Source organism: Collinsella aerofaciens, assembly GCF_039062315.1.
GTDB lineage: Bacteria > Actinomycetota > Coriobacteriia > Coriobacteriales > Coriobacteriaceae > Collinsella > Collinsella aerofaciens_BG.
Map to the genome: position 1 here is coordinate 1 of NZ_JBCJBG010000002.1, position 115,343 is coordinate 115,343.

The 115,343-nt window shown below is 58.6% G+C and carries 95 protein-coding genes and 4 tRNA genes; 63 read left to right on the top strand and 36 right to left on the bottom strand.

What is annotated here, in order from left to right; all coding sequences use genetic code 11:
* Positions 1-414: 414 nt before the first annotated feature.
* Positions 415-1,536, bottom strand: coding sequence for an IS110 family RNA-guided transposase (locus ABCP74_RS01165; protein WP_343001677.1), 1,122 nt, complete (start codon positions 1,534-1,536; stop codon positions 415-417).
* 435 nt (positions 1,537-1,971) lie between these two features.
* Here ABCP74_RS01165 and tgt point away from each other — a divergent pair, with 435 nt between their 5' ends.
* Together tgt and ABCP74_RS01175 are read left to right on the top strand one after the other, a co-directional pair.
* Positions 1,972-3,111: a tRNA guanosine(34) transglycosylase Tgt gene (gene tgt, locus ABCP74_RS01170; protein WP_055285790.1), complete on the top strand. Its 1,140-nt coding sequence runs from the start codon at positions 1,972-1,974 to the stop codon at positions 3,109-3,111.
* A 233-nt stretch (positions 3,112-3,344) separates the two neighbouring features.
* Positions 3,345-4,103, top strand: a complete 759-nt coding sequence (locus ABCP74_RS01175) for an LOG family protein (RefSeq protein WP_117848647.1) — start codon at positions 3,345-3,347, stop codon at positions 4,101-4,103.
* Between the two features lie 168 nt (positions 4,104-4,271).
* Here the strand turns inward: ABCP74_RS01175 and ABCP74_RS01180 are convergent, their stop codons facing one another.
* Complete coding sequence (locus tag ABCP74_RS01180; RefSeq protein WP_148332823.1) at positions 4,272-5,132, bottom strand: DegV family protein; 861 nt, start codon at positions 5,130-5,132, stop codon at positions 4,272-4,274.
* A gap of 156 nt (positions 5,133-5,288) precedes the next feature.
* Between ABCP74_RS01180 and ABCP74_RS01185 the strand changes: the two genes are divergently transcribed.
* The 9 genes from ABCP74_RS01185 to ABCP74_RS01225 all read left to right on the top strand — a co-directional run bounded on the left by ABCP74_RS01185 (position 5,289) and on the right by ABCP74_RS01225 (position 14,832).
* Positions 5,289-5,951 (top strand): HAD hydrolase-like protein, encoded by a 663-nt coding sequence (locus ABCP74_RS01185; protein ID WP_343000613.1) that lies wholly within the window; start codon positions 5,289-5,291, stop codon positions 5,949-5,951.
* A gap of 54 nt (positions 5,952-6,005) precedes the next feature.
* Positions 6,006-7,442, top strand: coding sequence for a M20 family metallopeptidase (locus tag ABCP74_RS01190; protein WP_343000612.1), 1,437 nt, complete (start codon positions 6,006-6,008; stop codon positions 7,440-7,442).
* A 275-nt stretch (positions 7,443-7,717) separates the two neighbouring features.
* Complete coding sequence (locus ABCP74_RS01195; RefSeq protein ID WP_343000611.1) at positions 7,718-8,671, top strand: phosphate ABC transporter substrate-binding protein; 954 nt, start codon at positions 7,718-7,720, stop codon at positions 8,669-8,671.
* Positions 8,672-8,696: 25 nt separating this feature from the next.
* A complete protein-coding gene (pstC, locus tag ABCP74_RS01200; RefSeq protein WP_343000610.1) occupies positions 8,697-9,605 on the top strand; it encodes a phosphate ABC transporter permease subunit PstC in 909 nt (302 codons plus the stop codon).
* Positions 9,598-10,524 carry a phosphate ABC transporter permease PstA gene (pstA, locus tag ABCP74_RS01205; protein WP_138341542.1) on the top strand — a complete coding sequence of 309 codons (927 nt, stop codon included), beginning with the start codon at positions 9,598-9,600 and terminating at the stop codon, positions 10,522-10,524. Before pstC ends, pstA begins: the two co-directional genes overlap by 8 nt.
* A complete protein-coding gene (pstB, locus tag ABCP74_RS01210; RefSeq protein WP_343000609.1) occupies positions 10,521-11,393 on the top strand; it encodes a phosphate ABC transporter ATP-binding protein PstB in 873 nt (290 codons plus the stop codon). Before pstA ends, pstB begins: the two co-directional genes overlap by 4 nt.
* A 205-nt stretch (positions 11,394-11,598) precedes the next feature.
* A complete protein-coding gene (locus ABCP74_RS01215; RefSeq protein ID WP_148332818.1) occupies positions 11,599-13,458 on the top strand; it encodes an ATP-binding cassette domain-containing protein in 1,860 nt (619 codons plus the stop codon).
* Between the two features lie 6 nt (positions 13,459-13,464).
* Positions 13,465-14,235 (top strand): Cof-type HAD-IIB family hydrolase, encoded by a 771-nt coding sequence (locus tag ABCP74_RS01220; protein ID WP_148332817.1) that lies wholly within the window; start codon positions 13,465-13,467, stop codon positions 14,233-14,235.
* A 207-nt stretch (positions 14,236-14,442) separates the two neighbouring features.
* Positions 14,443-14,832, top strand: a complete 390-nt coding sequence (locus tag ABCP74_RS01225; protein ID WP_343000608.1) for a metal-dependent transcriptional regulator — start codon at positions 14,443-14,445, stop codon at positions 14,830-14,832.
* 282 nt (positions 14,833-15,114) lie between these two features.
* Here ABCP74_RS01225 and ABCP74_RS01230 read toward each other — a convergent pair whose 3' ends face one another.
* The 5 genes from ABCP74_RS01230 to ABCP74_RS01250 form a co-directional block, all read right to left on the bottom strand.
* Positions 15,115-17,067, bottom strand: coding sequence for a heavy metal translocating P-type ATPase (locus ABCP74_RS01230; protein ID WP_343000607.1), 1,953 nt, complete (start codon positions 17,065-17,067; stop codon positions 15,115-15,117).
* Positions 17,068-17,167: 100 nt separating this feature from the next.
* Positions 17,168-17,386 carry a cation transporter gene (locus tag ABCP74_RS01235; RefSeq protein ID WP_035137286.1) on the bottom strand — a complete coding sequence of 73 codons (219 nt, stop codon included), beginning with the start codon at positions 17,384-17,386 and terminating at the stop codon, positions 17,168-17,170.
* Positions 17,387-17,449: 63 nt separating this feature from the next.
* Complete coding sequence (locus ABCP74_RS01240; RefSeq protein ID WP_050766151.1) at positions 17,450-17,794, bottom strand: ArsR/SmtB family transcription factor; 345 nt, start codon at positions 17,792-17,794, stop codon at positions 17,450-17,452.
* A gap of 440 nt (positions 17,795-18,234) precedes the next feature.
* The gene (locus tag ABCP74_RS01245; RefSeq protein ID WP_343000606.1) at positions 18,235-19,425 is read right to left on the bottom strand and encodes a hypothetical protein; all 1,191 of its coding nucleotides are present in this window, start codon (positions 19,423-19,425) and stop codon (positions 18,235-18,237) included.
* Between the two features lie 355 nt (positions 19,426-19,780).
* The gene (locus ABCP74_RS01250; protein ID WP_118935060.1) at positions 19,781-20,749 is read right to left on the bottom strand and encodes a 3'-5' exonuclease; all 969 of its coding nucleotides are present in this window, start codon (positions 20,747-20,749) and stop codon (positions 19,781-19,783) included.
* A 171-nt stretch (positions 20,750-20,920) separates the two neighbouring features.
* Between ABCP74_RS01250 and ABCP74_RS01255 the strand changes: the two genes are divergently transcribed.
* On the top strand, positions 20,921-22,015 hold the full coding sequence (locus ABCP74_RS01255) for a putative manganese transporter (protein ID WP_343000605.1): 1,095 nt from the start codon (positions 20,921-20,923) through the stop codon (positions 22,013-22,015).
* Between the two features lie 167 nt (positions 22,016-22,182).
* On the opposite strand, the gene ABCP74_RS01260 is transcribed toward ABCP74_RS01255, so the two are convergent.
* Positions 22,183-22,665 (bottom strand): YaiI/YqxD family protein, encoded by a 483-nt coding sequence (locus ABCP74_RS01260; RefSeq protein WP_006235439.1) that lies wholly within the window; start codon positions 22,663-22,665, stop codon positions 22,183-22,185.
* Entirely contained in the window at positions 22,666-23,268 is a 603-nt protein-coding gene (locus ABCP74_RS01265; protein WP_117797862.1) for an HdeD family acid-resistance protein, read from the bottom strand.
* Positions 23,269-23,503: 235 nt separating this feature from the next.
* Here ABCP74_RS01265 and ABCP74_RS01270 point away from each other — a divergent pair, with 235 nt between their 5' ends.
* From ABCP74_RS01270 to ABCP74_RS01280, 3 genes are all read left to right on the top strand, one after another.
* The gene (locus ABCP74_RS01270) at positions 23,504-24,175 is read left to right on the top strand and encodes a nitroreductase family protein (RefSeq protein ID WP_343000604.1); all 672 of its coding nucleotides are present in this window, start codon (positions 23,504-23,506) and stop codon (positions 24,173-24,175) included.
* An 83-nt stretch (positions 24,176-24,258) separates the two neighbouring features.
* Positions 24,259-24,801, top strand: a complete 543-nt coding sequence (locus ABCP74_RS01275; protein WP_117770195.1) for a histidine phosphatase family protein — start codon at positions 24,259-24,261, stop codon at positions 24,799-24,801.
* Between the two features lie 17 nt (positions 24,802-24,818).
* Entirely contained in the window at positions 24,819-25,454 is a 636-nt protein-coding gene (locus ABCP74_RS01280; protein ID WP_117770196.1) for a histidine phosphatase family protein, read from the top strand.
* A gap of 129 nt (positions 25,455-25,583) precedes the next feature.
* Here the strand turns inward: ABCP74_RS01280 and ABCP74_RS01285 are convergent, their stop codons facing one another.
* From ABCP74_RS01285 to ABCP74_RS01305, 5 genes are all read right to left on the bottom strand, one after another.
* On the bottom strand, positions 25,584-26,267 hold the full coding sequence (locus ABCP74_RS01285) for a DUF1015 family protein (RefSeq protein ID WP_343000603.1): 684 nt from the start codon (positions 26,265-26,267) through the stop codon (positions 25,584-25,586).
* 39 nt (positions 26,268-26,306) lie between these two features.
* Positions 26,307-27,527: a M20 family metallopeptidase gene (locus ABCP74_RS01290; RefSeq protein WP_117770198.1), complete on the bottom strand. Its 1,221-nt coding sequence runs from the start codon at positions 27,525-27,527 to the stop codon at positions 26,307-26,309.
* A gap of 177 nt (positions 27,528-27,704) precedes the next feature.
* Entirely contained in the window at positions 27,705-28,868 is a 1,164-nt protein-coding gene (locus ABCP74_RS01295; protein ID WP_006235446.1) for a phosphoglycerate dehydrogenase, read from the bottom strand.
* 71 nt (positions 28,869-28,939) lie between these two features.
* Positions 28,940-30,064 (bottom strand): 3-phosphoserine/phosphohydroxythreonine transaminase, encoded by a 1,125-nt coding sequence (gene serC / locus ABCP74_RS01300; protein ID WP_117770199.1) that lies wholly within the window; start codon positions 30,062-30,064, stop codon positions 28,940-28,942.
* Positions 30,065-30,290: 226 nt separating this feature from the next.
* The gene (locus ABCP74_RS01305; protein WP_117770200.1) at positions 30,291-31,892 is read right to left on the bottom strand and encodes a potassium/proton antiporter; all 1,602 of its coding nucleotides are present in this window, start codon (positions 31,890-31,892) and stop codon (positions 30,291-30,293) included.
* 253 nt (positions 31,893-32,145) lie between these two features.
* On the opposite strand from ABCP74_RS01305, the gene ABCP74_RS01310 reads away from it, so the two are divergent.
* Positions 32,146-32,985, top strand: coding sequence for a metallophosphoesterase family protein (locus tag ABCP74_RS01310; protein WP_343000602.1), 840 nt, complete (start codon positions 32,146-32,148; stop codon positions 32,983-32,985).
* 316 nt (positions 32,986-33,301) lie between these two features.
* On the opposite strand, the gene ABCP74_RS01315 is transcribed toward ABCP74_RS01310, so the two are convergent.
* A complete protein-coding gene (locus ABCP74_RS01315) occupies positions 33,302-34,882 on the bottom strand; it encodes a lipopolysaccharide biosynthesis protein (RefSeq protein ID WP_334199549.1) in 1,581 nt (526 codons plus the stop codon).
* A 379-nt stretch (positions 34,883-35,261) separates the two neighbouring features.
* Here ABCP74_RS01315 and pckA point away from each other — a divergent pair, with 379 nt between their 5' ends.
* The 5 genes from pckA (at position 35,262) to ABCP74_RS01340 (ending at position 39,875) form a co-directional block, all read left to right on the top strand.
* On the top strand, positions 35,262-36,932 hold the full coding sequence (gene pckA / locus ABCP74_RS01320) for a phosphoenolpyruvate carboxykinase (ATP) (RefSeq protein ID WP_343000601.1): 1,671 nt from the start codon (positions 35,262-35,264) through the stop codon (positions 36,930-36,932).
* A 227-nt stretch (positions 36,933-37,159) separates the two neighbouring features.
* On the top strand, positions 37,160-37,879 hold the full coding sequence (locus ABCP74_RS01325) for a B3/B4 domain-containing protein (RefSeq protein WP_343000600.1): 720 nt from the start codon (positions 37,160-37,162) through the stop codon (positions 37,877-37,879).
* Positions 37,880-38,049: 170 nt separating this feature from the next.
* Entirely contained in the window at positions 38,050-38,499 is a 450-nt protein-coding gene (locus tag ABCP74_RS01330; RefSeq protein WP_117820503.1) for a MarR family winged helix-turn-helix transcriptional regulator, read from the top strand.
* 120 nt (positions 38,500-38,619) lie between these two features.
* Positions 38,620-39,474 carry a DegV family protein gene (locus ABCP74_RS01335; protein WP_343000599.1) on the top strand — a complete coding sequence of 285 codons (855 nt, stop codon included), beginning with the start codon at positions 38,620-38,622 and terminating at the stop codon, positions 39,472-39,474.
* An 80-nt stretch (positions 39,475-39,554) separates the two neighbouring features.
* Positions 39,555-39,875 (top strand): MGMT family protein, encoded by a 321-nt coding sequence (locus tag ABCP74_RS01340; RefSeq protein ID WP_118065061.1) that lies wholly within the window; start codon positions 39,555-39,557, stop codon positions 39,873-39,875.
* A 393-nt stretch (positions 39,876-40,268) separates the two neighbouring features.
* Here ABCP74_RS01340 and trpS read toward each other — a convergent pair whose 3' ends face one another.
* Together trpS and ABCP74_RS01350 are read right to left on the bottom strand one after the other, a co-directional pair.
* Entirely contained in the window at positions 40,269-41,318 is a 1,050-nt protein-coding gene (gene trpS / locus ABCP74_RS01345) for a tryptophan--tRNA ligase (RefSeq protein ID WP_343000598.1), read from the bottom strand.
* Positions 41,319-41,477: 159 nt separating this feature from the next.
* Entirely contained in the window at positions 41,478-42,677 is a 1,200-nt protein-coding gene (locus tag ABCP74_RS01350) for an MraY family glycosyltransferase (protein WP_022094798.1), read from the bottom strand.
* Between the two features lie 525 nt (positions 42,678-43,202).
* Between ABCP74_RS01350 and ABCP74_RS01355 the strand changes: the two genes are divergently transcribed.
* The 5 genes from ABCP74_RS01355 (at position 43,203) to proB (ending at position 47,709) form a co-directional block, all read left to right on the top strand.
* Positions 43,203-44,141: a radical SAM protein gene (locus ABCP74_RS01355; RefSeq protein WP_343000597.1), complete on the top strand. Its 939-nt coding sequence runs from the start codon at positions 43,203-43,205 to the stop codon at positions 44,139-44,141.
* 151 nt (positions 44,142-44,292) lie between these two features.
* Positions 44,293-44,365 (top strand) — tRNA-Ala (locus tag ABCP74_RS01360).
* Between the two features lie 64 nt (positions 44,366-44,429).
* Positions 44,430-44,888, top strand: a complete 459-nt coding sequence (locus ABCP74_RS01365) for a hypothetical protein (RefSeq protein ID WP_006235473.1) — start codon at positions 44,430-44,432, stop codon at positions 44,886-44,888.
* Between the two features lie 84 nt (positions 44,889-44,972).
* Positions 44,973-46,478 carry a nicotinate phosphoribosyltransferase gene (locus ABCP74_RS01370; protein ID WP_226790524.1) on the top strand — a complete coding sequence of 502 codons (1,506 nt, stop codon included), beginning with the start codon at positions 44,973-44,975 and terminating at the stop codon, positions 46,476-46,478.
* 103 nt (positions 46,479-46,581) lie between these two features.
* On the top strand, positions 46,582-47,709 hold the full coding sequence (proB, locus tag ABCP74_RS01375) for a glutamate 5-kinase (protein ID WP_343000596.1): 1,128 nt from the start codon (positions 46,582-46,584) through the stop codon (positions 47,707-47,709).
* Positions 47,710-47,907: 198 nt separating this feature from the next.
* Here proB and ABCP74_RS01380 read toward each other — a convergent pair whose 3' ends face one another.
* Positions 47,908-49,326: an alpha/beta fold hydrolase gene (locus ABCP74_RS01380; RefSeq protein ID WP_343000595.1), complete on the bottom strand. Its 1,419-nt coding sequence runs from the start codon at positions 49,324-49,326 to the stop codon at positions 47,908-47,910.
* A 112-nt stretch (positions 49,327-49,438) separates the two neighbouring features.
* On the opposite strand from ABCP74_RS01380, the gene ABCP74_RS01385 reads away from it, so the two are divergent.
* Positions 49,439-50,725, top strand: a complete 1,287-nt coding sequence (locus tag ABCP74_RS01385) for a glutamate-5-semialdehyde dehydrogenase (RefSeq protein WP_196032708.1) — start codon at positions 49,439-49,441, stop codon at positions 50,723-50,725.
* Positions 50,726-50,796: 71 nt separating this feature from the next.
* Here the strand turns inward: ABCP74_RS01385 and ABCP74_RS01390 are convergent, their stop codons facing one another.
* Both ABCP74_RS01390 and ABCP74_RS01395 read right to left on the bottom strand, forming a co-directional pair.
* On the bottom strand, positions 50,797-51,396 hold the full coding sequence (locus ABCP74_RS01390) for an HD domain-containing protein (protein ID WP_138375338.1): 600 nt from the start codon (positions 51,394-51,396) through the stop codon (positions 50,797-50,799).
* Positions 51,397-51,504: 108 nt separating this feature from the next.
* A complete protein-coding gene (locus tag ABCP74_RS01395) occupies positions 51,505-51,990 on the bottom strand; it encodes a CarD family transcriptional regulator (RefSeq protein ID WP_022094807.1) in 486 nt (161 codons plus the stop codon).
* 342 nt (positions 51,991-52,332) lie between these two features.
* On the opposite strand from ABCP74_RS01395, the gene argS reads away from it, so the two are divergent.
* The 4 genes from argS to ABCP74_RS01415 all read left to right on the top strand — a co-directional run bounded on the left by argS (position 52,333) and on the right by ABCP74_RS01415 (position 59,460).
* A complete protein-coding gene (gene argS / locus ABCP74_RS01400; protein WP_138375340.1) occupies positions 52,333-54,186 on the top strand; it encodes an arginine--tRNA ligase in 1,854 nt (617 codons plus the stop codon).
* Positions 54,187-54,715: 529 nt separating this feature from the next.
* Positions 54,716-57,289 carry a transcription termination factor Rho gene (gene rho / locus ABCP74_RS01405; protein WP_371732503.1) on the top strand — a complete coding sequence of 858 codons (2,574 nt, stop codon included), beginning with the start codon at positions 54,716-54,718 and terminating at the stop codon, positions 57,287-57,289.
* A gap of 313 nt (positions 57,290-57,602) precedes the next feature.
* Complete coding sequence (locus ABCP74_RS01410) at positions 57,603-59,003, top strand: hypothetical protein (protein ID WP_343000594.1); 1,401 nt, start codon at positions 57,603-57,605, stop codon at positions 59,001-59,003.
* A 7-nt stretch (positions 59,004-59,010) separates the two neighbouring features.
* Entirely contained in the window at positions 59,011-59,460 is a 450-nt protein-coding gene (locus ABCP74_RS01415; RefSeq protein WP_343000593.1) for a VanZ family protein, read from the top strand.
* A 113-nt stretch (positions 59,461-59,573) separates the two neighbouring features.
* Here the strand turns inward: ABCP74_RS01415 and ABCP74_RS01420 are convergent, their stop codons facing one another.
* Together ABCP74_RS01420 and ABCP74_RS01425 are read right to left on the bottom strand one after the other, a co-directional pair.
* Positions 59,574-60,464 (bottom strand): ROK family protein, encoded by an 891-nt coding sequence (locus tag ABCP74_RS01420; RefSeq protein WP_250787583.1) that lies wholly within the window; start codon positions 60,462-60,464, stop codon positions 59,574-59,576.
* 141 nt (positions 60,465-60,605) lie between these two features.
* Positions 60,606-61,787 (bottom strand): pyridoxal phosphate-dependent aminotransferase, encoded by a 1,182-nt coding sequence (locus ABCP74_RS01425; protein WP_343000592.1) that lies wholly within the window; start codon positions 61,785-61,787, stop codon positions 60,606-60,608.
* Positions 61,788-61,953: 166 nt separating this feature from the next.
* On the opposite strand from ABCP74_RS01425, the gene ABCP74_RS01430 reads away from it, so the two are divergent.
* The 3 genes from ABCP74_RS01430 (at position 61,954) to ABCP74_RS01440 (ending at position 62,247) form a co-directional block, all read left to right on the top strand.
* Positions 61,954-62,030 (top strand) — tRNA-His (locus ABCP74_RS01430).
* 22 nt (positions 62,031-62,052) lie between these two features.
* A tRNA-Lys gene (locus tag ABCP74_RS01435) sits at positions 62,053-62,128 on the top strand.
* Between the two features lie 43 nt (positions 62,129-62,171).
* Positions 62,172-62,247: transfer RNA gene (locus ABCP74_RS01440), tRNA-Lys, on the top strand.
* 195 nt (positions 62,248-62,442) lie between these two features.
* Here the strand turns inward: ABCP74_RS01440 and dinD are convergent.
* The 4 genes from dinD to ABCP74_RS01460 all read right to left on the bottom strand — a co-directional run bounded on the left by dinD (position 62,443) and on the right by ABCP74_RS01460 (position 67,005).
* Positions 62,443-63,303, bottom strand: coding sequence for a DNA damage-inducible protein D (gene dinD / locus ABCP74_RS01445; RefSeq protein ID WP_343000591.1), 861 nt, complete (start codon positions 63,301-63,303; stop codon positions 62,443-62,445).
* Positions 63,304-63,464: 161 nt separating this feature from the next.
* On the bottom strand, positions 63,465-64,991 hold the full coding sequence (locus ABCP74_RS01450) for an FAD-dependent oxidoreductase (protein ID WP_343000590.1): 1,527 nt from the start codon (positions 64,989-64,991) through the stop codon (positions 63,465-63,467).
* 256 nt (positions 64,992-65,247) lie between these two features.
* Entirely contained in the window at positions 65,248-66,252 is a 1,005-nt protein-coding gene (locus ABCP74_RS01455) for a GGGtGRT protein (protein WP_006235553.1), read from the bottom strand.
* Between the two features lie 18 nt (positions 66,253-66,270).
* Positions 66,271-67,005: an iron-sulfur cluster assembly scaffold protein gene (locus tag ABCP74_RS01460; protein ID WP_117816822.1), complete on the bottom strand. Its 735-nt coding sequence runs from the start codon at positions 67,003-67,005 to the stop codon at positions 66,271-66,273.
* Between the two features lie 403 nt (positions 67,006-67,408).
* Here ABCP74_RS01460 and ABCP74_RS01465 point away from each other — a divergent pair, with 403 nt between their 5' ends.
* On the top strand, positions 67,409-68,221 hold the full coding sequence (locus ABCP74_RS01465; protein WP_343000589.1) for a transposase: 813 nt from the start codon (positions 67,409-67,411) through the stop codon (positions 68,219-68,221).
* Between the two features lie 656 nt (positions 68,222-68,877).
* Here the strand turns inward: ABCP74_RS01465 and sufU are convergent.
* From sufU to sufC, 5 genes are read right to left on the bottom strand one after another with little or no spacing between them, the layout of a single operon-like run.
* The gene (gene sufU, locus ABCP74_RS01470) at positions 68,878-69,312 is read right to left on the bottom strand and encodes a Fe-S cluster assembly sulfur transfer protein SufU (RefSeq protein ID WP_343000588.1); all 435 of its coding nucleotides are present in this window, start codon (positions 69,310-69,312) and stop codon (positions 68,878-68,880) included.
* Positions 69,305-70,630, bottom strand: coding sequence for an aminotransferase class V-fold PLP-dependent enzyme (locus ABCP74_RS01475; RefSeq protein ID WP_230318691.1), 1,326 nt, complete (start codon positions 70,628-70,630; stop codon positions 69,305-69,307). Before ABCP74_RS01475 ends, sufU begins: the two co-directional genes overlap by 8 nt.
* Positions 70,627-71,898: a SufB/SufD family protein gene (locus tag ABCP74_RS01480; RefSeq protein ID WP_343000587.1), complete on the bottom strand. Its 1,272-nt coding sequence runs from the start codon at positions 71,896-71,898 to the stop codon at positions 70,627-70,629. The genes ABCP74_RS01475 and ABCP74_RS01480 overlap by 4 nt, the downstream gene beginning before the upstream one ends.
* Positions 71,898-73,310, bottom strand: a complete 1,413-nt coding sequence (sufB, locus tag ABCP74_RS01485; RefSeq protein ID WP_343000586.1) for a Fe-S cluster assembly protein SufB — start codon at positions 73,308-73,310, stop codon at positions 71,898-71,900. The genes ABCP74_RS01480 and sufB overlap by 1 nt, the downstream gene beginning before the upstream one ends.
* Before the next feature lie 12 nt (positions 73,311-73,322).
* Complete coding sequence (gene sufC, locus ABCP74_RS01490; protein ID WP_343000585.1) at positions 73,323-74,123, bottom strand: Fe-S cluster assembly ATPase SufC; 801 nt, start codon at positions 74,121-74,123, stop codon at positions 73,323-73,325.
* Between the two features lie 222 nt (positions 74,124-74,345).
* Here sufC and ABCP74_RS01495 point away from each other — a divergent pair, with 222 nt between their 5' ends.
* The 5 genes from ABCP74_RS01495 (at position 74,346) to ABCP74_RS01515 (ending at position 79,450) form a co-directional block, all read left to right on the top strand.
* The gene (locus ABCP74_RS01495) at positions 74,346-74,777 is read left to right on the top strand and encodes an RrF2 family transcriptional regulator (protein WP_022094822.1); all 432 of its coding nucleotides are present in this window, start codon (positions 74,346-74,348) and stop codon (positions 74,775-74,777) included.
* Between the two features lie 8 nt (positions 74,778-74,785).
* Positions 74,786-75,073 (top strand): nucleotidyltransferase family protein, encoded by a 288-nt coding sequence (locus tag ABCP74_RS01500; protein ID WP_022094823.1) that lies wholly within the window; start codon positions 74,786-74,788, stop codon positions 75,071-75,073.
* Positions 75,060-75,479, top strand: coding sequence for an HI0074 family nucleotidyltransferase substrate-binding subunit (locus ABCP74_RS01505; RefSeq protein WP_022094824.1), 420 nt, complete (start codon positions 75,060-75,062; stop codon positions 75,477-75,479). Before ABCP74_RS01500 ends, ABCP74_RS01505 begins: the two co-directional genes overlap by 14 nt.
* A 145-nt stretch (positions 75,480-75,624) precedes the next feature.
* A complete protein-coding gene (locus ABCP74_RS01510) occupies positions 75,625-77,451 on the top strand; it encodes a VgrG-related protein (RefSeq protein WP_343000584.1) in 1,827 nt (608 codons plus the stop codon).
* 202 nt (positions 77,452-77,653) lie between these two features.
* Positions 77,654-79,450 (top strand): AAA family ATPase, encoded by a 1,797-nt coding sequence (locus tag ABCP74_RS01515; RefSeq protein WP_343000583.1) that lies wholly within the window; start codon positions 77,654-77,656, stop codon positions 79,448-79,450.
* Positions 79,451-79,474: 24 nt separating this feature from the next.
* Here ABCP74_RS01515 and ABCP74_RS01520 read toward each other — a convergent pair whose 3' ends face one another.
* Positions 79,475-80,494, bottom strand: a complete 1,020-nt coding sequence (locus ABCP74_RS01520; protein WP_343000582.1) for a glycosyltransferase — start codon at positions 80,492-80,494, stop codon at positions 79,475-79,477.
* A gap of 170 nt (positions 80,495-80,664) precedes the next feature.
* Positions 80,665-81,795, bottom strand: a complete 1,131-nt coding sequence (locus ABCP74_RS01525; RefSeq protein WP_343000581.1) for an acyltransferase family protein — start codon at positions 81,793-81,795, stop codon at positions 80,665-80,667.
* A 112-nt stretch (positions 81,796-81,907) separates the two neighbouring features.
* Between ABCP74_RS01525 and ABCP74_RS01530 the strand changes: the two genes are divergently transcribed.
* From ABCP74_RS01530 to ABCP74_RS01610, 18 genes are all read left to right on the top strand, one after another.
* Positions 81,908-83,011: a glycosyltransferase gene (locus ABCP74_RS01530; RefSeq protein WP_343000580.1), complete on the top strand. Its 1,104-nt coding sequence runs from the start codon at positions 81,908-81,910 to the stop codon at positions 83,009-83,011.
* Between the two features lie 6 nt (positions 83,012-83,017).
* Positions 83,018-84,058 (top strand): glycosyltransferase family 2 protein, encoded by a 1,041-nt coding sequence (locus ABCP74_RS01535; RefSeq protein ID WP_343000579.1) that lies wholly within the window; start codon positions 83,018-83,020, stop codon positions 84,056-84,058.
* 74 nt (positions 84,059-84,132) lie between these two features.
* Positions 84,133-85,251 carry a glycosyltransferase family 2 protein gene (locus ABCP74_RS01540; protein WP_343000578.1) on the top strand — a complete coding sequence of 373 codons (1,119 nt, stop codon included), beginning with the start codon at positions 84,133-84,135 and terminating at the stop codon, positions 85,249-85,251.
* 12 nt (positions 85,252-85,263) lie between these two features.
* The gene (locus tag ABCP74_RS01545; RefSeq protein WP_271738048.1) at positions 85,264-86,331 is read left to right on the top strand and encodes a glycosyltransferase family 2 protein; all 1,068 of its coding nucleotides are present in this window, start codon (positions 85,264-85,266) and stop codon (positions 86,329-86,331) included.
* A complete protein-coding gene (locus tag ABCP74_RS01550) occupies positions 86,332-88,818 on the top strand; it encodes a glycosyltransferase family 2 protein (protein ID WP_343000577.1) in 2,487 nt (828 codons plus the stop codon).
* Positions 88,819-89,035: 217 nt separating this feature from the next.
* On the top strand, positions 89,036-90,118 hold the full coding sequence (locus ABCP74_RS01555; RefSeq protein ID WP_271738046.1) for an acyltransferase family protein: 1,083 nt from the start codon (positions 89,036-89,038) through the stop codon (positions 90,116-90,118).
* Between the two features lie 165 nt (positions 90,119-90,283).
* Complete coding sequence (locus ABCP74_RS01560; protein WP_343000576.1) at positions 90,284-90,475, top strand: hypothetical protein; 192 nt, start codon at positions 90,284-90,286, stop codon at positions 90,473-90,475.
* A 183-nt stretch (positions 90,476-90,658) separates the two neighbouring features.
* The gene (locus ABCP74_RS01565) at positions 90,659-90,904 is read left to right on the top strand and encodes a glycosyltransferase family 2 protein (RefSeq protein WP_271738045.1); all 246 of its coding nucleotides are present in this window, start codon (positions 90,659-90,661) and stop codon (positions 90,902-90,904) included.
* 562 nt (positions 90,905-91,466) lie between these two features.
* Entirely contained in the window at positions 91,467-94,577 is a 3,111-nt protein-coding gene (locus tag ABCP74_RS01570; RefSeq protein WP_343102188.1) for an N-acetylmuramoyl-L-alanine amidase family protein, read from the top strand.
* Positions 94,578-94,612: 35 nt separating this feature from the next.
* Positions 94,613-95,815, top strand: coding sequence for a lipopolysaccharide biosynthesis protein (locus ABCP74_RS01575; RefSeq protein ID WP_343000574.1), 1,203 nt, complete (start codon positions 94,613-94,615; stop codon positions 95,813-95,815).
* Positions 95,816-96,066: 251 nt separating this feature from the next.
* Positions 96,067-97,122: a polysaccharide biosynthesis protein gene (locus ABCP74_RS01580; protein ID WP_343000573.1), complete on the top strand. Its 1,056-nt coding sequence runs from the start codon at positions 96,067-96,069 to the stop codon at positions 97,120-97,122.
* Between the two features lies 1 nt (position 97,123).
* The gene (locus ABCP74_RS01585; RefSeq protein ID WP_343000572.1) at positions 97,124-98,341 is read left to right on the top strand and encodes a polysaccharide biosynthesis C-terminal domain-containing protein; all 1,218 of its coding nucleotides are present in this window, start codon (positions 97,124-97,126) and stop codon (positions 98,339-98,341) included.
* A gap of 59 nt (positions 98,342-98,400) precedes the next feature.
* A complete protein-coding gene (locus ABCP74_RS01590; protein ID WP_343000571.1) occupies positions 98,401-99,465 on the top strand; it encodes a glycosyltransferase in 1,065 nt (354 codons plus the stop codon).
* 20 nt (positions 99,466-99,485) lie between these two features.
* Positions 99,486-100,661 carry a non-hydrolyzing UDP-N-acetylglucosamine 2-epimerase gene (wecB, locus tag ABCP74_RS01595; protein ID WP_343000570.1) on the top strand — a complete coding sequence of 392 codons (1,176 nt, stop codon included), beginning with the start codon at positions 99,486-99,488 and terminating at the stop codon, positions 100,659-100,661.
* The gene (locus ABCP74_RS01600) at positions 100,661-101,902 is read left to right on the top strand and encodes a glycosyltransferase family 4 protein (protein WP_343000569.1); all 1,242 of its coding nucleotides are present in this window, start codon (positions 100,661-100,663) and stop codon (positions 101,900-101,902) included. The genes wecB and ABCP74_RS01600 overlap by 1 nt, the downstream gene beginning before the upstream one ends.
* A gap of 26 nt (positions 101,903-101,928) precedes the next feature.
* Complete coding sequence (locus ABCP74_RS01605; RefSeq protein ID WP_343000568.1) at positions 101,929-102,639, top strand: glycosyltransferase family 2 protein; 711 nt, start codon at positions 101,929-101,931, stop codon at positions 102,637-102,639.
* Positions 102,640-102,644: 5 nt separating this feature from the next.
* Positions 102,645-102,995: a DUF2304 domain-containing protein gene (locus ABCP74_RS09410; RefSeq protein ID WP_416378105.1), complete on the top strand. Its 351-nt coding sequence runs from the start codon at positions 102,645-102,647 to the stop codon at positions 102,993-102,995.
* A gap of 26 nt (positions 102,996-103,021) precedes the next feature.
* Positions 103,022-105,205: a DUF7657 domain-containing protein gene (locus tag ABCP74_RS01610; RefSeq protein WP_343000567.1), complete on the top strand. Its 2,184-nt coding sequence runs from the start codon at positions 103,022-103,024 to the stop codon at positions 105,203-105,205.
* Positions 105,206-105,283: 78 nt separating this feature from the next.
* Here ABCP74_RS01610 and ABCP74_RS01615 read toward each other — a convergent pair whose 3' ends face one another.
* Together ABCP74_RS01615 and ABCP74_RS01620 are read right to left on the bottom strand one after the other, a co-directional pair.
* A complete protein-coding gene (locus ABCP74_RS01615; RefSeq protein WP_343000566.1) occupies positions 105,284-107,683 on the bottom strand; it encodes a glycosyltransferase family 2 protein in 2,400 nt (799 codons plus the stop codon).
* Between the two features lie 75 nt (positions 107,684-107,758).
* The gene (locus ABCP74_RS01620) at positions 107,759-108,952 is read right to left on the bottom strand and encodes a DUF4422 domain-containing protein (protein WP_271738034.1); all 1,194 of its coding nucleotides are present in this window, start codon (positions 108,950-108,952) and stop codon (positions 107,759-107,761) included.
* Between the two features lie 138 nt (positions 108,953-109,090).
* Between ABCP74_RS01620 and rfbA the strand changes: the two genes are divergently transcribed.
* The 5 genes from rfbA to ABCP74_RS01645 all read left to right on the top strand — a co-directional run bounded on the left by rfbA (position 109,091) and on the right by ABCP74_RS01645 (position 114,118).
* Positions 109,091-109,990: a glucose-1-phosphate thymidylyltransferase RfbA gene (gene rfbA, locus ABCP74_RS01625; protein WP_343000565.1), complete on the top strand. Its 900-nt coding sequence runs from the start codon at positions 109,091-109,093 to the stop codon at positions 109,988-109,990.
* Positions 109,991-110,085: 95 nt separating this feature from the next.
* Positions 110,086-110,523, top strand: coding sequence for a DUF4869 domain-containing protein (locus ABCP74_RS01630; RefSeq protein WP_035138697.1), 438 nt, complete (start codon positions 110,086-110,088; stop codon positions 110,521-110,523).
* Positions 110,524-110,532: 9 nt separating this feature from the next.
* A complete protein-coding gene (locus ABCP74_RS01635; protein WP_343000564.1) occupies positions 110,533-111,507 on the top strand; it encodes a hypothetical protein in 975 nt (324 codons plus the stop codon).
* 75 nt (positions 111,508-111,582) lie between these two features.
* Positions 111,583-112,602, top strand: a complete 1,020-nt coding sequence (gene rfbB / locus ABCP74_RS01640) for a dTDP-glucose 4,6-dehydratase (protein ID WP_343000563.1) — start codon at positions 111,583-111,585, stop codon at positions 112,600-112,602.
* 61 nt (positions 112,603-112,663) lie between these two features.
* A complete protein-coding gene (locus tag ABCP74_RS01645) occupies positions 112,664-114,118 on the top strand; it encodes a sugar nucleotide-binding protein (RefSeq protein ID WP_343000562.1) in 1,455 nt (484 codons plus the stop codon).
* Between the two features lie 102 nt (positions 114,119-114,220).
* On the opposite strand, the gene ABCP74_RS01650 is transcribed toward ABCP74_RS01645, so the two are convergent.
* Positions 114,221-115,192 (bottom strand): glycosyltransferase family 2 protein, encoded by a 972-nt coding sequence (locus tag ABCP74_RS01650; RefSeq protein WP_343000561.1) that lies wholly within the window; start codon positions 115,190-115,192, stop codon positions 114,221-114,223.
* Between the last annotated feature and the right edge of the window lie 151 nt (positions 115,193-115,343).

Consider the following 115,343-nt stretch of genomic DNA (forward strand, 5'->3'; position numbering starts at 1 on the left):
AGGGCGCGACCAGAAGGTCAGCGCCCTTTCGTTTCACGTCACCTTGCCTCAAATGCGGCCCGCTCGCTGACTTATGCTCAACCTGTGGCGCCATTTTGCCTGAAGGCACCTTGCTCGCTCTGGCGGGCTTTCGCTCATATGACCCAATCCGCTGTCAAGAGCCACAATGGCCCCGCCGACCGCTTGCAATCGGTCGGCGGGGCCTGCCGTTGAACCCGTCCCGGTCCGCCCCCGGCATGTCGTCGACGCCTTCGGCTCAGTCTCATATCCGCGGATACCGTTCTGCCGGCCCGCACTCCATTCCTTCGGCGGGGTTCCCCAAGTCTGTCGAGGCGCATGCGGAGGGCTCCGCGCGCACAGCGAAATAGGGGGTATCCCCGAAGGCCGCCCGGCTCGCCGGGACGGGGGCCATGTCTATTCCGCGCCCTCCCGGCACATCATGCCGAGGGCCCAGAGCCACCTCACGAGCTCGGCCGCGGTGGCCGCGTTGGCCTTCGCCGCGGGCACGCCGCGGGCGAGCATCCCCTCGCGCCGCCGCAGGAGCCGCTCGGACCCCTTCCTCCCGTGCATCCTTATCTCGAGGGGCACGCCCGTGTCCCTCGGCATGAGCTTCGGCTGGTGCCGTGCCGCGGCGTAGCACCATGAACCCTCAACGGCCAGCTTCCTCACGAGCGCGTTGCCCGCACCGCTGATGCCTCCGAGCCGCACGGAGCCGCCACTCGACCTCTGACTCGGCGCGAGGCCGAAATAGGCCGTGACCTGCCTTCCGGAACGGAACCTCGTGAAGTCGCCGACCTCGGCCGAGAAGGCCGCGGCCAGCGCGAAGGCGCAGCCCTTGATCGACTGGAGGGCGGCCACCTCCGCGGCGATCGGGCCGGCATCCACGGCGGCCCCGTACTCGGAGAGCAGGTCCGCCCGGGCCTCCGCCGCGGCCTCGACCTCGTTCCTCAGGGCGGCGAGCGCCCGAACCCCGCCATCGTCCTCCGGCCTGACCTTGTCGAGCCACCTCAGGAAGTCGTAGGTCCAGTACTTCCTCGGGTTGCCGGCGGGCGTGGTGCCGCCGTAGACGAACCCCCGCCTTGCGAGGAAGGCGAGCAGCCGCTGCCTGGCGGTCGCCAGGCGCGCGGTCGCCCCGTCGTAGGCGCCGGCGAGGTCCCTGATGCCCTCGACCTCGGGGGAGGGGACCCATACGGGGGAGATGTCGTGGGCGAGTATCGCCTTGGCCATCCTGGCGGCGTCGTTCCTGTCGTTCTTGGAGGCCGAGTCGGCGGCCGACCTGGGGATCTTCGAGACCGCGGCGACGACGCACTCGACGCCGAGCCCGGCGAGCTCCCGCTGCGGGGCGAAGCCGAGGTAGCCGCTCTCGTAGGCCGCGAGCGACGGCCCGGGGAACCCATCCATCCACCCGGCGATCTCGCCCCAGGGGTTGCCGGGGAACCTCCTCGTCACGGCCTCGCCGGTGTCCGCGTCGAGGGCGCAGACGGTGGTCGACCTCAGGTGGACGTCCATCCCGAACGCGGTAGAATACTTTGGCATGGGAGCCTCCCAACCTCGTTGCGGCGCGGCTGCGCCTATGGCACTTCAACATCATTGTCGCAGCCCCGACCCGCGGTCACGAGCGGGGGCTCCTATCTTTTTAGTGCCCTCGGATTGGGTCATAGTGTCTGTCGTTGACAAAGCATCGGCGTTCCCTTGGCTGTTGGATGTAGTCGTTGGGGACGTTCTTAAATGACTAGTTGAAAGGGACACTCTTGCCGGCACTTGGGGACAGTCCCTAAGTGCCGGCAGATTGGGACACTCCTTTGCAAGGTGGCGCTGAAGACCGTCCCCAACGACCAGTCGTTTAAGAACGTCCCCAACGACTAGCTCGGGAACCTGATCCTAATGCACTAGTTTCTGTCGAGTCGGTGCTTCTTGCGGGTTGCCCGTATAATGGTTTGCGTATGAACCGCAACCAAGGAGTTCCAGTTTATGGACCAGAGCCTTTTTAAATTCGACCTGATCGCCGAGGATCCGACGACGCATGCGCGTGCCGGCGTGCTGCACACCCCGCACGGCGACATCGAGACGCCGATCTTTATGCCCGTGGGCACCAAGGCAAACGTCAAGGGCATCCCCACCGAGACCGTCAAACAGCTCGGCGCCCAGATCGTGCTTGCCAACACCTATCATCTGTCCATGCGTCCCGGCGAGGACACTATCGCCGAGCTGGGCGGCCTGCACAAGTTTATGAACTGGCACGGTCCTATCCTCACCGACTCGGGCGGTTTCCAGGTGTTCAGCCACAACGACGCCGTCAAGCTCACCGACGAGGGCGTGCGCTTTATCGTCAACGACTACGACGGCCGCCACGTGTTCTGGACGCCCGAGGACAACATGGAAATCGCCATGAAGCTCGGCTCCGACATCTGCATGCAGCTGGACCAGTGCCCGGGCTATCCCGCCACGCGCGCCTACGTTGAGCGCGCGGTGGAGCTGTCGAGCATGTGGGCCGAGCGCTGCTACAAGGCTCACACCCGCGATGACCAGGCGCTCTTTGGCATCGTCCAGGGCGGCATGCATCTGGATCTGCGCCTGCGCTCTCTGCGCCATCTGGAGGAGTGCGGCGACTTCCCCGGTTACGGCATCGGCGGCTACTCGGTGGGCGAGGACCACGAGACCATGTTCGAGACCCTGGCGCCGCTTGTGAGCGAGTACATGCCCAAGCACAAGCCGCGCTACCTGATGGGCGTCGGCAACCCGACGACGCTCGTGCGCGGCGTGGGCGTGGGCATCGATATGTTCGACTGCGTGCTGCCGACGCGCACCGGCCGCATGGGCACGGCATTCTCCAGTGAAGGTCGCCTTAACTTCCGCAACGCGCGTTTTGCGCACGACGACGGCCCCATCGACCCCACCTGCACCTGCCCGGTGTGCACGGGCGGCTACAGCCGCGCGCTCATTCGCCACATGGTCACGCAGAAGGAGATGCTCGGCGGCATCCTGCTTTCGATGCACAACATCTACTACCTGCTCAACCTTATGCAGCGTGCTCGCCAGGCCATTATCGAGGGTCGCTATGGTGCATTCGTGAGCGATTGGATGAATAGCCCTGCCGCGGTGGATTACTAAGGGCGGCGCGGGCGCTTGCAGGCACTCGCGCGATGTCGAGACCGCGTGCCAATCGACCGCGCGCAGCCGTCGCCGGGCATCGCATTCGCCGGCGTCGGTTGCGCGACCGCTAACCGATAGCTTGCAAGCACTTGATACATCGTGGGTACCATACCGAATAGTTGATGTTCGGGCGGGTGTTTGGCGCATGGCGTCGACCCCGCCCGTTTTTCTTTTTCTCGATAGGAGTACCCATGATTAAGAACGAGAATGTCGAGGGCGAGCCTTCCTACGACGAGACGTACCGCCGCGGCCCCGTGGTCATGCGCGGCCCGATGATTCCTAAGGACAATACGTACGCTAACCTGCTGGCGCCCGAGGAGTCGACCGACTGGTTGCATGCCGATCCGTGGCGCGTACTGCGCATCCAGGCCGAGTTTGTCGACGGCTTTGGCGCGCTTGCCGAGCTCGGACCTGCGGTGACCATCTTCGGTAGCGCCCGCACGCCCAAGACCGATACGCTCTACAAGGCGGCGCGCACCGTCGGGCGTAAGATTGCCCAGCGCGGCGTGGCGGTTATCACCGGTGGCGGCCCCGGCATCATGGAAGCGGCCAACAAGGGAGCGGCGAGCGTCAACGGCAAGTCAGTTGGTTTGGGCATTGAGCTGCCGCACGAGCAGGGGCTCAACAAATACGTGAACCTCGGTATGGACTTCCGCTACTTCTTTGTGCGCAAGACCATGTTCGTCAAATACAGCTCGGGCGCTATTGTGTTTCCCGGCGGGTTTGGCACGCTCGACGAGATGTTTGAGGTGCTCACGCTGGTGCAAACGCACAAGGTCAAGCGCATGCCGCTTGTGCTGGTAGGCAGCGAGTACTGGCAGGGCCTATTCGACTGGCTTAACGGTCCGGTGATGGACGCCGGTATGATCAGCCCGCTCGATCCGGAGCTGGTGCACATCACCGACGACCTCAACGAGGCCGTCGACATCGCCCTGAGCGGGCTGATGTAGAGTAGCTAAAATGGGACGGGGCTAAAAAGACTGGTCTGAAACGTTTGATATCAGTCTTTTTAGCCCCGTCCCAAATGAACTGCTTCTAAGTTGCGGTGGAATAGGGATTGATTTGCGGCTGATAAGCCAAAAACAGTCCCTATTCCACCGCAAGTGGTAAAGGTGCCCCTAGTGAATGGGCTGGTAGCGGGGGCAGTAGCTGATGGCGATGGCGTCGACGCCTACGTGGGTCGCGATGGTGCAGCCGATGGGGCCGGTGCCGGCGTCTACGTAGTCCTGGCCCGCGAGCGCCTGGTTGACGAGCTCTTGCTCCTCGGCGGCGCCGGTCGTGAGCACGCGTACACTTGAACCCGGGTGTTCAGCCAAAAATGCGAGGCAGTCGGCCATGGTGTTCGCGACGATGCGCTTGGCGCCGCGGCCCTTCTTGATGGCCTTGATCTCGCCTGACTGCCACTCAGGCGAAACGGCCAGACGAATGTTGAGCATTTGCGTGAGCTGGCCGGCGAGTTTAGGTGCGCGGCCGTTCTTAACGAGGTTTTCGAGCGTGCGGGGAATCAGCAGCAGGTGGGCGTCGGACAGCGTCGTGCGGATCTGCGCCTCGGTCTCGTCCAGGCTGCGGCCGTCCTCGCGCATGGCGAGCGCGTACTCCACCAGCAGGCCCTCGGCGCCCGAGCCGGTGCGCGAATCGATGCAGCGCACGTCGAGCTCGTGGGTATCGGCAACCTGGCACGCGTTGGCGTAGCAGGCAGACCACTCACTGCACAGCGAGATAAAGATGGCGCTGTCGTGGCCGTCGGCGCGCACGCGATCGAAGAGCTCCTTGAACTCACCGGCGCTCGGCTGCGAGGTGTGCGGTAGCTGCTCGGAGCCTGCCATGCGGGCGACGTACTCCTCGGCGGTGATCTGCACCTGGTCGAGCAGGTCCTCGCCTTCGATAATCACATGCAGCGGAATCACGTAAATGCCGAGCTCTTGGGCGCGGGTGGGGGAGATGTCCGACGTGGAGTCGGTTATGATGGCAAAAGACATAATTGCACCTTTCGTTGGGGCGCGACGGCGCCGCCTTCTGAGAGCAAAGTGCGACAAGTATAGTGGAGTTGCTCTACATTGCTAGGTTAAATTGTTGAATAGTCAACAGTTTGAAGTGTCGGTGTGGAAATCGTCAACTGGGGAAGAGGGATGCCGATGGAGGCACTGGAGATAAGCAGGCGGCCGGTCGTGCTGTTTGATTTTGATGGCACGGTGGCCGATACGGGTCGGGCGGTGATGACCTCGACGCGCAAGACGCTGGCCGCACGCGGGTTTTCGGAAGCGCAGATGGGTGACCTGCGCCGTATGATCGGGCCGCCCCTGTGGAAGAGCTTTCACGACTTTTACGGCTTCTCGCGCGAGGAGTCGCTTGTGGTGGCCGACGAGTACCGCGCCTTTTTTGATGAGCTGGGACCGGAAGAGTACCCCGTGTTCGATGGGATCCCCGAGCTGCTGGATGGGTTGGCCGCTCAGGGTAAGCGTTTGGCCGTGGCGACGTCGCGCGTGGAGGCGAAGTGTATCGACATGGTGCATGAGCTGGGTCTTTCTCAGTTTGAGGCGGTGGCTGGCATGAATCCGCTGCAGGGGCGCGAGACCAAGGCCGATTCGGTCCGCGATGCCCTGGCAGAGCTCGGTATGACGGCGGGCGATGCCGTGATGATCGGCGATCGCTTCAACGATGTGGAGGGCGCGCACGCAATGGGCGTACCGTGCATCGGTATCTATTCGGGCGCGGCGGCGCCGGGCGAGCACGAGGCGGCGGGTGCCGATGCAGTGGTGCACTCGGTGGCCGAGCTTGCTAAACTTTTCGCTATATAAGTACTTGATGTGAGGGGCGGGCGTACCCGTCGCTCATTGGTAAGGAGGCAGTCCATGAATCAGGTGGAGCAGAGCGTTGCCGAGTATGTCGACGAGGTCTGGGAGGATGTCGTCGCCGATATCGAGCAGCTGGTGAGTTATCCGTCCGTGGCAGTTGCTGCCGATGCAGGGCCCGGCGCGCCGTTTGGCCGCCCGGTCCGTGACGCGCTCGACTGCGTGCTCGGCATTGCGCAGAAGCTCGGCTATCAGACGAGCGACGATGAGGGCTATGTGGGCATTGCCGATATCCCTGGCTGCGGCGACAAGCAGCTCGCGACCATCTGCCACGTGGACGTGGTGCCCGCCGGCCCCGGCTGGAACACCGACCCGTTTGCGATGGAGCGTCGCGAGGGCTGGCTGCTCGGCCGTGGCGTGATCGACGACAAGGGCCCGGCGGTGTTGTCGCTTTATGCCGGCGCGTACCTGCTCAAGCACGGCATTGTGCCGCGCTATACCTTCCGCGCGCTGCTGGGCTGCGATGAGGAAGTGGGCATGTCCGACGTTCACCATTATCTGGAGAACCACGCAGACCCCGACTTTTTGTTTACGCCCGATGCCGAGTTCCCGGTCTGCAATGCCGAGAAGGGCCAGTTTGGAGCGACGTTTGTGAGCCCCAAGATCGACGGCGGGCGCATCGTGTCGTGGAGCGGCGCCGAGGCGAGCAATGCCATTCCGTCGCAGTCCATCTGCGAACTTGCGATTGCCGCCGATGAACTGCCGGCGCCGGTCGAGAACGCCGACCGCCTGGAGATCACGGCACTCGATAACGGGCATGCGCAGATTTTTGCCCACGGTATTGGCGGTCACGCCTCGATGCCCGAGGGGACGATCAATGCCGTCGGCCTGATCGTGTCGTATCTGCGCGAGGCCGAGGACGCGTTTGGTGCACGCGATGAGCGCCTGCTGACGCCTGCCGAGCACGAGTTCGTCAAGTTCCTGGCCTTTGTGCATGCGGATGCCTATGGCCGCGGCCTGGGTATCGATGCGACGAGCCCGGCGTTTGGCCCGCTTACCTGCAACGCTGGCGTCATCCGCGTGGCGGATGGCCATATTGAGCAGGTCATCGACGTGCGCTTCCCCGATAGCACCAGTGCCGATACCATCCGCGAGCAGCTCGACCCGCTCGTGGGCCGTTTTGGCGTGACGTGCCAGCTGGGTCGCGCTAAGGTGCCGTTCTCGGTGTCTGCCGACGATCCGGCCGTGAAGGCGCTTATTGATACCTATAACGAGTTTACGGGCAAGCATGCCGAACCCTTTGCCATGGGCGGCGGCACGTACGCGCGCAACTTTGCCCGCGCCGTCTCGTTTGGCCCCGAAGAGACCGGCCTGGAGCTGCCCGCGTGGGGCGGCCAGATGCACGGTCCCAACGAGTGCGCCAACGAGGAACAGCTCAAGCAGGCGCTCAAGATCTATATTGTTGCGATCCTCCGTTTGAATGAATTAGAGCTTTAAGGTTTCGCGGTTTCCCAATCTAAGTTGCGGTGGAATAGTTCCTAGAATGGGCCATTTGATGGCCAAGCAGGAACTATTTCACCGCAACTTTGTTTTTATTGGTGTAAAAGGTGTGCCATGTTCTGCGCTGGATTGTTATCCGTTTGTAAAGGCTGGGCAGAGCTTGCGGTAAGGGTCTATCAATAGCCCGTAAGAAACCGCAGATAACGCGGCCGTCGCCCGATCGGGGCCGTATCTTTCCAAACAGCAAAGCGGGCAGGGTGCCCGCGAGTCGCATGTACGAAAGGAAGATCATGCTCGATCAGGCTTATTCTCGTCGTCAGTTCCTCGGCCTCGCTGGTGGTCTTGCCAGCATCGTCGGTCTCGGTCTCGTTGGTTGCGGCGGCTCCGGCGCATCCGACGCCGCCGACAAGGGTAGCGCTGCTGCCGAGTCCGTCTCCGGCGAGGTGACCTACGACGGTGCCTCCTCGTTCCAGGCTCTCGTCGAGGCTGCTGCCGAGAAGTTCATGGATGCCAACCCGGACGTCTCCGTTTCCGGCTCGGGCAACGGCTCGGGCAAGGGTCTGACCGCTGTCGCTGCTGGCACCGTCACCATCGGTAACTCCGACGTCTTCGCCGAGACCAAGCTCGAGGCCGACCAGGTCAAGAACCTCGTCGATTACGAGGTCGCCGTCGTTGGCATGGGTCCCGTCGTCTCCAAGAACGTGACGGTCGACGACCTGTCCCTCGAGCAGCTCAAGGGCATCTTCTCTGGCCAGATCACCAACTGGAAGGAGGTCGGCGGCGACGACGCCAAGATCGTCGTTCTCAACCGCAAGGCTGGCTCCGGCACCCGCGCTACCTTCGAGGCCGCCGTCTTTGGCGACGAGGCCGTCGACTTTAAGGGCGACGCCGAGCTCGACAAGTCCGGCGACGTCCAGACTCAGATGGGCAGCACCGACAACGCCATCTCCTACCTCGACTTCTCGCACTTCGATGATTCCAAGTTCAACGCCATCAAAGTCGAGGGCGTCGAGCCCAAGAGCAAGAACGTCACCGACGACTCTTTCAAGATCTGGGCTACCGAGCACATGTACTGCGCAAAGGACGCCGACGAGGCTACCAAGGCCTTCCTTGAGTTCATGCTCTCCGACGACGTCCAGGGCAAGCTCGTCGAGGAGCAGGGCTTTATCCCCGTCTCTGCCATGAAGGTCGTCAAGGACGCCAGCGGCAAGGTCTCCGCTAAATAAGTAATCGCCCCCGGAAAGGTTTGCAATGGCAAAACAGCTGCCAAAGCGCGACCTTGAGAACGTGGGCCTGGGCGTCACGGGCGCGTGCGTAGCGCTCGTGACGCTTGTCGTTGCCGCGCTCATCTTTATGGTCGCCCAAAAGGGCCTCTCGGCTTTTTTCAAGGACGGCGTTTCGGTCGTCGAGTTCTTTACCGGCACCAAGTGGGACCTGGCCAACACAGCCGAAAGCGGCCTGCCCTACACCGGCGCCCTGCCCCTGATCGTCACCTCGTTTGCGGTCATGGTGCTCTCCACGCTTATCGCGCTGCCCATCGCCATCGGCTCTGCCATCTTTGCGGTCGACATCCAGCCTAAGTTTGGTTCCAAGGTCTTTCAGCCGCTTATTGAGCTTTTGACCGGCATTCCCTCGGTCGTCTTTGGCCTGATCGGCTTTCACGTGGTCGTCGGCCTTATGAAGAGCGTTTTCCATGTGAGCACGGGTCTGGGTATCTTGCCCGGCGCTATCGTGCTGGCAGTCATGATTCTGCCGACGATGACCACGCTTTCGGTCGATGGCCTGCGCGCTGTGCCCGACGGCTACCGTCAGGGCTCGCTCGCACTGGGCTACACCCGCTGGCAGACCATCTGGCACGTGGTGCTCAAGTCCGCAATGCCGTCGCTCATGACCGCGGTTATCTTGGGCATGACCCGCGCCTTTGGCGAGACGCTCGCCGTGCGCATGGTCATCGGCGGCATCGAGGCCATGCCGACGTCGCTGCTGTCGCCGGCGTCCACCATCACCACCACGCTCACCACGTCCATGGCAGTCTATGCCGAGGGCTCGGCCCAAGACGATGTTCTGTGGGCGCTCGGCCTGCTGCTGATGGGCATGAGTCTCATCTTCATCCTGATCATCCACCTTATCGGCCGCAAGGGGGCGAAGGCTCGTGGCTAGCACGCGTATCCACATCGACGAGGCGAGGCTCGGGCGTGTCCAAAAGCAGGACCGCTTCGCCACGGGCGTGTTGACGGCGATCGTCGCCATCGTCATGCTCATCGTCGTCTCCATGGTGGCCTATATCCTGTTCGAGGGCATCTCGACGCTGTTCCAGCCGGGCTTTCTCACGGAGCCGTCGCGCGCCAACGGAACGCAGGGCGGCGTGCTCTACCAGCTGTTCGACTCGTTCTACCTGCTGCTGATCACCCTGATCATCTCGGTGCCCATCAGCCTGGGTGGCGCGGTCTTTTTGGTTGAGTACGCGCCGGACGGACCCATCCGCGACATCGCCTCCACCGCCATCGAGACGTTGTCCTCGCTGCCTTCCATCGTCGTCGGCATGTTCGGTTTTCTGGTGTTCTCGGTGCAGCTGGGCTGGAAGTACTCCATCATCTCCGGCGCCGTCGCGCTCACCATGTTCAACATCCCCATCCTGGTGCGCGTGATCCAGCAGGCGCTCGAGGACGTGCCGCAGGCCCAGCGCGATGCGTGCCTGGCCATGGGCCTCACTCGCTGGGAGGCCACGCTGCACATCCTGATCCCCGAGGCCATGCCTGCCATCGTGACGGGCATCGTGCTTTCGGCCGGTCGCGTGTTTGGCGAGGCCGCAGCACTGCTTTTTACCTCGGGTATGAGCTCGCCGGTTCGCCTGAACTTCTTGAGCTTTAACCTGTCGAGCCCCACCTGCGCTTGGAACGTGTTCCGTCCCGGCGAGTCGCTCGCCGTGCACATCTACAAGATCTATGGCGAGGGCAGCCCCGAGGCCCAGCAGATCGTCTGGGGCACCGCTGCACTGCTGATGATTTGCGTGCTGCTGTTTAACGTAATCGCCCGCATTGTGGGCAAGCAACTGGCAAGGAAGATGACGGCCGAATGAGCGAGATGAATGTAACGCCCGCAACCGAAGCGGCATCGTCCGACACCCGGGACTTCCTGTCGAGCGTGGGGGAGAGCGAGAAGCGCGTGCGCGTGAGCGGCAAGGCCGTGAGCGACGAGGTTGTGCTCTCCACCAAGGACGTCAACGTGTACTATGGCGACCACAATGCACTGCACAATACGTCGCTCGACTTCCACAAGGGCGAGATCACGGCGCTCATCGGGCCTTCGGGCTGCGGTAAGTCGACCTTCTTACGCAGCCTCAACCTGATGAATCGCGAGATTCGCGGCTGCCGCGTGGAGGGCGAGATCAACTATCGCGGGCGCAATGTAAACACCAAGACCGAAAACACCTACGAGCTGCGCCGTTCCATTGGCATGGTGTTCCAGCAGCCCAACCCGTTCCGCAAGTCCATTCGCGACAACATCACGTTTGCGCCTAAGCGCCACGGCATCACCGACCGCGACGAGCTCGACCGCATGGTCGAGGAAAGCCTGCGCGGCGCGGCGCTTTGGGACGAGGTCAAGGACAAGCTCGACAAGAGCGCCTACGCGCTTTCGGGCGGCCAGCAGCAGCGTCTGTGCATTGCGCGCACGCTGGCGCTCAACCCCGACGTGATCCTGTTTGACGAGCCCTGCTCGGCGCTCGACCCCATCTCGACGTTGGCGATCGAGGACCTTATGTCGTCGATCGTGGCCGACCGCGCCATTGTCATCGTGACGCACAACATGGAGCAGGCGTCGCGCGTGTCCAACCGCACGGCGTTCTTCTACATGGGCGATATGGTCGAGTACGACGAGACTGACGAGATTTTCCAACGGCCCAAGGATAAGCGGCTGAATGATTACCTCACCGGCATGTTCTCCTAGTCCGGGACATGCTTGAGGCCCGCGGCGGCCACGGTTGCCGCGGGACTGATTGGAGAGGCGGGTCATCTCTTTTGGGAGATGGCCCGCCTTTTTGCTCTGCGACCGAAACGACCGCCACAAAGGGGACAGGCGCCTTCGTGGTGGTTTGGGGTGGGGCTCGCTGCTATCATGGACAACGTTGAATTTCTACGAAGGAGCAGGGCATATGGCGATTCTTTTGGGATGCGATTCCGTCAGCCTAGAGTTTCCCACCAAGCATATTTTCGATAGCGTGACGCTCGGCGTGGGCGAGGGCGACCGCATTGGTATTGTCGGCAAAAACGGCGACGGCAAGTCGACGCTGCTGAGCGTGCTCGCCGGTACGCTGGAGCCCGATGACGGGCGCGTGACGCACCGTCGCGGCACCACGATCGGTCTGCTCGGCCAAAAGGACAACCTGGTCGATACCGACACCGTGCATCATGCCGTCGTGGGCGACACGCCCGAGTACGAGTGGGCGTCGAGCCCCCGCACACGCCAGATTCTGGCCGGCCTTATTAGCGATGTGCCCTGGGAGGGCACGGTGGGCGAGCTTTCGGGCGGCCAGCGCCGTCGCGTGGACCTCGCGCGCCTGCTGATCGGCGACTACGACGTGCTCATGCTCGACGAGCCCACCAACCACCTGGACATGCGCACCATCAACTGGCTCGCGCGTCACTTAAAGGCCCGCTGGCAGCGTGGCCAGGGCGCCATGCTCGTGGTCACGCATGACCGTTGGTTCTTGGACGAGGTCTGCACCAGCATGTGGGAGGTCCACGACGGCCAGGTCGACCCCTTCGAGGGCGGTTACTCGGCCTACATCCTGCAGCGCGTGGAACGCGACCGCATGGCCGCGGTTACCGAGGAGCGCCGTCGCAACATGGCACGTAAGGAGCTCGCGTGGCTGAGCCGCGGTGCCCAGGCTCGTTCCACCAAGCCCAAGTTTCGCGTGGATGCCGCCCGCGAGCTGATCGCCGACGTGCCGCCCGTGCGTGACGAGCTGGAGCTCAAACGCCTCGCCGTGAGCCGCTTGGGCAAGCAGGTTATCGATGTGGTCGACGTGGATGCCGGCTATGCGGATACCGATGGCGTGCCCAAGCAGGTGCTCACCGATGTGACCTGGCTCATTGGTGCGGGCGACCGCTATGGTCTTTTGGGTGAGAATGGCGCTGGCAAGTCGACGCTGCTTGATGTGATCCAGGGCAAAATTGCGCCCACGCGCGGCCGCGTGAAGATTGGCCAGACGGTACGCTTTGGCGTGCTGTCGCAGCAGCTCGAGGAGCTCGAGCCCTACATGGGCGACACGATCCGCGAGGTGCTCAGCAACTATAAGAAGTACTACGTCATCGACGGCAAGGAGACTTCGCCCGAGAAGCTCTGCGAGCGCCTGGGATTTACGACGCAGCAGCTCTGGAGCCGCATCGGCGATCTTTCGGGCGGCCAGCGCCGTCGCCTGTCGCTGCTGCTGACGATCCTGGACGAGCCCAACGTGCTCATCCTGGACGAGCCCGGCAACGACCTGGATACCGACATGCTCGCGATTGTCGAGGACCTGCTCGACGGCTGGCCCGGCACGTTGATCCTGGTGACACACGACCGCTTCTTGATGGAGCGCGTGACCGACCAGCAGTGGGCGCTGATCGACGGTCACCTGACGCATATGCCCGGCGGCGTCGACCAGTACCTGCGCCTGTGCAACGCCACCGCCGAGGGCGAGCCCGTGGGTGCGCCGAGTGCCAAGACCGGCACGTTTGACACCGGTGCCGCGGCGGCTGCGGCCGAAAAGCCCAAGTCGAGCGGTCAGCCCAACGGCCTTTCCAACGCCGAACGCCAGAAGCTCCGCCGCGAGGTGAGCTCGCTCGAGCGCAAAATGGAGACGCAGCGCGCACGCGTGGAGGAGGCCGAGGCCGCGATGACCCAGGTCGACCCCACCAATTACACGGCGCTGGGCGAGCAGCAGGCAAAGATCGACGAGGCCCACGCCGCCATGGACGAGTTGGAGATGGCGTGGCTCGAGGCGAGCGAGAAGCTCGAGGGCGAGGAGTAGGCGAGGATGATTAAGGCTGCGTTTTTCGATATCGACGGCACGTTGCTGAGCTTTAAGACCCATCGGATTCCGGCGTCGGCGCAGCGGGTGCTCGATAGCTTTCACGAACAGGGGATTGCGTGCGTAATCGCCACGGGTCGCCCGACCTACCAGATGCCGGATTGGCTGTTCGACTTGGGTTGGGATGCGTACATTACGCTTTCGGGCCAGCACTGTTTTGATTCCGAGGGGGTTTACCGCAGCTGCCCGATCGATCCGGACGACGTTGCGGTGATTGTGGACCAGGTGGCGCAGGGGCGCTACGACTCACTGTGCATGCAGGGCGAGAACTCGTTTGTGAACCGCCTGTCCGAGCGCGTGGTGACGGCTGGCAGCAACGCGGGAATCGTCTACCACGAGGAGCCGTTTGAGCATGCCTTTGACGCGCCGGTCTATCAGTTCTGTGCCTTTGTTGACCCAGTTGACGAGCACATCGTGACCGATGCCGTGTCGCATTCGCTCACCACGCGCTGGTGCGACCTGTTCTGCGACATTATTCCGGCCAACGGCGGCAAGGACCTGGGTGTGGCGGCGACGCTGGAGCGCCTGGGCATCGACGCGAGTGAAGCGATTGCCTTTGGCGACGGCGAGAACGACCTGTCGATGTTCTCGGCCGTGGGCACAAGTGTGGCCATGGGCAACGCGCAGGATACCGTGAAGGCCGCGGCGACCTATGTGACGACTGCCGTGGACGACGACGGCATCTACAACGCCGCGAAGTACTTTGGACTGTTATAGCTGCGGCTCGGCACTTGGGGACGTTCCTTATCTGCCGGCACCTGGGGACACCCCTTGCGGGGCGTCCCCATTTTGTTTTCGTCCCGCACGTTTTGTGAAACATGGCTAACTTTTAGGCAAAGTAGTAAGACATGGGCAACTTTTGCGGTAAAGTAAGCTGTGAAAAGTATCCAAAGGCTAACTAGCAATCATTGCGAAAGGCGGCCCATGGCCCTACGTGAATCCGGAGAAGACTATCTCGAATCGATCTACGTTCTGTCGGAACGTCAGGGCATCGTGCGCTCGATCGACGTTGCGGAGTACCTCGGCGTAACCAAGGCGAGCGTTTCCAAGGCCATGGCGACGCTGGAAAGCAACGGCTATGTCGAAATGGGCAAACGAGATGTTCATCTGACAGAGCGCGGTCTGGAGGTCGCGCGCCAAATGTGGGAGCGCCACTGCTTTTTCGTGGGGCTTTTGGAGGATGCAGGCGTATCGGCCGAGGTGGCGTCGCAAGAGGGCTGCCACATGGAGCACTGCCTGAGCGAGGAGAGCTTTGAGAAGCTACGGGCGATGCTGGGACGGGACGGTGCTTCGGCGCCAATAATGACCGACTAGCACTCCCGCAGCGGCGGGCCTCCCGCGCCGGAACGGTGCGGGACAGCGACCGAGACGAGTGGTCCCACCAACTAAGTCCAACTCAGACAAGGAACCCCGCCAGCAAGCGATGCCCAAGAACCGCCAGCAACGTCATCGCAGGCCGGGACCGGGCTTGGTTTTGAAAACACTTCGCAGCGCGAGGCCCGCCTTTCCGTTGCTCCGCAGGAGCAGGAAAGACGGGCCTCATGCGCGAGGACGTTTTCAAAACCAAGCCCGGCCCCGGCCGGACAGCCACGTATGCTACAAGTTCTTGACACCCATCGCGCGCATGGCGTTCAGGATGGCGATGATCGCCACACCCACATCGCCGAACACAGCAAGCCACATGTTGGCGATGCCGAGCGCTGCCAGCACCAAAATCAGCAGCTTAATGCCCAGCGCAAAGATGATGTTCTGCCAAACAATCGACATGGTCTTGCGCGCCACGCGGATCGCGCGGGAGATGTTGGACGGCTTGTCATCCATGAGCACGACGTCCGCCGCCTCAATTGCGGCGTCCGAGCCCATAGCGCCCATGGCGATGCCAACGTCTGCGCGGGTAAGCACGGGTGCGTCGTTGATACCGTCGCCGACAAAAGCGAGCTTGCCCTTGCCGCTTTCGCCCGCGAGCAATGCCTCGACGCGCTCGACCTTGTCGCCCGGCAGCAGTTGCGCATGGAACTCATCGAGACCGAGCTGCTTGGCCACCGCAGCCGCCACTTCTTCGCGGTCGCCCGTGAGCATGACGGTGCGCTTGACGCCGGCGGCGTGCAGGTCGCGAATCGTCTGCTCGGCATCGGCCTTTATGGTGTCGGCAATTACAATGTGGCCGGCATAGATGCCATCGACTAGCACGTGGAGGATGGTGCCGACGACCTCGCAATCGGGCGCTTCGACTCCGGCCGCGGCGAGCATCTTTGCGTTGCCAACGACGACGTGCTTGCCGTCGATGGTTGCCGTCACGCCGTGGCCCGCGTCGTTGGCGGAGTCGCTAACGCGCTTGGGGTCGACCTCGCCCTGGTAGGCGACACGCACGGACTGCGCGATGGGATGGTCGGAGAACGACTCGGCAAGGGCGGCGACCTCGAGCAACGACTGCTCGGTATAGCCGGCTTCGGGGTGTACCGCCACGACCGAAAACGTGCCGTTGGTGAGCGTGCCGGTCTTGTCAAAGACGACGGTGTCCACATCGGCGAGCGTCTCGAGGTAGTTGGAGCCCTTGATGAGGACGCCCAGCTTGGATGCGCCGCCAATGCCGCCAAAGAAGCTGAGCGGGACGCTAATCACGAGCGCGCACGGGCAGCTGACGACCAGGAAGGTCAGGCCGCGCAGGATCCAGTCGGACCAGGCGCCGGTGACCAAGCCGCCGCCGAGCGCGAGCACCGCGGCAGCGCCGGTGACGGCGGGCGTGTAGATGCGGGCAAAGCGCGTGATGAAGTTCTCGGTGCGCGCCTTCTTTTCGCTGGCGTTTTCTACGAGCTCCAGGACGCGCGCGACGGTGGATTCGCCAAATGGCTTGGTGGTGCGCACGTGGATGAGCCCCGTCATGTTGATGCAGCCGCTGATGATATCGTCTCCGGTTTTGGCCGGGCGGGGGACCGACTCACCGGTAAGGGCGGCGGTGTCGAGCTGGGTTTCGCCCTCGACGATGACGCCGTCGATAGGCACGCGCTCGCCGGGCTTGACCACGATCACGGTGCCGACCGCGATGTCATCGGGGAAGACCTGTTCGAGTGAGCCGTCGGGTTGCTCGACGTTGGCGTAGTCGGGTGCGATGTCCATCATGGCGCTGATCGATTTACGGCTCTTGCCCACGGCGTATGCCTGGAACAGCTCGCCGACCTGGTAGAACAGCATGACGGCGGCGCCTTCGGCCATGTGCGGGTCGGTATCGGGGAAGAGCACCATGGCAAACGCGCCGATGGTCGCGGCGGCCATGAGGAAGCTCTCGTCGAACGCCTTGCCGCGGCGGATGTTGTTGCATGCCTTTTGGAGCACGTCGTAGCCGGCAATCAAAAACGGCACGAGGAACAGTGCGAAGCTGGCGTAGATGTCGCCCGGGGTGCCGAATGCGGCGGTAAGGGTACCGAGCTCGTCGAGGGCGTACACCACCGCAAAAATGCCTAGCGCTACCAGGATACGATTGCGCTTATGCTCAAGGGACTCTTTCTTCTTACGCTTCTTCTTTTTCTTTTTGGGATCGGCGGTGGTCATGACTCGTATCCTCCCATTTGAATGAATGAACACTCGCTCATATAATTTCGCGAGCAAAGGCCGCGGCAAGCGCGGCCTTGCAGGTTGGCGTAAACCCGGGCTAGAGAATGATCTCGCAGTCCGGTTCGGCGTCGGCCGTAAACTCTACAACGCGGTTGAGTACCTCGTCGAACTCGGCGTCATCGGCTTCGAGCGTCAACTTCTGGGTCATAAAGTTGACGGACACGGATTTGACGCCCTCGAGCTTGGCCAGCTCGTCCTGAAGCTCACGCGCGCAGTTGGCACAGTCGATCTCGTCGAGTTTAAACTGCTTTTTCATGGTGGGTTCCTTTCTCTGTATTTGCGGCTTGGGTGCAGGCCGCGCTGGTACCGTGGTTGGTCGCTATTCGCAGATGTGGCTCATGCCCTGGTTGAGCATGGTGTAGACGTGGTCGTCGGCGAGCGAGTAGAGGATATTGCGCCCGTCGCGCCGGAATTTAACCAGGTGCGACTGCTTGAGTGTGCGCAGCTGGTGCGACACCGCGGACTGCGAGGTTTCGGTCGCTTCGGCGATGTCTGCCACGCAGAGCTCGCGGCCCATGAGGGCATAGAGGATCTTGATGCGCGTGGTGTCGCTGAAGACCTTGAACAGGTCGGCGAGGTCGTAGAGAAGCTCCTCGTCGGGAAGGTCCTCGGGCGAGCAGGTGGTGGGGATCGCGGGCTCGGTGGCCTCGGTGTCGGGTTTCATTTCATCAACGCGGATGCTCATTGCAATATCCTTTCATATGAACATGCGCTCATAAAACTTGCTTCCGATTATATGAGCGCATGTTCATATGTCAATAACGTTTAAGTAATTCATCGGACAAAATGATGGGGAATAGTGGACGAGACCCCGGACTGAGCGGTTTTGATAGTCGATGCCGAGGTGGGTGCCCCCGCGCCGTGCAAAAATTGGAGTATTCTGCAATTATTGGGGGTCTGTTTATCTATTCCCGGCCAAATAAAGCCGCTCAAGAGTTATCCAAGGGCGGTAAACAGACAAGATCTTCCTCAAATGTTGCCTAACGTTCCCCTTCGATAGCGTTTTTGTTTCTCATTTGGATTAACTTGTGGGTGTTGGAGGGCCGACCCTGCTGAATATTCGCAATTTTGCACGTCGCTAGGGTACCTACCTTGTTAGCCGGCCTAGTCTCCGGCCCCGAAGACCCTGCCCTCGGGCGCGAGGCTGCTTGTTTGGGCAAATGATGGGCTGTCGGATTCGACAGTCTGCATGTCATCGATTGCCGGAACTTCATTAATTGTCGGGTCATCCAGCGTGATGCCTTCGAGTGTTGCTTTTTCGAGGTCGATTCGTTGGCGCTCTTCGGAATCCTGGCGAAGCTGCTTCTGAATTCGCTTTTTCTCTTCTATAAACCTTCTGAGCACAAACTGTCTCAGGTCCTCTTGCATGATTTGAAAGTCTTTTGGCAGACGCGAGGGGCGTATGCCCTCTTTCCGTTGGATCGCTTCCATGACCCTAACGAAAGCGCTGGCATGCATAAAGGAATAACGGCTGACGGTGATGATTCCGTATCCCATGGACGCAAGCGCATTCTTGCGTTCCTCATCGATGGCGCGGTCTTCTTCCGCGTCATGATAAAAACCGTTGTATTCAATGTCTGTGCGAGATTTCTTTAGATACGCATCCATAAAGAACTTCTTGCGTCTCGTGAGATTCTTTGCGGCGGCGGTGACCTGCACCTCGTAATCGGTCTCAATTCCCTTAATACCAAGCCCTCCTTCGCTTTTGGGCAGCGTTAGCATCATGACAAAGGCCGTTTCCATGGGAGACCGGCATCCGTCGCGCACACATTGGATCGCCTTTCGGGCAAGGGCCAGACCGTCGCATCTGGTAATGGAATTAAAGAACTGCTTTAACCTCTCGGTCGAGGTGAGCGCGAAACGCTCGCTATAAGAGGTGGAAGAGCCGGTTCCAAGGGAGTAAGCGCTGCACAATTCAAAGTAGTACTCCACCAGTTCGCGAAAAGGGAGATAGGTGGCGGCCTGAAGTGCGCAAAGCTCAACGCTAACAATGAAGATGCCATCTTCAAGCTCTATAAAGCGTGAGTTCGAGAATCGTTTTGAAGAAACGTGGCATTGACAGTTCACTGCATAGCGCGCATTCCTGCGATGAAACACCATCACCTCGAGGGAATCATTTGCGTCGAGGGAAACATCATGTTTGGTGAGCCATTCTGCGGCTGCGTCAAGGAGCGTTCCGGTGGGACATGATCCGTAAATCGCGGCAGGGTTACAGGACTCGATGCCTTTCGCAGACACCGAATGCGCGGCCTGGTAGACCGCTTTTGCAGTGGTATGTGACAATACGATACTCATGGTATATATCGTGTCAGCTAATGCCGTGTTGATGGCGCTGAGTGAAAAAGTCGTTTTAGAGGTCTAACCAAATGCTGTCCAAAAACTTGACGCAATTATGAGTTGGTATGCCCTAGATAAAAGTTTTCGCAGCTTAGCTATAGCATATAACTACTCAACTGCCGCACATTTGATAGTGATGCATCACCATCCGATAACGAATTACGTGTCGGGAATTGGCCGAAATCGTTCAAAATGAGGGTTCAGAATTTGTGATGGCAGATTTATTTGTGGAACGTAGGGCGGCCTCGCTGCGGGGGGGGGTTCCCGCTGCGAGGCCGCTCGTGATCTACGCCGGGGTTTGTCGCAGGCGTTTCTACTTGGCGAATAGGTTCTTGAGGTTGAACTCGGCTTGGACGGTGCGGAGCATGAGGTCGGTGTCGTCCAGGCCCAGATGCTGCTCGTTGGCGTCGGCGGCGAGGGTTCCACGGCGGCGCGCCCAGTTCTCGAGCGCGGCGGGGGCGGATTCGCGGGGGAGCGAGCGGACGTCGGCATCCAGGCTGCGGCAGATCTGGCGCGAGTCGATGACGATGATCTTGCCGGCGCGGCGTGCCTCGGCGTAACCGTCCAGATGAATTTTGAACCAGCTGTCCTCGAACGCGGCGTTATGCGCCATGTACGGGTACTTCTTCATAAGCTTGAGCAGCTGCTTCTGCAGTTCCTTGTTCTCGCGGAAGGGCGTTTTGCCGTCGATGTCGTCCCAGGTGATGTGGTGGATATTCGACAGCGGCACGTCCTCGCCGCGATAGATGTCGGGCAGGCCGCAGTAGTGTGCCTCGGCGTCATGCGGCACGGCGTCGCTGGTGAGCTCCATGATTTCCCAGCCCACGTTGATGATGTAGCCGCGCTCGGGCGCGCGACCGGTGGTCTCGATGTCGATGCCCAGCACCGTGCCTTGGATGGGCTTGCGAGCGTAGGCGACGCCGAGCGCGTCGCGGTCGCCGCGGATCTCGCGCATGACGGACGCGGCAGTGCGCTTTTGCATCTTGCCGATGGCGGCGCAGGTGTCGGCGTCGGACAGGCCGCGCGAAAGCGTCGCGGGCGTCACGTTGCGCAGGCGCGCCTCGCCAATCTGGTCGCACAGGTCGCGGTTGCGATCGGCAAGGTCGCGCACGGTGGCAAAGTCGAAGCCGGGGTCGCCCTCGGCGGTAAAGTACTCGGTCTCGAGCACCTTGAGGGCCTCTTCGCCTTTCTGACGTTCGGATTCCATGGCGCCGTGATCGCCATAGATAAACATGGGAATAAACGGCTGGCGCTCGTATTCGAGTGCTTGTGAAACGTTCATAGACTGCTCCTTGGACGGGCCGCGTCGCGCGGCTCGGTGGCATTGAGTTATGGCGAGATGATAGTTTGCCATGGGCAACTATTGGCATCGCGCCTAGGACAACTACAATACCCTAGTTGACCGCTAGGACTTTTACAATGCTGCCGAAAGACACGAAAGGTTCCATCCTTCATGGATTTGCTGATTGATATTTTGCTCGACGCTGGCAAGGACACGCTGTCGCTGGTGCCGTTTTTGTTGGTGACGTATCTGGCCCTCGAGACCTTGGAGCACGTTGCGGGCGACAGCGTTAACGGCGCCATCAAGCGTGCCGGTGCCGCGGGCCCCGCGGTTGGCTCGTTGCTGGGCATGGTGCCGCAGTGCGGCTTTTCGGCCATGGCGGCCACGCTGTATGCCGGTCGCGTCGTGACCTTGGGCACGTTGGTGGCGGTGTTCCTTTCGACCTCCGATGAGATGCTGCCGCTGTTGCTCGCAGAGCAGGTGCCCGTGCAGACTATGGCGATGCTTTTGGCTTCGAAGGCACTGATCGCACTGGTCACGGGCTTTATCGTGGACGCCGCCATTCGCGGCCTGCGTCGTAACGCTCGCGCGCATGCGGCGATTCGCCGTACCGTGCTGGGAACCGCGGCCAACCCGGCCCACGTGAACTGCGCGCACGACGACCACACTGGCGGTGACATCATCGACGAGGTGGCCGAGGCGGGCGTGAGCGCCGACCACATCCACGAGCTGTGCGAGCGCGACCATTGCGGTTGTGATGAAGACGAGGACGAGCACGAACACGGACACGGACATGGCCACGATCACGGTCATGAGGGCGATCATGAACACCATCATGGCCACGGTCACCCCCACTCACACGAAGGTGCGCCCGTCCTGTCGATTATCCGCAGCGCGATCTCGCACACCGTGCAGGTATCGATTTTTATTTTCCTGGTGACGCTGGTCCTAGTCGCCGTACTCGAGACCTTCGGCGAGTCCGCAATCGAGCAGTTCCTGCGCGGCAACGAGACGCTTGCGGTCCTGGGCTCGGCGCTTGTTGGGCTGATCCCCAACTGCTCGGCCAGCGTCGTCATCACACAACTGTACCTGGAAGGCGCGCTGCAGCTGGCCCCGATGCTCGCCGGCACGCTCATCTCTGCCGGTGTGGGCTATCTGGTGCTGTTCCGCACCAACCGCAGCGCCCGCGAAAACGTCCTGTTCCTGATCATGATGTACGTCATCGGTGCCGGCTGGGGTCTCATCCTATCCGCCTTCGGCCTCTAAGTGGGCCTAACAAAACGGGCTTCAAAATAGCCATGCTCGGCGCCTGCACAATGCGGCGACGCATGGCATTTTGAAGCCCCTTTTTTGTTGAGCCATGGATTTTGAGCGCTCACACCGCCCAAAGCAAAAAAGCAGATTTCCGGACATGTCCCAAAAATCTACCTTGGTTAGCGCAGCAGCTCGGTGAGGTTGCGCTTAAAGCGAGCGCGGTCTTCGCTGGTAAATGCCGCCGGTCCGCGAGTGCGTCCGCCGGCGCGGCGCACCTTCTTTTCCTCGTGGCGAATAAACAGTTGCATGTCGATGGTCGCCTTGTCGTAGACGCGCCCGCGCACACCGATTGCGGCGGCATCGCGGCCGAGCACCATGCTCGCCAAGCCAATGTCCTGCGTCACGACTACGTCGCCCGCCTGCAGGCGTTCGACAATGGCAAAGTCGGCGCTGTCGGCGCCCACGCTCACATCGAGCGTCGTGACCCAAAAGCCGCGTCGCGCGTGCTCGGCATCGCGCGGGTCGTCGCGGCGAATGTGCCGTTCCAAGTTTTGCGTGCTGTTGCCGGCGATAACAACGGCGACGCCCGCCCGCCGCGCGCAGTCAATCGACTCGCGCGTGACCGGGCAGGCGTCGGCATCAATAAAGAGCGTTCGCGGCATCTAGTGCACCAGTTTGCCAAATTGAATAGCGCGAACAATCAGCGTTACGCCAAACACCAGCAGCGCGGCGCCGCTAAAGATGACGAGCATCTTGGCCGACCACAGCGGATAAATAAACACGAACATGCCGGCGATGATGGAGAGTGCGCCGCTCAGGATGGCGAGGGCACGGTTGGACGAAAGCTCGGACTCCAGAATGGACATGACACCTTCGACAATCCAGCCAAAGCCGGCCACGATAACCACCATCGTGGTGAGCGTCGCGGTCGAGAAGGCCTGGTTGCGCAGGATTATGACGCCGCCCAGAATAATGAGTAGGTTGGAGATGATGCTCGTCACGCGCCAGCCGGTGGGCAGCAGCGGCTCAAAAATGGCAGTGAACAGCCTGATGGCAGCAGTGATTACAAAGTAAAAACCCAGGACGGTCGTCAAAAAGACGAGGGACTTGGCGGGTGCAAAAAGCAGCGCGATACCAGCAATGAGTGCTAAGACGCCCGTGATGGCGTAGATCCAGCGTACGGCCTTGACGGCTTTGCCCGCCATGCTTTTCTCGTCAAATCCAAACTGGCTCGATTTTTGGTCATCGTTCTTAAAGATGCCCATAATGTCTCCTTTCCGTGCGGCGTAAGCCTTGATCGTTACAACCAGTATCGCTTAAAGGCGCTGGCGTATGGGTCGGGGAGGGCGAAACGTAACCCAAAGGTCCCGAATTGTTTCCGTTGTTCCCCACGTCGCGATTTTCTATTCAACAGGTGTAGAACATTGCAGCCCTGTTCGTTATTGCCTACGTTTTAGGTTAGATTTTCCTAAGGACAATTGGCTTGTATTGGGGGTCCCTATGAACGAAGCAGTTCCCGAGGCACCGTCGAGTGTCGAATCGATGGCAAAGCAGGGTTGCGAAAAGCTCGGCTTGGACGCGTTTGATGCGTTGGTTCGCCGCGCCCGCACGTGCCGTCGCTTTGACGAGTCTATGCGAGTGCCGCGCGAGTTTTTGCTCGAGCTGGCGGAACTTGCGCACCTGGCTCCCTGTGGTGCCAATGCTCAGCGTCTGCGTTTTCATGTGGTAAGCGGTGCAGAGGACTGCGCGCGTGTATTTGACGAGCTCGCATGGGCCGGCGCACTTAAGGACTGGCCGGGTCCTGCCGAGGGTGAGCGCCCGACCGGCTACATCGCGATTCTTGCTGAGCGCGCCGTTCCGGGCAAGCCCGCCGCTCCCATTACCGATGTCGACACGGGCATTGCCGCGCAGACGATGATGCTCGCCGCCCGCAGCGCCACGCCCGAGGTGGCAGCCTGCATGTTCAAGGCCTTTACGCCCCACGCGATCGATGCCATGGGGCTCGATAACGACAAATATGAGCTCAAGCTGATCATGGCGTTTGGCGTTCCGGCCGAGACACAGGTGATCGATGCGATCGATTCCAACCCCGACGGCTCCATCAATTATTGGCGCGACGAGGCGCGGGTGCACCACGTACCCAAGCGTCCGCTTGCCGACGTGCTGCTGTAGTTGTGCGTCGTTGCGGCGCAATCCGGCGGCAAAATCACCACAAAGACTCCTGTCCCCTTTGTGGTGGTACGAGGGGAGGGCATGTGGCCGATCTGTATTTGGTGCGGCATGGGCAGACTGAGCTCAATGTGCAGAGCATTTTGCAGGGCTGGCACGATTCGCCGCTTACGGCGCGCGGGCGTCAGCAGGCGCTGGCGACGCGCGCGGCGTTTGAGGCGTGCGGCGTGGCCTTTGACCATGTGTATTCCTCCCCGTTGGGCCGGGCGCGGCGTACGGCTGAGCTAATTGCTGGTGAGGGCCGCTCGATAGAGCTGGTCGATGACCTGCGCGAGTGGCATTTGGGCTCGCTGGAGGGTACATCAAATCGCGAGATGCCGCCGCAGCCCTGGGGCGATTATCCGGTGGCCTTTGGCGGCGAGTCGGAAGTGCAGCTTCAGTCGCGCATGGTCGCGGCGCTGTCCCGCATCATGGCCAGGCCGCAGCACGACTGCGTGCTGGCGGTTTCCCACGGCTCAGCCTGCCAGGAGTTTCTTGAGTATGTGACTGGCGAGGGAGAACTACCCGACAACGGTGCCGTGCTTCATTTTGGCTATTGCGACGGGGCGTTTTCGCTCTTGGGTTGGTAACGAACGAAAGGACCCCTATGAATAAAGATCTGTATCTGGTCCGTCATGGACAGACGATATTCAACCTTAAGCGTATTATTCAGGGCTGGAGTGACTCGCCGCTTACGCAGTTGGGATGCGACCAGGCGGCGCGTGCCGGCATGTTTTTGCGTGCGCGCGGCATTGAGCCCGATCATGCCTACACCTCCACACTTCATCGCACCGAGCAGACTATCGCCAACCTGTGGCCGGGCTTGGCGTACGAGCGTCTGGACGGACTGCGCGAGTGGTTCTTTGGCGACTTTGAGGCCGAGCGCGTGATGCTTATGCCCGAGCGCCCGTGGCGCGATTTCTATCGTCAGTTTGGCGGCGAGGGCCAGATGCAGGTGCGCGAGCGCATGGTGGCGACGCTGACCGAGCTTATGCAGCGTCCGGACCATGCGTGCGTGCTCGCGGTAAGTCATGGCTCGGCTATCAAGGAGTTTATGGATCACGTGAAGGGCGCGGCGGCAGACGAGCGCGACCGTGTGCCGGGCAACTGCTCGGTGCTGCACTTTGCGTTTGACGACGAATCCGACACGTTTGAGCTGATTGAGATTTTTACGCAGGAGGATTACGCACGCGAGCTGGGCCTTGAACCGCTTGTGGCTACTGCAGGTCCGCAGCGCGGATAACGCGAGCGTGGCGGCTCGGGTCGCCGGCATAACTTCTCGACGCAAAAGGGGCGGAGATACATGTACCTGCTGCATCTCCGCCCCCTGTTTGTTGAGCTGCCGATTTTTGTGCTGCGTGGTCTGGTCTTGCTAGAACCGCGCGACTTGGTGCGTGAGCAGACCCGTCGGAACCTGCGGCGCGGCGCCGGCGATCTGCGCGGCGGGGAACAGTGCGGCTACAGCAAAGTTGAACGGCTCTTTGCCCGTGTAGGTGCCGGCAGCATGGGCATCGTCGGCCAGGAGCTGTGATGCCTCGACTAGTGCGGCAGCGTAGGCAGGGTCGTCGGCCAGTGCCGGCTCCGGCGCCTGGTCGAGCATGGCACGGATGGCGCCGACGGCGTCCTCGCGCTTGACCTCCCACACGCGGTGCGTAATGCCCGCGGGGTCGGTGACGGCGTAGAGCGAGGCGCCCTCTTTGGCAGCGCCCAGGATGATGTCCATGACGGGCGACGCCTCGTAGGCGAGCGACACGGGGCGCGGCTGAACTTTGAGTTCGGCGATCGCGTGCGTAGCGGCGGCCACGTCGGCGCTGGCATCGCCCTTGCCGCCCGCAAGTACACTCGTCGGGCAGATCGCCACGACACCCGTCACACGTCCCGGCTCGCCCGAGCATTCGTACACGTAATACGCCGCACCCGGGTCCTTGAGCATCAGACCATCGGCAATGGCTCCGCGCAGAGCATCGTTGCCGCTCAGGATGCTGCCCATTGCAGGCAGCGCCTCGAGCACGCGGTCCTGAGCCGGGCGGATGCAGGGAAACGGAAGTGCTTTCATGGGCGGTCCTAACGCACGAGTCGGTTTGTTCGCGGCTTATTATGCCCCAACTTGGCCGCTCGCGTCCCAGAGCACGTTATCGGCGAGCGCGATTAGCACCTGCTGACAACGAACGATATCGGCGTGGGGCACATATTCGTTGGGCTTGTGCGCGAGCGCGAGCGACCCGGGACCGTAGCTCATGCAATTGCGGTTACCTGTCTTGCCGGCAATGACGGCGGTGTCGGTGTAGCCGGTAAAGAAGCCGACGGTCGTGTCCACGTCCGTCACGTCATCGGCGGCACGCATGAGCGCTGCTAGAAGGGGAGAGTTCGGGTCGCGCTCGATGGCGGGGCGGTCGCCCGTCACGGTGTAGCTGCCATGGCAACCGGGAACGGCGGCTTCGGCGACGGCGATGGCCTGCTCTACCATGCGCGTCGCGGCGGCCGTATCGGTCGGCGGGGTCAGACGCATGTCGACCCAGACTTTGGCGCGGTCGGGCACGACATAGGGGCGATATCCGCCCTCGATTTGGCCAAACGTGATGGTCGAAGGCCCCAGCTCATCGTGCGCGGGCAGCGCCATAAACGCGCGACGGAGCGAACACACGACCTCGGCTATGGCGGCGACGGCATCCGCGCCCTTCCAGGGCTGGCTCGCATGCGCCGTCACGCCAGTCATTTCAATTTCGAACCACGTACGCCCCTTGTGCGCTACCTGGATCTGTCCGTCGGTGGGCTCGGTGTCCAGCACCCATTCACGCGAGCCGACCCAGCCGGCATCGATAGCTGCCTCTGAACCACGCATAAAGTCTTCCTCGTCGACCGAGCAGATGAGTGAAAAGCCGCGGTGGGGCAGCTCGCCTTCTGCCGCCACGCGCTCGAGCGTATGGACCAGTGCGGCAATGGCGCAGGCCAGGCCACCCTTCATATCGCAGGCACCACGGCCGTAGAGTTTATCGTTGCGCACGATCGCTCCGAGCGGCGGAATGTCCGCGTCCCAGCCATCGCCCAAGGTGACGGTATCCAAATGGCAGATGTAGACGAGCCGTGGCTCGTCGCTTTGGCCCGGCACGGTGACCATTAGATTGCGGCGTCCGGGGAGTACTTCGTGCTCTGCAATCTGCACGGCATCGAGTACCGGATAGCTCAGCTGCGCCAACCGTTCCTCAACCAACGCTTTGATATAGCGCTCAATCTCGTCCTCATACGCACCCGGGTCTGAACTGTCGATCCGCACGAGCCCTTGCGTAAGCCGCCAAGCAAAATCTGTATCAACCATAGGCACCTCACAGATAGTTAGGTCAACATACAGATTGTATGCCAAGAAGCGGCTCAGTGCATTTAATGGAGCGCTCACAAAAATGGGGGCGCCTCTCGTGCGAAAGGCGCCCCCGCGGGCATTCAATGTCAGCGACGGGCAGGCCACATGGGGAACTGCCCGTCAGGTCAGTCGGCGCTACTTGATCACGCGCACGCGATACATCGACGGAATCTGCTTGAGCGCCTCGATGGTGCTGCTGTCTAGGTGTTCGTCGGTGTCGAACATGGTGTAGGCGTTCTCGCCGGCGGACTCGTTGGTCATACGCTGCACGTTGGCGTTGTCCTTGGCCAGGATGGCCGTGATCTGGCCGATCATGTTGGGCACGTTGGCATGCAGGCAGGCAATGCGGCTTGCAGCGCGCGCCTTGCCCATGCTGCAGGCGGGGTAGTTGACGCTGTGTGCGATGTTGCCGTTCTCCAGGTAATCCTTGAGCTCGCTGATGGCCATGTCGGCGCAGTTGGCCTCGGCCTCGCCGGTGCCGGCGCCCGAGTGCGTGGTGATAAACGTATTGGGCATCTTGACCGTCTTGGGCGTGGCGAAGTCGCAGCTAAACCAGCTGAGCTTGCCCTCGCGCAGGGCGGCGTCGACGGCGTCCTCGTCAATGATGGTTTCGCGCGCGTAGTTGATGAGCACGGCGTCCGGTGCCAGCAGGTTAATCTGTTCGGTGCTGATCATGCCGATGGTGTCGGCCTTGCTGGGCACGTGCACGGTGAGGTAGTCGCAGCCGCGGCAGAGATCCTCGAGCGTGCCCACGCGCTGCACCTCGCGGCTCAGCACCCACGCGTGCTCGACGGAAATGAACGGGTCGTAGCCGTAAACGTCCATGCCCAGATCGACGCAGGCGTTGGCGACCTTGGAGCCCACGTTGCCCAGGCCGATGACACCGATGCGCTTGCCCTTGAGCTCGCGGCCCACAAAGGCCTTCTTGGCCTTTTCGGCATCGACCTGAATCTCGGGGTCGTCGGCGTTGTCACGCACCCAGTTCATTGATTGCACCACGCCGCGGCTCGAGAGCACCAGCATGCCTAGGACGAGCTCCTTAACGGCGTTGCTGTTGGCGCCGGGGGAGTTAAAGACGACGACGCCCTTCTTGGCGTACTCCTCGACGGGGATGTTGTTGACGCCGGCGCCGCAGCGGGCGATGGCGCGGATGCCCTCGGGCAGCTCGTAGCCGTGCAGGTCGGTCGAGCGCATCAGAATGGCGTCGGCCTCTTCGGCGGTGCTCACAAACTCGTAGCCCTCACCAAACTCGACCTTGCCGTCCTTGGTAATGTCATCGATGGTTTTAATCTTGCGCATGGAAAACTCCTTAGCAGGTTTTGATCTATACAGGGTGGTCTGAGATGGCTGATCGGCCCGCGCGTTGCGGGCTAGTTAGATCGCGGGCTCAAACTAAGCTGCGCTTCGAAGTCCTTCATGTACGAGGCCAGTGCCTGCACATCTTCCATGGTTACGGCGTTGTAGACGCTAGCGCGCATGCCGCCCACCAGGCGATGGCCCTTGACGTTTTGAATCTGGTGCTCTGCCGCGCCTGCGACAAAGGCCGCGTCGAGTTCGGCGTCGCCGGTGCGGAAGGTGACGTTGGCGATGGAGCGGCTGTCGGCCTGTGTGGTGCCATGGAACAGCACGCTGTGCTCGAGCAGGTCGTAGAGCAGGTTGGCCTTGGCCCAGTTGCGCTCGGCCATGGCGGCAAGTCCGCCGGTCTGCTCAACCCAACGGAACACCTTGCCGCACACGTAGATGCCAAAGGTGTTGGGCGTGTTGAGCATGGAACCCTTGGCGGCCTGGGTCTTAAGGTCCAGGTACTGCGGCGTCTGCGCAAAGGCGGGGCCATCTGCGATGAGGTCGTCGCGCACGATGGCCACGGTCACGCCCGCGGCGCCGGCGTTTTTCTGCGCTCCGGCGTAAATGAGCCCGTAGCGCTCAACGTCGAGCGGCTGCGACAGGAAGCAGCTCGAGACATCGGCGACCAGCGGCACATCGCCACAACTGGGCAGCTCGTGGTACATGGTGCCAAAGATGGTGTTGTTCTGGCAGATGTAGACGTAGTCGAGCCCGTCGCCTGCGGCCTCGGCGGCAATGCGCGCATTGATGTCGGCCATGTCGGGGATGCGGTCGAAGTTGGTGTCCTCGGAGCTCGCGAGCAACACGGCCTCACCGTACTTGGCGGCTTCTTTGTATGCCTTGTTGGCAAAGTTGCCGGTCACGATGTAGCCGGCGCGGCCGCGGTGCATGAGGTTCATGGGGATGCCCGCAAACTGCAGCGTGGCACCGCCCTGTAAAAACAGGACACGGTAGTTGTCCGGGATGCTCAGCAGACGGCGCAGGGTTGCCTCGGCGTCGTCGATAATCTGCTGGTACATGCTAGATCGATGGCTCATCTCGAGCACGGACATGCCGCAACCGCGGTAGTCCATCATCTCGTCGGCGATCTCGGCGAGCACGCTTGTAGGCAGCGCGGCCGGGCCAGCTGAGAAGTTGTGCACACGTGCCATCTTCTAGTCTCCCTCGTAGTCGTTTGAACGTTCGGGATACTTTAGCACAGTGGAGCGCTAGGCGCGACCGTATCACAGCAAAACCCGAGTGCGCCGCTATGATTTACAGGATGGTTACATGGGGGAGGGGTGCTTTACTCCTCAGGCAAATCCAAATCTGCGAGCGAAGGCATGAGGCTTTCTAGGCGCTTGATCTCTTCGTCGCAAATTAGCTACCTCCTGCCCGCTACGACGCGAGCGTGGCGATGACGGCTTCGTCGCCGGCGTATATTAGGGTGTTGCCGTCGGGGATGATCGTTTGGCCGTCGCGCTTGAGCATCACCACGATAAAGGGGTGCTTGCCCTGCGGCACATCGCGAAGACGCTGGCCGGCCAGGCGACCGTGGGGGGTTACGGTGACCTCGCGCAGCGTAACCTCGGCACGCTCTTCGAACGTTGGGGCGGCCATCACCAGCAGATCGCCTTCCTGGATCACGGTATCGCCGTTGGGCAGCACCGGGTGCGCCCCGTCGCGCAGCACCAGGACCACGAGCATGTCCGTCGCGCTGCCAATATCGGCGAGCGAGCGCTCGGCAAACGGATGGCCAGCACCCACCTTGAGCTTTACAAATGACATGCCGTCTTCGTCGCGATAGTCGTTAAAGGTGCGGCGCACGTCGCCGGTCGCATCGATCATATCGAGCTTCTTCGCCACCGCTGGCAGCAGCGAGCCCTGCACCACAATGCTCGACACGGCAATCACAAACACCAGGTCAAATAGGTCGTGTCCGCCGGGAACGCCGGCCACCACGGCAAAGAGGCTAAACACGACCGAAGCTGCTCCGCGCAGGCCCGCCCAGCTTACGAGCGCGACCTGGCGGGGGTTCGTCTTAAAGGGCGCCAGGAGCACGCCGACGGCGATGGGACGGCTCACGTAGAGCATAAACGCCATGAGCGCCAGGCCCGGCAGCAGCATCTGCGGCAGGCGTGCGGGCGTGACGAGCAGGCCGAGCAAGAAGAAGATCGTCATCTCGGCCATCTCGGTGAGGGTGTCAAAGAAGTGCGCCATCTCGACCTTGCCGGTGATGTCGCTCGCACCCAGCACAATGCCGGCCAGGTATACGGCCAAAAAGCCGTTGCCGCCCAGATAGCTTGGTAGCGCGTAGGCGACGATCGCCACGGCGAACAAGAAGATGGTCTGCGCGCCCTCGGCCGTTGCGTGTGCGCGTTCAATCAGACGGCCCGCCGCCCAGCCGATGGCAAGGCCCAGGCCCGCGCCCAGGATAATCTGCTTGGCCAGCAGTGCGGGAATGTTGATGTCGCCGCCGGCCGCGAGTGTGGCGAGCACGGCGGTGAGCATGTAGGCGACGGGGTCGTTGGAGCCCGATTCGACCTCGAGCAGCGAGTCGGTGCCGCCCTTCAGCGACAGGCTGTGCTCGCGCAGAACGCTAAAGACGCTGGCCGCGTCGGTGGATGCCACGACTGATCCCAGCAGCAGGCCGCCGATCCAGTCGAAGCCCAGCACGAAGTGGGCGAACACGCCGGTGATGCCTGCGGTGATGACGACGCCGAGCGTGCTCAGCAGCACCGCGGGCACGGCGACGGGCTTGGCGCGGTCGATGTTGGTGTTAAAGCCGCCGTAGAACATGATGAACAGCAGCGCCGTGCTGCAGACGGTTTCGGTGAGCGCGTAGTCGCTAAAGTCGATATGCGCCGGGCCGTTGACGCCCAACAGCATGCCGAGCGCGATAAAGATGAGCAGGGTGGGGAAGGGGAGTTTTTTGCCGACGGGTTTGATGGTCAGGCACAAAATGATGACGAGGCCGATAAAGAGAAGGATCTGGTTCATAGATGGTGTCCGCTCCTGGGTGGTTGGCGTGGCACGGTCAGTTGTCTGCGGTTATTTGTACCCAAAGATGGTGGGTTTATGGGGTTGGATTGCGGGCGTGCGCGATATCGTCATAGACGGCTGCCGTCTTTGCCTCTGCTCGGAAACCCTTTCCAGCTTTATTGCAACGGAGTACAATGGGTAACGTTTAAGTTCAACTTGAAGTTTTAGTTGCGGCACCGGGCTTCGGCCGCAATGCAAGGAGAGGCGTACCATGGCGATCTATGTGACATCTGACGCTCACGGGCACGTGCGTGCGCTTGACGAGGCCCTGTCTAAGATCTCGTTGACGTCCGACGACACACTGTACGTGCTGGGCGACATGATCGATCGCGGGCCCGATCCGGTCGGTGTTATTAAGCTCGTGCGCTCGCTGCCCAACGCCCGCGTGCTCAAGGGTAATCACGAGCAGATCATGCTCGATGCCATCATTGGCCAGGATCCGCTCGATGCCGAGACCTGGGATATCAACGGTGGCTGGACGACGCGCGAGCAGCTCAACGACATGGAATTTGAGGCATACGAGGAACTCGTGCGATGGATGGCCGCGCTGCCGCTCTACGCGGTGGTCGAGACTGCCGAGCGGCCGTACCTGCTGGTGCACGCCGGCATTCAGACCGAGGCGGCGCGTGCGTTTTTGCTTGAGCATGGTGTCGATTGCGGCGACGGCAGGGGAGCGGTCGATGCCGATCGCGAGCTGCTGCAGCAAATGCTCGCCGTACAGTCGTCCGATGACTTGCTCTGGATTCGTCACGGCTATTGGGATGTGCCGACCGGGCTGCTTTCTGCCGAGGGCAAGGGTCCGGTCGTGGTGAGCGGTCACACGCCAACGGTGTCGCTCGGGCGTTATTGCGAGGTCGGTGGTCTTGCGGGGCTCGATGAGGAGTCGGGCCGCGGGCAGATCGTGCGCCTGGGCGGCGAGGATGCCGCCGGTGTGCCCGATCGCATCGACATCGACTGCGCTGCCGCCACCGGCTCCGAGTTCGGTCGCGTGGGCATCCTGCGCCTGGACGACGGGGCGGAGTTCTACGCGAACATCAACCCGGGCGAATAATCGGTGCAAGGGGTAGCTAATTTGGGACGGGGCTTTTTTGACTACTTTCGCCCTTCTGCCCGCTAATTGATTTCTCTGGGACGGGGATTAAATAATCATTTGGCTGCCCGCTGGCTAAGTGAGTAGACTTTTTTGGAAATGCCGAGCACCCAACATATTTGCCTCAATAAAACCGCAGGTCACAGACTTGTGCTCTGTTGGTGTGGTCGGAGATTCGGTAAAAGTCTACTCACTTAGTTTTGCGTGATGAATATTGTCCGCAACGAGACCCCAGACGGGGTGATTCCATCGCAAATTCCGGTGACCGGGCAGCTAATTAGGCGCCGTATGGGTTGCGGTCGCGTTCTATGCGCTGGCGGATGTGGGCGTACTCGATTATCAGTAGCACCAGGAGTAGGGCCATGATGGCTAGGTAGCTCACCACAGCGCCCATCAGACCCAGCAGCTTAATCAAGATCACCGGCAGCACCACGCTTACGGCGAAGCAGATCAGGTAGATCTTGGTGACGTCTCCAGCGTGGCGTAGCACCGTGATGATGGCGTAGATAAAGTCGATGGCCGCGGTGACGCCGCCGGCGACGACCATCAGCAACGCCAGCGTACGGTAGCGCTCAAAGCTGAGGCCGTACATAAAGCTCATGAGGGGAATACCGGGACCTGCCATAAATGCGGCGCACACGCCGGTGATGGCCACGATCAGCGCCATAACGGCAACAATAATCAGGTCAAAGCGACGACGCTTGCGAGGATTAGCCCAAATGCTCGACAAGCGCAGGAGCTGCGGTTTATAGATAAATCCAATGCTCAACAGAATAGCCTGCGCCGGAAAGAACAGGGCATTAAAGTACAGCTGATATTTGTATGCCAGCTTGCCTTCCATCACAAACTTGGGCATGCTCTCAATTAGGTTGAACAGGAATAGCGCGCCAAAGAGTGGGGCGCACTGGACAAACAGGTGGCCGACCTCACGCAGGCTTACGCGGCGCGATTTTTCGGTCTCGAGCAGGGCGAGCGGCGCGGTGACCAGCACGAGCGAGGCGATCGCGGCGATGCCCATGGCCATGGCCGCGATGGGCATGCTACGCGTGAGGAACAGCGCCACGCTGAAGACCGCGATGACGCCGACGGAGCGTAGCGTTTGACTCATGCCAGCCAAGTAGAGCTTGTCGGCCTGCTGCAGGCGGCCTTCGTACACGTCGGCGACGCCGTCGATCACCTTGTAGAGGTAGACGCCCAGGCCGATCGTCGCCATATGCGCGTCATAGCCGCGGGCGCTGCTGTACATGAGGCCGCAGCCTAGGGCGAGCGCTCCGCAAAGCCAGCGGTTGAGCTGGTAGGAGGCAAAGGACGTCTTTTCGTCGATGTCTGAGACCTGGAAATTGCGCACGCCGTAGTTGCACGCGATCATGATGAGCGTGCCGGTGACGAAGGCGATGGAGAATTTGCCTGCTTCTTCGGCGCCCACGAGCTGTGTGGACACGATGGTGAGCAGAGGAAACGCCATGCCCCACACGGCGGTGCCCAGGGTATTCCAGAGATAGTCGCGGCGGGTGGCGTGCTCCTCGTATTCCGCTTCCTGCATGGAGAAGCCGCCGCCGTAGATGGCGCCGAGCAGGCGGTTCCACCAAGCGTTGACCATGCGGCGGACGGGGCCGGGCTCCTGATCGCGTTCGCGCCGGCGACGTGTGGCTTGGCTGCTATCGGGTCCGCCGGCGTTGCGCTGACTCAGCTCCTGGATGCGTGCGAGCTCTTCGGCCGTGTGGGAGGCAGGGAAGAGGCCGTTCTCGATGCGGCCGCCCTGGGCCTTCGCGGCGCCGTCTTTCAATGCAGCGGGGTTGGAGATGCCGTTGCGGCGGGCGATGGCGCGGCGAATGCTATCGAGGGGCGTGATGCTCAAAGCGGGGTCCTTTCTATTGCTGCGCTCTAGTATAGTCGCGGTGGTATCCATTCGTGTTTTTGAACAGGTTGTTCAATAATTTCGGCGGCGCCATTCAGTAGTCGGCACTTAGGGACGTTCCTTATGTGCCGGCACTTTGGGAACGTCCCTAAGTGCCGGCATCCGGGGACGCTCCTTGAATGTTGCCTGTTCAAGAGTGTCCCCAATGACTAGTCGTTTAAGAACGTCCCCAATGACTGGGCCGCTTGCCTGCGATTTTTGACCGTTGGGCGGGCTTGCCGCCCTTGCCGCAAAAACGTTTTTGCATATCGGGTACAACGGGCTTTACGTGAGTAAAGTGCGCGCCGCGTCCACGTGCCGCGTTTTTAAAGGAGGCCCCATGCCTGGTGTTACCCCTGCAGAAGTTCTGTCCAATTTTGGCATTACGCTGGTCGAAGACCCCGCTGAGAACCAGCCCCGCCTGCTGGTTGACCTGCCGGCAGCCGAGCTCGTCGAGCATGCCATCCGCCGCAACGAAGGCCGCATGGCATCCAACGGCGCGCTGGTGATCGAGACGGGGGAGCGTACCGGACGTTCGCCCAACGACCGCTTTATCGTTGACACCCCCGATGTCCACGACAAGATTGCCTGGGGCGCCGTCAACCGCCCGCTGTCCGTCGAAAGCTACGAGGTCATCAAAGCCGGCATCGTCGACTATCTCAACGAGCGCGATGTGTTCGTCACCCGCGGCATGGCCGGCGCCGACCGCAACCATACGCGCCGCCTGCTCGTCGCCTGCGAGCGTGCCAGCCAGGCGCTCTTCATTAAGCAGATGCTCGCCCGCCCGCTCGCCCGCGAAATCGCGCGCACCGGCGAGCCGGACTTCTGCGTGCTCGCCGCGCCGGGCTACCAATGCGACCCTGCCATCAAGGGCCTCAACTCCAGCGCCGCCGTGGTCATCAACTTCCAGGAGCGCGTGATTTTGGTCGCGGGTACCGGCTACTCCGGCGAGATCAAAAAGTCCATCTTCAGCGTTATGAATTACCTGCTGCCCGTCGAGGACGACGTGCTGCCCATGCACTGCTCGGCCAGCATGGATCCCGTCACGCACGAGACCGCCGTGTTCTTTGGCCTGTCCGGCACCGGCAAGACCACGCTTTCGGCCAATCCCATGCGCCTGCTGATCGGCGACGACGAGCACGGTTGGTCCGACATGGGTATCTTCAACATTGAGGGTGGCTGCTACGCAAAATGCGAGGGCCTGGACGCCTTCCACGAGCCCGAGATCTTCAACGCCGTCCGTTTTGGCGCCATTTGCGAAAACGTGGTGCTCGACGAGAACCGCAAGCCCAACTATGACGACATCTCGATCACGCACAACACGCGCGTGGCCTATCCCGTGGAGCACATTCCTAACGCGTGGACTAAGGGCATGGGCACCACTCCGAGTGTCGTGCTGTTCCTGACTTGCGACGCTTTTGGCGTGCTGCCGCCCATCTCACGCCTGACGGCCGATGCCGCCATGTACCACTTTGTGACGGGCTTTACGGCTAAGATTCCCGGCACCGAGGTCGGCGTCACCGAGCCCACGCCCACGTTCTCTTCGCTGTTCGGCGAGCCGTTTATGCCGCTCGACCCCATGGTTTACGCCAAGATGCTTGGCGAGCGCATTGCCGACGGCCGCACGCGCGTGTACCTGGTCAACACCGGCTGGATTGGCGGCGGCTACGGCGTGGGCCATCGCATCGAGCTGGCCTACACGCGCTCGCTGGTCGCGCGCGCCCTCGACGGCACCATCGAGGACAGCGAGTTCGTGCACGACGATATTTTTAACGTCGACATTCCCACGACGTGCCACGGCGTGCCCGATGGCATCCTGGTGCCGCGCCAATACTGGCAGAGCACCGCGCGCTATGACGAGGCCGCGCACAACCTGGCGGTGATGTTCGAGGAGAACTTCGAGAAGAAGTACTCGCACCTGCCCGAGTCCGTCAAAGCCGCCGGTCCGCACGCTCAAGTACACGCCGACGCCCGTCATCGCGGCCGCGGCCTGCTGGGACTCCGCCACTAGCTTCGCCGTGAGTCCATATCCACCACAAAGGGGACAGGCACCTTTGTGGTGGTTTTGCTCGCGTGGATGACTCGGGTTACAATACGCCTGACATATCGTCCCCTTCTCCGGATGGGGACAGCGCAAGCGTTCTTGTGACGGCACCGTAGGACTTTGAAGGTGGCCGTTGTAAGGGCGCTTTTTGTTTAGGCGCCCTCACTCGGGCGCGCACAATGAAGGGAGAGCGTATGAAGAGCTTTATTGCCGAGGATTCATTCTGGGAGCTGTTTCCGCAGGCAGCGGTCGGTGTTGTGGTCGTGGAGGGCATGAAGCCCACGGCTCAGATTCCTCAAGAGGACGTGGATGCGATTGCGGCGTTGCTCGACCGCGCCAATATCGATGCGGAGCGTCATCTGACCAGCGACACTATCAGCGAGAACGCACCGGTCAAGGCATGGCGCGAGGCCTATCGTCTGTTCAAGACCAAGAAAGGCGCGCGCTGCTCGATCGAGAACTTGCTCAAACGCGTGCTCAAAGGCAAGCCGGTGGGCCACATTACGCCCGCGGTGGATATTTACAACACGGTGTCGCTGACCTACGCGCTGCCCGTGGGAGGCGAGGATCTGCATGCGATCGAGGGGGACCTTCGCCTGAAGGTGACCGACGGTGGCGATGCGTTCTTGCCGCTTGGCGAGGAGGCGGACGATCCGACGCTGCCCGGCGAGCTCGCCTACATCGACGATGCGGGCGCTGTGTGCCGCTGCTGGAACTGGCGCGACGGCGTTCGCACGGCGCTGTCCGATGATTCGGCCGATGCGTTCCTGGCGATTGAGTGCGTGGAGACCGAGCGGATGGGGGATTGCCAGGCTGCGATCGATCGCTTAGCCGAGCTGCTTGAGCGCTATCTGGGAGCGACGGTTGTCATTAAGACGCTTGTGACCCGCGACAATCCTTGCGTGGAACTGTAGCGGCGCCTAGAACCTATTGATGCCCCAAACCACCACAAAGGTGCCTGTCCCCTTTGTGGTGGTTTTTATGTTGATGGGTTAACAAATGGGGTATTTGGGTACGGGTGTCGCCTTATGCGACTAAGATGTTTACCCGTTAGCATTATGCAAGCGAAAGGCGGTCGTCTCCCATGCAGCAGAGCGACGAGACACGTTTCGAGGACTTTGTCGGACTGATCAGCGGACTCTACAAGGAGATCCAGCGCATTAAGACGTCTGAGGGCGCTAGGCTGGGTCTCAAGGGCTCCGACGTTATGTGCCTGTACTATCTTGAGCGCAGCAAGGATGGCCTGACTGGCGCCGACCTGGCTCGCATGGCAGGCGTGACCCGCGCCGCCGTCTCGCGTACGCTCGCGCATCTGGAGGAGGGTGGCTACGTCGAGGTCGATGATTCGGGCGATGCCGCCGTTAAGTATCGTGCTCCGGTGCGCCTGACCGCTCTGGGCGGCGAGAGCATGAGCGAGGCGGACCGCATCATTCGCGAGGTGCTCGATACCACCGGTAAGGCTATGGGTGTGGAGCAGCGCGAGCAGATGTATGCGTCGCTGCGCACGATTCTCAACACCCTGCGCGAGATCTAAGGCCGCCAAGGCATTTGCTACCCATTAACAACTGCATCGTCCCGTTTTAAGCGCGTATACCGTGCCGGGGCATTGTTGTCAAAATTCCCTGCGCGGGACCTGCGCAAGAAAGGATTCGTTATGTCCGTCCGCATTATTACCGATTCCGCAAGCGATTTGTCTCCGGCGGAACACCCGGCGCTGGCTGTTTTGCCGCTGTCCGTCACCTTTGGCACCGATGTGTACATGGATGGCGTCGACATCGATCACCAGCGCTTTTACGAGATGCTCGTGGAGCGCGATGAGCTGCCCAAGACCGGCCAGGTCAACCCGTACGCGTTTTCGCAGGCTATTGCCGAGGCGCGTGAGGCCGGCGATGAGGCTGTGATTATTACCGTGGGCGCTAAGCTATCAGGCACCAACCAGAGTGCCCGTACCGCACTTGCCGAGGCACCAGGTGGCGACGTGTTCGTGGTAGACAGCAACAATGTCACCCTCGGCGAGCGCGTCCTGGTCGAGTACGCGCTGCGCTTGGTGGACGAGGGCCGTAGTGCGGCCCAGATCGCGGCGGCCGTCGAGGCCGTGCGTGACCGCGTGGCCGTCATCGGCCTGCTCGAGACGCTGGAGTACCTGGTTCGCGGCGGTCGTCTATCTGCTGCGGCCGGCGCCGTGGGCACGCTGCTCAACGTGAAGCCCGTGGTGGCTGTCGAGGACGGCCTTATCGTGCAGCTGGGCAAGGCGCGCGGTTCCAAGAACGGCCGCAACCTGCTGAACCAAAAGGTCGAAAAGTCAGGCGGCATCGACTTTTCCATGCCGCTGGCGCTGGGCTATACGGGCCTTTCGGATGCGGTGCTCAAGAAGTATGTCGAGGACAGCGCGGCACTGTGGGCTGGCCACACCGAGGGCGAGTTGCCCGTTCACACCATCGGCGCCACCATCGGCACCCACGTAGGCCCCGGCGCCGTCGCCGTAGCCTTCTTCCAGCCCGCCAACTAACCGACCTGCCATAAACCACCACAAAGGGGACAGGCACCTTTGTGGTGGTTTATGCTTTTCCGGGTGGAAGGGAGCGAGCAATGGCGTCTGAGGGCTTTTTTGAACGGGTGTACGAGGTGGTCGAGCAGATCCCCGAGGGGATGGTCGCCACGTATGGCCAGGTGGCGCTGCTTGCCGGTCGTCCACGAAGTGCGCGGTACGTGGGGTATGCCCTGCATAGTAATCCGCGCCCCGGCCAGATTCCCTGCCATCGTGTGGTGTTTGCCGACGGTCGCATTTGCGAGGGCTTCGCTTTTGGCGGTCCCGATGCTCAACGTGAGCTTTTGCTAGGGGAGGGTGTGGCGTTTAAGGACGACATGCACGTCGACTTGGCCGCCTGTCGCTGGCCTGCCGGGCTCTAGCGGTTCTGCCGTGGCGAAAACCACCACAAAGGCGCCTGTCCCCTTTGTGGTGGTTTTACGCTGTAGGTTTACCAGAGCTAACTTATGGAGAAGGTGTGTTGGCGTACTTTGCCGTCAGAAAGTAAACCACGGTGAACTATATTGGTTTCAGCAACGGAGCAGGCAATAGGCGATGAAAAAGCCTGCCCTGTTGAGTTTGATTCGCATTCCTCCCCTCTGTGCGATTCAACGGTGTACTTCGGGAACAGGCCCGCTGGCAACTAGCTGCCGGCGGGCCTGTTCCTGTTTGTCGAGGGGGTGCGATGGACGGAGCCGAAGCGGTCCGGCTCCAAAAAAGGCGGACGCCGTAGCGCCCGCCCTAAAGCAATCGAAAGCTCAAGCCAGCAGATCGGTCTAGTACACCATGCCCATGGCGTCCTGAACCTCTGCCAGGGTCTGATCGGCGATCTCGTTGGCGCGACGGTTGCCCTCGTGCAGCACGTCCTTCACGTAATCCAGATCGTTCTCGTAGCGCTGGCGACGCTCGCGGATAGGTGCGAAGTACTCGTTGACGGCCTCGGTCACGTACTTCTTGAGCTGGCCGGAGCCGCCCATGCCAATCTCCTCGGCAATTTCGACCTCGGAGCGACCGGTGCAGATGGCGGCCGTCGAAAGCAAACCGGACACGCCGGGGCGGTTCTCGGGATCGAACGTGATCATGCGCTCAGAGTCGGTCTGGCTCTTCTTGATGCGCTTGGCCGTCTCCTCAGCGGTCATCGAGATGTTGATGGCGTTGCCGTAGCTCTTGCTCATCTTGCGACCGTCAAGTCCGGGCAGTAGCGGGGTCTCGGACAGCAGCGCCTCGACCTCGGGGAACACCTTGCCGTAGCGGTTGTTAAAGCGGCGGGCGATGGTGCGGGTGAGCTCGATGTGCGGCAGCTGGTCGCGGCCGACGGGCACGACGTTGCCCTTGCAGAACAGAATGTCGCAGGCCTGGTGCACCGGGTAGGTGAGCAGAAGGCCGGTAAGCTCGTGGCCCGAGGCCTCCATCTCGGCCTTGACCGTGGGATTGCGCGCCAGCTCGGCCTCGGAGACCAGCGACAGGAACGGCAGCATGAGCTGGTTGGCGGCGGGCACGGCGGAGTGAGCGTAGATCATGGTCTTGTCGGGGTCGATACCGCAGGCAAGGTAGTCCATGACCATGTTGTACACGTTGTCCTGGATGTGCTCGGTGGTGTCGCGGTCGGTGATGACCTGGTAGTCGGCGATGAGTACGTTGGTCCTGGCGCCCATGTTCTGCAGCTCCACGCGGCCCTTGAGGGTGCCAAAGTAGTGACCCAGGTGCAGACGGCCGGTGGGGCGGTCGCCGGTAAGCATGGTGAACTTCTCGGGCGTCTTGGCCAGGCCCTCGCGAATGGCGTTGCTCTTTTGCAGCGCGACTTCGTAGCTGTTCTCGTTTGGCATGATTGCTCCTAACGTTCGTTCGCAGGTTTTGATGATAACGCGTTTATTGGAGGGGCGGGGCGTAAGTAGGCGAGGGGCGGGAGAGGGGTGGCTTGTGCGATGGGCGCGGCGTGGCCGCGCTTGGCCAACGGTGCCTTGGCACATCCTCGGCAGCTTGCCCTAGAGCTTGTGGTGGCGCTCTTCTTTGCGCTCCTCGGCTGCCTGCTCCTCCTGCTTAAAAGCGGGGTCGTCGGGGGTGACCAGCTCGTCCTCGTGCGTGCGCTTGTTGTAATGGTGGCGTAGCACGGGTTCAAACAGGTGTAGGTGCTTGGCGAAGGCAGCCGAGCCAATGGCGAGCACGGTAAAAATGAGCACGCGCATGGGCACCTCGACCTGATTGATGGCGGCGGCGCCGGCCGAAAGCATAATGCACCAGGCATAGATGAGCAGCACAGCCTGTTTTTGGTTGTAGCCTTCTTGGATCAGGCGGTGGTGGATGTGGCCCTTGTCGGCCTGCCCGATGCTAATGTGGGCGCGCTTGCGGCGCACAATGGCGCTAAACGTGTCGATGATGGGCACACCGGCAACGATGAGCGGGATGATAAGCGAGGTGAGTGCGGCGGTGCGGCTCACGTTGAGCAGCGAGATGGAGCCCAGCGCAAAGCCCAGAAGCAACGACCCCGAGTCGCCCAAGAAGATACTTGCGGGGTTGAAGTTGTAGCGCAAAAAGGCCAGACAGGCGCCAAAGAGCGCAATGGAGAGCGCGGCGGCGTCGATGCGGCCCGAGAGAACAGCCATCGAAAACATGGTGAACGATGCGATGCCGCAGATGCCCGTGGCCAAGCCGTCGAGGCCGTCGATGAGGTTAATGATGTTGGTGAATGCCACCAGATAGATCACGGTAATGGGGTAGGCGAGCCATCCGAGCATGATCTCGCCGGGAGCAAACGGGTTGACGATGACGCCGATCCGCAGGCCGCCCATGCAGGCGATAAGCGCGGCGAGGACCTGTCCGGCCAGCTTTTGCTTGGGCGTGAGCTGGAAGACGTCGTCGATGGCGCCGGTCGCAAAGATAACGGTAAAAGAAAGCGCAAGTATGGGGTAGCTGATGTGCAGACGGGGGTGGGGCACCAAAACGGGCGGCCAACCCAGGTACCAGGTGCCTAGGATTTGCACAGTGCAGGCGACGACCAGGCCCAAAAACACCGCCGTTCCGCCCAAACGCGGGATGGGCTTGGTGTTGATGCGGCGCTTAGAAGGATAGTCGACGGCGTCGAGCTTGATTGCCAGGCGCTTGACCAGGGGTACCGTGAGGAAGGTCGTGATAAAGGCCGCCGCTGCCACGCATAGGTACGGTATGTAGCTCGGGGATGAAGCCATGAATCTAAAAACCGCCAAGCGTCGAAGGAAAAGGTCAGAAGAACGCCATGCGCAAAGGGCATAGCCGAACCATAATACTCGACCAAGGGGGGTGCATGGAATTGCACGCAGCGATAATCACGCGCTTACCAGATATTGGGATGTTGTCGATGGCTTGTCGGGATGCCGGCGGGGATCCATATGGACTGTAATGGTGATTTTCGGCAAAAGAAAACCACCCCCCACGTTACGAAAATGAACCCACCTAAAACAGGTGGGTGCCCTCATCGACTGTTCCAGCGTCCTTAACAACGAAGGATACCTGTACTAGGTACGACTGTGTGGGCTCCCTAAATAAACGCGACGGTTCACCCAGTTGCTCCGCGGGGGGCGGAATACCTACATCATAAAGCGGCACTTTATCGATTCCAGTCTTGACATTACAAAAATCGTGTCGGACGATTACGGCGCCTTGGGCTCGAGCCGTCTGTGGGGTTGATCCCTTTACGTTTGAGCTGCTGAATCGTTGTTTTGGAGCATGGTTTTATGCCGACGTCGTTGACCGAACTTTTTTCGCCCGCCTGCCATTTGTGTCCGCGCCGTTGCGGTGCGGCGCGCGATGAGGGCGTGCACGGCGTCTGCGGTGCTAACGACACGCTCAAGGTGGCCCGCGCCGCGCTTCATATGTGGGAGGAGCCGCCTATCTCGGGCGAGGCCGGTTCGGGCACGATCTTCTTTAGCGGCTGCTCGCTCAAATGTATCTACTGCCAGAACCACGAGATCTCGACCGGCAATTTTGGCCTTGAGATTTCGCCTGAGCGCCTGGTCGAGATTGTGCTGGAACTGCAGGACCAGGGTGCTAACAACATCAATTTGGTGACGGCGACGCACTATGCGCACCTGTTGCCTGCCGCGATTGCCGCGGCACGGGCGCGCGGACTGGTTATCCCAATCGTCTACAACACGAGTGGTTACGAGCGCGCGAGTGCCGTGGCGGCGCTGGGCGACCTGGTCGATGTGTGGCTCACCGACTTTAAATATGCCGATGCCGGGCTTGCGCAGTCGCTCTCCCATATAAAGGATTACCCGCGTGTGGCCGTGTCGGGTCTGGCCCAGATGGCGCGCGAGATCGAGCGCCGCGGGGGAGAGTTGGTGGACGAGGACGGGCTTATGAAGCGTGGCATGATCGTGCGTCACCTGGTGCTTCCGGGGCATGCAGACGATTCGTGTCGCGTGCTGGACCTGGTGTGGCAGACGGTGGGCGACGTGCCGATCTCGGTTATGAACCAGTACACGCCCAATGCGCTCATGCGCGAGCAGGGCGGCGACCTGGCACGCGCCGTGACGCGTGAGGAGTACGAGCAGGTGCTCGACCATGCCGACGACCTGGGTTTTACGACGATGTTCTGGCAAGAGGGCGGCGCGGTAGACGAGAGCTTCACCCCCGCCTTCGACACCACCGGCGTCCTCACCAGCGCAAAGTAGAGCGCACGCTGATGATTTTTCTGGGACGGGGATTAAAAAATCATCGAGAGGATCGCCTGTTCGAAAAGTTGTCAAAATAGCCGCGTCCCAAAAAGACTGGTTATTGGGCGTTGACAGTTGGCGAGCCGTAGGTAAAATATCGACTTGTCCTGGGGACGTAGCTCAGTTGGGAGAGCGCTGCCGTCGCATGGCAGAGGCCGAGGGTTCGACTCCCTTCGTCTCCACCCATGGATTTGATAAGCCGCTGACATTGTGTCGGCGGCTTTTTTTAAAAGAAAGGGCTATATCATGGCCGAGCTTGAGTCCCAACCATTGTCCGACGAGGAGCGCGCCGAGTTGGAAGAGCTCCGCGCTGAGAAGGCCCGCCGCGAGGCTCGGGAAGAGGCCCGTCGCGAGCGTGAGGAGCTGGCTGCCCTGCGTGCCGAGCGTGCGAAGGCCGAGGAGGCCGCCGCGAACGCCGCATCCGCATCGGCGCCCGCGCCCGCACCCAAGCCCGCTGCTGCGAAGCCTGCACCTGCCGCGCCCAAACCTCAGCCTAAAAAGGCCGCCCGTCCCAAGTCCGTCGAGCCCAAGCCGAGCCGTGACGAGATGACCTTTGCCCAGCGCATGGTTACCTCCAAGGAGCCTATGGGCGAGAACGAGATCCCTGGCATGGCGCCGGCTCAAAAAATCATCATTGTCCTTGCCCTCATCGCGTTTGTCATCTTTATGGGCTACACGATCCTGACCAGCATGGGCCTGCTCTAACCGACTCGCATCGGGCGTCATGTCCGCATGCTCTGCTCTCGTCCAACCCTCAAATTCTGCACCACACATCCGAAAGGTCGCCCCATGGCTTTGACCGACATCTCGCATCCCACCGACATTGCAATGCTCACCGATCTGTACGAGCTCACTATGGCCCAGGGCCTGTGGGAGAGCGGCAAGGCCAATGAGCAGGGTTGTTTTACCGCGTTTTACCGCGACCATCCCTTTGGCAGCGCCTATGCCGTCATGTGTGGCACCGCCGAGCTGCCCGAGCTCGTCGAGAACCTGCGCTTTACGCCCGAGGATATCGACTACCTCGCCTCGCTTGAGGCCCCTGCCGGCGGCGCGATGTTCAAGTCCGCATTCCTCGACTACCTGCGCGATTTTCGTGCGCATGTAAATATCGACGCCGTCCCCGAGGGCGAGCTCGTCTTTCCGCGCGAGCCCATGGTGCGCGTCACCGGTCCTGCGCTCGAGTGCCAGCTGCTTGAGACGGCGCTGCTCAACATCGTCGGGTTCCAGACGCTTGTCGCCACCAAGACGGCGCGCGTGGTGCTCGCCGCCGACGGTCGCCCCGTGGCGGAGTTTGGCCTGCGCCGCGCCCAGGGTCCCGATGGCGGCCTGGCCGTTGCGCGCGCGAGCTACGTTGCCGGCTGCTCCTCTACGTCCAATGTGCTCGCCGGCCGCCGCTATGGTATTCCCGTCTTTGGCACGCATGCGCACAGCTGGGTGATGAGCTTCGATTCCGAGCTCGAGGCCTTCCGCGCCTTTGCCAAGTCGAGCCCCAAGAACTGTACGCTGCTCATCGACACCTATGACGTGCGCGAGGGCTGCGAGCATGCCATTACGGTTGCCAAGGAGATGGAGGCGGTGGGCGAGCGTCTGTCGGCTATTCGCATCGACTCCGGCGACCTCGCCAAGCTCTCCAAGTATGTTCGCGGCCGTTTTGATGCCGAGGGCCTGCCCTATGTGGGGATCTCGGTTTCCAACGATCTTGACGAGTACACGATTCAGTCGCTGCTGGACCAGGGCGCGCCCATCGATAGCTTTGGCGTGGGTACCAAGCTCGCGACCTGCTATGACCAGCCGGCGCTGGGTGGCGTGTACAAGCTTTCCGCCCGCCGTGCGAGCGAGACAGATCCATGGACGCCGGTGGTCAAGCTCTCCGAGCAGCCCTATAAGCGCACGATCCCGGGTGTGCAACGCGTGCGCCGTTATTACGACGGCTTTGGCGGCCCAGTCTGCGACATGATCTACGACGAGGACCATCTGGCGGGGGAGGGCGCCGCGCGCGGCAATACCCTCGTGGCCGTGAATGATGCCGCCCTGGTGACCGACGTGTCCGAACTTGAGTATCGCGAGCTGCTGGTGCCGATCGTGCGCGATGGCAGTGCGGTGGCTCCGCGTGAGAGCATCCAGGACGCGCGCGAGCGCTGTGCTTGGGCGCTCGATCATCTGGACGCAGCTTTCAAGCGCTTCCTGTACCCGCAGACCTATGTGGTGGGCATGGAGCAGGGCCTGGCTCAGGTGCGCGACGAGCTCGTGCGCAAGAACATGGCCGCGGCTTCGGCCTTCCCCTGGGCAAAATGATCCGAAGGGGACGGAGGAAAACGGATCATTTTCGTCCGTCCCGCACCGGGTGCCCCGGCTGCTCCAGCTCGCCCGCCTGCTCAACACTCGATTGGTTTGACGTATGACGACTTCTTATAAAACGATGGTGGTAAAGATCGGCTCGTCCACGGTGGTGGGCGCCGACGGCAAGGTCAACCGCGCCTTTATCGGCGGGCTTGCCGATCAGGCCGCAGCGCTGCGCAAGCTCGGCTGGCGTCTGGTCGTGGTGAGCTCGGGCGCTATCGCCTGTGGCTATCCCGTGCTGGGCTTCGACCGTAAGCCGGTCGGCGACCTGCCGAGCCTGCAGGCCTGCGCTTCGGCCGGCCAGTGCATCATCTCGTCGGCCTACGACGAGGAGTTTCATGCGCGCGACCTGCTCACCTCGCTCGTGCTGCTCACGCGTCACGACACGGCGCGCCGTACGTCCTACCTGCACGCGCGCGACGCCCTGCTGCGCCTGGTGGAGCTTGGCGTGGTGCCGGTCGTCAACGAGAACGATACCGTTACTGTCGATGAGATCAAGTTTGGCGACAACGACACACTGGCGGCGCTTGTGAGCTGCCTGGTTTCTGCCGATCTGTGCGTGACGCTCTCGGACATCGATGGGCTCTATACCGCCAATCCGCATGAGGACCCAACGGCCGAGTTTGTCCCGGTCGTGCATAAGATCGATGCCAAGATCATCGCCTCGGCGGGCGATTCTTCCACATCGGTGGGCACGGGCGGCATGATTACCAAGATCCGCGCGAGCCGCATTCTGATGACGGCGGGCATTCAGAGCGTGATCTGCTCGGGCGAGGAGCCCGATGCGCTCGTGCGCCTCGCTCGCGGCGAGAGTGTGGGCACGCTGTTCGATCCGCCGGCGGAGCGTCTGGACATTGCGCCCCGCAAGCTGTGGATCGCGCTGGGCGACAAGGCGCATGGCTCGGTGACGGTCGATGACGGCGCCGCGAAGGCGCTGGTCAGCCGTGGCTCGTCCTTGCTCGCGGTGGGTATTCGCGAGGTCGATGGCACGTTTGCCGAGGGCGATGTGCTCGACGTGTGCGACCCGAGCGGTATGGTTGTCGCGCGTGGTATTGCCGAGGCCGATTCGGACGTGCTGGAGCTTGCAGCCGGACGCCGCCAGGACCAGATTGCCGGCAACCGCCTGCTGGCAGACCTGGCCGAGAAGCCCGCGATTCATCGAGATAATTTGATCGTCTTCGCCTAACCAATTGACGCTGCAAACGCCCCTAAGCGGCAATCTGACGTTCAATTGTCGGGCATGACCAAAAGGTCAATGCCCTCCTCTTTCACGTCACCTTGCTCGCTTAGGGGCGTTTTCGCTTTCCGTCCTCTACCTGCGGCATTGTCGTTGCCGGCACTTGGGGACGTTCCTTTTGTGCCGACAGGCGGGGACACTTCTTTGCTAGAAGATCTGGCGCAGGTCTCCGCGGTTGAGGGCTTCGTCGAAGAGGTGCTTGAACACCGCGCTGCCGTGCAGGCCATCGTGCTCAAACTCGTTGGTCACCCAGGCATGCGAGTTGCCAATGCGGCTGAGCGTATCGAGCTGCAGGCCCGAATCCACGTACATGTCGTCGAAGTACACCGCAGCCTGGAGTGGTACTTCGTTGCAGGCCAGGCGCTGCGGGTCGTAGATCTTGTCCCAGCTGGTGTCCTCCATCAGCAGATCCATGGCGGGCTTGAAGGGCTTGAGCTCGGGCATCTGCTCAAACATCCACGGGAACATAGCCTCACCGGTAAACATGAGCGGGCGCGCGAGCGTGTCGAACTCGGCGCGATGGGCCTTTTCCTCGGCTGCAGCCCAGTGAATGGGCATGGTGTCGCCGTCGGCGTAGATGAACTCCTGCAGCGTCCAGTAAAGCGGATTCGTGCGTGTGTTGGTGCGCTCGAAGGCGCGCATCAAAAAGCTGTCGGATACCGAGGAGCCGCAGCTTAGCGTACCGTCGCCATCAACAAACGCGTGGTCGATAATCCAGTGCATGCGCTCAAAGCTCGGCTTCATGCCAAAGTCGCTGCCCATAAGCTGCAGGCGTTCGACCGTCATCGGCGAGCCGTCGGGCAGCACGGGCTTCTGGGCCTCGAGCGCATCGGCCAGGGCTGCCACGCGGTCGACGTCAGCGGGGTAGCGGTCATAATACTGCTGCGTCTTGGCGGCCATGCGCGGGAAGGTGTGCGCGTAGACCTCGCTTGCGCTCGCTGGCACGTGTGGAATGCCGCCGCAGGTAAAGCTTGCCGCCACGCCTTCGGGGAAGAGCGACAGATAGCTCAACGTCAAAAAGCCGCCGTAGCTCTGGCCGAGCGTGACCCAGGGCTTGCCGCCAAAGCCCACCAGACGCAGGTACTCAAAATCGCGCACGATGGAGCTGGCGAGGTGGCGCTTGAGGAAGTCGGCCTGCGAGCGTGCTGTATCGGCGCCGGCGGCCGTTGCGCGATCACCCAGTGCCTTGATCGTGCGTCCGTCCACGCAGCTACTGCGTCCGGTGCCGCGCTGGTCGGGAAGGACCACACGGAAGTGCTTGACGGCCTCCTCGATCCAGCCGTCGCTTGTAGGCGACAGCGGACGCGGGCTCTCGCCGCCGGGGCCGCCCTGCAAAAACAGGAGCAGCGGCAGATCGTCGTTGATGCGGTCGGGCGCGCAAACCACGCGGTAGAAGAGCTTGATGCTCTCGGGCGCGCCGGCGATTGGTGCCGGCATAGCGCCGCGGCGCATGGTGCTGCCGACGGCCAGGAGCATCGGCTCCAGGCCGCGCCAGTCAAGGGGGACGTCGATGCTGTGGTCCTCGACGTAAAGGCCGGGGACGTGGTACGAAGTGATGAGGGCCATGTGAGTCTTCCGTTCGTTGCGGTGTTTCGGGTTGACCAATTCTACCGCCGCGGGCGAGGCCATGCGCAAATCGGCTACCATGGTTGCAAACTTCTAGGAGAAAGGGCCGCCCATGTCGGTCGATATAGCCACGTATGTCCACGATCTTGCCGTTGCCGCCAAGGCAGCGTCGGCCTCGCTTGCCACGGCGAGCGATGAGCAGCGCCAGGAGGCCGTGCGCGCCATGGCCGCAGCACTGCGCAACGGTGTCGACTCCATCGTCGCCGCCAACGAGCTCGATATGTCCGCCGCGCGCGATGCGGGCACTTCGGCCGGTCTGCTCGACCGTCTGCTGCTGACGCCTGAGCGCGTCGAGGGCATGGCCGCCGGTTTGGAGAAGCTCGCCGAGCTGCCCGATCCCGTCGGCCGCGTGCTCGACCACCGCGTGCTTGCGAGCGGTGTGGACCTGACCCGCGTGAGCGTGCCGTTGGGCCTGGTCGCCATGGTCTACGAGGCGCGCCCCAACGTGACGGCCGACGCCGCAGGCATCTGCATCCGTACCGGCAACGCCTGCATTCTACGCGGCGGCTCGCTGGCCTATCACTCGTGTGCCATGATCGCCGAGCTGCTGGCCGATGCGCTCGAGGCCAAGGGCTTCCCGCGCGAGGCCGTGTCGATGATCGAGTCCACCGACCGCGAGGCCACTGGCGAGCTCATGAAGCTCCGCGGTATCGTCGACGTACTCATTCCGCGCGGCGGTGCAGGCCTGATCCAGCGCTGCGTGCGCGAGTCGCTTGTGCCGGTGATCGAGACGGGCACGGGCAACTGCCACATCTACGTGCATGAATCCGCCGACTTTGATAAGGCGCTCAACATTATCGTCAATGCCAAGACCCAGCGCGTAGGCGTGTGCAATGCCGCCGAGTCGCTGCTGGTCGACCGTGCCGTTGCTGATCGCTTCCTGCCCGCAGTCGTTGCCGTGCTGCACGACCACGGCGTACTGATTCACGGCGACGAGGCCACGTGCGCCGCATGCGCCGACGCTGGGCTTGCCGAGGGCGACAACTACGTCGCCGCGACTGAGGAGGACTGGGGTCGCGAGTACCTGGCGCTCGAGATGAGCGTGAAGGTCGTGGCAAACGAGGACGAGGCCATCGCACACATCAATCGCTACGGCACGATGCACTCCGAGGCCATCGTTGCCGAGGACACGGATGCTTGCGAGCGCTTCCTCGATGCGGTCGATGCCTCGGCCGTGTACGCCAACGCCAGCACTCGCTTCACCGACGGCGGCGAGTTTGGCCTGGGTGCCGAGATCGGCATCTCGACCCAAAAACTCCACGCCCGCGGCCCCTTTGCCGCCGAGGCCCTCACCACCTACAAATACAAGCTCCGCGGCACCGGCCAGGTCCGCCCCTAAACCCCTCGTAAACGAAAAACCACCACAAAGGTGCCTGTCCCCTTTGTGGTGGTTTTAGGTGGCGTGGGCGGTTAGGCCTGGAAGGTATCGCGGTCGGGGGCGAAGGACTGCATGGCCGCGATGGTGCGGTCAAAGAGCTCGGGGAGCTCCCAGCCCAACATCTCGGCGCCCTGCGAAATCACGTCGCGCGAGCAGCCGGCGGCAAAGCGCTTGTCCTTGAACTTCTTCTTGAGCGACTTGGTCGTAAAGTCCATAACGCTCTTGCTCGGGCGCATGATGACTGCAGCGCCGATCAGGCCGGTGAGTTCATCGCAGGCAAACAGGATCTTTTCCATCTGCAGCTCGGGTTTGGGCAGCGAGGTATTGAAGTCCGACGTGTGCGTCTGGATGGCGCGAATGAGCTCGGGAGACGCACCTTCGCCCTTAAGAATCTCGGCAGCATAGATGGTGTGGTTCATGGGGTCGTCCTCATGCTCCTCCCAATCCAGGTCGTGCAGCAGACCGACGATGCCCCAAAACTCCTCGTTCTCTGGGTCGAACTCGCGCGCAAAGTAGCGCATGGTGCCCTCGACCGTCTCGCCGTGGGTGATGTGGAACGGATCTTTGTTGTGCTCGTTGAGCAGTTCGAACGCACGGTCGCGGGTGATTCCGGCGGTAAGCGGCTCTGCCATAAGAGACTCCTTGTGCTCGTGGGTATCGATAAGAATGAATACTACTAGAACAAGAAAACCACCACAAAGGTGCCTGTCCCCTTTGTGGTGGTTTTTGGCGCGGATGGGTTAGTTGAGGGCGGCTTGGGCTAGGCGAGCTTCGGCGTCCTCCTCGGTGACGCCCAAGGCCACGGCGAACTCCTCGATGGAGCGGCGCTTGGCCTCCTTGAGTACGCGCATGTAGTAGGAGCTGGGTTTTTTATCAGCTTCCTCGGCCTGGCGAATGCGGTGCATCATGGTCTTTGCCACGCGGACCGTCTCGGGCGCGCCCAGCTTGAGCTGCTGCTTAAAGTGTGTCTCCTCAAGCGAGCTGTTGCGCTCGGTAAAGGTGTCGCACTCCAACTCGTCATAGTGGCTCAGCAGGTGCTCGGCATCTTGCTGCGAGATGGCGGCGTGCAAACGGTCGGCCTGCGCCACGGGGTACATGAGGATCGTCTGCGCATGTCCCTGCTTGGTCTCGAGTAGCAGCATGGGCTGCGGTGTGTCGTCCCTAAAACCGACGACGGTGCAGACTCCCTGGCCCGGATGAATGACGTGTTGACCGATTGAGAACATGCTACCTCCAACTTATACGAATTTACGTATGTCTAGAATAACACGCTGACGTGCGCAAACCCGTACTTTATGCAGGAAAAGCACACAACTCTGATAGGTAAGAGTATTCGATAACAGACGCAGCTCATTCACACCTTTATGCATTTTCAACGCCTGCATAATCTGCAGGCAGACCGGCATCTTTGAGTGACTCCATACAAGCTGTAGTCATTTTTGTGCATATGCAATATCTATTAGCTTTACCCTGCGACAGTGCCCGTCGCTTGTGATAGAGTGCTACAAACTCTGGCTTTTGCCCTACGAGTGACCAAGAGCTCGGGGGCTTTAACACAAGGAGGATCTATGCCCGAGAAGATTGAAGAGCTGGTACGCGCTGCGCTTGCTGCGGCCCAGGAGGCCGGCGACCTTTCCGCATTTGAACTTGACGATTGCGCTATCGAGCGACCGGCTGACACTTCTCATGGCGAGTGGACCTCTACCATGGCCCTGAAGTCCGCCAAGCTGGCCCACTGCGCCCCGCGCAAGATCGCCGAGGCCATCGTTGCCCATATGCCCGAGGACCCCGCGATCGAGAAGGTCGAGATCGCAGGCCCCGGCTTCATCAACTTCTACCTCTCCGTTGCCGTCAAGAATGCCATCTTTGGCGAGGCTCGCGAGAAGGGCATGGACTTCGCTAAGTCCAACGTCGGTGGTGGCCTGAAGACCCAGGTCGAGTTCGTTTCCGCTAACCCCGTCGGCCCCATGCACATCGGCCACGGCCGCTGGGCCGCGCTGGGCGACTCGCTCTGCCGTGTGATGGACCACGCCGGTTACGACATCCAGCGTGAGTTCTACATCAACGACCACGGCTCTCAGATGAACACCTTCGGCAACTCCATCAGCACGCGCTATATGCAGCTTGCCGACATCATCGCCAAGCAGGGCGTGGATATCGACGAGGCTCACAAGCTGCTGATCGCCGACCGTGACGCCTTTGTTGCCGACGAGAACGACGAGCACCCCGAGACCCATCCGTATCAGGACAACTTTGCCGAGACCCTGGGCAAGGACTCCTATGGCGGCGACTACATCATCGACGAGGCTGCCGAGTTCTGGCGCACCGACGGCGATAAGTGGGTCGACGCCGACCCGCAGGAGCGTATGGAGAGCTTCCGCGAGCGCGGCTATGTGAAGATGGTCGACAACATGCGCGACCTCTGCCACGCCGTCAATTGCGACTTCGATCGTTGGTACTCCGAGCGTTCGCTGTATGTGAAGGACACCGAGGGTGAGACCGCCGGCACCTCCGCCGTCGACCGCGCTTTTGAGAAGCTCGACAAGATGGGCTACCTCTACACCAAGGACGGCGCCCTGTGGTTCCGCTCCACCGACCTGGGCGATGACAAGGACCGCGTCCTGATCAAGTCCGACGGCGAGTACACCTACTTCGCCTCCGACGTTGCCTATCACTGGGATAAGTTCCAGCGCGTCGACCACGTCATCGACATCTGGGGTGCCGACCACCACGGCTACATCGAGCGCGTCCGCTGCGTCTGCGACGCCCTTGGCTATCCCGGCAAGTTTGAGGTTCTGCTGGGCCAGCTCGTCAACCTGCTGCGTAACGGCAAGCCCGTCCGAATGTCCAAGCGCAAGGGCACCATGGTGACCCTGCAGGAGCTCGTCGACGAGGTCGGCTCCGATGCCGCTCGCTACACGCTCATCTCCAAGAGCTCCAACCAGATGGTCGACTTCGATATTGAGGCCGTTAAGAAGCGCGACAACTCCAACCCGGTCTATTACGTGCAGTATGCTCACGCCCGCGTGTGCTCCATCCTGCGCCGTGCCGCCGACGTTACGCCCGAGCAGGCTGACGAGATGGGCATGAAGGCCGTCGCCGAGAAGGCCATCGGCGAGAACGTCGATTACTCGCTGCTGACCGACCCGACCGAGCTTGCCCTTTCGCGTAAGCTCAACGAGCTCACCGACCTCATCGCCAGCTGCGCTCGCGACCGCGCCCCGTTCCGTCTGACGCACTTTGCCGAGGAGCTTGCCGGCGACTTCCACAGCTTCTACGCTGCCTGCCAGGTGCTGCCGAGCGAGGGCCGTCCCGTCGACCCCGAGCTTTCGCGTGCCCGTCTGGCCGCTTGCGATGCCGTCCGCGTGACGCTCGCCCTGGTGCTCACCCTTGTTGGTGTCTCCGCTCCCGAGCAGATGTAAGCTGCGGGTCATTTAACCGTGTAGGTTCGGCTTTGCTGAGCCCTATAAGCCCGATCTCCATGCGGAGGTCGGGTTTTTTGCAAACGCCGACGTATTGACGAATTTGGAACTGCTGGAAATACGAAACTATGCCGGTTCACTACGATGAATATGAGAAATTCCAACCACGCCAGCTTTTCGCAAAAAAGTGCAGGGCATCTACCTGCGGTTTTAGTTCAACAAGTTTCGGAGTGGTCGCGGTTGAGCGATTCATCGTAGTAAACCGCCATAGTTTTGGCGGAGGCAGTCAGATTTGTGGGTGTTAAACCAAAGAGTGCCCCTTTTGACTAGTCGTTTAAGAGCGTTCCCAATGACTAAGTTGCAGGTGGCGGCGGTTGTGTTACACTAATGCCGCGTATATGACGCAATCATCTCGATACAGATCAATGATGTCCGTCGTTTTGAACGGAACTAGACTGTTTAGCCGCCCTGAAGGTTTATGCAGGGAGCATGTGATCACAGGGCTTGAAAAGAAAGTTGAGCAAACACTGTGTCTGATCAACAGCAAGAAAACGAAATAACGACGACGCAAGCCGCTCCCGCTGCACCGGTTGCGTCGGACCAGGTCGCGGCGCCCGCGCATGCCTCGGCTCCTGAGACGCCTAAGGCTGCTTCGACGCCTACGCCTGCAACGGCTGAGAAGGCCGTGCCTGCAACTGGTGAGGAGGCTGCTCCGGCAAAGCCCAAGCGTACGCGCCGCACGGCCAAGCCTGCTGCTGACGGCGAGGAGGTCACCAAGCCCAAGCGCCGTACCACGCGCATGACGCGCGTCAAGCGCACCGTTGCAGCTGACTCCTCGGCGCCGATTTCCGATGAGGTCGCGCAGGCACGTGCGTTGGCGCAGATTAGCGAGGCTCAGGTGGTGCGCGCCCGCCGTCGTGCTGCCGAGCGCGAGGCCGCGGCTCTGACCGAGCTTGCAGCTCCGTCTGTGCCCGAGACGCCTGCCGCCACCGAGACCCCTGCCGCCGACCAGCCGACCGAGAAGCCGGCACCGCGCACACGCCGTCGCACGGCTGCTAAGGCCGAGCAGGTTGCCGATCAGGTAACCCTCGAGCTCACCGAGGCTTCGGTTCGTTCCGCGGCAGGGGAGGGCGCATCGCCTGCTGAGTCCGCTGCGCCTGTCGAGGCCAGCGAAGTTCCCGTTGTCGATCCGGCTTTGCGCCCGCACCGTCGCGGTCGCAAGCCCAAGGCCTTCGTCGAGGCAGAGAAGGCCGCAGCCGCAGCTGCAGCCGCTCGGGATGCTGCGGCGACCGCCGAGTCTGCAACCGCTGCCGATGCACCCGTCCAGGATGCTACGACTTCCGAGGCCGCTCCCGCCGATGTCGAGCCCGCCGACGTCCGTCCTGGTCGCAGCCATCGTACTGCTGCTAAGCGCACGTCCAAGGCCAAGACTGCCAAGAAGGGTGCGTCCGAGGATTCCGCCGAGACGACCGCCGATGCATCGACTGATGCCGCCGAGCCCCAAGACGTCGAACAGTCTGCGTCCGAGAAGCCCAAGCGCGGTCGTAAGAAGTCCGCTAAGGCCAAGGCGTCCGAGCAGCAGGCCGAGGCCGAGCTGCAGGGCGATTCCAAGGCCGAGGCCAGCGATGATACTGCGGCTAACGCCGATGCCGCCGCAACCGATGGCGCCGCGCCCGCCGAGGCCGAAGACGGCGCTCGCCCCAACCGTCGCCAGCACAAGCGCAACGACGAGCGCAACGAGCGCAAGGACGAGCGCAACAACGACCGCCGCAACCGCCAGCGCGATCGCAAGCAGCGCAACAAGGAGCGTAATGCCGCTCCCACCGAGCCCACGCTTTCGCGCGAGGAGCTCGCGGCCATGAAGGTCGCCGAGCTGCGCGAGAAGGCCAAGGAGTTCGAGATTGAGACGACCGGCAAGAAGAAAGCCGAGCTCGTCGAGGAGATCTACGTCACCGCCGCGAAGGCCGAGGGCTTCCGCGACATCAAGGGCATCCTGCAGATTCGTCCGGACAGCTCCGGTATCATCCATGCCCATGGCTACATGAAGTCCAACGACGACGCCTTCGTGCCCGCCTACCTCATCCGCTCCGCGCGTCTGCGCACGGGCGACGTCATCGAGGGCTCGCTTCGTCCTTCGCGCGGCGGCGACAAGCGCGCCGGCCTCGCCAAAATCACGACCGTCAACGGTCTAGACCCCGAGCAGATTCGCAACCGCCCCAAGTTCGGTGACCTCACCCCGGTCTATCCCAACGAGCCGCTGCGCATGGAGCATGGCAAGGACTCCATTACCGGTCGCGCCATCGACATCGTGTCGCCGATCGGCAAGGGTCAGCGTGGCTTGATCGTGTCCCCGCCCAAGGCCGGCAAGACCACAATCCTCAAGAAGATCTGCCAGTCTATCTCGATTAACAACCCCGAGGTGCACCTCATCTGCCTGCTCGTCGACGAGCGCCCCGAAGAGGTTACCGATATGCAGCGTTCCATCAAGGGCGAGGTTGTGGCGTCGACCTTCGATATGCCCGCCGACAACCACACTCGTGTGGCAGAGCTCGTCATCGAGCGCGCCAAGCGCATCGTGGAGCTGGGCGGCGATGTCGTGGTGGTGCTCGACTCCATCACGCGTCTTGCCCGCGCCTACAACTTGGCGGCGCCCGCCTCAGGCCGCATCCTTTCGGGCGGCGTCGATTCGGCGGCACTGTATCCGCCCAAGCGCTTCCTGGGCGCAGCCCGCAATATCGAGAACGGTGGCTCGCTCACCATCCTGGCCTCTGCCCTCATCGACACCGGCTCCAAGATGGACGAGGTCATCTTTGAGGAGTTCAAGGGCACCGGCAACATGGAGCTCAAGCTCGACCGCGACCTGGCCGACCGCCGCATCTTCCCGGCTATCGACCCCGTTGCCTCCGGTACGCGTAACGAGGACCTGTTGGTTGACGAGCAGATGCGTCCGTTTGTCTTTGGCCTGCGTCGCATTCTTGCCGGCATGAACAACACCGAGCGCGCAGCTGCGTCGTTTATCAAGGGTCTTAAGGGCACCAACACCAACCAGGAGTTCCTGGTGCGTTCGGCCAAAAAGCACAGCGACTACGAGCAGACGTTCTAGGTTGTCATCCACACGCAGCGATAGTCATCAATGCAATAAAGGGTCGGGGCTTTGAGCCTCGGCCCTTTTCTATATCGCCGCTCCGCGCTTATTTTTGACCATAAGACTGGCAAGCAGCAGGTTTCCCGTTTCAATCCGACATCGTCGCTTGCAATCGACAGGGCGGTTTCGCATAATAGCTTTTAAGCTTCGCGACGGATAACGCAGATGAAACGAACCATATACCGTTGCTTTGGGGCATAGCCCCGCTTCATCTTCTCTCGCGCAGCCAACTGAATGATGCGATTTGGGTGCTGGAAGATGGGGAGAGCTCATGGCTTCTTCTGATGCAACACAACGAGCAGTCCTTGCCGGACTTTCGTGCGGGATCGGCCTTGCCGCTCCCGTGGTTATGTATGCCGCGACGCTGCCGTTTTCGTCTGTGAACGAGACGGTCGTGGCGGGTGCGGTTCCCTTCGCCGTGGGCGCGGTGGCGGGCGTGGGCATCTATGCCGCCTCGCTGGGTATCTCCGAGTATCGTGCGCAGCGTGAAGAGCGTCTGTTCCAGCCCGATGCCATGGGCGGTGCCGCCAATCTCAATCAGCATCAAAGCGAGTTCAAGACCGCCTCGATTTCAGCTCAGCAGCAGGATGCGACTCCTTACGCTGCGGCTTCTGATTCTCAGGCTCAGGCGGAGCAGTCTACCTCGGCATTCCTTTCCGGCCTGACTGGTGCGTTCCAGCGCCGTCATGCCGATGATGGTGTCCCTACCATCGCTCGAGCCGCAGATGCTATGGACGAGGACGAGGCTTGGTCCATGATCGACAGTATGCTTGACGACGATTCGCCGGTGAGCTGCGACCCTGCACACTCGCGCGACGTCTATCAAGTCGCCATCGACGAGCTCACCAACGGCGGGCAGACCGGCTCCTTCAATCGCGACGACATCGCCGCCGCGGCACGCGCCGTGTCTGGCTCCCAGGCCGCCCCTGCGGGCAGCACGGCGGCTTTCGTGGCACTCGTCGCCAACGCGGCAGCCAATAACGCCTACAGCGCTACCTCGGCGGACGCGAACGCTTCTGCCGACAATTCGTACGTTGATGAAGCCATGGCCGCGGACGAGGAGGCCGTTGCCGCCCGCCGTGCCGCCGAAAGCTCGCTGTGGGGCGCTCCTGCCCAGCAGCAGGCGGCTGAGGCTGCGCCGTACAATGTAAACCTCGCCAGCATGCCTATCATCTCCGGTGCCGCGGATATCGATTTCGATGACCTCGATGAGCCTGCAGCCATCACTGCATCGATTGATGCCCAAGATCGCATCGACACCGGCGACCTTCCGGATGCCTCACTCGAGGTTGATGTCCCCATGGCTGATTACTCGGGCCACGAGGACATGTGGGCCGCCGCCACCGCGATTCTGGATGAGATTGACGAGCCTGCTCCTGTTGCAGCCCCCGCTCCCGTCGCTGCCCCTCAGCCTGCTGCCCCCGCCTATGTCGGCCGTCACAGCGCTGTGTTCCCCGAGGATACTGCCCGTATCTCGCGCGAGAGCATCGAGCGGGCCGAGGCTATTGCCGCCGGCATTATGGAAAACCGTCGTCACGAGCGCGTCAATCAGATCCTCGAGGAAGAGATCGAGCGCCTGCAGTCCTCTACCGCCAAGCGTACGGGCCGTGCCTACCTGAGCGTTATCGAGGGCGGTACCGCCAGCTTTACGCCGCTGCGCGCGGAGGCATAATTGCCGCATGGTTAAGCTCGATCGAAAATGGGCGCTTGCCGCCTGCGCCATGGTGCTCGTCATTTGGGGCAATTCGCTGGTTCCCGGTACGGGGTCTGGTTCGTTGAGCCTGTCGATCATGGAATCCATTCGCGGCTTTTTGCAGGCCCTGGGATTTCCGTACGAGTGGGTGACCAACTTCGTCGTGCGCAAATGCGCTCATTTTACCGAGTACATGGTGCTTGGCATCTTGGCGACGCACGCCTTTGACCTCGAAGGCCGGCGCACCTTTGACGTGCTGCTGCCCACGGCGGTGTTCCTGCTGCTGATTCCTTCGATCGACGAGACGATTCAGCTCTTTGTGCCGGGACGCGCCGGCATGATCACCGATGTGATGATCGACTGCTGTGGAGCGGTAACGGGCGTTGTGCTCCGATATCTACTACGATCGCTCATATGTGCCAAAAAGGCCGCCTAGGACGTATGCTTGGTGCTAGGCGGCCTTTTTTATTAGAGGGCTTATATAGGGCGTGGTGGCGTCGTTCCGTAGGTTGGATTTGCCGGGCGCGCCACGCCCTGTGGGTGCGTCTGTTACTGAAGCGCCTGCGCGCCCAGGGCCAGGCAGCCCATGATGCCCTGCTTGCCCTCAAGGCTGTTGTTGACAATATAGGTATCGATGTCGTTGACCTCGGGCGTGACGATATAACCGTTGAGCATCTCGGCGCACTTCTTGCGCGCGAGCGGCACGATGGGGGTGTGGTCGGCCACGCCGCCACCGATGATGATCTTTTGCGGCGCGTAGCACAGCGTGTAGGTCATGAGCGCCTGTGCCAGATAGCCTGCGAGCAGGTCCATGGCCTCCGGGTCATCGGCCATGTCTCCGGCGCTCTTGCCATCCCAGCGCTTTTTAACGCCGGGGCCGGCGATGAGACCCTCGAGGCAATTGTCGTGGAAGGGGCAGGCGCTGTGCTCGCCAATGGTGTCGCGCGGGTCGCGCGTGACCAGGATGTGGCCGGCCTCGGGATGCATCATGCCGTGTACGAGCTTACCGCCCGAGAGCACGCCGGCGCCCACGCCGGTGCCGATGGTCAGATACACAACGTCAGTGAGGCCCTGGGCGCAACCAAAGGTGACCTCGCCCAGGCAGGCGACGTTGACGTCGGTGTCGTAGCCGCAGGGGATATTGAGCTCGTTTTGGATAGTGCCCAGCAGGTCAAAGTAGCGCCATGCCGTTTTGGGCGTCTCCAGGATCTTGCCGTATTGGGGCGAGGCAGGGTTGACTGCGGTGGGGCCAAAGGCGCCGATGCCCAGCGCGGCGATGCCCTTGTTGGCAAACCATGCATTGACGGCCTCAACGGTCTCCTGCGGGGTCGTGGTCGCGATCTGCTCACGCTCCAGGACCGTACCGTCTGCATAGCCCGTGGCGCAGACCATCTTGGTGCCGCCGGCCTCGAGCGCTCCGATAAGCTGCTGTTCTGCCATAGTATTCCTCTCTCTGGGACGAGTTGCTCCGTGACTAAAGTATAGAGCTCTAAACCATTTTAGAAAGCGCTATAAAAAGAAGCCTCGCAACGCGGCGGGCGGTGCGAGGCTTCTTTGGTTACTTTAGTTGCCGGGCCGTCCTTACCCGCGCGGCTTGATTTTATCACGTAGCGACTTGAGGTTCTCCAACGCCGCGTTAAGCGTCTCGTCTCGCTTGGCAAAGTGGAAACGAATCAGATGGTTGACGGGCTCGCGGAAGAAGCTCGATCCGGGCACGGCGCCCACGCCCACCTTAGACGCGAGGTCCTCGCAGAATTCGAGGTCGCTGTCATAGCCAAACTCAGAGATGTCCATCATGACGTAGTAGGCGCCCTGCGGCACGTTGTGTTCAAGACCGATGCTGTCGAGTCCCTGGCAGAACAGGTCGCGTTTGGCGGTATAGAGGTCGAGGACCTCCTGGTAATAGCTGTCGTCGAAGTTGAGGGCGGTGACGACGGCTTCCTGCAGGGGAGCGGCGGCACCCACGGTGAGGAAGTCGTGGACCTTCTTGATGCGCTCGGTGATCTGCGCCGGGGCAATGGTGTAGCCCAGACGCCAGCCGGTGATGGAGTACGTCTTGGACAGCGAGCTGCAGCTGATGGTGCGCTCGAACATGCCAGGCAGCGTGGCCATATAGACGTGCTCGTGGGGCGCGTAGACGATGTGCTCGTATACCTCGTCGGTGATGCAGTAGGCGTCGTACTTTTTGCAGAGGTCGGCGATAAAGGTGAGCTCCTCGCGCGTAAAGACTTTGCCGCAGGGGTTGGAAGGGTTGCACAGGACGATGGCCTTGGGATCGTTGTCGCGGAAAGCCGCCTCGAGTGTCTCGCGGTCAAAGTCGAACGCAGGCGGGTTGAGCGGCACGTAGATGGGCTCGGCCCCCGAAAGGATTGTGTCGGCGCCGTAGTTCTCGTAGAACGGCGAGAAGATGACGACCTTGTCGCCGGGGTTCGTGACCGTCATCATGGCGGCCATCATGGCCTCGGTGGAGCCGCAGGTGACCACGATGTTCTCGTTGGGGTTGATCGGCATGCCCATAAAGTGCTCCTGCTTGGCGGCAAGCGCCTCGCGCATGGCCTGGGAGCCCCAGGTGATGGAGTACTGGTGATAGAGCGGCTTGGGGTCGGCGGCGATGGTGCTGAGGCTCTTGAGCAGCTGCGCCGGGGGATCGAAGTCGGGGAAGCCCTGCGAGAGGTTGACGGCGTCGTACTTATTGGAGATGCGTGTCATGCGGCGGATGACTGAATCGGTGAATGTTGCCGTGCGATTGGAGAGTTCTTTCATGACGGTCCTTTCGAGGGTTTGCAGTGGGGCAAGTTTACTCCTATGAAAAGGGTGGGAATTGCTCGAAACGCGCTCGAAAAACTCTTTTCAAAATTCTTGAAAATTGGGGCTTGCATCGCATGGCGTTCCTTGCAATAATAGTCGAGCGCGAAGCGCACAGGACACGGTGGGTGTAGCTCAGTTGGCTAGAGCGACGGGTTGTGGTCCCGTAGGTCGAGGGTTCGAGTCCCTTTACCCACCCCAGTTCTTGCTTCGTGTTGATATCGGGTCGTTAGCTCAGTTGGTAGAGCAGGGGACTCTTAATCCCAAGGTCCAGGGTTCGAACCCCTGACGGCCCACCACACGATATCTCCTTTAAAGTCCGCCATAACGGACTTTAGCTTTGGGTCGTTAGCTCAGTTGGTAGAGCAGGGGACTCTTAATCCCAAGGTCCAGGGTTCGAACCCCTGACGGCCCACCAAAGCATGTTAAGACGGTCAACGAAAGTTGGCCGTCTTTTTTTGTTGACCTCGTATGGGGTCGAACCCGAAAGGGCGCGGAGCTTAGAAAACGCGTAAGCGTTTGCCAGCGCAGCGCGCAAGGCGCCTTGGCGCCGCAGCGGCCGCCTGCGCAGCAAGCTGACCCCCTGACGGCCCACCAAAGTAACCCGGAATATTTACAAATCGAGTCTACCCTGTGGATCGGCAAAGCCGTCAGTACCCTCCTTGAGTTTCTTCTCGTCTGCCTTCACGCGACGCTCGAGCTTCTTTGTGTCCTCGGCAGATGGTAGATTTTCGGGGACAATTCCACGGTCGATGAGGCTGCCACGCACGCTTGTGTTGTTCTCGACGTGCTCTTGCTTGATCTGGTCCAGACCGTACAGGTCGTGTTCCTCTGCGTTGAAAGCAGTCATCGAGTTCGTAAGGTCCTTTGCTTTGATGAGGACATCGGCTAACCTGTCCGCCAATGCCGCGCTCTTGGGTACGCCGAGCTGCTGCTTCATTTCCGCCGTGCTTCTGCCGCCGAATAACGCCTCATCGCCCTTCGACTTGATGATCGCGAATCCTTTGGAGTCCACGCCGCGTTTGAACGCAATACCCGAGAGCTGTTTCTCTGAATCGGATAGCGAGTGACGCGCCTGCAAGCGCTGAATCTCTGCGAAGCGCTGCTCTATGAGCTCTTGGCGGCGCGTCTGCACGGCAAAGTATGCCTGGGCGAGCGCGATCTCTGGCTTGTTTGAATCTCCGTTCTGCGCGATTAAATAGCATGCATAGCGCGTAAGTTTGTAGTCTTTAACCGCGCGAGCGGCGACACCGGCAGTTACCATTTTCGTGGTGTCACGAAAATGGGAATCAACTGGAGTTTTGTTTGTTTCGCATGAGACTTTTGCCCTCTTAACAACTTCGGCGAAGTTCTCCCATCGAGTGTACCCCATGGGTTCCATTAAATCGCGTGCGAGCCAATACTCAACGCCGTCTTCCACATTGGCGTAGCTATCAAGTTCGATACGCCACTTCTCGATATCTCTACTGTCCATATCTCCTCCTCGCTGGTCTATTTTCTATGCGGGCTTTGCCCGCTCTGTATTCAGAATAAGGATACGCTGTCGTGCGGACACGAATGGGCCCCGTGCTGCTTCGAGCTCACGGGGCCCATGGATATCGATTGGTTGTGTTCTGCTTTAGATAGGTGTCCGGTTTAATCCGCTCGATAGTGCGACCCGAGACTTTCGGTTCGCTTGCGCATGGCTTTGACCATTTCCTGTGCTAGTCGAATCTGCGATTGCAGGCGGGCGAGGGCAGCGATTTCGCTGTCGTTGGCATGTGGCTTATTTAGAGCCGTGGCTTCGTCTTGCAGGCTTTCAAGCTGTTGCAGGGCCTCGGATAGGCCTGTTTCGGTCCTGTTGATCATGCAATAGGTGCTCATCGTGTGCCTAAGGCTGTGTGTCAGGCGTTCGGCATCTGTTGTGGCAATGCCGTACTGGGGGAGGGTGATATCCGCCTTCAGGGCTGCCTCAGGCTCCTTCTGCGCTGCAAGGGCTGCCGATGCGCCCGCGACGCGCCCGAACACGATGCCGTTGGCGCTTGACAAGCCACCAATGCGGTCGGCGCCGTGCATGCCGCCTGTCGCCTCGCCGCAAGCGTAGAGGCCCTCAACGCCCGTGTGCGCGGTCTTATCGATCTTGATGCCGCCGTTAGCGGCGTGGGCATACATCGCAACGCGCATCTCGTCGGTCGGCGCGATGCCGTGCTCGTCTTGCAGCCAGGTGGCAAAGGTCTGCACAAACTCTGGGACATCCTCGCGGGGGAAGTCGTAGTGGAGTGCCAGGCCTTCGACACCTGCCTGATCGATGACGAGATCGATAGCGCGGGAGGCCAAGCGTGACGTGAAGGGACCATATCCAGAGCGCTGCTCGAGCAGGTCGTTCAGCTTGTCGTCGGCAATATCTACCGGCTGGTCTACATGCACGTAGCGCCAGGTTTTCTCGTTGAAGACCAAGTTACGCCTGGGCTCGATGAAGCCGGGCATCATCTGCATGAACTCTATATTAGTAAGTGTTGCGCCGTGCGCCAGTGCGATGGCCTGCGAGGAGCTGAGCACATCAGCCGACGTAAGGCTGCGCTCGAACAGGCCGCCTGTGCCACCGGCTGCGATGATCGTGGCCTTGGCAGCAAAGGGCACGATTCGATTTTCGGTAAGGTCGTAGAGTACGGTTCCGGTTATTCTGCCGTTCGTGTCCTCAACAAGGTCGATAAGCTCATGGCGGGGGAGCAGGCGAATGCCGAGCGACTCGATCCAGGTCGTCAGAGCGTCCTCAAGGGGCTTGCGGGTGAGGCCGCGCCACATGCGCGTCTTGTGGTCAAAGCAGGGGATAAATTGCTTTTGTTGAGCACTCTTGGCGCTTTGCGGACGCTGGAGCTCAACGCCCAGGTCTTGCTCGAGCCAGTCAATCGCTTGGGGAATGCCGTGGACGAACGTTTGGACGAGTTCGGGGTCGGCGACACCGCCGCCGACGGTCTGGATGGTGTCGATGAGGTCCTGCTCGTCGTCTTCGTCGACGGGACCGATGAGGCCGAGGCCCCAGGTACCCGGGAAGAAGCTCGATCCACTCATGGTCTTGCCGGCGCTTGCCACAGTGACGGTTGCACCCGTGCGTGCCGCTTCGATGGCGGCACAAAGGCCCGCAATGCCAGATCCAATTACCAGTACATCAGTCGATTCCATCGGATTCCTTTCTCGTCCGGCGCATTGTCGCACGGGTGATCGGCAATGGGGCCGCAAAGACCCGTCAAATCGGTAAAGGGCAAATATGGCAGGTGGGCGTCATGGACGCTCTGACGCTCCATCTCTTCACATCTCGTATTTCGCCCCAGCTGATATATCGGCATTAGATACCCTGCGCCAGCGCAAACAAAAAGAGCCGCTACCCGGGTGGGTAGCGGCTCCAAAGCTCAACTATCTGAGCATCGCGCGGGCGCGATTAGGCCTTGAGGGCCTCTTCGACGGCGACAGCGCAGGCGACGGTGGCACCGACCATGGGGTTGTTGCCCATGCCGATGAGACCCATCATGTCGACGTGCGCAGGCACTGAGGAAGAACCGGCGAACTGGGCGTCGGAGTGCATGCGGCCCATGGTGTCGGTCATGCCGTAAGAGGCAGGGCCGGCGCCCATGTTGTCCGGGTGCAGGGTACGGCCAGTGCCGCCACCAGAAGCGACGGAGAAGTACTTCTTGCCAGCCTCGAGGCGCTCCTTCTTGTAGGTGCCAGCGACGGGGTGCTGGAAGCGCGTGGGGTTGGTGGAGTTACCGGTGATCGAGATGTCGACGTTCTCGTGCCACATGATGGCAACGCCCTCGCGGACGTCGTCGGCGCCGTAGCAGTTGACGGCGGCGCGGGGACCATCGGAGTAGGGGATGGTCTCGACGACCTTGAGCTCGCCCGTGAAGTAGTCGAACTGGGTCTTCACGTAGGTGAAGCCGTTGATGCGGGCGATGATCTGAGCAGCGTCCTTGCCCAGACCGTTGAGGATGACGCGCAGCGGCTTCTTGCGAGCCTTGTTGGCGTTCAGAGCCAGGCCGATAGCACCCTCAGCGGCAGCGAAGGACTCGTGACCGGCCAGGAAGGCGAAGCACTCGGTGTCGTCGGAGAGCAGCATAGCGCCCAGGTTGCCGTGGCCCAGACCGACCTTGCGGTCCTCGGCGACGGAGCCGGGAACGGTGAAGGCCTGGATGCCCTCGCCGATGATGGCGGCAGCCTCAGAAGCGGACTTGGCGCCACGCTTGACAGCGAGAGCGCAACCGAGGGTGTAGGCCCACTCGGCGTTCTGGAAGGCGATGGACTGGGTGTTGTTGACGATCTCACGCGGGTTGAAGCCCTTGTCGGTGCAGATCTGCAGAGCTTCCTCGAGGGAGGCGATGCCGTTGTCGGCGAGGCACTTGTTGATCTTGTCAGCGCGGCGCTCGTAACCTTCGAACGTAACAGTCATAGTTATTTCCCTCCCTTTCTACTCGTGAACCGGGAACACGCTGGCGACGGAGTGAGTCTCCTCGTCGGTGCGCGGGTCGATGTACTTGGCAGCGTTCTCCCACTGACCATAGTGGCCCATAGCGCCAGCGATGGCCTCCTCGGGGGTCTTGCCGGCCTTGACGGCGTCGGTGAACTTACCGAGGTTCAGGAACTCGAACGCGATGATCTCGTTCTTGTCGTTGAGAGCCATGCGGGTGACGTAGCCCTGAGCGAGCTCGAGGTAACGGGCGCCCTTGGCCTTGGTGCCGAACATGGTGCCGACCTGGGAGCGAAGGCCCTTGCCGAGGTCGTCGAGGGAGGCGCCCACGGGCAGGCCGCCCTCGGAGAACGCGGTCTGGCTGCGGCCGTAAACGATCTGCAGGAAGATCTCGCGCATAGCAACGTTGATGGCGTCGCAGACGAGGTCGGTGTTGAGGGCCTCGAGGATGGTCTTACCGGGAAGGATCTCGGAAGCCATGGCGGCAGAGTGGGTCATGCCCGAGCAGCCGATGGTCTCAACGAGGGCCTCCTCGATGATGCCGTCCTTGACGTTCAGCGTGAGCTTGCAGGCGCCCTGCTGAGGTGCGCACCAACCCACACCGTGCGTAAGACCGGAGATGTCGGTAATCTCCTTAGCCTGGACCCACTTGCCCTCCTCGGGGATGGGTGCGGGGCCGTGGTATGCACCCTTGGCAACGGGGCACATGTTCTCCACTTCCTGTGAGTACTGCATGCCTCTCCTCTCTATCGTGTTGGCGTCCCGTCTGGGGGTCGTGGCTGGCGATTGCCGGGCGACCCTTCGAAAGGGACATGACATGCAGCCCCTATAATACCGCGAAATGCACGGAATATTCGGCGAACGGCTCAGTTTTCGTAGCGAGATGCGCGGAACTTTCAATTGAAACGGTTTAACTCTATATTCTGTGGTCGTGCACTTCCGTAGAGGGGGTCCGTCTTGGGCAAGCTTTTGGTCAGCTTTTGTAAGCGTTGCAGGGGTTGACCTGTTGCAACGGTGCCGTTCGCCGCCTGTTTACTGCCTTTGGCCGCGCGAGCGAATTGTTTTGCGTGAATGTTTTGATGGCACGCTTCAATCGTGCTGTATTGGATGGCAAGCAGATCCCGGCGAAGGGAGCGCCATGCAGCGCGTTTGGAGAACGGTTACCGGCTTTTACCATGTCTGTGCCCGCGGTACGGGCAAGCAGCTCATCTTTGAGGGCGATGAAGACCGGTGGGAGTTCTTGGAGCTGATGCGTGAGTGCTGCCGCAAGGCGGGCGTGACGGTTATCGCCTGGTGCCTTATGGGCAATCACGTGCGTCTGGTGCTTGCAGATTACGAGGATGCGATGAGCGCGGCGATGCACCGGCTGCTTTTGACGTACGCGCGGCGGTTCAATAAACGCACGGGGCGCACAGGGCATCTGTTCCAGAACCGTTTTGACCGGCGCTCGCTCGATACCGACTGGCAGGTGATGGAGGCTATTCGCTCCGTTCACGCCGATCCGCAGGAGGCGGGCATCAGTCTTATTGAGCGTTATCCCTGGAGCAGCTTTCCGGAGCATTTGTGCGCTTACGACGGTGACGCGGCCGATGTCGCGAGGGGATTTTCTGATCCTTCTTGCGTGCTTGAGCTTTTTGGTTCTGCCGAGGGCTTTATTGCCTATTCGCTTTCGACGCCCGACGGCGGCGAACCGGCGCTGCGCGATATGAAAGAGACAGAGTGGGAACGCCACGCCTTTGCCGACAAGATGGCGAAGCGCCTGGGCGTGCCGCTCAACGGGGTTAAAACTGCACCGACGGCGCAGCGCGATACCGTTATTGTTGGATTGAACAATGCCGGCTTTACGGTGCGCCAGATTGAGCGGTATACGGGGATTGGCAAAAGTACCGTTTCTCGTATTGTGCGCGCCCGTGCGCGAGCGGCGGTGCGGACTGGCGGAAACGTGGTGTAGGGCCGCCGGTGCACCGCAGCTGGGGTCGCCCATACGCCACAGCTATTGTTCTAAAAGCTCGGGTACGGTAACTGCACTTCTTAATTTGCATAGAACAGACGCCGTTATGCATAAAATAACGCCTTAGCTCGGTTTTGCCCGTACCTACCCCCGTCTGCGCCGTGCAAAAAGCGGAGTTTTCTGCATCGTGGTACTGTCGGCACCGCCGCAATTTTGCAACATATGGGCTCTGAAGCTATTTATGCCTGCCGATGCGCTCCCGAAGCTCATGTTTGCGCCCCTGAGACCACGATGCTTGTTCTAAAACGCAATATAAAGGCCACTGGAGATGTTGATTAACGCTTCCAATGCGTATACACACGGCTTGGCGTGCTGAATACTCGCAAAAATGCACGCCGCACCCTAGGGGACCTGTCTGCGGCAGGCGTGAGGCGAGCCGGAGCCCAGTAAGACGAGGCTTGGGACATTGCCTGGCGTGCCCGTGGTCCTGTCACAAGTTTTAGTACGGTGGAAAACGCTCGTGTTCGTGGTTGGCCGTGCGATAAATGACAGACGGGGCGTCGGACGCATGGGCTGCGTGTGCGCTCGTTATGAAAAAGCCGAGCCGCCCGTATCGGGCGGCTCGGCAATCAAAATCCTTGGATTTGGGGCATCCGCTACTGGTTAGCTTGCCCCTCGAGCATGCCGTCGAGGGTGCGCCAGGCGAGCTCGGCGCATTTGACGCGGGCGGGCATGTGCGAGATGTCCTGGAGCTGGGCGGCCTCGTCCAGGTCTTCCAGGTCCTCCTCGGAGAGCTGCTCGCCGCGGATCATGGCGAGGAAGAGCTCTGCCAGGCGGTGAGCTTCCTCGACGGTCTCGCCGGTGATGAGGTCGGCCATGATGTCGGCACTGGCCTGACTGATGGCGCAGCCGTGGCCGGTAAAGGAGGCCTCCTCGATCACGCCGTTCTCGACGCGCAGCTGCAAGGTGAGCTCGTCGCCGCAGCTGGGGTTGATGCCGTCGTGCTCGTGCGTGGGAGCATCCATCTCGTACTTATAGTCGGGGTGCGAGTTGTGCTCCATAAATGTGGTGGAGGTGTACAGATTACCCATTGAACGTGCTCCAAACGTGATGTAGGCCGGCGATGAACTTGTCGATGTCGGCCTTGTCGTTGTAGAAGGCCACGCTGGCGCGGCAGCAGGCGAGGTTCTCGACGCCCAGCCAGGTGAGCAACGGCTGTGCACAGTGGTGGCCGGCGCGAATGCAGACGCCGTCCATGTCCATGATGCTCGCGACGTCGTGCGGGTGGATGCCCTTGACGTTAAAGCTCACAACGCCGTGGTGGTTGTCCCAATAGATGGAGCCGATGATCTGGACAAAGTCGAGCTGCATGAGCTCGCCCATCAGGTAGTGGACGAGTGCCTGCTCGCGGGCCTGGATGTTCTCGTAACCCACCGTGTTGACCAGGTAATCAAGGGCGGCGCCCGTGGCGAAGATGCCGGCGGCGTCCTGCGTGCCGGCCTCGAACTTCTCGGGGACGGGCGCCCAGACGGCTTCCTGCTCGGTGACAGAGTCGATCATTTCGCCGCCGGTGAGCATGGGCGGCATGGCGTTGAGCAGGTCCATCTTGCCCCACAGCACGCCGATGCCCATGGGGCCCATGGCCTTGTGCGCGCTAAAGGCAAAGAAATCGGCGCCCAGATCGGCCACATCGACCGGCATGTGCGGCAGCGACTGCGCGCCGTCGACGACCAGATAGCCGCCGTACTTGTGCACGAGCTTGCCGAGATTCTTGACCGGGTTCTCGACGCCCAGCACGTTAGACACCTGACCCACGGCCAAGATTTTGGTCTTGGGGCCCACCTTGGACAGAACCTCCTCGGTGGTGAGTTGACCGGTCTTGGTGGGGTAGAGGTAGACGAGCTTGGCGCCGGTCTCGCGGCAGACCTGCTGCCACGGAATCAGGTTGGAGTGGTGCTCCATGATGGTGATGACGACCTCGTCACCGGGCTCGAGCACCGTGGGTGCAAAGCTCTTGGCGACCAGGTTGAGCGACTCGCTCGTGTTGCGGGTGAAGACGACCTCGTTGGCCTGTGAGGCGCCGATGAGGTCGGCGATCTGCTGGCGGACCTTCGCGATGGCGTCGGTTGCCTCGACGGACAGCGAGTACAGGCCGCGCAGGGGGTTGGCGTTCATGCGCTGATAGAAGTCGCGCTCGGCGTCGAGCACACAGGCAGGGCGCTGCGCGGTGGCGGCGCTATCGAGGAAGGCGATCTCGGGGTGCTGCTGGAAGAGCGGGAACTGCGCCTTGTAGGGGTTGGTCTCGATGTCTACGGTGGGCCAGCCGCGCGAAGCCTCGTCGCTGGCGTCGAGCTCCATGGGCTCGGGGGCAGTGCAGGTATCGCATTTAACGTGCTCGGTGTCGATCATGCGAGCTCCTCTTCAAAGTTGTCGATCAGGTTGTTGCCCAAGCGGACGACGGCGGCGCGGGTGCGCTCGTCGGTCGCGGAAAGCGCGGCGTCCTCCAGCTTGGCGCGGATGAACAGGTCCTCGGCGGCATTTTGGTCAAGGCCGCGGCAGGCGAGATAGAACAGCTGCTCGTCGCGGACGTGGCCGATGGTGGCTCCGTGGTTGCCGGCGACGTCGTCCTCGTCGCAGAGAATGACGGGGACGGTCTTGTTGTCGACGCCCTTGTTGGCCAAAAGCACCGTCTCGCGCTCGGTGCCGGTTGCACCCTTGCAACCGTGCACGAGGTCGATGGTGCCGCGGTAGACCTTCTTGGACGTGCCGGTCAGCACGCCGTTGGCGTCGATCTCGCACTCGGTCTTGCGACCGCGGTGGCGCAGCTCGTAGTTAAAGTCGCGCACCTGCTCGCGGGCGCCCAGGTAGTCAGTATCGATGGTGACCTTGGCGGTATCGCCCAGCAGGTCGCCGGCAAGGCCGGTGGCGCTGGCGCCGGCACCCAGGACGGTGTGCTGCACGTTGACGCGCGCGCCCTCGTCCAGGAACAGGCCGGTGTCGTCGAGCGCGATCCAGCTATCGTCGAGCGTCTGCGTGCAGGTCACGTTGACGGTGGCGTACTCATGGGCGCACACGCGTAGCACGGATCCCACGACGCCTTGGCCGGCAACGGGGGAGTCCAGGGCAATAAGCAGATCGAACGTCGACTGGGGACGGGCGACGACGTCGATGGCGGCGATGGCCGCGGCTGCATCGACACCGCTCACGCGCACGGTAACCGTGGCGTGCTTGTATGCGGGCACATCGATGACGATGCGCTTGGTGGCGTGCTCGGCCAAGTAGGCGTAGGCAGCCTCGCCCATGCCGGTCTCGAAGGCTTCAGCAGGGGAGAGCTCCTCCTCGAGCTTGATGGCACCGGCCTGGTAGACAGAGGTGGCGGGCACGTCAAGCTCGGTCTCGGGCGTGATGCGGGCGCGGTCGGCGGCGTCGCCGGGGGCGGAGGCGCGCCGCTCGGGGAAGCGCTCGGCCATGGCGTCCATGGCGGCGTCGAACGCGTCTGCCACGCCAGCAAACTGCTCGTCCAAGCCCTCAACCTCAATGGTCTCGGCGGGAGCGGCAGCAAGCTCGTCAGAGAGCTCGAGCTTGGTCTGATTCATCTTCAGCCAGCCCCATGTGGCAGCCGGCATCGCATTGACCTGCTCAAGGGTGGTAGCAGCGGTGTTCGTGGTCTGATTCATTATCCGATCGCTCCTTCCATCTCGAGCTTGATCAGGTTGTTCATCTCGACGGCGTACTCCAGCGGCAACTCCTTGGAGACCGGGTTGGCAAAGCCGTTGACGATCATGGTGCGGGCCTCTTCCTCCGAGATGCCGCGGCTCATCAGGTAGAACACCTTGTCGTCGCCGATGCGGCCGATGGTGGCCTCGTGGCCGATGTCGACGTTCTTGGCGCGGATGTCCATGGCGGGGATAGTGTCGGAGCGGCTCTGGTCGTCGAGCATCAGTGACTGGCAGCTCACGGTTGCCTTGGAGCCCTCGGCCTTGGGCGTGGCCACGATGGAGCTGCGGAACGTCTGGATGCCGCCGCTCTTGGAGATGCCCTTGGTCTCGACCGTTGCCGAGGTCTCGGGCGCGTTGAGCACGACCTTGCAGCCGGTGTCGAGGTTCTGACCGGCGCCGGCAAAGGTGATGCCGGTAAAGCTCGAGCGGGCGCGGCGGCCATTGAGCACGCTCATGGGGTAGAGGTAGCCCACGTGGCTGCCGAAGGAGCCACTGATCCACTCGATGTCGCCGTCCTCGTCCACGCGCGCACGCTTGGTGTTGAGGTTGTACATGTTCTTAGACCAGTTTTCGATGGTCGAGTAGCGCAGGCGCGCACGCTTGCCCACAAAGAGTTCGACGGCGCCGGCGTGGAGGTTGGCCACGTTGTACTTGGGCGCGGAGCAGCCCTCGATAAAGTGCAGGTCGGCGTCGTCTTCGACAATGATGAGCGTGTGCTCAAACTGGCCGGCGCCCTTGGCGTTGAGGCGGAAGTAGCTCTGCAGCGGAAAATCGAGCTTGGTGCCCTTGGGCACGTAGACAAAAGAGCCGCCCGACCACACGGCGCCGTGCAGGGCCGCAAACTTGTGGTCGGTGGGCGGGATGAGCGTCATAAACTTCTCGTGGATGAGCGGCTCCCACTGCGGATCGTGCAGGGCCTCCTCGATGCCGGAGTAGACGATGCCCATCTTGGACGCCGTGTCCTGCATGTTGTGGTAGACCAGCTCGGAGTCGTACTGCGCGCCAACGCCCGCCAGGTAGCTGCGCTCGGCCTCGGGGATGCCCAGGCGCTCAAAGGTGTTCTTGATGTCGTCGGGCACCGACTCCCAGTCGTGCTTTTGGTCGGTGTTGGGCTTGACGTAGGTGACGATGTTGTCCATGTCCAGGCCCTCGATGGAGGGACCCCACGTCGGGTCGGGGAAGCGGTTGAAGATCTCGAGGGACTTGAGGCGCAGGTCGAGCATCCACTGCGGCTCGTCCTTCTTGGCGCTGATCTCGCGCACGATGTCGGGCGTGATGCCGGCGTCGAGGCGCTCGAATCCCTCCTCGCCATAGGTGAAGTCGTAGAGGCTGCGGTCGATGTCCGCGACCTCGGTGCGGTTCTTGGTCATTGCGTTGCCCCTTTACGCCTGCTGCTCGGCAGCGGCGGCCTCGGCCTGGGCGCGCTGCTCGGCGGCCTCGCGCTCGAAGGTCTCAAAGCCGTTCTTGTCGATCCAGGGAATGAGCGAGGCGTCGTCCTCGCGTACGATGTGGCCCTTGACCATAACGTGGACGCGGTCGACATCCAGGTGCTCCAGGATGCGCGTGTTGTGCGTGATGATAAGCATGGAGCCGTCGCAGCTCTTGCGGTAGGCGTCCATGCCGTGGCTGACGGTGGACAGGGCATCGACGTCCAGGCCGGAGTCGGTTTCGTCCAGGATGGCGAGCTTGGGCTGTATCAGCAGAAGCTGGAGCATCTCGACCTTCTTCTTCTCGCCGCCCGAGAAGCCCACGCCCAGCTCGCGGTTGAGGTAGGCGGTATCCATGTTGAGCTCGGCCGCGAGCTCCTTCACGCGGCGGCGGAACTCCTTGCCCTTCATCTCCAGGCCGGGGCGGCCGGCGATGCTGGCGCGCAAAAAGCTCGACAGCGGCACGCCCGGAATCTCGACCGGGGCCTGGAAGCTCAGGAACAGGCCGGCGCGCGAGCGCTTGTCGGTGGTGAGCTCGGTGATGTCCTGGCCGTCAAAGACGATGCGGCCGTCGTTGACCGTGTAGACGGGGTCACCCATGACCAGGTGGCCGAGGGTGGACTTGCCGGCGCCGTTGGGTCCCATCAGCACGTGGGTCTCGCCGGCGGCGACGTTGAGGTTGACGTTGTGGAGGATGGTCTTCTCGTCCACGGAGGCGGTCAGACCTTCGATGGAAAGCAGCGGATTTGCGCTCATGCTGTCCCTCTCTGTATATGGTGTACTCATAGGTGTACTAAACCCTAGGAATCTTCTCGGAATAAAGTTACTATGGGTTCGGCGATAGTCAAGGGAAAACCCGACTAATCCACTCGACTTTTTAGATGTGGGACATAATAATCAGGCTTGTTTGCCCCGCGTGCATAAGATTTGGGACAAACAAGCCTGGTATTTTGTCTCGGCTACGATGAGAGGGTAGGTATGCTCATTTCTTCTAAGGGCCGCTATGCCCTCCGTCTGATGATCTATATCGCAGCGCTTGGTGACGCCGAGGGCAAGATTGCCCTTCGCGAGGTCGCTGACCGCGAGCATATTTCACAAAAGTATTTGGAGCAGCTGGTTCGTCCGCTCATGAAGGCGGGCCTGCTTAAGAGCGTACGCGGCAAGGGCGGCGGCTACATGATGGCCAAGGATCCAGCCGAGGTGCGTGCCGGCGACATCCTGCGCGCCGTCGAGGGCAGCACGGCTCCAGTGGCGTGCGATGGCATCGACAACAGCTGCGCCCGCAGTGACCTGTGTTCCACCGTCAAGTTCTGGCGTGGTCTGGACGAGGTCATCGAGAACTATGTCGACGGTGTAACGCTGGCTGACTTGGCCGCCGTCCCCGAAATCAACTTCGATATTAAGCTGTAGGGGTGCAAATGGCATCTCTCGACAAGGTGTACAAGCAAATCGAAGTTTTTGCTCGGGAATGTGACGCCGAGAAGGTTGTGCTGTTTGGTTCCCGCGCTCGAGGTGACAATTTGCCTAAGAGCGATATTGACATCGCCGTAGCAGGTTGCCGGGATTTCGGCCGTTTCTCATATTTGATCGAGGAGCGTCTTGATACTCTTTTGGATGTAGATGTCGTCAATCTCGACGAGTCCTTATCGCAGCAATTGCTCGATGAAATTGCCAGGGATGGTGTGATTCTGTATGAAAAAATATGAGAACTTTGCCAGCGCCTTGGTGAATCTTGAGGATGCGCCCAATCAGGATCTCAACAATGATTTTGTTCAGAGTGGATTGATTAATAAGTTCAATCTTCAATTTGAACTGAGCTGGAAGCTCCTTAAGCGTCTGCTCGAGTATGAGGGCGCCACGCTTGCCGCGTCGGGGTCTCCTCGTGCCATTTTGAAGGAGTCCTACCGATTCTACGACTTTATTGATGAGGCGGCCTGGCTAGATATGCTCAGAGATCGCAATACGAACGTCCATATCTATGACAACAAGCTCGCTCAAGATTTGATTCAGCGCATCTTGAACGTCTATATCCCTGCTTTCTGCCAGTTGAGGGACGGGTTGATGGAGCGTTACGGCGAGCTTCTGTTGGCGCCCGACGACCAGTTTGTTTAATTTCTTAAGATTTCGTAATTCCTTAAGATTTCGCGGAGGGTTGTTGCCGTTTACCGAGGGGTTGTTGTGCAACAACGGGCGAGCTGCAATACTGATTTTATCTTTGCAAACTGAACTTTAACTACACCAATGCAGGGAGGATCTTATGCAGCCCAAGCATTCTGCTATTGTCGCGGGCCTGACGCTGGCGCTTTCGTTTGGCGCCGTTACCGCACCCGCGCCCGCCGCCGCCGAGGAGCCCACGCCGGGCGTTGCCTCGGATGCCACCGATATCGACAAAGGTCTCTACACCCAGCAGTCCTTCTCGGGCGTGCTGAGGTCGGTCCAGGGCGTTTCGTTTGTCAACGTGACTCCCGAGATGAAGTACTTTACCAAGTACGAGAGCCATGGCAACTACAACCAGGGCTTTTCGTATGGCGACGGCTACAACGCGCTGGGTTATTACCAGTTCGACCGTCGTTGGTCGCTCATCCCGTTTATGAAGCAGGCCTACAACTACAACCCCGAAAAATACTGCATGCTCAAGGATGCGATTGATCGCGGCAGCGAGATTTCCAACACGAGCAATGCCATGTACGAGAACGGCCAGCTCACCGAGCTGGGCCATATCGCGCAGGATGCCTTCCAAGGTGCTTATAACACCGATCCTGCTGAGTTTTCGGCTCTGCAGGATGCGTATGCGTACAACTCGTACTATGCGGTGACCGAGGCGTGGCTTAAGAGCGCTCTTGGCATTGACATCTCCGGCCGCGCCGATTGCGTCAAGGGCATGGTGTGGAGCATCACCAACATGTGCGGCACCGGTGGCTGCAGAGACTTCTTCCGCTGGGCGAATCTTTCCAACGATATGTCCGACCGCGAGTTTGTGACGGCGCTTTCCAACAGCGTGGTCAATAACGTGGCGACCAAGTATGCAAGCCAGCCCCAGTACCACGAGGGCTGGAAGAACCGCTACCGCAACGAGCTAAAGGACTGCCTGGTCTATATCGCCGAGGACGAGGCTGCCGCTGCGAAGGACAACAAGCCCGTGCAGCCCGAGCCCACGCCGGCGCCCTCGCCGACACCTGATTCGAATGACGACTCGAGTGACGATCCCAACGATGACAGGATGGATGCGCCCTCGACCGATGCTGACGGTAATGGCTCTGCTGGTGGCACTACCAACGACGGCTCTACCTCGAACGGCTCCGATTCGAACGGCTCTGCTGCGGGCGGTTCGCCTTCAAGCTCTGTTGGCAATACGGACAGCGACGTTTCTGGTTCGACCGACGCTGACAACTCTAACTCATCTACCGGCTCGAGTGATTCGTCCATTGGCACCGGCTCTAACAACGGCTCCGGCTCTGGCGCAACCCCTGATTCCGATGCTTCCAAGGACGACTCGAATAAGGCGCCGGACGCTCCCGTTGCTTCGCCGGACAAGAAGCCTTCTTTCTCCGTGCAGCTTGGTTCTACGCTGGGCTCTTCGCTGATGGCTGGCGTCAATAACGGCTCGGCCCAGAACAAGGGCAACTCTGATCAGGTTTTCACGGAAAAGACCGAGGCCGCAAAGGGCGACTCCAAGGACAAGGCTTCCGAGAAGACCGAATCCGATAAGGGTTCTAGCTCTGGGGAGAAGGACGACAAGTCCGCTCAGAAGAAGGACGAGGGTAAGAAGTCTGAATCTGAGGATAAGGACGAGAACAAGGGCAAGACCGAGGACGGAAAGCAGCAGGGCGAGGACGGCGGCAAGGGCAACACCGACAACCAGAACCAAGAGCAAAATGACTCCAAGACGGTGACCACTACAACCACGACGACTACAACGACCAAGTCATCTGGCGGTAACATGCCCAAGACGGGCGACCTTATCGTTATGGCGAGCCTTGCCAGCGCGAGCTTGGCCACGCTGGGCGCTACGTCCATCGTGAGTGGTAAGCATAAGCTCGATCAGCAGAAGAAAGCTTCTGGGGAGGACGGCTCGGAGGAGTAGCCTCTTGGTTGCTAGATAACTAAAGAGTTGGGACGGGGTCCGGTGCGAATGCGTCGGGCCCCGTTTTGTTGTGCAACGATTAGTTGTGCCCCCTCACACCTCTTGTTGCTACCGTTGCCCGATATGTTTGCGCGGCGTCATCGGTACATGCGATGCGGTCATTACAATTGGCATCGTGCTGCGATTTAGGGGGAACGTTTTGGTGTCTGAACAGGCAAATGTTGATTGTGCTGCTGGCTTTGGCGTGCGCTTGATCGGCTGTGCCGACGATGCGGTTTTGCCCATTGGCATGCACGACTATGCGGAGACCCTTGGTTGCTGCATGCTGGTTGACAAGACCATGTTTATTGCTGATGTGTTGGACTGCGACGCGTCCGTTGTGGTGTGCTGTCGACCCGAGGGTTTTGGCAAGAGCATGAACTTGTCGATGCTCAGGGCTTTTCTGGAGCGTCCGGCGGTCGGTCGCGCCGGTCGGATCTCGTTTGCCGATGCTCAGATTTGGGATGCGAACGGCGGGCGCTATCGGGATGAGTATGCTTGCTATCCGGTGATATCGCTGGACTTTTCTGGCGCTGCGAGGTGTGGCCCCGCTGTTGCCGGCGTCGTGCGCGATGCCCTTTCGGGCGAGTGCGCTCGCTTGTTGGCGCTCTTGGAGGCTCCGGATTTAGCTCGAGATAAGGTGCGTCACATCGAACGTGTCGCGCGTGGCGTGGCGAGCGCGGACGAGGTTGACTCGGTGCTCGGTGTGCTCATAGAGCTGCTGGAGATTGCCTGCGATGAGCAGGTTGTATTGCTCGTTGATGGGTACGATGCGGCGTGGTCTCGCCGTGCGAGCGCGAGGGACGCTTCCGACGCCGATCCGGCAGAACTACTTGACCGTGTGCTGTTCGACGCCATTGCCACTGCGCGTGATTCGTTGCGGCTGACGTGTCTGATGGGGGAGCGTCCCAGTCCTGCCGAAGTGGCGCTTTCTTCGCGCGGCTGCTCGTATTGTCTGACGACGCCGCTGTCGGCGTGGTGTGACCGATGTTTCGGTTTTTCGGATGCCGAGGTCGAGGCTCTATTGAATCATGCTGGGCGCGAGGAATACCTGGATGATGCGCGTGAATGGCTCGAGGGGTATCGGTTTGGCAGGGCCTATTGCTCGAGTCCAGAGCGTGTGATCGGTTTTCTGGGCCGAGGTTGCACGGCTCCTGTGCGTGCCGATCTGTATGGATATGCCGATTGCCTGAGTAGGGTAGTTGCCGGGTGGAATCTCGACCGCCTTTCGGTCTTGTTTGATTTGCTCGAGGCCCATGGGTGCGCTGAGGTCCCGCTTTGTTTGGGCACTGCAGAGCCAGATGTCTCGCCTGACGATGGCATGTGGACAGCGCTGTATCTGTCCGGTTTTCTCACGACGGATATGACTGAGGAGCCAGAGCATGGCGATCGCCTCCGTGCTTTGCGATTGCCCAATAACGAGCTTCGTCAGGCCTTGCGTCTAGTGATTATTGAGTGGTTTGAGTGTGCCGCAGAAGACATTCGAGACGTCGATGCGTTTCGCGACGGGCTGTGCCATGGGAACGAGGATACCGTGAGGCGGGCGCTAAGCCGCATCTTGGGAGATGCGGGAATCGGTGCGACCGACCCAGATACGCCGCTGCCATATCATCTGCTCTTGCAGGGGCTCTGCTTTGGCTTGCCGGGCTATGCCAATCCTGCCTCGAGGCGAAAGTGTGGCGCGGATCGCTGGGACATCCAGGTTTTTCCCACGGGCGCCGTGTTCGACATAGCCGATACGATCGGTATGCTCGATGAACGTCCGCTGATAACGATCAACATGATGTATGACCCCGGTGTGGATGCGCTGGGCCTGGAATTGCTGGCCGTGCAGGCGCTGCTCGACATAGAGCGCGACGGCATCGACGAAATCCGTGTGCCACGCCCCGCCATTGGACGCATGCGCTGGGGGTTTGGGTTTGATGGGCAGCATGTGGCTACGGTGTGCCAGCGGCTTTAAGCGCCGAGGTGTTTCCGGCTTCCGTTACTCGGTGTCCTTCATGGGCGGCATGGGCTTCCAGTTGGGATCCTTGACGATCTTGCGGGCGTCCTTCATGCCTCGGCGCAGCGCCGGAATACCGGTCTTAAAGCACTTGTCAACGGCAGCCAGGCGAATGAACTCCTTGCAGAAGGTCGCGACGTTGCCCAGACGGAACAGCGCGGGGTGATAGTCGCCGTAAATCTGCATGTAGCGGGCCAGATAACCGCGGTTGCGCATGATGTAGTAGCGGTTGGTGTCGCTCGTAGAGTTGAGCTGGCGCTTGCCGGCGATATCCCAGTTAGAGACAGCGCGGGCACGCTTGAGCACCACGTCGGCAACAACGGCGGCGGGGAAGTGCTGGCTGGCCACGTAGCCGTAGCAGGCATCGTCGCCGTAGATGAAGAATCGCGCATCCGGCAGGCCGATCTTGTCGACCACGCGGCGCGAGAACAGGCCGCCTTCAAAGCACAACTGGTTCATGGCGCGGTAGCCCTTGGGGCCCAGGTCCCACTTAGCGATGGGGTTGGGGATACCAAGCGAAAGGATGAGCTGGTACTGCCAAAAGAAGGCGCCGCCGTCAAAGTCCAGGCGCGAACCCTGGATGACGTCGTAGCGGTCGGTCCACTTGGCAAGACGCTCGATGCCTTCGGGGATGACGAGCACGTCGTCGTCCATCACCCAGAACCACTGGGCGCCCAGGTCGTAGGCGCATCTGGTGCCGGCGGAGAAGCCGCCCGCACCGCCGCCGTTTTCGAGCTGCGGGGCGTAGATGACGCGGTCGGTGCCGCCCTGCGCGTCGGGCTGCTCGGTGTCGATGCCCCACAGGTTGGCCAGGCGCTCGTTGAATGCGGTGCACATGGCCTCGGTCTCGCGCGAATTCTCGTTATCGACAATCACGATGCGCCAGGGCGTTGCCGTGAGCTCGGTCATGGAGTCGAACAAGTTGGCCAGGAGTTCCTGGCGCTTGTACGTAACGACGACGATGGCGAGCTTATCGATGGGAGCGGGAAGGGTTGAAGGCATGGGGCAATATATCCTTTCACGCGCGGCGGGCGAGTGCAGCGCGGAAGCTATCGAATACGTCCTTGGGACTGTCCTATTGTAAAGGCTCGGCGCACCTTGGCGGCAAGCTTTGAATAAAACGCAGGAACCTGCCACGGCTGTAGCGGCTTTAGCGTCTGACGGCAGCGTGTCTATTGCCGCTTGAGCTTGCGAGCGATAAGGCTTCTAGCTGCGTCGATGGTGAGAAGCGTCAGGGCAAAGACGATGCTAATGACGGTACCCGTGACGATGTATATAGCTACCGGGCTGTTTTGGCTGACCAGTATGTTTGCGAGCAACGTATTGAAGACGGGACGCCACAGGCTACTGGTGAGCGACTGCATCACATAGAAACCAAGCGTGGCGGTCGATAAGGTGACGATGACACCCGCAGTCCGCGGATTGCCTGAGGCCCTGCGCCGGGTCGCCGCAAAGAGCAGAGAGGCGGCAGCGATGGCAAACGAGATCAACGAGGTTGATTTGTAGGAGAGGACTGCCATCGCCGTGAGGTTGCCGGTGAAGGAGAGTGCTCCTTCCAGGATGGTGGCGAGCGCCAAAACCGTTACGAGCGAGCGCATGCCCAAGGCGCCCGCCCTGTCCGAATCCATGGCGTCGGTTACGTCGCGGAGCAGTCCGCCGATCAAAAACGCGACTACGTACGTGGTAGCGCTCATGAGCTTTTGGAGCCAAGAAAACTCGCCGGCGCTTGTCGCACTCATGGCGGCCAAATACCCGTTAACAACGAATACGAGGATTCCAACGGCGATGACCGTCGTCGTGTAGGTTTTCTGGGAGAGTCGGCTCTTGGCCAGTCCAAACCATGGCGCCATGAAAACTGTGGCGGCATAGACCCAGATAAACTCAAGCCCAAGCGTGTACCAATAGTGCGTATTGAGGGTAACATCGGGAATGGGTGAGACGACCGTGGACCACGCGAGCGCCACGAGGCAATAAAACGCAGTGGGCATAATGACCTTGCCAAGGCGCTGCGCCGTCCGTTGCATTTGCGACTTCCACGTTGCTCCACCGTCCCAAGCACGCGCGGCCGAAGCGATGAGAAAATAGCCCGAGATCATAAAGAAGACCTCGTTGGCCCAGCAGCCAAGCAAGTTAATAAAACCGAGTACGCCGGAATAGGGGAACATCGCAAGTGGGGCATATTCCACGGCGCCGACGCAGACGGCTTGGAAGGTCCACTGAAAGGTGTGGAACACCGCGATGCCGGCGACCGCGACCAAACGCAGCGCTTCGGTGGGTATGTTGCGTGCGGCTTTGGGCTGCATGACGTCCTTTCTTATTGGTTTGCCTCTGCGGGCTCCATAGATTATATAAACGCCCGCTGGCGCGCTGACCCTTTGATACCATGAAACGACAGGTATTTCCTAAGGAGCACATTTGTCTACTAACGCCTCTGGCAGCCCTGTTCTGTCGCTGCTTATTCCCATTTACAATGTTCAGCGCTACCTGCGCGAGTGCCTCGATTCCGCCCTGGCGCAGACGCTCAAGGATATTGAGATCATCTGCATTAACGACGGGTCGACCGACAACTCGCCGGCGATTATTCGCGAGTATATGGAGCGCGATAGGCGCGTCAAGATGATCGACAAGGCCAACAGCGGTTACGGCGACTCGATGAACCACGGTCTGGAGATGGCGCGTGGCAAGTACGTGGGCATCTTGGAGTCCGATGACTTTATGGCGTCCGACGCACTCGAAAAGCTTGTCTCGGCCGCCGATAGCAATAATGCCGACTTTGCGAAGGCGAACTTTGATTTCTACTGGTCTAAGCCCGAGGAGCGCCGTTCGCTGCACGAGATGTTTAAGGCCAAGGACTGCGGCAAGCCAGTGCACCCGAGCGATACGACGCAGTTCTTTAAGCAAAAGCCGTCGATTTGGTCGGCCGTGTACCGTCGCGATTTTCTTGAGCGCAACGGCATTACGTTCCTGCCGACTCCGGGGGCATCCTTTCAGGACACGTCATTCGCCTTTAAGGTGATCGCGTGCGCCGATAAGGCTGTTTACCTGCACGATGCCGTGTTGTCGTATCGCCAGGACAACGAGAATTCCTCGGTCAATTCTTCGGCTAAGGTCTTTTGCGTCAATACCGAGTATGCCGAGATTGAGCGTTGGATTCGAGAGGATTATGCCCGCGACCACGCAAGTGATGACGTCGCGCGCATGCTCAAGTTCAATCAGCTCATTAAGTACGATTCGTACATGTGGAACTACGTGCGCCTGGCGCCCAAGTTCTATAAGGAGTTCCTGGTTCAGATGGCCAAGGAGTTCCAAGCGGCCTTGGACGCCGGGGACTTTTCGCTTGACGACCTCAAGCCGTGGAAGCGCGCGAATCTCGCTGCCATCCTCAAAGATCCCGAGGGCTGGGTTGACGAGCATCCGAGTTTTGCGACGGATGGTGCCTTGGGGCGTGCTAAGTATTACGCTTCGGTTGGAGGCCCAGGCGTGGTCGCTGCCTTCCTCATCGAATCGCTGAGGGGGTAGGTCGGCATGGGAGAGGCCTCGTGTCCTAAAGCTACCATTGTCGTCCCCGTTTACAACTCTGCGCGTTCCATTCAGCGATGCCTCGATTCGCTGTTGGCCCAGTCCGAGCGCTCGATTCAGGTTGTCTGCGTCAACGACGGTTCGACTGATGATTCGTTGAACGTGTTGCACCAGATCGCGCAGGCCGACGATCGCGTACTGGTGATTGACCAGGAAAATGCGGGTGTCTCGTGTGCTCGAAATGCCGGTATCGATACCGCCGAGGGTGAGACCGTCTTTTTTGTGGACGCCGACGATTATATCGATGTCCGGACGGTCGAGCGCGTGCTGCATGCCATGGAGTCCGCAGATGCCGAGGCCGCCGTTTTTGGCGGCGTTTGTGAACCTGCCGATGCTGCCCCCAAACGCGTCCAGCAACTCATGAGCCCCAAAGCCGGTACCTTCGGCGCCCGTGATCCCCAACTGCTGTTCCATTCGAATGCGCAGCCCTATGCCTGCCGCGCGGCTTTTTCGCGCGAGCTGCTCAATCGCGAGGGCATACGTTTTGCCCCCGGCTTGGCCTTGGGCGAGGACGTTGTGTTCCAGTTTGCAGCTTACGCGCTGGCCTCAAAGACCGTCGTCATGCCGGTCAGGTTCTACCACTACGTGATGGAGAGCGAATCGGCGACGCACGAGTTCAACAGTGCCGAGGCACGCGCCAAAAAGCTCGACGCACACATGAGGATGCTCGAGGAAGTTATGGAAGACTGGGCGGCCTACGGCCTTTTGGACCTGTGCCCCGGAGAGCTGATTACCTGGTTCTTGGACCTTATCGTGTTTGATTTGGCGCGCTTGGATGCCGATGGTTTCCGTCGCGTGGCCGGTCGCGTCAATATGGATTTCACGACGTTTTTGGGAACGGAGTGGGCAGATATGCCTGCTAAGGGCGCCGTTTGCCGTGTTGCCCATAAGCTCGTTGCGGCGACCTCGGGCGTTTCGATGGCAGACGCCACGCTGTTCTATCTTTCGACCCGCGGTCTCAAGGCCTGCCTGGAACGCTTTATCTAATTCCAAGCGGTGCCGCCCGCCGCAACTCGGCTGCTAAAATAACCCTGTTACACGCTATTCAACAGGAGGTTCTCTTGCAGAACTCTGATACCCCTAAAGTTTCGTTGCTTATTCCCATTTGCAATGTTGAGCGCTACCTGCGCGAGTGCCTCGATTCCGCTGTGACACAGTCGCTCAAGGACATCGAAATCATCTGCATCAACGATGGCTCCACCGATAGCTCGCCGGATATCATTCGCGAGTACATGGCACGCGATGCGCGCGTCAAGATGATTGATAAGGCCAACAGCGGCTACGGCGACTCGATGAATCGCGGCCTGGAGATGGCATGTGGCGAGTACGTGGGCATTTTGGAGTCCGATGACTTTATGTTCGAGGATTCGCTCCAAAAGCTGGTTGCCAAGGCTGACGCCGAGCACGCCGATGTTGTTAAGGGCGACTTCTACCTGTACTGGTCCACGCCCAGCGAGCGCCGCGAGTTGTTTGGGATTATCGACGAGTATATGACGGGTGCGGCGTATCGTCCCGTCGATCGCCCGGGCATTTTCTACCGCAAGCCGTCCATTTGGTCGGCCATCTATCGTCGCGAGTTTCTCAACGACAATCAGATTCGGTTCCTTCCCACGCCGGGTGCCTCGTATCAGGATGCGGGTTTTAACTTTAAGGTCTGGGCAAGCGCCGAGCGTGCTGCGTTTATTGCGGATCCCATTTTGTGCTATCGCCAGGATAACGAGAAGAGCTCCGTTAATTCGCCCAACAAGGTGTTTTGCGTGTGCGACGAATATGCCGAGATGCAGCGCTTTTTGGATGAACGCCCCGAGCTCAAGGCTCGGCTCCAGGGCATTTTAATGCGCATGAAGGTCGATACGTACCGCTGGAATGACGAGCGTCTGGTCGATGAGTTGCGTGAGCGGTTTTGGGAGAAGGCGTCTCCCGAGCTTAAGGCTGATTGGGATGCCGATCGCTTTGACCTGTCGCTCTTCGACCCGCGCGGCGAGACCGACCTGCGTTTGATGGTCAAATCGCCCCGTGCCTATATCGATTCGCGCTTTGGCTTTAAAAAGCCGGGCAAGCTCAATACTTTTAAGCACTACTTTAAGATAGGCGGCCTGCCGCTGGTCTGGCGCGTGCTGACGTATCAGCGTACCTACGGCGATAACCCGCATCCCGACGACGTGCCGGTGGCACAGTAGGAGCGCGTGACCATGGCTACCCCTAGGATTTCCGTCGTCGTTCCCATCTACAAGGTGGAGGAGTGCCTGGCATGGTGCCTGGACTCCCTACTCGCGCAGGATATGCCCGATTGGGAGGGCGTGCTGGTTAACGATGGTTCGCCGGATGGTTCGCGCGACATCGCCGCTGCCTATTGCGAAAAGGATACACGCTTTAAGCTTGTCGATAAGCCCAACGGTGGTCTGTCGAGCGCGCGCAATGCGGGCATCGCTGCGTCCACGGCGCCTGTCGTTGCGTTTTTGGATTCCGACGACCGGTTTACGCCTGATGCGTGCCGCGTAATCGTTGATGCCTTTGAGCGTGAGGATTGCGACGTTTTGACCTTTGGCGCAAACCCGTATCCGCTGGAGGCAGGGTATCCGTGGCTTAACTACGTTTTGAGCCCGCGCGATGCGTCGTTTGAGGGCTATAGCTCCGACCTGCTGTTTAAGGAAGCGTCTCGCCCCTTTGCATGGCGCACCGCTTGCAAGCGCGCTTTTTTGCTGGGCAACGGGATCGTGTTCGATGAAACCGTTAAGTATGGCGAGGACCAGGTCTTCGATTTTGCCGTCTATGGTCGCTCGCGTAAGACCGCGCTTATCTCGAACAAGCTGTACGACTATCGCGTGGCACGCAAGGGCTCGCTCATGGACACCATGCGCTATGACGATGAGACGCGTTTGCTGGAGCACGTGAAGATATACTCCGCGGTGCTGGCCGATTGGCGCCATGATGGGCTCGATGCCCAGCATGCCGATGACCTGGCGTACTTCCTGTGTGATCTGGTACTGTACGATGCACTCAGGCTGCTGAGCTCGGGCTGCGGCAAGGTTTTTGCTGCCGTTGCCGCGGCGCTTGATGGTTCTGCCGTGGGCAGTGATGCTGCGCTCGCACAATGCGCTCCTTCTGTTGCCGCTATGGTGCGTGCGGCACTTATCGGTAAGGCTCCTGCTGCTCGTTCGTGTAAAAAGCTCATGTTCGCTTACGACGTCTTGAGGTTTGGGCGCCTGGGCGCGTGCAAGCGCATGGCTGCGAATGCTCTGGGAAAGCGAGAGGTGTAGATGAGTATCAAGCGTTTGGCGCTTTGCCGCAGTCAGGGTCGTCTGTTTGTTCTGCTTCGTTTTGTCGGTCAGGATATCGCGAGGCTTATTGAGCAGGAGGGCTCCCAGGTTTTTGCTCACGCGACGACCAATGGGGCATGCGTGCCGTCCTTGGCACTGCCGGTCGATCACGGCCGCGTGCTTGCGCTTTGTCCCTCCGTTGCCGATTATGAGCGCGAGCTTGTCGTCTTGGTGCTTCCGTTTATGGACGGCTCTACAATTGACGTTTCATTTGCGTCCGGCGGTAAAAGGCTGGGCTCTATTCGCCTTGACAGTCGTATTGCCAAGCTGGAATCTAAGGTTAACTACAAAGCAAAGCCTGCGATGTGCGCGCTTATCCGCGATGCCCAGCGTGGCGAATGCTGTGGTCGCTACGAGATCGATGCCGTTCGTTATTTACCGGCAGATGAGGGCGCCGTCTGGCGCTATGAGGTCAAGTGGGCGGGAGACCCCCAGTGCGCCCCTGAGCTACAGGTCTTCGATATGCACATGAATGCGATCGATGCCACCGTGCATGTTTTTGAGTCGCAGGTCGATGTTCTCCAGCAAAACGGATGTCGCGTCAATAAAACGTATCTGAGCGTTGAGATGCCTCAGGATATACGCGATTTTGTCGCGATTGCGGCTGATCCTACGGGTCAATTCCAGAGCGGATTTTGCGCCATGGATGGTCGTTTGTACAACGGCATGGTCGACGACAGCTGGAATCGCATGAAGGATGCACGCGCGGACGACGCCGCTTATCGACGTTGGTTTGAGCAGCATCGCGCAAAGCCGGGTGATTTGACGTGCCAGCGTGTCGCTTCAGCGGCATTTGCCTATAGGCCGCTCGTGAGCATTGTGGTGCCATGCTACAAGACCGATCAGGTCTACCTGCGTGAGCTGCTGGACTCGGTGCTATCCCAGAGCTATGACAACTGGGAATTGCTGCTTATGGACGCCTCACCCGAATGGGATGTGGTGGCCAATCTTGCGGCCGCCGCCAATGACGAGCGGGTTTATTGGATTGAGCTGCCTGGTAACGGCGGCATTGTACTCAACACCAATGCTGGCATTCTGCAAGCGACGGGCGACTACATCGCATTCTTAGACCACGATGACATCTTGGAGCCGGATGCGTTGTTCCGCTATGTCGCCGCGTTGAATAAAGCGGCAGAGGGGGAGCGTCCGCAGGTCCTGTTCTGTGACGAGGACATGTTCCAGAAAACGGGGGAGTGGGGTCAGCCGGTCTTTAAGACGCAACTCAACGTCGACCTGCTCTATAGCCATAACTGCGTGACGCATTTTCTGATGGTGGAGAAGGCGCTTATCGATCGCATTGGCATGTCGCCGGAAGATGTCGCGGGCGCCCAGGATTATGATCTGACTCTTCGCTGCCTTGCATCGGGCGCACGGTTTGAGCATATTGCGCACGTGTTGTATCACTGGCGCGTGCATCCCGGTTTCACCGCCGATGACTTTGCAGATAGCAAACCTTACGCCATTGAAGCTGGTCGTTTGGCGCTGCAGCGTCACTTTGACTCGCTGGGCATTTGCGGAACGGTCGAGGAGACCGAGACGTCGTTTGTCTACCGCGTGCATTATGCGCTGCCGGAGCCTGCGCCGCTGGTGAGCATTGTGATTCCCACCAAGGACCACGTTGAGACGCTCGATGCCTGTGTGATGTCGATCGCCCAGAAGGCCACGTATACCAATTACGAGATCGTCTTGGTGGAGAATAACAGCGAAGCCCCGGAGACGTTTGCGTATTACGAAACCCTGCCGGAACGCGTGACCGCTACGTCTGGCGGTAAGGGCACTGCGCACGTTGTGTACTGGCCGGGTGAGTTCAATTACTCCCAAATCATCAACTTTGGCGTTGAGCATGCCAGGGGCGACTACCTGCTGCTGCTGAACAACGATACCGAGGTCATAAGCCCGGACTTTATTGAAGAGATGATGGGCTATCTGCAGCGTCCCGATGTGGGTGTGGTGGGCGCTAAGCTCTATTTTGCCGACCATCTGGTGCAGCACGCTGGCATTTTGGTTGGCGTGCGTGGCGCACTTGCCCATGCCAACCAAGACTTCTCTGCAAAGCGCGAGGGCTATCTTGTCCGCGCGGTGCGGCCGGGCAACTATAGCGCCGTAACGGGCGCCTGTCAGATGGTCCGACGCGACGTATTTGAACAGGTTGGCGGCTACAACGAAGAATTCGCCGTCGGCTTTAACGACGCGGACTTTTGTCTGCGCGTGTGGGAGGCGGGCTACCGCACCATCTTTACGCCCTATGCCGAACTGTACCACTACGAGTTCACCTCGCGCGGCAGGGAAGAAGCCAACGAGAAAAAGCTGCGCCGCTGGAAACGCGAACAGGCTTTGTTCATGCAGCGCTGGCCGGAGTTCTTCTTGACGGGCGATCCGTGGCTTGGACCAAACCTATCCTCCGAGAGCGAGTACTTCTCGCGTTAAGGCAATAGTTTTAGGAAGTCCTAACCTTTCTTTTGGTATGCGCTTGGAAGAAAGAAACGTGTGGACTACTTAGTAAGACGAATTGCGAAAACTCGATACTTCCGCGATAAGTTTATACAGGCTTATGCAGCTCGATATTATCCGATATCGTCTGCAAGTAGATTTAAAGCGATGATTGACCGTGCGAGGCATAGATTTTATTTTTGGAGGGGGCTTAATGGCAAAGACAATACGAGATTCCCGTATCGAATTACTTCGCATTGTCCTTATGTGGACGGTAATGGCTCATCATTTCGTTGTTCACAACGCTGATTCTGTTTCCGCATTTCCTGGTTCGTTTACTAGGTTTTTCTACAATATCTTTTTCTATCCAATTGGAAGAACTGCGGTCGGCTGCTTTGTTGCCATAACAATCTGGTTTGTTGCGGGGAAAGTCGAATATTCCATAAATAAGGCTGTTAAACGGATAGCTTCAATCGAAGGCACGGTTCTCTTTTATAGTATTGCGCTGGGTTTTTTCTTCATACTTCGCGGCGATATTCAAGTAAGTCCAACCAATTTGATAGATATTTTTGCACCAACTCTTACTGGTTCTAGTTGGTGGTTTGTAACCGTCTATGCTTGGCTTGTATTTTTGCTGCCCTTTATAATTCCAGCTTTGCATGCGTTGGGCCAGAAACTACATCTATATCTAATAGTCTTTCTGGTCTCTGTCTTTGGATTCCTGCGTTATGTGCCGCTCTTTTGGATTCCCATCGACGGGCTACTAGTGGATTTTATTATAATTTGCGTTCTTGTTTCCTATATTCGCTGGTATGTAGATTTGTCAACAGTGGATATACGGTGCCTGGTTGCCTGCTGCATTGCTGCCTTTGTGGGAGTTGCAATCTCGTTTTATGGTCAATTCCATTTTGATGGTTTGCTGGGTTCGACATTTGCGAATTTGTATAACGGCTTTTTCGGTTCGCCGGCGTCTATTTTTTCGTTAGCTATAGCCATCTCGGTCTTGTTGATTGATTTAAAAATGCCGCATTTTTCCTCCCGTTTCGTTAACGCTATCGCAAAACTTTGTTTTGCTACTTACCTTATTTCTGACTATGGGCCCATTCAAAGTTGGCTTTGGAGCTCGCTGTTTCCCTTTACGCGTGTCGGCGTTGGGCTGGGAATATTGCAGGTACTTTTTGTTCCAACGGTTGTGTTCGCGATCTGCTTAATGCTGGAAGGTCTCAGGAAGCTCTTGGGTGGTTTCATCATACGTTTTATCGGTCCTTGCGATTTGTTAAATAAAGCTTTGTCGTAGAACCAAGACTTTTGACATTTTCTTCCGCATACGTGAGTTGACGACGATCCCTCTACACAGGTGATGGAACGATTGGGATTCTGTACCAGCGTTCTCTGGTTGTAGCGGATTGGTCGATAACCATCTAGGAAAGTGCGTCGTGGGCACGCAAGGCCAGTTATAGGCATGGTAACGCCCACGGTTGTTGCAACTAAGACGACTATCACCGAGGCTGCTGTTAAGAAGCCGATCGAGCCGAAGGCTGACGTGGTAACCGTTGCGAAGTTATCTGAGACCGTCGATGATGACTCGGTTGACATGCCTCTGGTGCTTGTGTTGTTGGAGGCGCTATTAATTGCTGTAGAGGCTTCGGTTTAAATCAAGGAATCGTACCGGTTTCCACACCAATAGAATGCGCTGGCCGCATATTACGTATCGATACGGGCATGGTATTGCGTTTTTTAATTTGCGGCCACAAAGATGCCTTTTGCAAAGCGTGAGGGCCATCTTGCCCGTGCCGTGCGCCCGGGCAACTTCAGTGCCGTAACGGGCGCCTGTTAGATGGTCCGGCGCGACGTATTTGAGCAGGTTGGCGGCTACAACGAGGAATTCGCCGTCGGCTTTAACGACGCGGACTTTTGTCTGCGCGTGTGGGAGGCGGGCTACCGCACCATCTTTACGCCCTATGCCGAGCTGTACCACTACGAGTTCACCTCGCGCGGCAGGGAAGAGGCCGACGAGGAAAAGCTGCGCCGCTGGAAGTGCGAGCAAGCACTGTTCATGCAGCGTTGGCCAGAGTTCTTTTAGTACGGTGATCCCTGGCTCGGGCCGAACCTATCTCCCGACAGTGAGTACTTCTCGCTTTAGGAGCGAAGTAATTCCAAGATCCGGCAAAGTGTCCTCAAGAGCTGCAAGAGCGGTGGGGGCAATTGTTTGCCAGTGTTTGATTCAGGAAGACCATGTCTAACTTTTCTACAATTAATGGCTCGATCATTCTGTCAATGAAGCCTCAGACGCCTCTGATGCAAGCGAAACACTGAGGCATTTTGCTGTATTTCACGGCTATGTAAACGCTTTCGCCGCCTGCCGCGTCTTTAAACGAATTATGTCGAATTGCTTGCTTCAGTGGATTTTCGTGTCACTGGTGCTTGCGCTGTTTAGGTGCGGCTAATTGCTTCAAAACTCAGTGCTTTACGCTGTATCTTTGGAAGGGCGAAAAACCCGCTGAGTACGCTTGTTGTCTTTTGTAGGGGCAGGTTCCATCTGCCTTTATGACAATTCCCGTGCTTTGGACAACTGGACTTCCGATGCAGAGGATATTGTAAGATAATTTATCCTTAGTATCATTATTTGTGATGGGGGATACAATATGAAAAAGGCATTGCGTGCCTCAACAGCGTTTTCTTTAGCTGCACTCTTGACGATTTCATCCTTGATGAGTCCTGTAGCCGCTGCTTATGCTGCGAATAGCGTGCGATCTGTGGATATTACATCAGATGCTGCGTCCGCAGACGATCCTGCAGCTTCACATGACGAGGGCGCTGCCGACGGAGACATAGCTGTTGAGCAATCGTCGCCGGCGGGCGTCGACGAATCGGCTGATGAGGATTTCGGTGTAGATGCTTCTTTGGCTGAGCCGCAAACTGAATCGACTGATTCTTCTTTTCAATATATATACCTTGCCTATCCGAACCTTATTAGCGGGACTGACCAAGTCGTCGCGTTTGCAACTCCTAATGACAGCGATACCATCGCCTCCGCAACACTAAACTATGTTAGCGCCAACGGAGTTCAGGGAGCGGTTGACGCTTCCGCGCGGGCTGTAAATTCTGCTGCATTTACATTTGGCTCGAAGCTAGATCTCAATACATATTTTCTTACTTCAATAACCTATGTTCTGCAGGGCGATGATGCTGAACATGAGATTGATCTCTCTGACAGGGATTATTCTTTTGCGGTTGTTGAGAGCTCTGCTAATTCCGAGGGCACTTCCGTTTACTATGCGGACGGCGAAGGCAATGCTGTTGAGGCCCAATCCATCAAACAGGCGTTGGAGTGTGCTGATTCACCGGACGGCATTTCTACTTATGCCACACGCTCAGCTCGAAAAAACGTTCGGGTAATTGCCCTTGATGCTGGCCATGGCGGCACTGATCCCGGCGCACAGGGAAATGGAAAGAGTGAGGCGGATTTAACTTGGAAGATTGTTGCTGCTTGCAAGAATAAGCTTGAGGCGTATGGCTTTAAAGTCGTTCTTGCGCGCGAGCAAAGCGGCGGCTACTCCGGAAATGATTTCCTTTATCGTGTCCAGCGATGTGTGAGTCAAGGCGCACAGGCCTTTGTTAGCTTCCATATTAATTCCGGTTCTCCTGTTGCCCATGGCGCTGAGGTATATGCCCCCACTGCCAATGAATATGATTACACGCAAGTTTCAGTCGAGCTCGCGAATAAAGTTATGAACAACCTCGCTTCTATGGGGCTCAGCTATCGCGGTGTATTCCAGATGGAAGTTGGAGATGAGTTTGCGGTCATCCGTTGTGCCCGCGAGCAAGGTATTCCCGGCATCTTAATCGAGCATGGCTTTATTTCTAATGCGGGGGACGTGTTGAATTATTTTAGCGATGCTGGTTGCAAACGCCTTGGCGAAGCTGATGCCGATGCGATCATTGCGCAATTTCCTAAGTCAACTTGGCTCGATTATTCTTCCGTATTCGATGCTAATTACTATTTGTCGCTTTATCCCGACGTAGCCAAAGCTACTTCTGGAAATAGTGATTTAGCTCTAGACCATTTTATTAACTATGGCATGAGCGAAGGCAGGCGCGGCTCTGCTAACTTTGACGTACAGAGTTATTTTAATGAGTATCCAGATTTAAGAGCTGCTTTTGGCTTTGATTTAGTTAAGTACTATGAGCATTACGTTACAGCTGGAAAAGCGGAAGGAAGGCATGGGACCGGATGCTCAAAGATTGAAGGATATGCTACGGCTATCAATGGCGTTGATTATTCATCCGTTTATGACCCCTCATTTTATCTATCGAATAACGAAGACATTCGTAACGCTTTTTCTAAACGAAGCCCCGCTGGCGTTGTAATGATTAACGATGCTGCCGTGCTGCGCCATTTCATCAACTGCGGCATGGCGGAGGGACGGCGCGGGAACGAGTCCTTCGACGTACTGAGCTATTACAATAGATACCCCGACCTTCGTCGCGCATTCGGTGCCAACCTCACAGCTTTATATGGCCATTACCTCAGCAGCGGTCGCGCTGAGGGGAGGATCACGACCGGATGCGATTCCCTCACGGGTGCTGTTGTTTCGCAAGGCGGTACCGATTATTCCCCCGTTTACGATTTCGACTTCTATACCTCTAACAACGGAGACGTCCTGAGTGCCTTTACAACCGTCAGGGGCGGTCTGAGGTTCGTTGACGATGCTGCCGTGCTGCGCCATTTCATCAACTGCGGCATGGCGGAGGGACGGCGCGGGAACGAGTCCTTCGACGTACTGAGCTATTACAATAGATACCCCGACCTTCGTCGCGCATTCGGTGCCAACCTCACAGCTTTATATGGCCATTACCTCAGCAGCGGTCGCGCTGAGGGGAGGATCACGACCGGATGCGATTCCCTCACGGGTGCTGTTGTTTCGCAAGGCGGTACCGATTATTCCCCCGTTTACGATTTCGACTTCTATACCTCTAACAACGGAGACGTCCTGAGTGCCTTTACAACCGTCAGGGGCGGTCTGAGGTTCGTTGACGATGCTGCCGTGCTGCGCCATTTCATCAACTGCGGCATGGCGGAGGGACGGCGCGGGAACGAGTCCTTCGACGTTTACGGCTATCGAAATCGTTATATGGACCTGAGGAAGGCTTTCGGACTGAACCTGAAGAACTATTACATGCATTATTTGAATTGCGGCATTAAGGAGGGACGCAATGGCGCAAGTATGACTGGATATGAAGGTCTTATTATGTCGCCCGCTTATTCAACCTATCTAGATGCCGCTAATCATTTCACAAAGATAATGGGCTCTAAAGGATTCCCTTCAGCCGTTTACGCGGATAGGGGAGCGTCGAACATTAGAGATTTCTGCAAAATTCTATATGAAGAGGCTCAGTCGGAGGGTGTCTCGCCTGAGGTTTTATACGGACAGGTGGTGAAAGAAACGGGGTATTTAAAGTTTGGAAATTTGGTCCAGCCTAATCAGTGCAACTTTGGAGGCCTTGGCGCCACTGGGCCTGGCAACCCAGGCTATAGCTTCGGATCTGTTCGTGAAGGACTACGAGCTCAGGTTCAACATCTAAAGGCGTATGGTTCAACGGAACTCTTGGTCAATCCATGTATTGATGCTCGCTTTAAATATGTCAGTCGTGGTTGCGCTCCGAGAACCATTGATTTAAATGGTAAATGGGCTGTTCCTGGCGTTGGATATGGTGAAAGCATTGATGCAATCGCTAGAGAGGTTATTGGTTAGGCTATTTAATTAGATCTAAAATCGATTGGGTAAATTTGACTGATAGTTTAAAGAAAAACATTACATGGAATACTGTTGGCTCTATTGCATACCTTGCTTGCCAGTGGTTAACGACAGTTGCTGTAGTTCGACTATCGTCGGATTTTAACTATGCCGGAGATTTATCTTTGGCAATGACAATCAGCAATCTATTTGTTCCGATCGGTTTATATAAGATTCGATCCTTTCAAGTATCCGATCTTTCATGTGAGTATTCTTCAGGGGAGTATATTGGTTTTCGTTTAATCACAATAGCGCTGGGGTTTGTTTTCGTAATGCCTTATGCATTCTTTACCTGTCAGCAGTCTTCTCTTCTTCCCGTGTACCTCTATTGCATATATAAGTCAATTGAAGTCATGGTTGATGTGTTTCATGGCATTGATCAAAAAGCTGGAAATATGATTTATTGCGGTATGTCGATGCTGCTGAGGGGTATTTTGTCTCTACTGGTGTTTTGTGCCGGAATGTATATTTCACATTCTCTTGTGTTGAGTATCGTTCTGATGATTGCGGTGTCTCTCCCCGTGGCGATTGTTGATGCACATTGGGCCTCTAATTTCGATTTGATTGTTCCTTCTTTTAGGTTCAAGGCGATGACTGAACTGTTTTATAAGTGTCTTCCCGCTACGGTTGGGGTTTTTTGTTGCGCTGCGGTTACATCCGTTTCGCGTCAGGAACTTGCTACCGTGCTGGGGGCCTCAATGTTGGGTGTTTATTCCTCGGTGTGTTCTCCCGCAGCAATCGTTCAGGCGGGTGCTGCTAATGCCTATGCCCCTTTGCTCGGCGCGTTTGCGAGCGCTAGTGAGTCGGGGGATAAAAAATCATTTAATACTATGTTGATGAAGGTCGTTCTTGGCGCCCTTGTTTTGTCCATTGTTATTTTGTTCGCTTGTTTTATCTGCGGCGACTACATGTTGGGGCTAATATTTGGTGACCAAATCCATCAGTACTCTTTTTTGCTGTACGGTGCGGTTATTAGCTCTCTGCTTACGGCGTTTATCGGTTTCTTTTCCGACCTGACGATTGTTAAGAGAAAGATGGCCGGTAATCTTGTCGGTAATTTAGTCGCCTTAATCGTTGCTGTCCCCCTTTCTGGCTTATTGATTCAGCTATTTGGACCTAACGGAACGAGTGCTGCAATTTCGCTTGCTTATTTTGTCGGATGTGTCGCGATGCTTCCATGCATTATTCGGAAATAATGCATCAGAGATTCGCTAAATACATAGATATAAAAGTGTTTGGCTGAAGCTACATAACCACTTGCAATGACTTCTTAAACGCTAATTGGTGGTGTTATCAGTTTTAACGTAGGTATAAACGCTTTTTAATTCTAATTTATGCGCAGTAGTCGTCTTTTCGTTTAGGATAAGAAGCGTATCAATAGGTTAAGCATTGACTTGCATTTTGTTTTAGTTTCATTCGCCTTTAGTTTATTTAATTGGAGCTTGAAATGTGCGATAGTGTATTCAAAGACAGGACCCTTATGATCACGGGCGGCACCGGCTCGTTCGGCAACACCGTGCTCAAGCACTTCATGAACACCGACCTGGCCGAGATCCGCATCTTCTCGCGCGACGAGAAGAAGCAGGACGACATGCGCCACCGCCTGCAGGAGAGGTCCCCGGAGCTCGCCTCCAAGGTGCGCTTCTTCATCGGCGACGTCCGCAACGCCCAGAGCGTGCGCGACGCCATGCACGGCGTTGACTACATCTTCCACGCCGCCGCCCTCAAGCAGGTGCCCTCCTGCGAGTTCTTCCCCATGGAGGCCGTCCGCACCAACGTCATCGGCACGGACAACGTGCTGCACGCCGCCATCGAGGAGGGCGTCGACCGCGTCGTGTGCCTGTCCACCGACAAGGCGGCATACCCAATCAACGCCATGGGCAAGTCCAAGGCCATGATGGAGTCCATCATCTACGCCAACGCCCGCAACGGCGCCGGCCGCACCACCATCTGCTGCACCCGCTACGGCAACGTCATGTGCTCGCGCGGCAGCGTCATCCCGCTGTTCATCGACCGCATCAGGAAGGGCGAGCCGCTCACGGTCACCGACCCCAACATGACCCGCTTCCTGATGAACCTGGACGAGGCCGTGGACCTGGTGCAGTTCGCCTTCGAGCACGCCAACCCCGGCGACCTGTTCATCCAGAAGGCGCCGGCCTCCACGATCGGCGACCTCGCCGAGGCCGTGCAGGAGGTCTTCGGCCGCGTGGGCACGCAGGTCATCGGCACCCGCCACGGCGAGAAGCTCTTCGAGACCCTCATGACCCGCGAGGAGCGACTGCGCGCCGAGGACATGGGCGGCTACTACCGCGTGGCATGCGACTCGCGCGACCTCAACTACGACAAGTTCGTCGTCGACGGCGAGGTGGAGACCCAGGCCGACGAGTCCTACACCTCCCACAACACCGAGAGGCTCGACGTGGAGGGCACCATCGCCAAGATCAAGACCGCCGAGTACGTGCAGCTGGCCCTCGAGGGCCGCGAGCACGAGGCGGTGCAGTAGGGTGCGCGTCCTCGTCACCGGCGCGAATGGGTTCGTGGGCAGGAACCTCTGCTGCGCGCTGAAGAACGTCCGCGACGGCAAGGACCGCCGCGATAAATACCAGGCGCTGCTCCCGCTCGAGGTCATGGAGTACGACGTCGACTCGACGCCCGGGGAGCTGGAGGACTACTGCTCCCGCGCCGACTTCGTGTTCAACCTGGCCGGCGTCAACCGCCCCGAGGACCAGTCCGAGTTCATGGAGGGCAACTTCGGGTTCGCCTCCACGCTGCTGGACACGCTCGAGCGCCACGGCAACAAATGCCCCGTCATGCTGTCCAGCTCCGCGCAGGCGAGCCTGTCCGGCCGCTTCGAGGGCTCCGTATACGGCGAGTCGAAGCTCGCGGGGGAGGGCCTGTTCCGGGAGTACTCGGAGCGCACGGGGGCGCCCGTGCTCATCTACCGCTTCCCGAACCTCTACGGCAAGTGGTGCCGCCCGCGCTACAACTCCGCCGTGGCCACCTTCTGCGACGCCATAGCCAACGGCCGCCCCTACACCGTCAACGACCCATCCGTGGAGCTGGAGCTCCTCTACATCGACGACCTCGTGAACGAGATGCTGGGCGCCCTGCTGGGCGAGGAGTACCGCTGCGGCTACGAGGGCCTCGAGAGGGTAGAGGGAGACGGGTTCTGCTATGTCCCGGAAACCGACGTGAAGACCCTGGGCGAGATCGTCTACCTGCTCGACAGCTTCCGCGACAGCCGCGAGACGCTCTCGGTGCCCGACCTTGCCGAGGGCTCCTTCTCCAAGAAGCTCTGGAGCACGTTCCTGTCCTACTACGAGCCGGGGCACTTCGCCTATAGCCTCAAGCCCAACACGGACGCTCGCGGCTCGTTCACCGAGTTCCTGCGTACGCCCGAGCGAGGCCAGGTCTCCATCAACGTCTCGAGGCCCGGCATCACCAAGGGTAACCACTGGCACATGAGCAAGTGGGAGAGGTTCCTGGTGGTCTCCGGCACCGCGTCGATCAAGCTGAGGAAGGTGGGGGAGGACGCCGATGGCAACCCGTTCCCCGTCGACGAGTACGTCGTCTCCGGCCCAGACATGCGCGCCGTGGAGATGATCCCCGGATACACGCATTCCATCACCAACCTGTCCGACACCGAGGACCTCGTGACGGTCATGTGGGCCAACGAGCCTTTCGACCCCGAGAACCCCGACACCTACTACGAGGAAGTCTAGAGGTTTTGACCAGATACGCTCACATTTATAGCGTTCCAAATGGGTCCACTGGGCGCATTATGATGAAGGAGCATCTTGCTCTTATTGATCAAGGACACGAATCGCTTGCTTGCTGGGGAAGAAGAACGCCAGCAAACACTGCCAGTGAATACTGTTTTGGGTCATCCGCTAATTTTTTACTCGACGTTGGGCTTACTCTCCTTGACGGTAGGATAGGTTTTCATTCAGCGAGGCAAACCGACGCGTTGATTCATCGTCTTGATGAGTTCGATCCTGATGTGGTTCACTTGCATAACCTTCATGGCTATTATTTGAATATTGATAAACTATTTAAATGGTTGATGAAGTCTGATTGTCGCGTTGTATGGACTTTGCACGACTGTTGGGCTTTTACCGGCCATTGCCCTTATTTCACCTATTCCTGCTGCAATCAATGGAAAAACGGCTGTGGTGCCAAGAGATGCCCTCAACTCATGGGGTATCCTCCAACTATTAATTCTGCATCATGCAAATGGAGTTACGAGGCCAAACGTTCGATTTTCACTTCGTTGCCTTCTAATCGAATGACTATCATTACCCCTTCAAAATGGCTGGCTGGACTGGTTGCTTCTAGCTATTTATCAAAGTATCCGATTGAGGTTGTGCATAATACGATTGATCTCAACGTTTTCAAGCCACGATCAAATAGTGAAGTATTTAGCGTTAAAGAGAAATACGGCCTCGATTCAAGAAAAATTATTTTAGGAGTTGCCTCTCCATGGTCCAAGCGTAAGGGTCTTTCAGACTTTTATGCCCTTGCGGATATGCTTGACTGCTCCGAGTATTCTATTGTGCTGGTTGGACTGAGTGCTAAGCAGATGAAACAGCTACCTTCTGGGGTAGTTGGTATTCCGCGAACCGACTCCCAGATAGAGCTGGCCTCACTTTATAGTTCTGCCTCCGTTCTATTCAATCCAACATACGAAGATAATTATCCTACGGTCAATCTTGAGGCTGAGGCTTGTGGGCTGCCAGTCGTTTGTTACGATGTCGGCGGATGCTCTGAGACTTTGCATAGGGACGATTCGAAACTTGTTGAGTGTGGTGATGTGCAGGCCGCCTCATTACTGTTGGCAAAATATTAGACTCTGTTTTAAGGAAACCTATGAATTCCAATATTTGTTTTAAAGACGACGGCCGCCTGAAGCTGCTGGTCATCGTGGGCACCCGCCCCGAGGTCATCCGCCTGTCCGAGGTCATCAAGAAGTGCCGCCGCCACTTCGACTGCCTGCTGGCGCACACCGGTCAGAACTACGACTACACCTTGAACGGCATCTTCTTCCGCGACCTGGAGCTCGCCGACCCGGACGTCTACCTGGACGCCGTGGGCGCCGACCTGGGCGAGACCGTGGGCAACATCATCGCGGCCTCCTACAAGCTCATGGTCCAGGTCCAGCCCGACGCGCTCCTCATCCTGGGCGACACCAACAGCTGCCTGTCCGCCATCGCGGCAAAGCGCCTGCACATCCCCATCTTCCACATGGAGGCGGGCAACCGCTGCAAGGACGAGTGCCTGCCCGAGGAGACCAACCGCCGCATCGTCGACGTGATCTCCGACGTCAATCTTGCCTACTCCGAGCACGCACGCCGCTACCTCAAGGACACCGGCTGCGCCCCCGAGCGCACCTACGTCACGGGCTCTCCCATGGCCGAGGTCCTGCGCGCGAACCTGGGCAAGATCGAGGCCTCCGATATCCTCTCCGAGCTCGGCCTGGAGCCGAAGAAGTACATGCTGCTCTCGGCGCACCGCGAGGAGAACATCGACACCGAGGCCAACTTCACGAGCCTGTTCACCGCCATCAACGCGCTGGCCGAGAGGTACGACATGCCGATCCTCTACTCCTGCCACCCGCGCTCCCGCAAGCGCCTGGAGGCCACCGGCTTCAAGCTCGACCCGCGTGTGCGCATGCACGAGCCCATGGGCTTCCACGACTACAACTGCCTGCAGATGAACGCCTTCGCTGTTGTCTCCGACTCCGGCACCCTGCCCGAGGAGTCCAGCTTCTTCGCGAGCGTCGGCCGCCCGTTCCCGGCGGTGTGCATCCGCACCTCCACCGAGCGGCCCGAGGCGCTGGACAAGGCGTGCTTCACGCTGGCCGGCATCAGCGAGCGCGGCCTGCTGCAGGCGGTCCGCACCGCCGTCGAGCTCGACGCCGAGGGGTCGCTGCCCGAGGCCCCCGTCCCCGACTACGCCGACGAGACCGTGTCCACCAAGGTGGTAAAGATCATCCAGAGCTACACCGGCGTCGTGGACAAGATGGTGTGGAGGAAGAGCCTGTAATGACTAGCTCGTGCGCTGGTAAGAAAATACTTGTCGTAACGCAGCATTTTTACCCGGAGACTTTTCGAATTAGCGATATTGTCGAAGGTTTTATTGAAGACGGTGCAAGCGTTGACGTCCTTTGCGGTATTCCAAATTATCCTTCAGGCGAATGGGCCGAAGGATATGGTTATTGCGGCCATCGTCACGATGATTACCATGGTGCGTCTGTCTTTCGGTCTGGTGAAATACGCCGAAAGGGAAACACTTCGGTCCGCATTTTCCTGAACTATATTAGCTGGCCGATTACTGCATCTCTCAAGGCATTGAGGCTCAAAAATAATTACGACGTTGTATTTTGCTATAACACAAGTCCTATTTTGATGATAATTCCGGCTAGGTTTGCTGCATGGCGAAATAAATGCCCTCTTGTCACCTATGTCTTGGATATTTGGCCCGAAAATTTGTACACCGTTTTAAACGTCCAAAATAGCTTTCTGAGAGCTTTTGCCAAATCTTTTTGCGACAAGCAGTATGCTGCCTGTAATAAGCTGATTGCCTTGAGTGACTCTTTGGCCGACAACTTATTTCATCGGATTAAACCTTTGAATCCGGATATTTCGATAAGTGTAATACCTCAGCACTGTGAGGAGGTTTACGAACAAAAGAGTTTTTCACAGGAGCTGAGATCGCAATTTGGAAGTCAGTGTGTTTTCCTTTTTGCCGGATCAATAACTCCCGCACAGGGTCTTGACACAGTTATTGAGGCATTCTCGTATGCAATCAAAAATAGTTCTGTTGAGATGAGGCTGCTAATTCTTGGCGATGGCATGTCCAGAGCGGAACTGCAGAAGACCGTTGCAAATAAAGGGCTGAGCGGGTTCATTTTGTTTATTGGGCGCGTTGATCCTGAAGTTGTGCCCATGTATTCAGATATTGCAACGGCAATGATTGCACCATTCGCCGACAATCCCGAACTAGAGCTTACTATTCCGGCGAAGATTTCAAGTTGTATGGCGTCTTCGAAACCAATACTTGCTGTAATGCGCGGTGAAGGGGCCAATGCGGTTCGTTCTGCTGAATGCGGGTTTGTATCCAATCCCTCAGATGTTAATGCGCTTGCTGATAATATGGTAAAAATTGCTTCAATGAATAAAGATGCTATTGAAGCTTTAGGATCTAATGGCTTCAATTATTATCGTGAGCATTTCTCGAGATTGGTTTGTTTGGATAAAATTAAGCAGGTTTTATTTTCAATATAGGTCCGATATGGATCGTTGGGGTTTTAATGGATGAAATGTTGAGAGTGCTGGTAATCATTCCTGCCTATAATGAGCAAGCCAATATCGTACAGACTGTTTCATCGGTTGTTGAAGCTGGCTATGATTATGTAGTGGTGAATGATGGCTCAACCGATAAAACTCTATCCATCTGCCGTCAACATGGATTTAATGTCCTTGACCTTCCGCAAAATTTGGGCATTGGTGGTGCTGTTCAAGCCGGTCATAAATATGCGTTCAGGCATGGTTATGACATTGATGTTCAGGTTGATGGTGACGGCCAGCATGATCCTTCTTATATTGGGAACTTAATCGAGCCGATTATTGATGGTGCCGATTTGTCTATCGGTTCCAGATTTGCCGTTCCCACGGAAGGTTTTCAGTCTACATTTTTAAGGAGAGTAGGTATCCGATGGCTTTCTGGTTGGTTGAGATTATTTACCGGAAAGACGATTAAAGATCCTACTTCTGGATTTCGCGCGTGCGGCAAAAAAGCTATAGATTTGTTCTGTAGGGACTATCCAGATGATTATCCAGAGCCCGAATCTATTGCCGCAGCATTAAAAACTGGTCTTTCGGTGGTTGAGGTTCCTGTACTTATGCGCGAGAGGCAGGGCGGAGTGTCATCAATTTCTGGCTTTTCTTCAATTTATTACATGATTAAGGTTTCGCTTGCAATTTCCATGGCCTGTTTTGTTTATAGAAAGGCGGCTCACTGATGAGTATGATAATTCGCGTGGGCGCTGTCGTAATTTTTAGTGGCCTTTTCTTTTATGTCGTTTCCTTAGTCGGTAAAGGAAAGCTACTTTTAAAGTACTCGCTACTATGGCTTTGCCTGTGTGTTGTGGCACTATTTAGCGTTTGCTTTCCGGAGTTGATTTATCGAATTTCAGATTGTATTGGGTTTATTAGCCCATCGAATTTCGCTTTTCTTGTTGCTGTAGTACTTTTATTGATGATTTCTTTATCTCTCAGTATTGCGATTAGCAGACTCGTTACGGCTTGCAAGAACTTAACCCAACGTATTGCGATTCTTGAAAATGAGAATGATGTTTTGCGAAATCAGAAGGATTAATTAAAGACGGAGTTTAGATTAACTGTATGAATAACTATTTAGCAGCGGAAGCTCGAAACCATCGTGTGTGCAGCGGCTTGTATCGCCTTTACCATGTCGGTATTTTTGCCCTGCCGTTATCTTTTGCACTGATATATCTGTCTTTGTTCGTTAATTACATTGATGCTTTCTATGGCACGGTTGGCTTTACAATTGCCAACCCGATGCTTAATGACGATATGGCTGTTCTATTTGTTGCTGGATTGACTATTATATTTGTCATTTCTGTAATCAAATTGGTAGAGTATAAAAGCGATTTTTTGTATAAATATCGATGGCTAATCGGTATGACTGTTGCGATACTTGCCGTTGCTTTTAAAATCAGCGGTTCATCGCTTGGAATGTGGAGCATTATGCTCCCTGAAAACGCTGGTACTCCGTTTTGGGGTATACCGAGGTCCCTTCGAAGCGATGAGTTCTCAGTTGGAACTCTGTTTCAGCTTTCTCAATCCCATAATGGCTATGCTCCAATTTCGGAAATCCTGAGAGGAGATTTAACGGATGTCCGGATGGTTTATGGCGCTGCCTGCTGGAGCGTAATTACGTTATTTAGACCAGTGCTTTGGGGTTATTTGTTATTTGGTTTTGAATTCGGCCTAGCGTTTGCTTGGTCCGCGAAACTATGTCTAATGGTCCTTGTCTCTTTTGACTGTGCCTTTCTCATTATTAAGTCAAAGCCGCTCAGCTTGCTCTTTTCATGCTTGCTTTGTTTTTCGCCACTAATTCAATGGTGGGGCACGGGCGAGGTGATTCTTTATGGACAAGCCCTTGTCTTGTTGTTGGATAAGGCGCTCTTTACTCGAAAAAAGAATATCAGGGTTATTGCGATAGCTGCCATAGCATGGCTATGTGGTTGTTACATAATGCTCTTGTACCCTGCCTGGATGGTCCCATTTTTCTTCATTTTTGCCTTGATGGGTGTTTTTAGAACAATAGAGTATTATCAAACATTAAAATATAACGCCCAACATTCAGTTCTTGCATGGTCGCTAAGTGATACTTTTGTTTTAGTATTCTGCCTGTTGATCTCAGCGGGACTAATATTCCTTTCATTCTTCCAGTCCTCTGAAGCAATGACATCTGTTATGAATACCGTTTATCCTGGTGCGCGCTTTGAAACAGGCGGAAGCGGACTTCCCGAACTTTTTTCTTATGCAATTCCACTCTTTTATGCCTTTGATTCACCGCTGGTTTCAAATGAATGCGAAATTGCAACCATTCTTTGTTTCTTCCCTCTTGGAACGCTTGCATCTCTGCTCTGTTTTATTAAAAGGCGAGAATGGCAGTTATTTGTGCTTACGGCACTTCAATTGTTTTTTCTAGTCTTTGCATTTATTGGTTTTCCGTCATTTCTATCTCGAATGACCTTAATGTATAACGTCCCTGTTCTGCGACTATTGTTTCCTATTGGTTACCTCGAACTTCTCCTATTTTTGATTTCTGTCGAAAAGGCTAAAGAGTCCCAAGGGAATAACAGCTCCATTGGTTATTTGCCGATTATCTTAATAATTGGTCTTATTCTGAGTTCAGCATTCCAGGTTTTCATCCTTCTTTCTGCTAAATATCTTGTTGCAAGGATGCTGTATCTGTTGATGCTTATATTGTTCTGTCTTTTTTCGTGCCTTTCGTTTTGCTCCTTTATTCTTGGAAAAAAATGCACTGGTTTATTCGCTGCTTTTGCGATTTGCTTCGGAGTAATTCCAGGGCTCTGTATTAATCCAATTCAAATCGGTGCGGCTCCACTAACAGATACGAATTTAGAGTCTCTCGTTAATCAGTTCGTGGAAGAGAGTGATTATTCAGATAAATGGGTTGTCGATGGTTCTTGGACAGTTGCCAATCTTTGCGCTGCGTATGGAGCGCCTGTAATTAACTCCACCAATGCTTATCCCGATCTATCGCGTTGGAATTCTATCGATGATAATAACGAGAACGAGTACGCATACAACAGGTATGCTCATATCGTTGCTAATGTATTCGCTCCATCTACGTCATTTAATTCTACGCAGGATGATCTCTTCACAGTGAATTTGACTGAAGATGATTTAAGGCAGCTTAATGTGAAGTACGTTATGTCTAGTAGGGATTTGACAGAGTATTCATCTGTTGAATTGCAAATTACGCAATTAGGTTCAGCAAACGGGTTCTTTCTTTATAAATTAACCTATTAGGAATAAGGGGCTGTCGGTTTAACCGACAGCCCCTTATTCCTCCTTTACCTGCTCAGAATTAAAGTGTCATAAGCGTTTTTAAATTTGATAATACAAATTCCCGTTGACGATGTTGCTGTTTATATACGGATCACCCTTCACGTAATACTCTGGCCATAGGTAGTTGAGCAGTGAGTATTCCCTATGGAATCTCATTTTCTTTTCATCGCTGATTTCATAGCCTCGTGATAACGACTCGTAATGATACAGCTCGGTATCGGGTGTATATACAACTAGATAGTTGTGACTTCTCACTTTGAGGCAATAGTCAACATCATTAAAAGCAACAGCCAGTTCTTCTCTAAAGCCTCCGACTTCGTCGAAAACAGCTCTCTTAGTCATCAGGCATGCTGCGGTTACTGCGCTTAAATCTTGTGTGCGGTCGCATAGATTGAAGTAACCCCATTTTCCTCTGGGGTAATCTTTTCCGAGGTGGCCGGCTCCAATTCCGCCGATGCCGACGCCAGCATGTTGCAGGGTATCATCGCTGTAAAAAAGTCTTGCGCCTACGATGCCAACTTCTTTTCGCGAACAAATGCCCAGCATGTTTTCAATCCAGTTTGGAGTTATAACTTCTGTATCGTTGTTTAACAAGAGAAGGTAATCGCCCTTTGCTTTGCTAGCGCCAAAGTTCATCAGTTTTGAAAAATTGAATTCTGCACCCCAATATTCGATGCGGATCGTATCGGGATAGCATTTCTCCAATTCAGAGTAGTACTCGAATGTTTCTGGGTTCTCGCTGTTGTTTTCGATAATGACGATTTCGTAGTTATCGTAGGTTGATCGTTCAATGATCGACTTAATGCACGTATCGAGAACAGAGGGATGGTCCTTTGTCGGAATAATGATTGATACAAGTGGATGACTATCTGGAACTGCGTAGGTAACTTTATATGTGAAGGGGTCGTTTCCGCGATAAACCTTTGCTGAAACGTCAAGTCTGTCCAAATGGGCCTGTACGGCTTTGACGCCAGCATCCCATGCATATAGCTTTGAGTTCGGGTCACCTGCAGTTGAGTTTTCGGTAATTCTCCAGTGGTACAGAATTTTGGCCACGTGTACCACATTCCGTGCGTTTTCTATCGCTTTAAGCGTCAAGTCGTGGTCTTGAGCTCCATCGTACTGCTCGTCGCCGTACTCCAGAGAATCGAATAGTGTTTTTCTGATTGCAAGAAAATGGCAAATATAATTAACGCTTCGCAGCAAGTCGATGCTTAAATCTGGTTTAAAGAACGGATCTCCATAGCTGCCATTGGCAAACAGTTTGTCTTCGTCGCAGTAAATAAGATCAGCATTGTTTTCAGCATTAATTGCACGCGCGTATTCATAAAGCGCCGAGGGCTCTAGAGTATCGTCGTGGTCCAAGAAGCAAATAAAATCTCCTTTCGCTTCTTTTGTCCCGGCAAGAGTGTTTTTGGAAATGCCGGAATTGTTTGCCAGCTCTATCACCTTAATGCGCACGTCTTTATTCTTAGCAGTTTCGACCATATCTACAAGCGCGCTGTTATCTGGGCTTGCATTGACTAGCACGAGCTCCCAGTTTGAATAGCTCTGCTTAAGAACCGATTCCACCATTTCCTTGAACAGTTTTTCGGGTGTGTTGAATAGGGGGACGACGATGCTAAACAATGGCATTTCCTTGAAGGTGACCATCGATTGTTTTTCGAGCATTGCCGAGCTTGCCTTGTGTTGATCGAGCCATTTTGGATATGCAGATGGGTCAATTGAAATAGGCTTCATTTTCGATGTGGTTAAAATGCGCAGCTTTTCAAGCTCTTCGTTATCCGCAACAGCAAAGCTGTTGAAGCTCGGATGGTTGTCGTCTTCGATTGTGAAGATTAACCTATTTGTGCTATTAGGAATCCGAATCGAGTATTGAATTTCACGGCGTTTTTTATCTGGGGCAAACCACAGTGGAATCGTAATGTCATCGGTGGTAATCGGCTCAATCTGAATGCGAGTCATTGAAATATCGAAGCACTTGATGGCTATCTTGTTGTCGTTGCGCTGAGGGAGTTTAACTGAGCAGCGAAGAATGGCCTCGTCTCCATCTTCGATAAACTCGTGAAAACGCATGCTTGCTACATCCAAGTCATGCTTATCATCATAGTTCCTAATGGAGTGGGACAATTCATTCTTAATTTTGTAGTTTAATCTTGACGCCCATTTTGCCTTGCTAAAGCAAATTTTAATGGCAGCGTAGGCATATTGCGCACTCAAATCTTTAATCTGAATATCGCAATCACCAGTTCCCAGGTCGGGAAGAACTACGACGTATTGATTATCATTTGATTCGTATGGATAGATTGAGCTCGGTATCGTTGTCCCGTCGCTCTTTGATGCAGTCACCTGAATACTTGATGCATCTACCTCTACATTTTTTAGGAGAATATACATCTTTCCGCTTCCACGGCAAATGCAATCCACGTTAATTTTCATTTCAATTTACCTTTCCGTAGCACTAAAGATACATTTACTACTTCACTCAGATTTCAAGTAGTTTCTTTCGTTTAATTAACCTAGTACAGGTAGCCTTTCGATTCTTTCCTGGTATCGAATGCGCGCTGCTGCAATTCGACGTTCATGCCATGTAGCCATAGTTGAATTGCTTTGCTCGTCTAGCAGATGAATGTTTTCATATCCAATTGGATGCTCATACGCTTTAGGGTCCGCTATATACATTTGCACCGCTTCGAGATTTTTGCTGCACCTTTTTCGTAAATCGGGGTTTCCGTTTAAAAGAGAGCCAATAGAAAAATGAGGATGCGCAACTCGATGCTCATTAATGCCAATTGCAATGAAATGTTCCAAAGCTCCTAGAGGGTCGTTCTTATATCTATCGAAGAGATCTTCGTAATGATTTACATAAAAGGAATAATTAAATACCGATGAATAGTCCACCCCGTTAAATATGGCCTTAGCGGAGGAATCACATGTAAGCTGGGGTCTTGTCCGAGGCCACGTGCATCGATCGATTGTGAGAGCATCTTTATTTGCTGGGTTAAAGATGCGGCATTCATAGCATTTTAAGTCATGCTTTCTAAGGAAAACGTTGAGCAGTCGTTCTGAGATAAAGCCAGGCATCCTTTGTTGATAGCTATCGCGACCACTTATATAGTCAATCCGCTTATCAAGTTGTTTTTCAATTTTGAAAAGCCACTTACAATATCTGTCCATCAGTTCCTTTTTGCAAATAATCATATTGCAGGGTGAAAAAGAGTGCCCCTCGCAAATTGCTTCATCAAAAGCGTCCAAGTAGTCAGGGCGTTTCGTCCTGATAATTTCCCTTGCATGTAGCAGATCTGTCGAAGAATGGATCATTCTATACTGCTCGGCAACAGTGATTAAGTTGCACCCGATTGAGCTTGTGCAGGGTTCTTTGGCTGCAACAATACAGTCATAATTAGCAAGAATATTCTCAATTTCATAGTCTCTGAGCATCTGCTTCGAGTTGCTGGGCGACTCAAACGCCCTTCGATAATGCGTGAGCCCAACTATTGACTCAGGAGAATTCTTCCATATCCAATAGAGGCCGGTAAGCTCGCAGTAGTGTTTGTTTTTCTGGGAAATATTGTCGCCTTGATCGTCGTACTGCCATCCAGCTCGACGGTTTTCTTCTGGAATGAAGCTTGCCCCGACGAAGAGCGGCTGGTAAGGTACCTCTGCATCAATGTTAAAGTGCTTATGCGCTGCGATATAAATCTTCACGTTATGGTCGTTCTTTCCGTGCCGAGGCAATTAGATGCCCTGTTCAATGGGTACCGCTCATATATTTTTAATTAATATGACCGATAGAGCTTATTATATAAGTCGTAACTAAATGAGTTAAATGACACGGAGGACTACATGAAAGGCATTATCCTCGCCGGCGGGTCCGGCACCCGCCTGTACCCGCTCACGCTCGTGACCTCCAAGCAGCTGCTGCCGGTCTACGACAAGCCCATGATCTACTACCCGCTGTCCACCCTCATGCTGGCGGGCATCCGGGACACCCTGGTCATCTCCACGCCGACCGACCTCCCCAACTTCGAGCGCCTGCTCGGGGACGGCTCGCGCTACGGCGTGAACCTGTCCTACGCCGAGCAGCCGAGCCCGGACGGCCTGGCCCAGGCCTTCGCCATCGGCGAGGACTTCATCGCCGGCGAGCCGTGCGCCCTGGTCTTGGGCGACAACATCTTCTACGGCAACGGCCTGTCGCGCCACCTGACGCGCGCCGTCCAGAACGCCGAGTCGGGCCGCGCCACGGTCTTCGGCTACCACGTGGACGACCCCGAGCGCTTCGGGGTCGTGGAGTTCGACCGTGAGGGGAGGGCCGTCTCCATCGAGGAGAAGCCCGAGCGCCCCAAGAGCTCCTACGCCGTCACCGGCCTGTACTTCTACCCGGGCGACGTCGCCGCCAAGGCGCACGAGGTAAAGCCGTCGGCCCGCGGCGAGCTGGAGATCACCACGCTCAACCAGATGTACCTGGAGGAGGGGACGCTGTCCGTGGTCACCCTCGGCCGCGGCTACGCGTGGCTGGACACCGGCACCATGGAGAGCCTGCACGAGGCCGCGGAGTTCGTCCGCGCCGTGGAGCACTCCCAGGACCTGCCGGTCTCGGTCCCCGAGGAGATCGCCTGGGAGAACGGCTGGATCACGACCGCCGAGCTGGAGGAGGCCGCCAAGGCCTACGGCAAGTCGGTCTACGGCCAGCACCTGAAGAAGGTCGCCGCCGGCGAGATCGTCAACAGCCCGCGCGAGTACTAGCGCAAGCTTGTTTTCTTTCAGGGGTCACCGTTTATCTGGTGGCCCCTTTCGTTATGATTACGTTGACCATAAAGACAATATGATTGGGAGTGGATGTGTTAAGCGTCTACTTTGGCGATATGCCAGAAGCGATTTACAACACAGCGACATATTTCAAAAACTCTTACCGGTCTTCTTGGATTACGGATCCCTATGCAGTCTCGATAATTAAAGATGTCGATCGATCGGTTGTTGTCTCCGAAAACGTCATCGAAAGCCCTGTGCTTGGATCCATCTCCCCACTCCAGCTTTCTGGTGGCGTGAAAACGCTGCTGCTTATGAGATTTGATCGTAAGCATATTTTTAACGCTTCTACCTGTGGTGACAACTGTGCCAAGTGGATTCTCGACATGGCGAAAGACCGCAAGCTCGTTGTGAATCTCTATCATGTGATGGACTTTGGCCGCGAGGATTTTAAAATCAAAGTCGTGAACAGCGGCCGAATCGTTCATAACATGGCCGAATTGATTCACGAGTCGATTCCGTATCTGTAGGTGCTGCTTATGAACGGTTCGCATCTTGTTAAGATTTCCCGCCGTAGGGGAACCAAGTACACATTTACCATCAAGCGGAACATCACTATTGTGCGTGGCGATAGCGGCACGGGTAAGACGACGCTGTTTGACATGGTCGCAGACTACATGCGAACGGGCGAGCAGTCGGGCGTTTCCTTGCAATGCGATTGTTCCTGTGTCGCCTTGACCGATTATGATTGGCGAAACCAGCTTTCGTCCGTTCATGACTCGATTGTATTTGTCGATGAGGGCTTAAAAGAGATCCATTCTGATGAGTTTGCCCATCATGTGCTGTATTCCTCGAATTATTTCGTGCTGATCTCAAGGGCTGATTTCCCCAATCTTCCGTATAGCGTGGATGAGATTTACAAGATTAAGACGAGCGGAAAATACCATTCTTTCGTCCCTGTTTATCAAGATCGCGGGAATCATCGTTATGCTATTTCCCGGTCGGCGCCAAAACAGGACTTTTCTATCCTTCTATGCGAGGACAGTAAGTCTGGTTTCCAGTTCTTTAAACGGCATTTTGCTGACAGTGAGCTTACCTGTACTTCGGCCATGACGAACAGCGCGATTTTGGGCTGGTTGGATCAGCATCTCGACGATCGCGTGTTTGTTGTCGCGGACGGGGCGGCATTTGGGTGCTATGCGGACCGCGTCCTTAAGCTGCAAGACATTCACCGCGATACTGTTACGGTTTGTCTTCCCGAGTCGTTCGAATGGCTTCTGCTGAGCTCCGGCGTAATTTCAGGGCTAGATGCCAAAGCAGTTCTGCAAGAGCCGGAAGCGTTTGCAGACAGTGAGAAGTTTAAAAGCTGGGAGGACTTCTTCTATAAGTACTTACGCGATAAAACTGGGAATTCGGTCTTCCGGTACGACAAAGACTGCATTCCGGAGGCGTTTTGTAGGGGAAGTAATTCTGCGAAGGTTATGGCTCTTATCGCGTGCCGAAATGTCCGATAGTTTTGTTGAATAGTGTCGCGGCATCACTTCCTGCGGCATACTAAAGAAGCTGTACATGCTTCAGATTGGATTTTCATGTCTGAGATCTTCGAACCCAAGAACATCATCGTCACGGGCGGCTGCGGCTTCATCGGCAGCAACTTCGTGCACTACGTGGTCAACAACCACCCCGGGGTGCACGTGACCGTCCTGGACAAGCTGACCTACGCCGGCAACCCCGAGAACATCGCGGGGCTGCCGACGGACCGCGTGGAGCTCGTCGTCGGCGACATCTGCGACGCTGGGCTGCTCGATGAATTGGTCCCCGGCCACGACGCGATCGTCCACTACGCCGCCGAGAGCCACAACGACAACTCCATCGCCGACCCTGAGCCGTTCCTGCGCACCAACGTGGAGGGCACCTTCCGCCTGCTGGAGGCCGTCCGCAAGCACGGCGTCCGCTACCACCACGTCTCCACCGACGAGGTCTACGGCGACCTGGCGCTCGACGACCCGGCGAAGTTCACCGAGGAGACGCCGTATCACCCGTCCTCGCCGTACTCGAGCACCAAGGCCAGCTCCGACATGCTCGTGCGCGCGTGGACCCGCACCTACGGCCTCCGCACCACGATCTCCAACTGCTCCAACAACTACGGCCCCTACCAGCACGTGGAGAAGTTCATCCCCAGGCAGATCACGAACATCATCGACGGCGTCCGCCCCAAGCTCTACGGCCGCGGCGAGAACGTCCGCGACTGGATCCACACCGAGGACCACTCCTCGGCCGTCTGGGACATCCTCACCAAGGGCCGCATGGGGGAGACCTACCTCATCGGAGCCAATGGGGAGAAGAACAACATCACCGTGCTCCGCATGATCCTCGAGGCGATGGGGCGCGACCCCGAGGACTTCGACTGGGTCGCCGACCGCCCCGGCCACGACCGCCGCTACGCCATCGACTCGACCAAGCTGCAGCGCGAGCTCGGCTGGAGGCCGGCGCACACCGACTTCGCCGAGGGGCTCAGGGCCACCATCGACTGGTACGTCGAGAACGAGTCCTGGTGGCGCCCGGCCAAGGAGGCCACCGAGGCCAGGTACAGGGCCCAGGGCCAGTAGGCCGAACCCCGGCGTACCGCGCCCCCGGTTATCCAACCTCTTCGATAGGAGCTTTTCCCACATGGCTGACATCGCATTCGAGAAGGACCTCTCCGTCGCCGAGACCGGCATCGAGGGCCTGAAGGTCGTCGACCTCGCCGTCCACGGCGACTCGCGCGGCTGGTTCAAGGAGAACTGGCAGCGCGCCAAGATGACCGCCCTGGGCATCCCGGACCTCCGCGTAGTCCAGAACAACATCTCCTACAACGACAGCCGCGGCGTCACCCGCGGCATCCACGCCGAGCCCTGGGACAAGTTCATCTCCGTGGCCCGCGGCTCGGTCTTCGGCGCCTGGGTGGACCTGCGCGAGGGCAGCGAGACCTTCGGCAAGGTGTTCACCTGCACGCTCGACCCGAGCAAGGCCATCTACGTGCCGCGCGGCGTGGGCAACTCCTTCCAGGCGCTCGAGGACGGCACCGCCTACACCTACCTGGTCGACGCCCACTGGTCGCTGGAGCTCAAGAGGACCTACACCTTCGTGAACCTCGCCGACCCCGAGCTCGACATCCAGTGGCCGATCCCGCTCGACCAGGCCACCGTCTCCGAGGCCGACCTCAGCCACCCGATGCTGAAGGACGTCGTCCCCATGGCGCCGAAGCGCACGCTCGTCACCGGCTGCAACGGTCAGCTGGGCCATGCGGTGCGCTCGCTCGCCGAGGAGCGCGGCGTCGCCAAGGACTTCGACTTCTGCGACATCGACACCTTCGACATGTCCGACCCGGACGCCTACGCGCAGTACGACTGGTCGCTCTACGGCACCGTGATCAACTGCGGCGCCTACACGGCTGTTGATAAGGCGGAGACCCCCGAGGGACGAACCATCGCCTGGAAGGCCAACGCGACCGGCCCGGCCCTGCTCGCCCGCACCTGCGCCGAGCACGGGATCACGCTCGTCCACGTGTCCTCCGACTACGTCTTCGACGGCACCGCCGAGGTGCACGACGAGGAGGAGCCCTTCTCCCCGCTGTCCGTCTACGGCCAGACCAAGGCCGCCGGCGACATCGCCGTGGCAGGGTGCCCGCGCCACTACATCATGCGCAGCTCCTGGGTCATCGGCGAGGGCCACAACTTCGTGAAGACCATGAAGGGGCTGTCCGACCGCGTCGCCGACCCGGAGGACGGGCTCGCGCAGGTCACCGTCGTGGACGACCAGCTGGGCCGCCTGACCTTCACGCGCGACATGGCCGAGGCCATCTTCCACGTGCTGGGGACGCACGCCCCCTACGGGACCTACGACTGCACCGGCTCCGGTGCCGTGAGGAGCTGGGCGGACATCGCCCGCGCCGTCTTCGAGGCCGCCAACGGCAACGGCGAGAAGGTCGTGCCGGTCAGCACCGCCGACTACTACGCGAGCGCCGCGGGCCCCATCGCCCCGCGCCCGGTCCACTCCGTGCTCGACCTGTCCAGGCTCGAGTCGGTCGGGTTCCACATGCCCGACTGGGAGGAAGAGCTGGGGGAGTACCTCAAGACGCTCTAGCCGCTATTAACTTTTCGAGAGCAAAAGCCGCCGCTTGTTAACGGTGGCTTTTCTTGTTGGTGGCTATCTGCGCAGTGGTGCCAATAGTATTCTGCGGAAGATCTACCTCTCGCTTGTCTCGGTGGCGGACTTGCCGGGCTGGTCGTCGTAGGCGTATTTGCTGTACACGTTGACCTCCCACTGCTTTTTTTCGACCTTTGCCACAGAATCCAGGATGAATCCGGTTGCAAGGCTCAGACCACAGAGGAACATAAACGATGCAGCAAGTATGGCAGTGGGGAAACGCGGGACCAGGCCGGTCTGAAAGTACTCAACAAAGATAGGAATGCCCAAAACCAGGCCGATAATCGCGAATAGAAGCGCGACGAGGCTGAAGAACTTCAGCGGGCGGTAGTCCTTGAACAGCGTGCCGATCATCGCAACGACTTTAATGCCGTCGCTCACGGTATTGAGCTTGGACTCGGAGCCTTCCGGACGGTCGCGGTACTCGATGGGCACGTCTTTGATGCGCCAGCGGTGGTCGACGGCGTGGATCGAGAGCTCGGTTTCGATCTGGAAACCCTCGGAAAGCACAGGGAAGGTTTTAACGAACGGGCGGCTCATGGCGCGGTAGCCTGTCATGACGTCATCGAAGCTGTAGCCATAGATCCACTTGATCATGGCGCGGACCAGATTATTGCCAAAGCCGTGGAAGGCACGCTTGTTCTCCTCGGCGTAGGTGCCGTTGGAAAGGCGATCGCCTACGGTCATGTCGGCCGTGCCGTTAAGGATGGGCTCGCAGAGGGCCTTGGCCGCCTCGGCGGGGTAGGTGTCGTCTCCGTCGACCATCAGGTAGCAATCGGCGTCGATATCGCGAAACATCTGGCGGCACACGTTGCCCTTTCCCTGACGGGGCTCAAAGCGGACTGTGGCGCCGTGCTCGGTGGCAATGCGTGAGGTATCGTCCGACGAATTGTTGTCATAGACATAGACCGTCGCCTGCGGAAGCTCGCGGTGAAAGTCATCGATGACTTTGCCGATCGTGAGCGCTTCGTTGTAGCAAGGGATGATGACGGCGATGGATTCAGAATTCACTTAATGCTCCTTATACATTCAATCCTAGAAAGTATAGCCGTTTGGGCCTGGCATCCTAAGATGTGGGTTAGTTCTCCAGTTTTGTTGCGCGAATCGTTTGCATGGCCGTCGGGTCTATACTGTTCGTTTGTCAACGATTACGAGTAAAGGA

What these genes read in the sequence shown, in the direction of transcription:
- ABCP74_RS01165 (WP_343001677.1), bottom strand. Translation starts at nt 1,536, where the DNA reads ATGCCAAAGTATTCTACCGCGTTCGGGATGGACGTCCACCTGAGGTCG.
- tgt (WP_055285790.1), top strand. Translation starts at nt 1,972, where the DNA reads ATGGACCAGAGCCTTTTTAAATTCGACCTGATCGCCGAGGATCCGACG.
- ABCP74_RS01175 (WP_117848647.1), top strand. Translation starts at nt 3,345, where the DNA reads ATGATTAAGAACGAGAATGTCGAGGGCGAGCCTTCCTACGACGAGACG.
- ABCP74_RS01180 (WP_148332823.1), bottom strand. Translation starts at nt 5,132, where the DNA reads ATGTCTTTTGCCATCATAACCGACTCCACGTCGGACATCTCCCCCACC.
- ABCP74_RS01185 (WP_343000613.1), top strand. Translation starts at nt 5,289, where the DNA reads ATGGAGGCACTGGAGATAAGCAGGCGGCCGGTCGTGCTGTTTGATTTT.
- ABCP74_RS01190 (WP_343000612.1), top strand. Translation starts at nt 6,006, where the DNA reads ATGAATCAGGTGGAGCAGAGCGTTGCCGAGTATGTCGACGAGGTCTGG.
- ABCP74_RS01195 (WP_343000611.1), top strand. Translation starts at nt 7,718, where the DNA reads ATGTACGAAAGGAAGATCATGCTCGATCAGGCTTATTCTCGTCGTCAG.
- pstC (WP_343000610.1), top strand. Translation starts at nt 8,697, where the DNA reads ATGGCAAAACAGCTGCCAAAGCGCGACCTTGAGAACGTGGGCCTGGGC.
- pstB (WP_343000609.1), top strand. Translation starts at nt 10,521, where the DNA reads ATGAGCGAGATGAATGTAACGCCCGCAACCGAAGCGGCATCGTCCGAC.
- ABCP74_RS01215 (WP_148332818.1), top strand. Translation starts at nt 11,599, where the DNA reads ATGGCGATTCTTTTGGGATGCGATTCCGTCAGCCTAGAGTTTCCCACC.
- ABCP74_RS01220 (WP_148332817.1), top strand. Translation starts at nt 13,465, where the DNA reads ATGATTAAGGCTGCGTTTTTCGATATCGACGGCACGTTGCTGAGCTTT.
- ABCP74_RS01225 (WP_343000608.1), top strand. Translation starts at nt 14,443, where the DNA reads ATGGCCCTACGTGAATCCGGAGAAGACTATCTCGAATCGATCTACGTT.
- ABCP74_RS01230 (WP_343000607.1), bottom strand. Translation starts at nt 17,067, where the DNA reads ATGACCACCGCCGATCCCAAAAAGAAAAAGAAGAAGCGTAAGAAGAAA.
- ABCP74_RS01235 (WP_035137286.1), bottom strand. Translation starts at nt 17,386, where the DNA reads ATGAAAAAGCAGTTTAAACTCGACGAGATCGACTGTGCCAACTGCGCG.
- ABCP74_RS01240 (WP_050766151.1), bottom strand. Translation starts at nt 17,794, where the DNA reads ATGAAACCCGACACCGAGGCCACCGAGCCCGCGATCCCCACCACCTGC.
- ABCP74_RS01245 (WP_343000606.1), bottom strand. Translation starts at nt 19,425, where the DNA reads ATGAGTATCGTATTGTCACATACCACTGCAAAAGCGGTCTACCAGGCC.
- ABCP74_RS01250 (WP_118935060.1), bottom strand. Translation starts at nt 20,749, where the DNA reads ATGAACGTTTCACAAGCACTCGAATACGAGCGCCAGCCGTTTATTCCC.
- ABCP74_RS01255 (WP_343000605.1), top strand. Translation starts at nt 20,921, where the DNA reads ATGGATTTGCTGATTGATATTTTGCTCGACGCTGGCAAGGACACGCTG.
- ABCP74_RS01260 (WP_006235439.1), bottom strand. Translation starts at nt 22,665, where the DNA reads ATGCCGCGAACGCTCTTTATTGATGCCGACGCCTGCCCGGTCACGCGC.
- ABCP74_RS01265 (WP_117797862.1), bottom strand. Translation starts at nt 23,268, where the DNA reads ATGGGCATCTTTAAGAACGATGACCAAAAATCGAGCCAGTTTGGATTT.
- ABCP74_RS01270 (WP_343000604.1), top strand. Translation starts at nt 23,504, where the DNA reads ATGAACGAAGCAGTTCCCGAGGCACCGTCGAGTGTCGAATCGATGGCA.
- ABCP74_RS01280 (WP_117770196.1), top strand. Translation starts at nt 24,819, where the DNA reads ATGAATAAAGATCTGTATCTGGTCCGTCATGGACAGACGATATTCAAC.
- ABCP74_RS01285 (WP_343000603.1), bottom strand. Translation starts at nt 26,267, where the DNA reads ATGAAAGCACTTCCGTTTCCCTGCATCCGCCCGGCTCAGGACCGCGTG.
- ABCP74_RS01290 (WP_117770198.1), bottom strand. Translation starts at nt 27,527, where the DNA reads ATGGTTGATACAGATTTTGCTTGGCGGCTTACGCAAGGGCTCGTGCGG.
- ABCP74_RS01295 (WP_006235446.1), bottom strand. Translation starts at nt 28,868, where the DNA reads ATGCGCAAGATTAAAACCATCGATGACATTACCAAGGACGGCAAGGTC.
- serC (WP_117770199.1), bottom strand. Translation starts at nt 30,064, where the DNA reads ATGGCACGTGTGCACAACTTCTCAGCTGGCCCGGCCGCGCTGCCTACA.
- ABCP74_RS01305 (WP_117770200.1), bottom strand. Translation starts at nt 31,892, where the DNA reads ATGAACCAGATCCTTCTCTTTATCGGCCTCGTCATCATTTTGTGCCTG.
- ABCP74_RS01310 (WP_343000602.1), top strand. Translation starts at nt 32,146, where the DNA reads ATGGCGATCTATGTGACATCTGACGCTCACGGGCACGTGCGTGCGCTT.
- pckA (WP_343000601.1), top strand. Translation starts at nt 35,262, where the DNA reads ATGCCTGGTGTTACCCCTGCAGAAGTTCTGTCCAATTTTGGCATTACG.
- ABCP74_RS01325 (WP_343000600.1), top strand. Translation starts at nt 37,160, where the DNA reads ATGAAGAGCTTTATTGCCGAGGATTCATTCTGGGAGCTGTTTCCGCAG.
- ABCP74_RS01330 (WP_117820503.1), top strand. Translation starts at nt 38,050, where the DNA reads ATGCAGCAGAGCGACGAGACACGTTTCGAGGACTTTGTCGGACTGATC.
- ABCP74_RS01335 (WP_343000599.1), top strand. Translation starts at nt 38,620, where the DNA reads ATGTCCGTCCGCATTATTACCGATTCCGCAAGCGATTTGTCTCCGGCG.
- ABCP74_RS01340 (WP_118065061.1), top strand. Translation starts at nt 39,555, where the DNA reads ATGGCGTCTGAGGGCTTTTTTGAACGGGTGTACGAGGTGGTCGAGCAG.
- trpS (WP_343000598.1), bottom strand. Translation starts at nt 41,318, where the DNA reads ATGCCAAACGAGAACAGCTACGAAGTCGCGCTGCAAAAGAGCAACGCC.
- ABCP74_RS01350 (WP_022094798.1), bottom strand. Translation starts at nt 42,677, where the DNA reads ATGGCTTCATCCCCGAGCTACATACCGTACCTATGCGTGGCAGCGGCG.
- ABCP74_RS01355 (WP_343000597.1), top strand. Translation starts at nt 43,203, where the DNA reads ATGCCGACGTCGTTGACCGAACTTTTTTCGCCCGCCTGCCATTTGTGT.
- ABCP74_RS01365 (WP_006235473.1), top strand. Translation starts at nt 44,430, where the DNA reads ATGGCCGAGCTTGAGTCCCAACCATTGTCCGACGAGGAGCGCGCCGAG.
- ABCP74_RS01370 (WP_226790524.1), top strand. Translation starts at nt 44,973, where the DNA reads ATGGCTTTGACCGACATCTCGCATCCCACCGACATTGCAATGCTCACC.
- proB (WP_343000596.1), top strand. Translation starts at nt 46,582, where the DNA reads ATGACGACTTCTTATAAAACGATGGTGGTAAAGATCGGCTCGTCCACG.
- ABCP74_RS01380 (WP_343000595.1), bottom strand. Translation starts at nt 49,326, where the DNA reads ATGGCCCTCATCACTTCGTACCACGTCCCCGGCCTTTACGTCGAGGAC.
- ABCP74_RS01385 (WP_196032708.1), top strand. Translation starts at nt 49,439, where the DNA reads ATGTCGGTCGATATAGCCACGTATGTCCACGATCTTGCCGTTGCCGCC.
- ABCP74_RS01390 (WP_138375338.1), bottom strand. Translation starts at nt 51,396, where the DNA reads ATGGCAGAGCCGCTTACCGCCGGAATCACCCGCGACCGTGCGTTCGAA.
- ABCP74_RS01395 (WP_022094807.1), bottom strand. Translation starts at nt 51,990, where the DNA reads ATGTTCTCAATCGGTCAACACGTCATTCATCCGGGCCAGGGAGTCTGC.
- argS (WP_138375340.1), top strand. Translation starts at nt 52,333, where the DNA reads ATGCCCGAGAAGATTGAAGAGCTGGTACGCGCTGCGCTTGCTGCGGCC.
- ABCP74_RS01410 (WP_343000594.1), top strand. Translation starts at nt 57,603, where the DNA reads ATGGCTTCTTCTGATGCAACACAACGAGCAGTCCTTGCCGGACTTTCG.
- ABCP74_RS01415 (WP_343000593.1), top strand. Translation starts at nt 59,011, where the DNA reads ATGGTTAAGCTCGATCGAAAATGGGCGCTTGCCGCCTGCGCCATGGTG.
- ABCP74_RS01420 (WP_250787583.1), bottom strand. Translation starts at nt 60,464, where the DNA reads ATGGCAGAACAGCAGCTTATCGGAGCGCTCGAGGCCGGCGGCACCAAG.
- ABCP74_RS01425 (WP_343000592.1), bottom strand. Translation starts at nt 61,787, where the DNA reads ATGAAAGAACTCTCCAATCGCACGGCAACATTCACCGATTCAGTCATC.
- dinD (WP_343000591.1), bottom strand. Translation starts at nt 63,303, where the DNA reads ATGGACAGTAGAGATATCGAGAAGTGGCGTATCGAACTTGATAGCTAC.
- ABCP74_RS01450 (WP_343000590.1), bottom strand. Translation starts at nt 64,991, where the DNA reads ATGGAATCGACTGATGTACTGGTAATTGGATCTGGCATTGCGGGCCTT.
- ABCP74_RS01455 (WP_006235553.1), bottom strand. Translation starts at nt 66,252, where the DNA reads ATGACTGTTACGTTCGAAGGTTACGAGCGCCGCGCTGACAAGATCAAC.
- ABCP74_RS01460 (WP_117816822.1), bottom strand. Translation starts at nt 67,005, where the DNA reads ATGCAGTACTCACAGGAAGTGGAGAACATGTGCCCCGTTGCCAAGGGT.
- ABCP74_RS01465 (WP_343000589.1), top strand. Translation starts at nt 67,409, where the DNA reads ATGCAGCGCGTTTGGAGAACGGTTACCGGCTTTTACCATGTCTGTGCC.
- sufU (WP_343000588.1), bottom strand. Translation starts at nt 69,312, where the DNA reads ATGGGTAATCTGTACACCTCCACCACATTTATGGAGCACAACTCGCAC.
- ABCP74_RS01475 (WP_230318691.1), bottom strand. Translation starts at nt 70,630, where the DNA reads ATGATCGACACCGAGCACGTTAAATGCGATACCTGCACTGCCCCCGAG.
- ABCP74_RS01480 (WP_343000587.1), bottom strand. Translation starts at nt 71,898, where the DNA reads ATGAATCAGACCACGAACACCGCTGCTACCACCCTTGAGCAGGTCAAT.
- sufB (WP_343000586.1), bottom strand. Translation starts at nt 73,310, where the DNA reads ATGACCAAGAACCGCACCGAGGTCGCGGACATCGACCGCAGCCTCTAC.
- sufC (WP_343000585.1), bottom strand. Translation starts at nt 74,123, where the DNA reads ATGAGCGCAAATCCGCTGCTTTCCATCGAAGGTCTGACCGCCTCCGTG.
- ABCP74_RS01495 (WP_022094822.1), top strand. Translation starts at nt 74,346, where the DNA reads ATGCTCATTTCTTCTAAGGGCCGCTATGCCCTCCGTCTGATGATCTAT.
- ABCP74_RS01500 (WP_022094823.1), top strand. Translation starts at nt 74,786, where the DNA reads ATGGCATCTCTCGACAAGGTGTACAAGCAAATCGAAGTTTTTGCTCGG.
- ABCP74_RS01505 (WP_022094824.1), top strand. Translation starts at nt 75,060, where the DNA reads ATGAAAAAATATGAGAACTTTGCCAGCGCCTTGGTGAATCTTGAGGAT.
- ABCP74_RS01510 (WP_343000584.1), top strand. Translation starts at nt 75,625, where the DNA reads ATGCAGCCCAAGCATTCTGCTATTGTCGCGGGCCTGACGCTGGCGCTT.
- ABCP74_RS01520 (WP_343000582.1), bottom strand. Translation starts at nt 80,494, where the DNA reads ATGCCTTCAACCCTTCCCGCTCCCATCGATAAGCTCGCCATCGTCGTC.
- ABCP74_RS01525 (WP_343000581.1), bottom strand. Translation starts at nt 81,795, where the DNA reads ATGCAGCCCAAAGCCGCACGCAACATACCCACCGAAGCGCTGCGTTTG.
- ABCP74_RS01535 (WP_343000579.1), top strand. Translation starts at nt 83,018, where the DNA reads ATGGGAGAGGCCTCGTGTCCTAAAGCTACCATTGTCGTCCCCGTTTAC.
- ABCP74_RS01545 (WP_271738048.1), top strand. Translation starts at nt 85,264, where the DNA reads ATGGCTACCCCTAGGATTTCCGTCGTCGTTCCCATCTACAAGGTGGAG.
- ABCP74_RS01550 (WP_343000577.1), top strand. Translation starts at nt 86,332, where the DNA reads ATGAGTATCAAGCGTTTGGCGCTTTGCCGCAGTCAGGGTCGTCTGTTT.
- ABCP74_RS01555 (WP_271738046.1), top strand. Translation starts at nt 89,036, where the DNA reads ATGGCAAAGACAATACGAGATTCCCGTATCGAATTACTTCGCATTGTC.
- ABCP74_RS01560 (WP_343000576.1), top strand. Translation starts at nt 90,284, where the DNA reads ATGGTAACGCCCACGGTTGTTGCAACTAAGACGACTATCACCGAGGCT.
- ABCP74_RS01565 (WP_271738045.1), top strand. Translation starts at nt 90,659, where the DNA reads ATGGTCCGGCGCGACGTATTTGAGCAGGTTGGCGGCTACAACGAGGAA.
- ABCP74_RS01570 (WP_343102188.1), top strand. Translation starts at nt 91,467, where the DNA reads ATGAAAAAGGCATTGCGTGCCTCAACAGCGTTTTCTTTAGCTGCACTC.
- ABCP74_RS01580 (WP_343000573.1), top strand. Translation starts at nt 96,067, where the DNA reads ATGTGCGATAGTGTATTCAAAGACAGGACCCTTATGATCACGGGCGGC.
- ABCP74_RS01590 (WP_343000571.1), top strand. Translation starts at nt 98,401, where the DNA reads ATGATGAAGGAGCATCTTGCTCTTATTGATCAAGGACACGAATCGCTT.
- wecB (WP_343000570.1), top strand. Translation starts at nt 99,486, where the DNA reads ATGAATTCCAATATTTGTTTTAAAGACGACGGCCGCCTGAAGCTGCTG.
- ABCP74_RS01600 (WP_343000569.1), top strand. Translation starts at nt 100,661, where the DNA reads ATGACTAGCTCGTGCGCTGGTAAGAAAATACTTGTCGTAACGCAGCAT.
- ABCP74_RS01605 (WP_343000568.1), top strand. Translation starts at nt 101,929, where the DNA reads ATGGATGAAATGTTGAGAGTGCTGGTAATCATTCCTGCCTATAATGAG.
- ABCP74_RS09410 (WP_416378105.1), top strand. Translation starts at nt 102,645, where the DNA reads ATGATAATTCGCGTGGGCGCTGTCGTAATTTTTAGTGGCCTTTTCTTT.
- ABCP74_RS01610 (WP_343000567.1), top strand. Translation starts at nt 103,022, where the DNA reads ATGAATAACTATTTAGCAGCGGAAGCTCGAAACCATCGTGTGTGCAGC.
- ABCP74_RS01615 (WP_343000566.1), bottom strand. Translation starts at nt 107,683, where the DNA reads ATGAAAATTAACGTGGATTGCATTTGCCGTGGAAGCGGAAAGATGTAT.
- rfbA (WP_343000565.1), top strand. Translation starts at nt 109,091, where the DNA reads ATGAAAGGCATTATCCTCGCCGGCGGGTCCGGCACCCGCCTGTACCCG.
- ABCP74_RS01635 (WP_343000564.1), top strand. Translation starts at nt 110,533, where the DNA reads ATGAACGGTTCGCATCTTGTTAAGATTTCCCGCCGTAGGGGAACCAAG.
- rfbB (WP_343000563.1), top strand. Translation starts at nt 111,583, where the DNA reads ATGTCTGAGATCTTCGAACCCAAGAACATCATCGTCACGGGCGGCTGC.
- ABCP74_RS01645 (WP_343000562.1), top strand. Translation starts at nt 112,664, where the DNA reads ATGGCTGACATCGCATTCGAGAAGGACCTCTCCGTCGCCGAGACCGGC.